Raw genomic sequence first — 99,613 nt, 5'->3', positions numbered from 1 at the left:
AACGGCGACGCGGGCGGAGGCGCCTTCGAGTTCGGCGAGGCCTTCGGCAATGTCGAGTTTGTCCAGGGCGGCCTTGGCGCGCACGATGGCGGCGGAGTCGCTGGCGGTGACGGCACGGGCTTCGAGGGCGGCTTTGGCACCGTCGCCGTCGAGGCGGTCCATGTTGGCTTCGGTAGCGTGGCCGGCGTTGGCGCCCTTGATCACCGCTGCACCGGTGTCTTCGTTGTCGACTTCATCCCAACTCAGCATTGAAATTCTCCTTTCCTGGTACTCGAAAAATAGGGGGCTGCAGGCTTCAGGGCATTGAAATACTGCGCAGAGTGTGGTCGGAAAATACCGAAGCTGCACACTATGTAGTGGTCTGTTCTGTTTGTGGGCACACTATATGGTGTGTGGTGAAACAGGTCAACGCACAACCTCTGCGGTCTGAGGTCGCTGCCGAAGGGCTATTGGGCTATAAAGCGTGGGTTCATTGAGCAGCGTTGGAATTTCAAGGGAATGAAAAAAATACTGATCCGAGCCGCCATGCTCGAAGACGCCGAAAGTATCTTCGAGGTGCATAAAAACTCCGTCGAAAACCTTTGCCATGGCGACTACAGTCCCGAGCAGATTGCCATGTGGCTCGACGGTCGCTCGCCCGAGAGCTACCGCGAGTCCATTGCCGCCGGCAATCTGTGGCTGGCGTACGCCGATACCCTGTTGGGTTTCGTCGAGATCGACGGCCATGAAGTCAGCAAGCTGTTTGTGCGCGGTGACGCAGCCGGGCAGGGCGTTGGTGCACGCTTGTTGAATGACGCCTTGCAGCGCATTAAAACCGCAGGCCATCCCAACGCGTACCTGGAAGCCACCCTCACGGCTGAAAAGTTCTATGCCGCGTTCGGTTTTCGCAAGGTCGGCGAGGGTACGTTCAGCCATGGCAACAGCCCGGTTTCCATCGAGATCATCAAGATGGAACTCGAGCTGTAACGGGGGCCATGAGAAAAACTCACACCCCCATGACTTTTAATGGTTACGACTGCTTCGAAGCCCAGTGCTAAAAATTCGCCAACAAGCTCCCCATAACAACAACGAGCGTTTGCGAAAATGAAAGCACTTGATCTGTACATCGGCGAAGGCTTCGAAGGCCCAGGCGTCAATGCTGCCCATATCAACATTCTCATTGGCCCCCGCAATGGCCCGGCGGGCCAAGCGTTTGCCACCAGCCTGGCGTCCCCCAGCCAGGGTCATTGCCCGTTCATGGTGATCGCCCAGCCGAATATCCCGGTCAAACCCATGACCCTCTATGTCAACAAAGCGGCCATCGGCAGCGACCTGCACGGCAACGCGACCTGGGGCGCCTCACAGGCCGGGATCGCCAAGGCGGTGCTCGAAGCCTTGCTCGACGGCACGCTGCCGGCCGAGGCCGAAGACGAGTGGGCGATTGTCACCGCCAACTGGGTCAACCCGGCCTGCGATGACCTCGATGCCGTCTACCTGAACAACTACAACGCCTGCCGCACCGCGATCCGCGCCGCCCTGAACGGCACGCCCTACACCGCGCAACTGGCTGACGTGGTCAACCACATCAGCAACCCTTTCTACACGCCGAAAGCCTGAGGAGACTGCCATGCAATATATCCGTTTGGGCAACTCCGGCCTGCAAGTCTCGCGTCTGTGCCTGGGCACCATGAACATGGGTACTCCGGACTGGAAACCGTGGATTTTCGACGAAAAGCAAAGCGAGCCGATCGTCGCCCATGCCCTGGCCAATGGGGTCAACTTCATCGACCTGGCCGACTTCTACTCTGCCGGTGTCGGCGAAGAAGTGGTGGGACGTATCCTCAAGCGCGTGGCGCGGCGTGACGAAATCGTGGTCACCACCAAGGTCGGCTACGGCACCCGCAGCGGCATCAACGCCAGTGGCCACTCGCGCAAACACATCATGGACAGCATCGACGCGTCCCTGAGCCGCCTGGGTATGGATTACGTCGACGTGTTCATGCTGCATTACTTCGATGTGAACACGCCGGTGGAAGAAACCCTGTGCGCGCTCAACGACATCGTGCGCTCCGGCAAGGCCCGCTACATCGGCGTGTCGACCATGCTCACGGGGCAGCTTGCAAAGATCTTGATGGCCTGCGAGCGCAACGGCTGGGTCAAGCCGATCAACATGCAACTGCAACTGAACTGCGCCTACCGCGAAGAAGAGCGCGAGATGATCCCGTTCTGCCGCGACCAGGGCCTGGGTGTCTCGGTGTTCAGCCCTCTGGCCCGTGGTTTGCTCACGGGCGAAGTGCAGTCGACGCGCAACCAGACCGACTTCTTCACCCAGCAGATGTACAGCGACCAGGCGTCGTTCGACATTGCCCACTCGGTACAACGTGTGGCCCGTGCCCGTGGTGTGTCCTACGCACAGATCGCCCAGGCCTGGGTCGCCAACCACCCCGGAGTCGACGTGATGCTGGTGGGCGCCGATACCACCGCGCAATTCGACAGTGCATTGGCAGCCCTCACCACCCAGTTGGACGCCGAAGAACTGCATGAACTGGAGCGCAATTACACCCCATGTGATGTGATCAACGACTACACCGCCGGCAAGCGCATTCTGCGTGAGGCCCGCCCGGGCCTGGACCGTTTCAACCTGACCGAGGCCGTGGCATGAACCCTCTGATCCGTACTGGCAACTACATCGACGGCCAATGGTCCAGCGGTGGCCCGACCTACCCGGTACTCAACCCCGCCACCGGTGCGCTGATCGCCGATGTGCAGCGTGCCGCCGCCGAAGAAACCCAACTGGCCATCGACGCCGCCGACCGGGCTTTGCCGGCCTGGCGCAAGCTCACCGCCAAGGAGCGCAGTCAGCGCCTCAAGCGCTGGAGCGAGCTGATGCTCGGCAACCAGAAAGACCTGGCCCACCTGCTCAGCCTGGAGCAGGGCAAACCCCTGGCCGAAGCCATGGGCGAAGTGGTCTACGCGGCGAGTTTTCTGGAGTGGTTCGCGGAAGAAGCCAAGCGCGCCTATGGCGACGTGATCCCGACCCACAAGGCCGATGCACGTATTCTTGTGACCAAGGAAGCGATTGGTGTAGTGGCGGCGATCACGCCGTGGAACTTCCCCCTGGCCATGGTCACCCGTAAGGTCGGGCCGGCATTGGCTGCCGGTTGCACCTTGATCCTCAAACCGTCGGAAGAGACGCCGCTGTCGGCGTTCGCCCTGGCGGTACTGGCTGAGCAGGCAGGCATTCCGGCCGGTGTCTTCAATATTGTCTCCGGCGATGCCGTGGCCATCGGTGGCGCGCTGCAGGCTTCCAGCGTGGTGCGCAAGCTGTCGTTCACCGGTTCCACCCGCACCGGCAAACTGTTGATGCGCCAGGCCGCCGACACCCTGAAAAAAGTCTCGTTGGAGCTGGGTGGCAATGCACCGTTTATTGTCTTCGACGATGCTGACCTGGACGCCGCCGTCAAAGGTGCCATGGCCTCCAAGTTCCGCAACACCGGGCAGACCTGCGTGTGCGTCAACCGCTTCTATATCCAGGACGGCGTGTACGAGGCGTTCACTCGCAAGCTGGCTGTCGCGGTGAGCGCCATGCGTGTGGGCAGTGCGCTGGACGGCGACACTGAACAAGGGCCGCTTATCAACGCAGCCGCCCTGGCCAAAGTCGAAGCCCATGTGGGGGATGCCTTGGAGAAGGGCGCCAAGCTGCTCTGCGGCGGCCGTCGGCATGCGCTGGGCGGCACGTTTTTTGAGCCGACCATCCTCACCGAAGCCCATGGCGACATGTTGATCGCCCAGGAAGAAACCTTCGGCCCGGTGGCCGCGTGCTTCCGTTTCACGGATGAGGCCGAAGTGCTGCAACGGGCCAATGACACGCCGTTTGGCTTGTCCGCCTACTTCTACAGCCGCGATATCGGCCGCGTGTGGCGCATGGCCGAGGGACTGGAAGCGGGCATGGTCGGTATCAACGAAGGGATCATCTCCACCGAAGTCGCGCCGTTTGGCGGCATCAAGGAATCGGGCCTGGGCCGTGAGGGTTCCAAGTACGGCCTGGAGGATTATCTGGAGATCAAATACCTGCTGATGGGAGGCCTGTAGCCTCTGATTTGAACCGGTGCCTGCATGGGCACCGGCTGTTACTCCGTCAAAAACAACAATATGGAGAACACCATGAGCGTACAAACCGTCAAAATCGACGACCTGCCGATCGGCCGTTTTCACCTTAAAATCGCCGGCCTGACCTTCGGCGCGCATTTCACCGACGGCTATATTCTCGGCCTGATCGGTATCGCTTTCACCCTGCTCAGTCCACAGATGCAACTCGACGCCTTCTGGCAAGGCTTGATCGGTGCGTCGGCGCTGATCGGTCTGTTCTTGGGCAGCCTGTTTTTCGGCTGGATCTCCGACACCCTTGGCCGGCAGAAAATCTTTCTGGTCAGCTTCGTCCTGATCACCGTAGCGTCGGTTATGCAGTTCTATGCCGAAACGGCCATGGGCCTGTTGCTGTGTCGCATCTTGATCGGCATCGGCCTGGGCGGCGATTTCAGTGTCGGCCACGCCATGCTTGCCGAGTTCTCACCGAAGAAACATCGCGGTGTGCTGCTCGGCTCGTTCAGTGTGATCTGGACGTTCGGTTATGTCGCCGCCACCTTTGTCGGCACGGCCATGCTCAACCTGGGCGACGACGCCTGGCGTTGGATGCTGGCATCTTCGGCGATCCCAGCCGGGTTGATCCTGATCGCCCGTATCGGCACCCCGGAATCGCCGCGTTGGCTGGTCAACCGTGGGCGCATTGCCGAAGCCCGTGCGATTGTCAAAAAACACCTGGGCGAGCACGTGCTGCTGGACGAAGAGCCGTCGGCACAGACCCGTTCCGGTTATGGCGTGTTGTTCAGCCGTGAATACCGCAAGCGCACTGCGTTCAACTGCCTGTTCTTCGTGTGCATCGTGATGCCGTATTTTGCGATTTATACGTTTTTGCCGTCGATCCTGCAGAAGATGGGGCTGTCCCAAGGGTTCGGCACCGAGTTGCTGCTCAACCTGTTGCTGATTGTCGGCGCGCTGCTGGGTATCTGGTGCACGGTGAAGTTCTCGCGCCGTGGCTTCCTGATCAACTCGTTCATCATCCTCGCGGCGGCCTTGTTCCTGCTCGCGGTATTACCGGGCAGCCTGGCGTGGCTGATGGTGCTGACGTTTGGTGTGTTCACACTGGTGTTGTCGGCGGTGAGCAATCTGGTGGGTGTGTTCCCGGCGGAAAGTTTCCCCACGGAAGTACGCGCCAGCGGCATTGGCCTGGCGACCGCGGTCAGTCGTTTGGGCTCGGCGATCAGTACGTTCCTGTTGCCGGTCAGCGTGGCCGGGATCGGCTTGAGCCCCACCATGGGCATTCTGGCGGCGATTCTGGTGTTCGGAGCAATTATCTCCTGGGCCTGGGCGCCGGAAACCAAGGCGCTGACCTTGAGCCAGGCATGCAAGGCGCAGAGTCCGGTCGATCAGCACGCGGTGCCGGGTGTGAAGAGGGCGGCGGTGGTCAGGGTGTAGGTGCAAGCCTGCTCCCACTTGCTTGCCGTGATCGGCTTGCTTTGCCGCTGCCGTCAGGGTGCAACTACCAGTAGTCGTTACCCGCATAACGGCTATGACTCAACATCAAGGATTGCTCACACCCTTCAACCACTGGGTAAACAACCGAACCTTGGATAACCCCTGCCTGTCCGCCGCCACATCCAGCCAATAGCCGTAAGGGCCGATCACTTCTACCGGGGTGATTGGCAGCAGGCTGCCGTTGGCCAGTTCGCGTTCGATCATCTGCCGGTCAATTACCGCCAGCCCTCCGCCCGCCAGGGCGGTGTGGATCACTTGGTCCAGGGTGCTGAATTCCAGGCCCTGGCCCGCATCGATATCGTCTCGGCCCATGGCCGCCAACCAGTTTTCCCAGACCGCCAGGCGCTTGCCGTCGTGCAGGATATGCAGCAGCGGGAAACGCCGCAGGTCGGGCGGTTGGCCGTTGGCAAACAACTCCGGGCTGGCCACGGCGATATGGCGCTCCATCACTAATAACTCACTGCTGCAATGCGTGTCCGCTTCGAGTCCGAAGCGAATCCGGCAGTCGATTTCGGCGAGGTTATCGTGGTGGCTCTGGTGAGTGACGCTGAGGTTGATATCCGGGTAGCGCTCACAAAACCGTCGCAAATGCGCCGACAGCCAGCGTGTGGCCCAGGTCGGTGGCGCAACGATGCGCAGCCGCTGGCGCAGGTTGGGTACGCGCACGGCTTGCAGGGCGCGTTCGATATGGTCAAAGGCGTCGCTCAAGTGTGGCGACAGGGCGAAGCCGGCTTCAGTCAGGGACAGGCCCTGGGGCGTTCGGACGAACAGGGCGACACCGAGGTAGTCTTCCAGTTGTTTGATCTGGCGGCTGACCGCGCCCTGAGTGACATTGAGGCCCACGGCAGCCTGGCTGAAACTGCGGTGGCGGGCGACTTCTTCGAAGACGCGCAGCATAGTGAGCGCAGGGAGGTGGCGCATGAAAAGAATTCCACACTTGTTGTTTTTATAGTGTTTTTTGCCGGCCTCATCGGCAACAGGCCACCACCCGCATTAATCGGCTGTGCGATCAAAATATGGGCGGTGGCTTGCCCGATGGCGTCATCGGCAACGCCGCCTATTAGAAGTAATAACCGATGTTCATGTACAGCTGATTCTCCCACTGGTTACTGCCCCCGGCGGCCAAACTCTGGGTATAGCTGCTGCCGCCGATGTACGGGTCGTTCTTGCCGATCAGCCATTCCGTGGCAATCCACAATTTACTGAACGAGAACGACGTACCGAGGATCACCCGTTGTGAGGTCTTGAAGTCATTGTCGGACTTGTCGAGGGCACTGTAGTTGGCATACAGCTTCACGCCGCTGATCTGATCGAACAGGTATTTGCCGCCCACGTCATAACTCAGGTCCGCCACATACAGGTTGCCGCGACTGGCCACGTTGAAGGTGCCGTCGTAGCCGCCCAGTGTGACCACGCCATTGGTGCCTTCGTTGCGCGGTGACATTTGTTGGCGCGCCGCCTGCAACTGCAGGCCCCACGGACCGTTTTTGCCGAGGTAGTGGATGGCCACGGCGTTGCGTCGACCGTCATTGCCGGTGTCTTTGTTTTCCAGGGTCGAGGTCAGGCCGGACAGGCCGACTTCGGATTTCCAGCCGCCCAGGTCCATGGCTTTGGCGACTCGTACCACGACGGTGTTGCGTTCCTGGTTATTGCTGCCATCGGCCACGTAGCTGTCGGCTTCGGAGATCACGCTGGAATAGGTCACCCCCTTGCTGGTGCCCTTGCCTTGCCAGGCGGGGCGCAGGTAGTAACCGGCCTGGATATTCCAGTCACCGCTTTGCTGGATGTACTTGGTACCCACCTGTTGCACATCTTCCAGGCCCACCACGTTGCCCAGGGTTTCATAGAAGGTGCTGCCGAAATACGGCTGCAAGCCGAACGGCACGGTGTTCAGGCCCACTTGAACTTGCTGGTCCGGGTTGAACTTGTAGCCCACCCAGGCGAACTTGGCGAACTGGATGTCGCCGTAGTTCTTGGTGTACTGGTAAGGGTAGGAACGCCCGTAGAAGCGGTACTGGGCCTCACCGATCCACGTGGCGGAGTTGTATTTGGCGCTGAGGAAGACGGTGTCAAGGCCGAACTTCTGAATGTCGCGGTCCGGATCATAGTCCCAGCGCGCCCGCACGGCGCCGCCAAGGTCGAGGTTGTCGGTGACCTGATAGGCCATGGCCGGTGCAGCGAGGGCACCGAGCACGGGGATGAGGGTGAAGTAGCGCATTGTTGGTCGCATGGTTTTACTCTCTTTTTTAGTTTTTTTGGGCAACAGCAGCCCATTGCCGCAGCGAACGCTGCGACGCAGGGAAAGGCTTGGATTCAGCGCGCGGCGGGGTGGATCAGCCTCAATGGCGGCCCGCTCGCAGGTAACTCAGAGGCCCCGGGTGCAGCAGCGAGAAGGGCCTGGGTGTAGCTGTTCTGTGGGCGCAGCAACACCTGTTCGGCGCTGCCGTACTCCACCACTTCGCCTTGGCGCATCACCGCAATGTGGTCGCTGATCTGCGCCGCCACGCGCAGGTCGTGGGTGATAAACAGGATGCTCAGGTTCAACTGCTGCTGCAGGTCGGCCAACAATTCCAGTACCTGCTTTTGCACCGACACATCCAGCGCCGATACGCTTTCATCGGCGATCAACACCTCCGGGCGCATCGCCAGGGCGCGGGCGATACCGATGCGTTGGCGTTGGCCGCCGGAAAACTGCCGGGGCTTGCGCTGCAAGGCGTCGCGCTTGAGGCCGACGCGCACCAGCAGATCACCGGCCTCGACCCAGGCATCTTTGGCCGACAACCCGCGTAACTGCGCGGCGCGGGCGATGATGTCGCCGACGCGGTGCCGCGGGTTCAAAGAGCCGTACGGGTCCTGAAAAATCATCTGGATGCGCCGCCGATTGGCTGCCAATGCGGCACCGCTCAAGGCGAGGAAGTCGGTATCACCCACCCACACATGCCCACTGTCACTGTCCACCAGGCGGATGGCGGCCTTGACCAAGGTGCTTTTGCCTGAGCCGGACTCACCGACAATTGCCAGGGTCTTGCCCCGTGGCAGGTTCAGCGACACATTGCGCAGCGCCGCCACTGCGCGCCCGCCGACGTCGTAGGTCTTGGTCAGGTGCTCGATACGCAGCGCCATTTCGCCATCGGCGCACGGCGCACGCAGTTCGGGATGCAACGCCGGCACTGCGGCAATCAGCTTGCGCGTGTAGGCATGGGCCGGCGCATTCAGCACCTGGTCACGCTCGCCGATTTCTACCAGGCGGCCGCCTTCCATCACGCCAATGCGGTCGGCAATCTGCGCCACCACGCCGAAATCGTGGGTAATGAACAGAATGCCGTGCTGGCCACGCCCACGCAGGTCGTGCACCAGCTTCAACACCTGGGCCTGGGTGGTGACGTCGAGGGCTGTGGTCGGCTCGTCAGCGATCAACAAGTCAGGGTTCATCGCCAAGGCCATGGCGATCACCACGCGCTGGCACTGACCGCCGGACAACTGGTGGGGGAAACTGTTGGCGATGCGCGGCGGATCCGGTAGTTGGGTGGACTCCAACAGCGCGAGCATGCGTTCGCGGCGCTCGGCGGCGGGCATCTGCGCGGCGTGAATCTCGAAGATTTCCTCGACTTGCCTGCCGATGCGAATCGCCGGATTCAACGCGGCCATGGGTTCCTGGAAAATCATCGCGATGCGGTTGCCGCGCAATTGGCGCAGCCGCGCCTCATCCAGGGCGCAGATGTCCTCGCCGCAGAACTCGATCGCTCCACCGGCATGGCGCAGGCCCTTGGCGTAATCACCCATGATCGCCGCCGACAATACCGACTTGCCCGAGCCGGATTCACCTATCACGCAGAGGATTTCGCCCTTGCGCACGTCCAGGCTGATGCCATGCACGGCGTGGCTGCGGTCGGCGCCGGCGGGTAGTTCAATCGACAGGTTGTGCACACGTAGTACGGGTTCCGGGTTCATCTCAACTCCTTGCGCCTTGCTGGGCGTTTTCATCCAGGCCATCCGCCAGCAGGCTCAAGCCCAGCATCAGGGTGGATATGGCAATGCACGGGAAGATCACCAGGTGCGGGAAGGCGATGGCCATGGCGCGGCCGTCGTTGATCATGCCGCCCCAGTCCGGGGTCGGCGGCGGCAGGCCGAGGCCAAGGAAACCCAGGGCGCCGATCATGATCGCGGTGTAGCCGATGCGCAGGCAGAAATCCACGATCAACGGCCCTCCGCAGTTGGGCAGGATCTCCACCAGCATGATGCGCAACGCGCCTTCGCCTTGGGTGATGGCGCTGAGTACGTAGTCTCGGGAACGAATGTCGATGGTCAACGCACGCATGATCCGAAAGATCGCCGGCGCACTGGTGAAGGTCACCGCAATCAGGATGTTCAGCGCCGAAGCGCCGAGGGCGATGATGATCACGATGTACAGCACCAGCACAGGGAACGACAGCACGGTGTCAGCTACATACGACAGCACGGCGTCGACCCAACCATTGAAGTAACCGGCGCACAGACCCATGGCAATGCCCACCGCGAAGGCGGTGAGGGTGGCCAGGATCGACCAGAGCAACACGGTGCGCGTGCCCCAGATCAGCCGCGAAAGGATGTCACGACCGATCATGTCGGTGCCCAGCAGGAAGCTCTGGTGGTTGTCGCCGACGCTCATCGGCGTCAGCAGTGGTGTGAAGCTTTCCAGCGGATCATGGGGCGCGAGCCACGGCGCGAGCAACGCGGTCACCACCCAAGTGCCTACTAGCAGCAGGCCGAGCAACGCCAAGGGGTGTTTGAAGGCTTGAAGGCGGTTCATTGAGTACCTCCGCCGAAACTGCGCAGGGTGATGCGCGGGTTGAGCCAGGTGTAGGCCAGGTCCGAGAAGATCTTGGTGATGCCCACCACCACCGCGCTGACCATGGCGCAGGCTTCGATCAGGTAAACGTCATGGTTCAGCGATGCGGTGTAGAGCAGCGAGCCGAAGCCCTTGTAGGCGAAGAACACCTCGACCACGATGACGTTGGACAGCAGCCAAGGGATGTACAGCATGATGACGGTGATGGGGGCGATCAGCACATTGCGCAGGGCATGACGCACCACGATGCGTGCGGTGGAGGCGCCCTTGAGACGCGCCGTGCGGATGTACGGCGACTGCATCACTTCGACCATCGACGCTCGGGTAATGCGCGCCAGGTAGCCGATGCCGAACAGACTCAGCACCATCAGCGGTAACACCAATTGCATCGCGCTGAAACCGTCGCTCATGCTGCTTACGCCTGGCAGCCAGTTGAGCCAGAACACAAAGAGCGCCGAGACGAACACCGCGCTGGCGAAGTCGGGAATCGACGTGGTGACGATCGCCAGGAACGACACCAACCGGTCGAGCAGTGAGCCTTGGCGAATACCGGCGAGAACGCCCAGCGTCAACGCCACGGGCACCATCACCAGCAAGGCCAGCCCGGCGAGGGTCAGGGTTTGCGCCAGGTTGGGCAGCAACAGCTTGATCACCGATTCGCGGAAGTACACCGAGGTGCCCCAATCGCCGCTGACAAAGTCCTTGAGCCAAGACAGGTAGCGCCACAAAAACGGTTGGTTGTAGCCGTGCTCCACCAGCCACGCCGCGCGCTGGTCGGCGGCGGAGTAGGGGCCGAGGACATTGATGGCGACGTCTTCGATGTTGAGTTCCAGGGCCAGGAACACAATCAGTGACACCGACAGCAGGGTCGCCAGCAATGCCAATAATTTACGCAATAGAAAATGAGCCATGGGTGCATGCTCCGACGGATGATGGGAGACCTGCCCGCACAGGCGGGCAGCGTTGACTCAAACGCTCAGCCAGACATTGCCCATGGGGTAGAAGTCAGAGGGGTGTACCTGGAAGCCCTGGACCTTTTTGCTCACGGCCGTGAACTTGTCGCCCCAGAACGGCTGCACGATCACGCAGGCGTCTTGCAGGATCTGCTCGACGCTTTGCATGGCCACTGCCCGTGCTTTGGGGTCGATGATGCCCATGGCTTTGTCCAGCGCGGCATCGAAGGCGGGGTCGATGTAATGGCTTTCGTTCCAGGCACCACCGCCGCGATAAGCCAGCTCCAGGGACATCACCCCCAGCGGGCGATGGGCCCAGTAGGTGAGGCTGAATGCGGCCTTGTCCCAGATCGGCCAGTACTGTGCGGCAGGCACCACTTTGAGGTTGATGCGAATCCCGGCCTCCAGGCAGTTCTGTTGCAGGATCTGCGCGCAGTCCTGCTCATAGCGGCCCTGGGTGTTGCCGACGATCAGGTCGATGTCCAGGCCATTGGCAAAGCCGGCCTCGGCCAGTAACTGCTTGGCGGCTGCCACGTCGCGGTTGCGCTTGGGCAGTGGGAAATATTCGGGATGGGACGGCGCCACATGGTGGTCTTCGCCCAAGGTGCCCATGCCGCGATAGGCGATCTTCAGCATCTGCGCATTGTCGGCGCACAGCACCACGGCTTTGCGCACGCGCAGGTCGGTGAACGGCTTCTGGTCGCAGGCCATGCGCATCACCACGGTTTGCGCGGACTTGCAACTGAGCAACTGCGCGCCCGGCAAGCGCTTGGCCAGGTCCAGCTCTGCCACGGTCACCCGGTACAGCACGTCGACCTGGCCGGCCTGCAGGGCGGCCAGGTGAGTGGACACGTCGGTGCCCATGTCGATGTAGCGCACCTCGTCGAGGTTGGCGGGCTTGCCCCAGTAGTCGACACGCTTGGCAAAGGTGGCTTGCTTGTTCACCGCGAATGACACCAGCGTGAAGGGCCCGGTGGCCAGCGGATTTTTCGACCAGTCGTCACCCGCCTTGAAGCTGCGGTGCACGATGGCGCAGGTGAAGGCGTTGAGCATCTCCGGGATCGCCAGCATCGGCCGCTTGAGTTGCAGGCGGAACTGGTAGTCGCTGACTTTTTCGAAGGCTTTGATGTCCTGGAACGCGGTGCGGTTGACCGACTTGGAGTCGGCGGCAATCCAGCGTTCGATGTTGTGTTGCACATCGTCGACGTTGAAGCGGTCGCCGTTGCTCCACTTTACGTCCTGGCGCAGGTTGAAGGTCCAGGTGGTGAGGTCCTCGGACGGGCTCCAGCTTTCGGCGAGATAAGGGTGGGTGATGTTGTCGGCGTCGACCCAGGTCAGGTATTCCAGGGAGTTACGCAACAGATTCGAGGCTTCGATCCAGGTGATCAGCATCGGGTCCTGGATTTCCTGGATCGCACAGGCAAAGCGCAGGCTGCCGCCCTGGCGCGCGGGCGTGGCGTCGGCGGCCCGGGCCTCGTTGCCTAGCAGGGCCGAGCCCAGAAAGGTGCTGGCGCTGGCGACGGTGACGCCCAGCAGCGCAGCGGTACGCAGAAATTGGCGACGGTTTATCTCACCGCTTTTTACTTGCGCGCACAGGTTATCAACGGCTGGATGCGGCAGGGAGCCGTCCAGGGTAGTCAAGTCTTTCATAAGCCTCTCCGGAACTTGCGAATATGCGTTTTTGTTGAACCGCAAGGGTCAGTGGCAGGCGCAGCAACGGCGCAGCACGGACCTCTGTGAAACCGGCAGAAGAACAAAACACAACGAATTCAGGAGGCGGGCGATGGGATAGGACATAGGGCAGCTCTCATGTTGTTTTTATTAGAGATGCCCGCAGTTTTGTCATTTACACAACGATGGACAAACGACAAATTCTGCGCAGTAACCTTCTATAAATGCATGTTACAGATCCGTCCCACGGCCGCCTGTGTTGCTGGACCGGTTCAGCGCGGCAATAGGCGCGCATCGAACGGGTAATCGGAGAGCAGCTCGATGCCGTGCTCGTGAATGTAGATCTGTTCTTCGAGCTTCACGCCTTCGCCGCCGTCGTCGTGGCCAATGTAGCTTTCCACGCAGATGGTCATGCCGGCTTCGAATACGCCGTCGTAGCCCAGCGCATCAATGTCCTCACGGTGCACCACGTAAGGGTATTCACCGGTCATGCCAACCCCGTGCACCAGGGCGAAATAGCGGTTGTTTTTGTAATGCTCGGGGATCTTCCAGGCCATCTCGGCGTATTCCTTGAAGCTACGGCCGGCCTTGAGCATTTCCACGTTGGTCTGCACCTGTTCATAGGCGAGCTTGTACAGTTCCTGCTGCCGCGCGGTGGCGGGTTGATCGCCACACAGGAACGTGCGGGAAAAGTCGGCGTAGTAACCGAAGCGCCCGACCACGTCCGTGTCCAGTGCAACCAGATCACCGGCCTCGATAGGCCGCGTGCTGCATTCCTGGAACCACGGGTTGGTGCGCGGCCCGGAGGACAGCAGGCGGGTTTCGACGTAGTCGCCGTCAGTGGCGATCACATGCTGGTGCAGGTGCGACCACAGTTCGTTCTCGCTGATGCCCGGCACCAGCTTGCTTTCCATCAGGCGCACCCCCGCCTCGGTGGCGCGCAGGCTGGCGCGGATCATCTTCAGCTCATTGGGTACCTTGATGCAGCGCGCTCGCTCCAGGGGTTCCTGGGCGTCGAATACCTGGTAGCCGAGGCGTTGCAGTTCGAATGCGGCGGCCGAGGTGGCGCTCTCGATGGCGATGCGTTTACCGCCGCCGCACTGGCGTACCAGTTCGTCGATTTCGGCAGCCCAGTCGGCGGTGACATTGCTCAGGAAACTGTCGCAAAAGTAATAAGAGATGGCTTTGGCCGGGCGCACTTCGTCCACGGTATTGAGGGTGTCGGCCAGGTGCAGGCAGCCGCCGAACTCGAAGATCACCACCGGGCCTTCTGCCGGGATAAAGGCATAGCGCGCCGGGTTGCGTGCCGAATACACCTGCATGTTGCGCGAGCCGGTGGCGTAGCGCATATGGGTGGGGTCGAACAGCACGCAGGCGGCGTAGTCGCGTTTTTTTAGTTCATTGCGTACCCGTTGCAGCCGGTCCAGCTGGATCTGCTGGACTTCGTCATAGGTGGGTTCGCAGTCGGCGGGGTTGCGGTTCGGGCCGGACAGACTCATGGGTGTTCCTCGCAGGGCAAATACGGTTCTGGGTTTTCAGGGCTGTGAATCAGTCGAGCAACTGGTCGCTGCGCACCAGGTTGCGTTCGGCTTGCAGATGAGCCTCGGACAGGCGTCCGTAAAGCTGTTTGGTGCGTTGGGCGCGGCCGATGATTCCGGGCTTTTCCGAGTAGGCGAAAATCGCCGTGTTGCGCTCTATGGCGCCTTCCACGCGGGTGACGCGGTGAACCGAGAAGCGGCCTTTGAAGATCTGCAGGTCGCCGGGGTTGAGCTCCAGTTCCTGTACGCGCGAGCGGTCTTCACCGCGCACCACTTTGCCGACCGCGCCGAGATTTTCCTGGCTGCGCGAGCGGATCATCGGCGCGTACTCGAACAGGCCGCCGGCCTCGGGTTTCTGGGTCATCATGCTGACGATGAATTCGTTGGTGTCGAAGTGCCAAGGCTGTTCGGTGCCTTCTGGCATTACGTTGATCACCAACCCGGCGAAGGGGTCGGCGTATTCGAAAATCTCCGGTTCATCCAGGCAGGCGCCGATAAAGCGTTTCATCATGGGTGAGACGTACAGACGGTGGATGATCGCGTCAGGGGCAATCATGTCGCGGGTCACAAAGCCGCTGGTGCGCTCCATGAATGTGCGGCGCGGGTCATCCTGGGGCAGGCTGGGGTCATCTTCGGTGAAGTAGGCGTTGACCTTGCGCACCGAGTAAAACGTCTTGCCCGACAGTGCCTGGCCTTCCAGGCGCGCCTGTTCCAGTACTTCGGGGCGCAGGAAGTTCTTCAGCAGGCAGCAACCGTCTTCGGCCAGTTCGGCCCGTGCATGTTCAATGAGTGCCCGTAATTGAACATGGCCCGAATCATGTATGGGATAAAGTTCGGTATTAACGATGTCGCTGATATCACCGGTTTCGGCATCGGCAAGTTTAAGACTCATACACGTCTCCTGAAGTCGGTTGTTGTGTTGAGTTGATAGTTGCGTAAAGCGCTTTGAAGTGGAAATTACAAGTTGTGATCGAATCCATCGGCAGGGGCGATAGTTATGTCAGGCGAACTGGATGGCGGCTTACTTAAAGTATTTGTGGCAATTATCGAGTGCCAGGGGTTCTCGGCCGCTGCCGAGCGTCTGCATAAAACCCAGTCCACCGTCAGCCAGAGTTTGCAGCGACTGGAAGAGATTGTCGGCACGCCGTTGATCCACCGCACCAGCCGCTCCATCGGCCTCACGCCGAGCGGGGAAACCTTTCTGATCTATGCCCGGCAAATCCTCAAGCTGCACGTTGAGGCGGTCAATGCCGCGCAGTTGCCCAATGAGCAGGTGTGCATCCACCTCGGCATGCCGGAGGACTATGCCGAATACTGCCTGGGTGGGATGCTCAAGGACTTCCAGGCACAGTTTGCCCAGGTGCGCCCGGATATCTGCTGCGAGATGTCTACCGCGCTGGTCAGCCGCTTGTTCCGGGGCGAGCTGGATCTGGTGCTGGGGGTTGAGCATGCCGGCCTGCAGCCGGGGGAGTACCTGTGCGATGAGCCGCTGGTATGGGTGGCGGCACCGAGTTGGAGTGGCGTGGGGCGCCAGTCGGTGCCGCTGGCGGTGTACGCCGAGGGCTGCGCGTTCAGGGCCAATGCCGTGCAGGCGCTGGCCCATGCCGGGCGTTCGTGGCAGGTGGTCTACACCAGCCAGAGCCCGCGGGGGATTGCGATTGCCATCGAGCAAGGACTGTCCGTGGGCGTTATGGCGCAGCGTTTGGTGCCGCAGGGCTGGCAAATCCTCGACGAGCGCCAGGGCTTTCCGCCGATTGCCCCGGCACGCCTGATGTTCTGGCGCTCAGTCGGTTGCCAGGTGCCGGAAGTGGACGCACTGGTGCAGATTCTGCAGCGTCAGTTGGGCGATTCAGGGGATCGGCACCCCCGGCGCTTCCACAGCCTTTCCACGTGCCATGCGCTTGAGCAATAGCAGGCTGGCCAAGACCCAGCCGGCGATCCAGGCATGCACCACGGCAAACTCGCCGCTGACCTGCAACAGCCAGCCGCACAGTGCATTGGCCGTGGCGCTGGCCAGGCCATAACTGACCATGCTCAGGCTGACTACCTGCAGGCTGTGCACCGGCTCCAGGCGAGCACTGAGGTAGGCCGCCATCAAGCCCCAGGACGGGAAATAAAACAGCGCAAACAATCCGGCGGCCCACCCACTGAGCAACAGGCTGGGATGACCCAGCAGGCCGAGCATGGCCAGGCCGAAGGCGCCGATACTCCACGCCATGACCCGCAGCGCACCCCAGCGATCGGCCAATGCTCCGAGAAGCAACCCGCCGACGGCGCCACCGATGCCGATCAGTGTCCACAGCGTCCCGGTCACGGTTGCGCCGGCCTGCAACTGATCGCTGACAAACGCCGATAGAAAGTTGAGAAACGGCCCACTGATCGCGCCGATAAACCCGCTGAGCAATACAATCTGCAGGGCCACCGGCTGCTCGAGGCACAGGCGCAGCCATTGCTTGAACACCTGCCTGAACGTAGGCGGCGCCATAGCGGAGCGGGGCGCTTGCTCCGTGTGGGGCGCCAAGGCCCATAGCGTCAGCAACGTGACCAGCAGCGTCAAGCCTGCGCAAATCAACCAGAACTGGCGCAAGGACAAGCCCTGCAGCAATGCAATCAATAGCCCGTTCAAGCAGATTGCAAAGGCCGCTCCCGATGAAGCCAACCCCAGGACACGGCTACGGTGGCTGGCCGGGATGACCTCACGCGCCAGGGCCGCAATCGCGTTCCAGTTCGACACCGCGCACGCCGACACCAGCGCCAGGCACAGGGCAAACGGCAGCACCCACGGCGTGGCGACGGCCAGCGCCAGCAGTACCGGGCTCAACATGATCGTCAGGCGTACCATGGTGCGCGGGCTCACCCACGCGGCGGCAATGCCGCTGGCAATCGAAGCCCCCATGTAGAACAGCTGCAACAATGCGGCAATCAGGGCGGCCTGGCTGTAGCTCAACGCAAATAACTCACGGATCTGCGGCAATAACGCCGAATACAGGAAAATACTGAAACCGTGGGTGGTCGCATTGCAAGCGGTAAAGACAAGTGCCAGCAGCCCCATACTTCGTCGCGATGAGACAGTTGTTTTCGACATCGTGCGACCCGGAGTTAATGAATGAGCTAGTTATTGAGCAGACTAACTTTTGTAGCAGGTCAGCCACCAATGCTTAATTGTCTTAGTGTGCATGCGTAATACGCGTGCTATTTATTCGATAACGACCTCATCCGTCGAAAAACGACGCGCAGGGTTAAAGAACATCGTTTTTCCAGCCGCGTGGGGTGCTACCGCTGACCTGATACAAAAAGGTATGTTGTGGGTAAAGTTCCTGCGTTGCCGTGGGATTTCGTTTCCTTGCCAGCGACTGTCGAGTGCCCCCATGAAACGCAAGATGCCCGGTCTCAATGCCCTCAAAGCCTTCGAAGTCGCCGGCAGCACCGGCAGCTTTACCCGGGCGGCGGAGTTGTTGAACGTGACCCAGAGCGCGGTCAGCCGCCAGGTGCGCCAGCTTGAAGAGCAGCTGGGGGAGAGCCTGCTGGAGCGACGCCACCACCACCTCGAACTCACCAGCGCCGGGCGCGTATTGCTGCGGGCGCTGCACCAGTCCTTCGACAAGATCGAGCTGACGGTGCGTAGCATCCAGCAGAAAACCCATTCCAACCGGTTGCATATCAACGCTCCGCCGACCTTTACCAGCCGCTGGTTGATGCCGCGCCTTGGACGTTTGCGCGAGGCGCATCCCGAGTTGGAACTGAGCATCACCACCTGCCTGCAGGACAGCCTTGCGCAAACCAGCACACTCGATTGCGCCATTCGTTTCGGCAACGGTGAATGGGACGGGCTGGACAGTTCGCTGTTGATCCAGGAGCGGCACATTGCGGTGTGCGCGCCGTCGCTGTATGCCCGGGAATGCAGTGATGGTGTAGACCTGAATCGCATGACGTTGTTGCATGTGTTGGCCAGTGAGGACCAGCGTTACCTGACGTGGAAGCATTGGCTGGACGCGGCGCGGATTCATGGCGTCGATACCCAGGGCGGATATGAATTCGACCTGCTGGACCTGGCGATCCGCGCGGCCACGAATGGGTTGGGAATTACCATTGCGGACTGGCATATGGTCGCGGCGGAACTGGCCAGCGGGCAGTTGACGCAAGTGTTGAATGTGCACGTGGAGGGCCATCAGTCGTATTGGCTGGTGACTCGGCCGGAGCAGACGGATATGCCGCAGTTGCAGGTGTTCGGGCAATGGTTGCAGGAGGAGATCTGGTTGGCGCAGCGCCAGCTTGAGCCATCTACGGCGGCGGTCTGATTGGGTGCCTATCCGCCATTGCCTGAAAACGGACAGGTAACCGCGTCACTGTCCATAACCTGCATTTTTCTCACGTTACCCCACCCAATAAGTCGTTTGCCCACCGCCCTGACTGCGACAAAACTGCATGTCACTCGCAAAACAACAACGTTGGGCAAACCACATGCAATTCGAGCGCAATTTCTACAACGGCCAGTTCGTCGAGCCGGCCAGCGACGCCCTGATCGCCGTCTACAACCCTGCCGATGAAACCCTCGCAGGCCACGTCAGTGCGGCCACCGCCGATGAAGCCATCGCCGCCGTCGACGCCGCCGCCATCGCCCAGAAAACCTGGGGTAAGCTCACCAGCATCGAGCGTGCCGAGCACCTTCGCGCGTTTGCCGATGCCCTCGACAGCCGTGCGGTAGCCATCGGCACGGCCCTGGCGAGCGAGTCCGGCAAGAGCGTCAGTGATGCCAGCAACGAAGCCCGTTATGCCGCGCAAATCACCCGTTACCACGCCGAATGGGCACGCCGTATCGAAGGCGAGATCATCCCCAGCGACACCCCGGACGAAAACCTGTTCCTGCACCGTGAGCCGATTGGTGTGGTGGCGTGCCTGATTCCGTTCAACTACCCGGTGTACACCTTGCTGCGCAAGATCGCCCCGGCGCTGATTGCCGGTAATACCGTGGTGGTACGCCCGAGCAATAACACGCCGCTGTCGGCGTTTGAAATCGCCAGGGCGGTGGCTGCCGCCGGGATTCCTGCCGGTGTGATCAATATCCTGACCATGGACCATGCGACCGCCGCCAGCGTCTGCACCCACAAGGCCGTCGGCCTGATCACTCTCACCGGCAGCGTGAACGCCGGGCGTATCGTGCTGGATTACTGCAAGGCCAACATCGCCAAGCCGTCCCTGGAACTGGGCGGCAAGACGCCGGCGATCATCGAGGCCGATGCCGACCTGGAAAAAGCCGCCAGTGCCATCGTCGCCTCCAAGACCACGCACTGCGGCCAGCTGTGCACAGCGGTGGAGCGGGTGTATGTGCATGAAAGCGTCTACGACAGGTTCCTCGCACTGCTGAAAGCCAAGATCAGCGCAGTGAAGTTCGGCGACCGCGCCAAGGATGAAAGCCTGATGGGCCCGCTGGTCAACGCCAGTTCCCGGAAGACTATCCACGCCATGGTCCAGCGTGCCGTCGCCGACGGTGCTGTACTGGAAACAGGCGGCGTGTTGCCTGAAGGGGCGGGGCATTTCTACCCGCCGACCTTGCTCGGCAACTGCCGGCAGGACATGGAAATCATCCAGGAAGAAATCTTCGGCCCGGTACTGCCGGTGCTCAAGTACCGCGACATCGATGAAGCGCTGGCCATGGCCAACGATCATCAGTTCGGCCTGTCTTCGGTGCTGTACACCGAGAACTACCGCACGGCGATGAAAGTGGCGAATGCCATCGAGGCCGGCGAGTTGTACGTCAATCGCACCCCGGCCGACCCGTATCAGGGCTTTCACGCCGGTTGGAAACGCTCGGGGCTGGGCGGCGATGACGGTAAGCACGGGATGCTTGAATTCACCCAGACCCGCCTGGTGGTCATGAAGTACTGACACACGCACACCTGCCTGATGCCAGTCAGTTAAGAAGGAGAAAGGCTAAAAAATGACCTGTGGCGAGGGAGCTTGCTCCCGTTGGACTGCGCAGCAGTCCCATGCTTTGTAAACAAAGAGCAGGGCCGCTTCGCGGCCCAACGGGAGCGAGCTCCCTCGCCACACATATAGCGTTCACCCTTAACTGACTGGCATTACGCACACCTGCCGTACCTTTAATAAAAAAAATTATGAGGGCACCCGCGAATCGGGTGCCTGAGGTCCACACGATGTCCAAGCCTGCACCTGTTGCCCAGGTTTCCGTTGCCGTATCCGCGGCAAACAGCGACAAAACCAGTCGCTATTTCCAATTGCTGCTGCTGGTACTGGCTGCGGGGGCGATCTACCCGATCCTCTACCTGCGCCAGGTTTACCAGACCACCATGCTCGATGTGTTCCACATCAACCACAGCGAGCTGGGGTACCTGTACTCGATGCTCGGCACAATTTTCTTGCTCAGCTACTTGCCCAGCGGTTGGCTGGCCGACCGTTTGCCGCCGCGCTTTCTGATCTTCTTCTCGCTGGTCGCTACCGGCGCACTGGGACTGTGGTATGCCAGCGTGCCGTCGATGACCGGCCTGATGATCATCTTCGGCTGCTGGGGCCTGACCACTGGCCTGACGTTCTGGGCCTCGGTGCTCAAGCGCGTGAAGATGATTGCCCATCACACCGAACAGGGCCGTTTCTTCGGCATCCTCGACGGTGGTCGTGGGTTGGTGGAAGCCTTGCTCGCCACCGTCGCCCTGGGCCTGTTTGCCTACGCGACCGAAACGCGCAGCGAGTCGGCGGCCGAGGGGTTCAAGCACGTCGTGTACCTGTACTCGTTCATCTGCATCGCTCTCGGGTTTGGCTTGGTGCTGCTCAAGGACCCCAAGTCCCTGGCGGAAACTGCCGCGGTGGAGAAGGGCAAGTTCAACCTGATTGCCGACCTGAGCACATTGGTAAAGATCCCCGAGCTGTGGCTGGTGACCGCCATCGTGTTCTGCGGTTATCACATGTTCTGGGCCACCTACAGCTTCTCCGACTACTTGCAGGGCAGCGGCATGACCGCCGTGATGGCCGGCACCATCACCACCATCAAGTTGTGGATGCGCCCTATCGGCGGCATCGGCGGCGGCTGGTTGGGGGATAAGTTCTCGAACATTTCGGTACTGATCGTCGCACTGGTACTGGTGACCCTCGCGATGGTCGGGCTGATCCTGTTCCCGGCGTTCAACAGCCTGGGCCTGCTGATCGGCACAGTGATCTTTATCGGCCTGATGACCTATGCGATCCGTGGCCTGTACTGGGCGATCCTCGACAGCTGCGACATCCCGCTGCGCATCACCGGCCTGGCCATCGGCATCGTCTCGGTGGTGGGCTACCTGCCGGACACGTTTATCCCGCTGATCAACGGCTACCTGACCGACACCTACCCAGGCAAGGCCGGTTACAACCTGTATTTCGGCTACATCGCCTTCATCGGCGTGCTCGGGACCCTGGCGGCCCTGACATTGCGCGCCCGGATCAACCGTAAAAAATTCAACCAGACAGGTGCCTGAGATGAAAATCGTCGCCCTTGAAACCCATATCGTTGCCGTTCCACCGCCGCATATCGGCGGTATGTACTGGCTGTTCGTGAAGCTGAAGACCGACTGCGGCATTGAAGGCGTCGGCGAGATTTACGCCGCTACGTTCGGCCCCAAGGCCATGTTGCCGATCATCGAGGACGTGTTTGAGCGCTACCTGCTCAACCATGACCCGCACCATATCGAGCGCTTCTTCCGCCAGGCTTACTCCAGCGGTTTCACCCAGCGCCCGGACCTGACCATGATGGGGGTGGTCAGCGGTCTGGAAATGGCGTGCTGGGACATCATCGGCAAGGCCGCCAACAAGCCGGTCTACGAGTTGCTTGGCGGCAAGGTCAATGAGCGCCTGCGTTCCTACACCTACTTGTATCCGGTCAACAGCAAGGGCGAGTACGACTACGACGACCCGGACCTGGCCGCCGAGTGCGCCATAGAGAACATGAATAAAGGCTTCACGGCGGTGAAGTTCGATCCGGCCGGGCCGTACACCGCCTATTCGGGCCACCAGATTTCCCTGGAAGTGCTGGAGCGCTGCGAGACGTTCTGCCGCAAGATCCGCGAAGCGGTGGGCGACAAGTGTGACCTGCTGTTCGGCACTCATGGGCAGATGGTGCCGTCGTCGGCAATCCGCCTGGCCAGGCGCCTGGAGAAATACGATCCGCTCTGGTTCGAAGAGCCGGTGCCGCCAGGCCAGGAAGACGCCATGGCCCAGGTCGCGGCCAAGACCAGCATCCCGATTGCCACGGGTGAGCGCCTGACCACCAAGTACGAATTTTTCAAGCTGCTGCAAGCCGGCGGCGCGTCGATCCTGCAAATGAACGTGGCGCGCTGCGGGGGGCTGCTGGAGGCCAAGAAGATCGCGAGTATGGCCGAAGCCTACTACGCACAGATTGCGCCGCATCTGTACAACGGGCCGATTGGTGCAGCGGCGAGCTTCCAACTGGCGACCTGCACGCCGAATTTCCTGATCCAGGAAAGCATCATGACCTGGGGCGGCTTTCACGCCGACGTGCTGACCAAGCCACTGCAATGGGAGGACGGCTACATCATCCCGTCCAGCGAGCCCGGGCTGGGTGTGGAACTGAATATGGACGTGGTGCGCAAGCATTCGCCGTATACCGGTGAACGCCTGCATTTGCAGATGGCGCCAACCCCGGCTGACGTCAAAGACACTTCGCCCGCCAAGGGCTAAAAAACGACTTACGCGGTAACCGTGAATGACATATGACTACATCATCGCCGGTGCTGGCGCCGCAGGCTGCGTCCTGGCCAACCGGCTGTCCGCCTCAGGCAAATACTCCGTCTTGCTGCTGGAAGCCGGCGGCAAGGACAGTTCCTGGTGGTTCAAGATCCCGGTCGGTTTCGCCAAGATGTACTACAACCCGACCTTCAACTGGATGTACTACAGCCAGCCGCAAAAACAGCTGGTCGGGCGTGAAATCTACGCGCCTCGCGGCAAAGTGCAGGGTGGCTCGGGCTCGATCAACGCGATGATCTACGTGCGCGGGCAGGCCCACGATTTCAATGACTGGGCCGCCAACGGCAACGACGGCTGGGGCTTCAAGGACGTGCTGCCGTACTTTCGCAAGCTGGAAAACCATCCGTTGGGCGACACCGAGTACCACGGTGGCAGCGGCCCCATCAGCATCACGCCGATGAAGGGCCATACCCATCCGATCTGCGATGTGTTCCTCAAAGGCTGCGAGCAGCTCGGCTATGGCCTGAGTGATGACTTCAACGGGCCGGATTTCGAAGGCGCGGGCCTGTATGACGTCAATACACGCAATGGCGAGCGCTGTTCCAGCAGCTTTGCGCATCTGCATCCGGCACTCAGTCGTCCGAACCTGACCGTAGAGCTGCATGCACTGGTCGACCGTGTGCTGTTCGACGACCAGCAGCGCGCCACGGGCATCAGTGTGACTCAGCACGGCGTGGCCCGCACCTTCACGGCACGCAAGGAGGTCATCCTTTGTGCCGGCGCTGTGGACACGCCGAAAATCTTGCAACTGTCCGGCGTGGCTGACCAGCGATTGCTCGCCGAACACAATATTGCGCTGGTCAAGCACCTGCCGGCCGTGGGTGAAAACCTGCAGGACCACCTCTGCGTCAGCTACTACTACAAGGCCAATATCCCGACCCTGAACGACGAACTCAGCTCGCTGTTCGGCCAGTTGAAGCTGGGCCTCAAGTACCTGTTCACGCGAAAGGGCGCGCTGGCCATGAGCGTCAACCAGGCCGGTGGGTTCTTTCGCGGCAACGACCAACAGGCGGACCCGAACCTGCAACTGTACTTCAACCCGCTGTCGTACCAGATCCCGAAAAACAACAAGGCCAGCCTCAAGCCCGAGCCGTACTCCGGTTTCCTGCTGTGCTTCAACCCGTGCCGGCCGACCAGCCGCGGCACCATCCGCATTGCTTCGAAAAACCCAAGGGACGCGGCGCTGATCGATCCCAACTACCTGAGCACGCAAAAGGACATCGACGAGGTGATCCAGGGCAGCCGGTTGATGCGCAAGATCATGCAGGCCCCCGCGCTCAAGGGCATCACGGTGGCCGAGGTTCTACCCGGCGCGGCAGTGCAGACCGATGAGCAAATGCTGCATTACTTCCGTGAAAACAGCGGCTCGATCTACCACTTGTGCGGCTCCTGCGCCATGGGCTCGGACTCGCAGGTATCGGTGGTGGACAAGCGCTTGAAGGTGCACGGATTGGACGGATTGCGCATTGTCGATGCGTCGATCTTCCCGAACGTGACTTCGGGCAACACCCATGCGGCGGTGTTGATGGTGGCGGAGAAGGGGGCGGATTTGATCCTGCAGGATGCATAGACGTCCATGGGCAGGAATAACAGGTAGCGCTATATATTTCCAAATGGAATAAATAAAGACTTATATATTCCTTTTAATGTTTTTATCGGTGGCGCATTTTGAGGGCCTGCGCATTCGTGCGGATTGACCCAACAGCCAAAAGGAAAGCCGACATGACCATTAAAGCGATCAACGTGCGCAACCAGTTCAAGGGCGTGATCAAGGAAATACTGCTGGGGGAAGTGGTGTCCGAGATCGACGTGCAGACCGCGTCCGGCATCGTCACGTCGGTGATCACCACCCGCTCGGTGCGTGATCTGGAATTGAAGGTGGGCAGTGAGGTGATCGCTTTTGTGAAGTCGACGGAAGTGTCGATCGCCAAACTCTGAGAGGCGTTCCCACGCGCTGCGTGGGAACACCGACCAGGCGCCCTGGGTGTCAGCGATGACGCAGGGCGCGCTCCATGCGGTGTAATCCTTCTTCGAGCATCGCCCTTGGGCAACCGAAGTTCAGACGTACGAATTGTTGGCTGTCGTCGCCGAATTCGATCCCCGCGCTCAAACCGACCTTGGCCTGCTCAAGGAAGAATTGCTGCGGGTCGTCCAGGCCCAGGGCAGTGCAATCCAGCCAGGCCAGGAAGGTGCCCTGCGGGGCGTGCATCACCACGCCGGGCAGGCGGGTTTGCACAGCGTCGAGCAGGTAGTCACGGTTGGCTTGCAGGTACTTGACCAGCGCTTGCAGCCAATCGCCGCATTGGCTATAGGCGGCGCGGGTGGCTTCCAGGCCCAGGGGGCTGACGCTGTCGACCATGCCGCAACGCGCGTTGTTGAAGCGCTCGCGAATCTCGGCGTTCTGCACCACGGCAAAACAGGTCTTCAGGCCGGCCACGTTGTAGGCTTTGCTCGCCGACATCAACGTGATGGTGCGCTGGGCGATTTTGGGGCTGAGGCTGGCAGTGGGGATGTGGCGACGGCCGTCGAAGCACAGCTCGGCGTGGATTTCATCGCTGATGATCAACGTGCCGTTTTCCAGGCAGGCATTGGCTACCGCCAACAGTTCTTCGCGAGGGAAGACCTTGCCGATCGGGTTGTGCGGGTTGCTCAACAACAGCGCACCGGCGCCGGTCAGTGCCTGCCGCATGGCAGCCAACGGTGTGACGTATCCCTCTCCCGCCCATTCAAACGGCACTTCGATGCGTGGCAGGTTCCAGTGGCCGGGCGCCAGGCGAATCGGCCGGTAGTTCGGGGTCTGCAGCACCACCGGCTGGCCCGGTTGCACGAAGGCGTGCAGCGCCATGTTGAAACCGGGCTCGACGCCGGGCAGGAACAACAACTCTTCAGGCTGCACACGCCAGGCGTACTTGGCCCACAGGTCGGCCACAATGGCTTCGCGCACGTCCGGGCCGGCCACGCTGTAGCCGAGAACCTGCTGGTCCAGGCGCTGGTGCAAGGCTTGCAACACGGCAGGTGGCGCGGCGATATCCATGTCGGCGATCCACATCGGCAACACGTCTGCCGGGTAACGGTTCCACTTGGTGCTGCCGGTGCCGAAGCGTGGGTGGATCGTGTCGAAATCAAAGCTCATGGGCGGCTCGTATCAGGGAGGCGGGCAAATAATGGCGCCGATTCTAGCGCCATTAATTTTATAGGCCAGCGCTGATTGCCACAGACAGTGACCGGTGTGCTTATTGAGGCACCAGCGTTCTGTCACCGACAAGCTCTGTAATAAAAACGCCATTGCGCTGGGGATTAAAACAGGGAGGGGCTATTTTGGTGCATCTCAATAAATAGAGTAGCCATGGATGAAATACCAACCCTTCAGCCGTACGTTGATTGCCACTGCGCTGGTGTTGACGGTCGGCGGTGTGCAAGCCGCTTCCCAGGCGCCGGTGGCCGGTGAAAACGGCATGGTCGTGACCGCCCAGCATTTGGCCACCCATGTGGGCGTGGATGTGCTCAAGGCCGGCGGCAACGCGGTGGATGCGGCCGTCGCGGTCGGCTATGCGCTGGCGGTGGTGTACCCGGCGGCGGGTAACCTCGGCGGCGGCGGCTTCATGACCGTGCAACTGGCCGACGGGCGCAAGACCTTCCTCGACTTCCGCGAAAAAGCGCCCCTGGCGGCTACCGCCGACATGTACCTGGACAAAGACGGCAAGGTCATCGACGGCCTCAGTGCCAAGGGCCACCTGGCGGTCGGTGTGCCCGGCACTGTGTCCGGCATGGAGCTGGCCCTGAGCAAATACGGCACCCTCAAGCGTGCCCAGGTGATTGCCCCGGCGATCAAGCTGGCGGAAAACGGTTTTGAACTGGAGCAGGGCGATATCGACCTGTTGCACACGGCTACCGGCGAGTTTGAAAAAGACCAGGACCTGCGCGGGATCTTCCTGCACAACGGCCAGCCGATGCAGGTCGGCCAGAAACTGGTGCAGAAAGACTTGGCCAAGACCCTCAAGGAAATCTCCGCCAAGGGCAGCGACGGCTTCTATAAAGGCTGGGTTGCCAAGGCACTGGTGGATTCCAGCCAGGCCGGCAAGGGCATCATCACCCAGGCCGACCTGGACAAATACAAAACCCGTGAACTGGCGCCTATCGAGTGCGATTACCGTGGCTACCACGTGGTCTCGGCGCCGCCTCCAAGCTCGGGTGGCGTGGTGATCTGCCAGATCATGAACATCCTCGAAGGTTATCCGATGGCCGACCTTGGCTATCACTCGGCCCAGGGCCTGCACTATCAGATCGAGGCCATGCGCCACGCCTACGTGGACCGTAACAGCTACCTGGGCGACCCGGATTTCGTGAAGAACCCGATTGCCCACCTGTTGGACAAGGATTACGCCAGCAAGCTGCGCGCCGCCATCGAACCGCAGAAAGCCGGCGATTCCCAGGCGATCAAGCCAGGCGTCTCGCCCCATGAAGGCAATAACACCACCCACTATTCCATCGTCGACAAGTGGGGCAACGCGGTGTCGGTGACCTACACCCTCAACGACTGGTTTGGTGCCGGCGTGATGGCGAGCAAGACCGGCGTGATCCTCAACGACGAAATGGATGACTTCACCGTCAAGGTCGGCGTGCCGAACATGTACGGCCTGGTCCAGGGTGAAGCCAACGCCATCGCACCGGGCAAGGCGCCGCTGTCATCGATGAGCCCGACCATCGTGACCAAGGATGGCAAGGCGGTGATGGTGGTGGGTACGCCGGGTGGCAGCCGTATCATCACGGCCACCTTGCTGACCATCCTCAATGTCATCGACTACAAGATGAACATTCAGGAGGCGGTGGATGCGCCGCGTTTCCACCAACAGTGGATGCCGGAAACCACTAACCTGGAACGGTTTGCCGTAAGCCCCGACACCCAGAAGATCCTCGAAAGCTGGGGCCATAAGTTTGCCGGCCCGCAGGATGCCAACCACCTGGCCGCGATTCTGGTCGGCGCGCCGTCCCTGGACGGCAAGCCGGTAGGCAACAACCGTTTCTACGGGGCGAATGACCCGCGCCGTAACACCGGCCTGTCGTTGGGCTACTGACTGTAGCGAGCGGCTTGCCACCGCGCCGGGTGGCGCAGGGCAAGCCGCTCACTGCAACAGCCGCTCTACCGCCGTAAACGCCGCGACCCGGCGCTCTTCCCAATGTCCATTAATCACCACGAAGGGCTGTTGATGCGTTTGCATCCACGCCAGGCTGTCCTGGAAGAATGCCCGACGATCCTCCAACTGCGGTTGGCAGCGCTGACCGTCCGCGGTCCATTCCACATCCTCCGGCGACAGCAGCAGGTGCAAGTCGTACCGGCGGGCCAACAGTTCACTGTCGAGCCAGGCCGGGTAGTCGCCGAACAGGGTCTGGCTCCATAACGTGTTGGTCAGCAAGTGGGTGTCGAGTATCAGCAAGTCGGGCTGTTCGGCGCGGGCGGCGTCTTCCCAGGCCAGTTGGCCACGAGCGATGGCCGGAATGTCGGCCAGGGTCGTGTCGCGCTGGTGCCGGTCGATGAAATCGCGCACGTATTCGCCGACCATCAGCCCGCCGAAATGGGCGTGCAGCTCGGCCGCCAACCAACTTTTGCCACTCGATTCGGGGCCGGCCAATACCACCACCTTCATGCGTGCAGCGCCGGGTCGGTGCGCCATTCACGCCAGCCTTGCACGGCGATCACGGTGAACAGTGCATACAGCGCGGCGGTCAGGTACAGGCCCTTATAGAGAAACAGCCCAACGAAGATCACGTCCACGGCGATCCACAAGGGCCAGCACTGCACGCGTTTTTGCGCCATCCACAGTTGTGCCACCAGGCTGAAGCCGGTGAGGGCCGCGTCGAGCCAGGGTTGGGCGGCGTCGGTCCAATGGGCCATGGCGGCGCCAAGCAGCAGGCTGAATACCGCGCCGATGGCCAGGCTGGTCGTGATCGCAGGCCAGCCCAGGCTGGTCACCTGGCGGCCTTGCCTGACCTCGCCGGCGCGGGTCCATTGCCACCAGCCGTAGAGTTGCAGGGCGGCGTAGACCACCTGCAGCAGCATGTCGGAATAGAGCTTTACGTCGAAGAATACCCAGGTGTAGAGCAAGACCATCACCAGGCCGATGGGCCAGCACCAGGGGTTTTGTTTGACCGTCAGCCAGACAGCGATCACCCCCAGAGCGGCGGCGAACAATTCAAGCCCGGACATGGCGGTTCCTTGGGAGAGTCGAAGAGGGCGGTGATTGTAACTTCAAAATGGGGAGGGACCAATGTGGGAGGGCGCAAGCTCTCTCCCACCTGTGGAAACGCGCTAGACCTTGAATTGGCGCAGGAGCGCGTCAAGTTGTTCGCTCAAGGCGCGCAGCTGTTCACTGGCCACGCTGGACTGCTGCGCCGCCAACGCCGTGCTATGGGACAAACCGGCCGCTTCGGTCACGTTCTGGTTGATGTCTTCCACGACATGCGCCTGTTGCAGGGTGGCGCTGGCGATTGACGCGTTCAGCCCGTTGAGGTTGTGCAGCGCCTGGCCGATGGCCGTGAGGCTGGCGCCGGCCTGGCCCGCTTGCTCAATGGTCAGTTGCGAGGCCGTGTGACTGTCACTGATGACCTTGACCGCCGCTTCCGAATGACCTTGCAGGCGCTCGATCATCACCTGGATTTCAGCGGTGGACTTCTGCGTGCGTTGGGCCAGCAGGCGGACTTCATCGGCCACCACCGCAAAGCCGCGGCCTTGCTCGCCGGCGCGGGCGGCTTCAATCGCCGCGTTGAGCGCCAGCAGGTTGGTCTGGTCGGCGATGGAGCGGATCACCTCAAGCACGCTGCCGATCTGCGTACTTTCGCTGGACAGCGTGCGGATCACTTCCACGGCCTGGCCGATGGTGCCGGAGAGCCGGTCGATCTGTTGCAGGCTGCCGTCGATGTTCACCTGGCCCTGTTGCGCTTGAGCCTGGGCGTCGCGCATTTCGCTGGCGGCGTGCTCGGCGTTTTTCGCCACGTCCTGCACGCCATAGGTGACTTCATTGATGGCCGTCGCCACCAGTTCCATCTGCTGCGACTGTTGCTGGCTGCGGTCATGGGCCTGGCTGGCATTGGTGCCAAGCTCCGTGGACGACTGGCCCAGCGCGTTGGCGCAGGCCTGCAACTGGCCGATCACCTGGCGCAGTTTTGTCGTGAAGGCATTGAAGTGCAGGGACAGTTGGGTGACTTCGTCGCGCCCGTGGGTGTCGAGGCTACGGGTCAGGTCGCTTTCGCCACTGGCGATATTGGCCATGGCGTTTACGGCCTGTTGCAACGGGTGCAGGATGCTGCGGGCAATCAGCAGCACCAGCAATGCCATCACCGCAGCGATTGCCAGGCTGATGAACGAGGTTCTCCACACTTGCACCTTGAATTCGGCCTGGACGTCATCCACGTACACGCCGGAGCCGATGATCCAGCCCCACGGCTCGAACAGTTGGATATACGAAGTTTTCTCCACCGGGGCTTCGGCTCCCGGTTTTGGCCAGCGATAGCTGACGATACCCGCGCCCTTGGCCTTGGCCAGGCTGACGAACTCGTTGAATACCGCAAACCCGTCCGGGTCGCGAATCGCCGAGAGGTTCTGGCCATCCAACTTGGGGTTGGCCGGGTGCATGATCATCACGGGCGTGAGGTCATTGATCCAGAAGTAATCATCGTGGTCATAACGCAACCCGCGCACCGCGCTCAGGGCTTGCTGCTGCGCCGCTTCCCGGGTCAGCACGCCGGTTTTCTCAAGGTTCTGGTAATACGCCAGTACGCCACTGGCGGTCTGGACCACGTGTTGGGTCTGTTGGCGCTTGGCCTGGTAGAGATCCCCATGGATCTGCTTGAGCATCAGCAAACTCAAGGTCAACAGCATCAGCACGGCGACTATCAGGATCAGCCAGAGACGTCGGCTGATCGACATGTTGCGCAAACTGTTCATCGTCCTGTCACTCCATGCTTTTTATAGTTGTGGTGCTGCTTCGACATTTCCGGCGTGTCTGATAGGCTTTCGGCCCGTAATCGGAAAACCTGAGTACTGCCTGATTTTTCACGGAATTTTTGCAGTCCGGCGTGGATTATCCAACGCCTGGCCTTCAGCGCACTCATCATCATTGAACCACTAGAAAAGACTGACGAGGCGTGCCTCGCGCATGACCTTTGGGGGAAATATGGATTTTTGGACCGCCATACAGGCATTGATTCTTGGCGTGGTGGAGGGGTTGACGGAGTTCCTGCCGATCTCCAGCACCGGTCACCAGATTATCGTAGCCGACTTGATCGGTTTCGGTGGCGAGCGTTTTGAAGCGTTCAACATCATCATTCAGTTGGGTGCGATCCTGGCGGTGGTGTGGGAATTCCGGCGCAAGATCCTCGACGTGGTGATCGGTTTGCCGACTCAGCGCAATGCCCAGCGCTTCACCGTCAACCTGATCATCGCCGTGCTGCCGGCCGTGGTGTTGGGCGTGATTTTCGCTGACCTGATCAAGCACTACCTGTTCAACCCGATCACCGTGGCCACTGCGCTGGTGATCGGCGGCGTGATCATGCTGTGGGCCGAGCGCCGTCAGCATGCCGTACACGCACACAGCGTGGATGACATCACCTGGAAGGAGGCGCTCAAGGTTGGCCTGGCCCAGTGCCTGGCGATGATTCCCGGCACTTCGCGTTCCGGGGCGACCATCATCGGCGGGTTGCTGTTCGGTCTGTCGCGCAAGACGGCCACCGAGTTCTCGTTCTTCCTGGCCATGCCCACCATGGTCGGTGCGGCGGTGTATTCGGGCTACAAGTACCGTCACTTGTTCCAGCCGGATGACCTGCCGGTATTCGCCATTGGTTTCGTCACCTCGTTCATCTTCGCGATGATCGCGGTCAAGGCGTTGCTCAAGTTCATCGCCAGCCACAGCTATGCGGCCTTTGCCTGGTACCGGATCGCGTTCGGCCTGGTGATCCTGGCGACCTGGCAGTTCGGTTGGATCGACTGGTCTGCGGTCAAACCATGAGCCTCCAGCACCCACGCTTGAAGGCGGCGATCTTTGCACTGCTGTGCGCGGCGCCGCTGACAGGGGCGGCGTTGCTGTGGTATCGCGGCGAGACGCTGATCCCGCTGGCGGCCTATGGCGTGGTCAGCGTGGTGGCGTTTTTCCTGTACTGGAGCGACAAGCGCAAGGCGCAAACCGATGCACGCCGGATCCCGGAAAACATCCTGCACGCTGTCGAGCTGGCAGGTGGTTGGCCGGGGGCGTTGATTGCCCAGCAGGTGTTTCGCCACAAGACACGCAAGGTGTCTTATCAGGTGCTGTTCTGGGTGATCGTGCTGTTGCACCAGGTGTTCTGGCTGGATCAGTTGTTCCTGGGCGGTACGTTGTTTTCAGTCCTCTAGCCGCAGCCCGACCTGCGTGCGCTTGGGCAGTTTGCTGACCACCAACTGGTGGGAGCGCTGCAACAAGCCACGCAGTTCATCGGCGCCCAGCGGGTAGGGCGTGTTCATGATGATCCACTGCGCACGGGCCAGGTACGGTGCCGGATGAATGCCCGGACGGTCCACATGGCCGAGGAACAGTTCCTTGTCGACCTTGAATGCCAGCGAGTCACCGCGCAGGTTTTGCACGGCGAACATCTTGTTGCCGGCAATCGAGAACACCCGCACGCCGCCCCATTTGTAGTCTTCCCGCGCGCCGGGCAGGCCCAGGCAGAAGGTGGCGACTTGTTCTTCGTTCATCTTCATAGCAGTCGATCTCCGCAACCTTTGAAGCCTTCTTCAAGAAAGTCGATCCAGGCACGAATGGCCGGCAGCACGCCTCGCCGATGCGGGTAAACCGCCTGCAACCAGCCCCCCGGCAACGACCATTCAGGTAGCAGTTGTACCAAGCGGCCGCTGGCCAACTCTTCTTCGCAATACATCATCGGCAGCACGGTAAAACCCAGGCCCATGATTGCACTGGCCTTGCGGACGATGAAGTCGTCGATACCCAGCCGGGCCTCCATCACCAGTTCATGGGGATGCCCATGCGGGTCGAGAATGCGCTGATGCACCATGCGGTCCGCCTCCAGGGCGCCGAGCATCGGCAGTTGCTTGAGGTCTTCGAGGGTGTTGATCTGCCGGTCATGTATAAAAGCAGGGCTGGCCACCAGTGCCGTCTGGGCCTGGCGCAGGCGCTTGGTGACCAGCAGCGGGTCTTCATCCCCCTGTTCGCGCACGCGCAGGGCGACGTCGATACCTTCAGCCACAAGGTCCACACGGCGGTTGACCAAGGTCATTTCCAGTTGAACCAGCGGATGAGCGGCGAGAAACCCGGCGACCATGTCCGGCAGCATGTGCTGCGCCATGCCCACCGGGCAACTGACCCGCAGGCGTCCACGGGGCTCGCTGGACATGCTGGCCACGGCCTCATCGGCCATTTCCGCTTCCAGCAACATTGCCTGGCAATGGCGCAAGTAGCGTTCACCCACGGCGGTGAGGGTCAGTTGCCGGGTGGTGCGCTGCAGCAGGCGGGCCCCCAGGCGTTCTTCGAGTTCGGCAATGCGCCGCGACAGGCGTGATTTGGGAATGCCCAGCAGCCGGCCGGCCGCCGCGAAACCGCCGGATTCGACAACTTTCGCGAAATAGTAGAGGTCGTTGAGGTCTTGCATGGTCGTCCCATTGTCCTGTCAATGGGACGAACTATCCGCGCCTGATCCGTACAAATCTACTTCTGGATTTAAAATTGTGCGCCGCCCATCAGCACATATTTCACATGCACATACTCGTCGATCCCGTAATAGCTGCCTTCGCGGCCGTAGCCGGATTGCTTGATGCCGCCAAATGGAATCGACGCCGTGCCCACCGAACCCGAGTTGAGAATCACCATTCCGGCCTCCAATTGGCGCGACAGACGCAACGAGCGACCGAGTGCGCTGGTATAGGCATAGGCCGCCAGGCCGAACTCGGTATGGTTGGCGCGGGCGATGACTTCTTGCTCATCCTTGAACGAGTAGATGGCAAACACCGGCCCGAAGATTTCCTCGGTTGCCAGCGGTGAGTCATCCTGCAGGCCCGTCAGCACCGTCGGCTCATAGAACAGGCCACCCTTGGCGTGGGGCTTGCCGCCCATCAATATCCTGGCGCCGGCAGCCTTGGCGTCTTCCACCAGGCGCGCGACCTTGTCGAAGCCCAGTTGATTGACCAGCGGCCCGACCACAAAGTCTTCACGCAGGCCCTGGCCCACGTCGATTTGGGCCACGCTGTGCTTCAGGCGCTTGATGAAGTCCTCAAGGATGCTGTGCTGCACAAAGATCCGGTTCGGCGAGATGCACACCTGTCCGCAGTTGCGCAGTTTAGCGCTGACCAGGCCCTTGACGGCCTCATCCAGGTTGGCGTCCTGGAACACAATAAAGGGCGCGTTGCCGCCCAGTTCCAGGGTCATTTTCTTGACCGTTGCCGCGCATTGCGCCGCGAGCAACTTGCCGACACTGGTCGAACCGGTGAACGAGATTTTGCGGATGCGCGGATCGCCGGTGAGGATCAGGCCGATTTCCCTGGGGTCGCCCACCACTACTTCCAGCACGCCCTCATCGATGCCGGCTTTGCGCGCGTATTTCAGCAGCTTGAAGGCGGTGAGCGGGGTGTCTTCGGCAGGCTTGATCACCATGGTGCAGCCGGCGGCAAGGGCCGTCGCTACCTTGCGGGTGATCATCATGAAAGGGAAGTTCCACGGGGTGATGGCCGCGACCGGGCCGATGGCCTCTTTGGTCACCACCACATTGGCGTTGCGGTCGTGGGTGGGGATGGTGTCACCGTAGACGCGTTTGGCCTCTTCGGCGTACCACTCGATAAAGCCGAGGCCGTAATCGATTTCGCCGCGCGCTTCGCTGAGGCATTTGCCGTTTTCACGGCACAGCAGTTCGGCGAAGGCTTCCTTGTCGGCTTTCACAGTGTCGTGCCAGCGGCGCAGGATGTCGCTGCGCTCCTGGGCGAGCTTGCCGGACCAGGCGGGGAAGGCGGCGCAGGCGCGGTCGATGGCGGCCTTGACGTCGGCCTGGGAGTTCTTGGCGACGCGGCCGATTTCTTCGCCGGTGGCGGGGTTGTAGACGATAAGCATGTGGGGAATCTCCGAGGGCTGAACGTGCTGATTCAGGCTACGCAAAGCGTGCTGCCGGGCGAATATCCATTCCAATGTGCTGATTGCCTATTCCTATGAGCCCATGGTCATGAAGCCCCTGGCGCGGTAACGTGCGGTTTTTATCCCGGAGCCGCCAAGCATGGGCCGTGCCGCAAGAATCATCGAACTGATGGGCAGCCTCGCGCCTGTCGAAGGCTATAATCTGAGCCCCTTGGATGATGTGCGCTTCCTGCGTTCCAACCGCCCTTTGCACCGGGTGCCGGTGCTGTACGACCCGGGTATCGTGATGGTGTGCCAGGGCCGCAAGCGCGGTTACCTGGGCGACGCGGTGTACCTGTACGACGCGCAGCATTATCTGGTGGTGTCGGTGCCGGTTCCGTTCACCATGGAAACCGATGCCAGTGAGGAGGAGCCGATGCTGGCGGTGTACCTGCGCCTGGATTTCACCCTGGCGGCGGAGCTGATGCTGCTGCTGGACGCGTTTCCCGACTTGCCCGAAGCCAAGCCCAGGGGCATGTATTCGTCGCCAATGGAAGACAAGCTGAGTGAATCACTGTTGCGTTTCCTGGAAGCCATGCATGCGCCGATGGACGCGCAATTGCTGGGGCCGACGCTGGTGCGTGAGATCTATTACCGGATCCTGACGGGCGAGCAGGGCGGTTCGATGCGCGCGGCGCTTAATCGCCAAGGCCAGTTCGGCAAGGTGGCGCGGGCGATCCGCAAGATTCATGAGTGTTACCACCAGCACCTGGATGTAGAGGCGCTGGCGCGGGAAGCGATGATGAGCGTGCCGAGCTTTCATGCGCACTTTCGTACGGTCACCGACACCTCGCCGATGCAGTACCTCAAATCCACGCGCCTGCATCAGGCGCGCCTGCTGATGTTGCGCAACGACATCAGCGCTGCCACGGCGTGTATCAAGGTTGGCTATGAAAGCGCCTCGCAGTTCAGCCGTGAGTTCAAGCGCCTCTTCGGGCGGGCGCCGCAGGAGGAGATTCAGTGGATGAAGCGCACTTATGCGTTGCCGGCGCCTACGTCGGCGTCGATTTATGTGTCTTCGCACTGAACAGCGTCACCAGCAGCGCCGTGCCGACAAAGGCCGCGCCGGTCAGCGCCTGGCCCTGCCAGCCATAATGCTCCGAGGCCAGGGCACCGCAGGCTGAACCCAGGGCACCGCCGATAAAGTAGATGACCATGAACACGGTATTCAGCCGGCTGGTGGCGGCGGGATCAAGGGCCAGTACGCGGGTCTGGTTGGCCAGTTGGTTGATGCGGTTGCCGAGGTCGAGGAAGGTCGCCGCGACCAGGATCGGCCACCACCAGCCTTGCGGGCCAAAGGCGTAGATCAGGATAAACGCCACCAGCACCGTGGCGATGCCGACGCGCTCCAACAGGCGAGCGTGGCGGCGGGTGTACTGGCCGATCGTCGAGGCGCAGAGGATACCGACAATCGCCGATAACCCCAGCAGGCCGGCCTGAGCACTGGAAAACCCATAGGGCGGCAAGGCCAGCAATGCGGCCATCGAGCCCCAGAACACATTCAGCGCACCAAACACCAGCCCGCCCTTGATCGCCGACTGGCGCAGGGTCGAGTGCTGTCGGGCCAGCCCCCACAACGACTTGAGCAAGGCGCCATATGCCAGTTTGCTGGTGGAGACCGACACTGGCATGCGCGTCAAGATTGCCATGAACAGCAGCACATCCAGCGCGGCCGCCAGGGCAAACATGCCGCGCCAGCCCAGCCAGCCGCTGACCACGCCACTGACGGTCCGCGCCAGCAAGCCACCGGCAGACAGACCACTGACCATCAAGCCCAGCACAGCGCCTTTCTGCGCGGGTTCGCTCAAGTCCGAGGCCGCCGGAATAATCACCTGTGCACTGATCCCCGACAGCCCCAGCAGTGTGCTCGCCACCAACAGCCAGGCGTAGGACGGCGCCGTGGCGGAGGCCAGCAGGCTGATGAAGTTGATGCACAGCACGGCGAGGATCAACGTGCGCCGGCTGATGCGATCACCCAGCGGTACGAACAGCAACAGGCCGCTGGCATAGCCCAGTTGGGTCAGCGTGGCTATCTGGCCGACATGCGCCGTGGACACGCCGAAGGTATCGGCAATCAGCGGCAGCATGGCCTGGTTGTAATAGATGGTAGCGACCGAAAACCCGCAGCAGATGGCGAGTAGCAGGGTCAAGCCTTTGGTGAGGACGGCGGGGTGTGAATGCATGGCGTGCCCAGTCGCTGTTGGAACTGCGGCGAGGATGCCGCCAAGCGAGGGTTAAATCCAGTGCCCAAGAGGATTGAGCAATAAGCGTGTTGGATTGACGCACGGCGATCCAATGACTGTCCTGCTGATGGGACAAATAATCGCATTTCAGCCGTCTAATCGTTGATTCGCTTCGCCTGTAGGATTAACCCCACTTGATCGCCCTGGGGCGATCCTCACTTGGAGAACCGCCATGAAACTTTTGCATATCGATTCCAGCATCCTCGGCGACAACTCGGCTTCCCGTCAGCTCAGCGCGGGTGTGGTCAAGGCCTGGCAAGCGGCCGAACCCGGTTTGGAAGTGACTTATCGCGACCTGGCCAGCGAAGGCATCAACCATTTTTCCAGCGCCACCCTCGGCGCACTGGGCACCGCGGCTGAACTGCGTGACGCGGCGCAAAAACACGAAGCTGACCTGAGTGCATCGTCGCTGGCTGAGTTTCTCGCCGCCGATGCCGTGGTGATCGGTGCGCCGATGTACAACTTCACCATCCCGACCCAGCTGAAAGCCTGGATCGACCGCATCGCCGTTGCCGGCCAGACCTTCCGCTACACCGAAGCCGGCCCTGAAGGCCTGTGCGGCAACAAGAAAGTCATCATCGTGTCCACGGCGGGTGGCCTGCATGCTGGCCAGGCGTCAGGCGCAGCCCATGAAGGCTACCTGAAATTGCTGTTTGGCTTCCTCGGCATCACCGATATCGAAATCGTGCGCGCCGAAGGCCTGGCCTATGGTGATGAAGTGCGCGCCAAGTCGATAGGCGACGCCAACGTAGTCATTAACGAACAATTGTTCGCTGCCGCGTAAGGCTTGTGTAAATTCCGCCCTTCCTCGGTTTCAATCTGAACCCGGGCGCCTAAACTCTGTACTCTGATCGCGTTAAACGATTGGGTACGGAGTTTTTTCGTTTTGCCGATGTCTTTAATTTGGCCCAGGTTATGCAGGCACGGGTTATCACCTGGATTTTTAATTCGACATGTCGGTTCTCATGCAGCAAAGGTGGACATCCCCATGATGCGTCTTTGTGCTGTTTTGGTTCTTTCCCTGCTCGGCGGCCTGGTTTCAGTGCACGCTGCGCCTGCACCGCACCCACATTGGAGTGTGGGCTTTCATCGCATGACGTTTCTCGATCCGCTGGATTCGCAACCGATGAAAGCCATCGCGTTCTATCCCTCCACCGGTCCCTCCCTGGGCCTTGAACATGCCACTCGGCTGGGGCCGTATCACGTCGCCGCCACCGAAGACGCGAGGGTCGCCATCGGCCGTTTCCCGATGCTGATGCTGTCCCACGGCAATACCGGTACACCCCTGGCTCTGCATGACCTTGCCACATCCCTTGCGCGCAAAGGTTTTGTGGTGGTGGCGGTGTTGCATCCCGGCGACAACTACAAGGATCACAGCCGCTTGGGCACGGTGAGCAATTTGTATGGCCGGCCAATCCAGATCTCCGCCGCGATCACGGCCACCTTGAATGAACCGATGCTGTCGCCGTTCGTCAACGTCGATCAGGTGGGTGTCATCGGTTATTCGGCGGGCGGCGAGACGGCGTTGATCCTCGCCGGCGCCAAGCCCGACTTCGATCGTCTGCGCCGCTATTGCCAGGAGCGTCCGGAGGACCGTGATGCCTGCACCACCAAGGGTGAGCTGGTGGTGGACCGTGACGATCTGCAACCGCAGGCCGATCCACGTATCCACGCATTAATGTTGATGGCACCGCTGAGTCTGATGTTTGGTCGCCATACGCTGGCGGATGTGCATGTGCCGGTGCTGCTGTATAGCGGGGATGGCGACAAACTGGTGGCCGTGGACAAGAACGCTGCCGCCCTGGCCCGCAAACTACCGCAGCCACCGGATTTCAAGCTGTTGGCCGGGGCAGGGCACTTTGTGTTCATGGCACCTTGCGACAGCGATCAACTGATGGCAATGCCGGCCATCTGCACTGATGCGGATGGCGTCGACCGCGAAGGGATTCACCGTGATCTGATTTCCGAGGCCGGACGCTTTTTCACTCACACCCTTGGCCAGTTCACCCGGGCGGGTTTGCAGACCGCCGATCAGTAGGCGCGGCGCTTGAGTTGTAAAGTCACGCCCAATGCCGCGAGCGACAGCAGCGCCGCGCAGAAGAAGATCCAGCCGTAGCCGAGATTCAGCGCCACGGCGCCCATCAGCGGGCCGGCAATCGCCAGGGCCAGGTCGAAAAACACCGCATACGCACTCAAGCCCGCGCCCCGGCTGCTGTTGGGCACCTGCTTGATGGCCTCCACGCCCAGCGCCGGATACACCAGCGACAAACCGAAACCGGTCAGGCCTGCGCCAATCAAGGCGATGCCGGTGGATGGCGCCAGCCAGAGTAATGTCAGCCCTGACGTCTCGATGGTCATGCAGACAATGGCCGCCCGGAAGCCTCCCAAGCGGCTGATGGCGGAGATAAACACCAGGCGCGACAGGATAAAGCACACGCCAAATACCGTGAGGCAATAAGCTGCGCCAGTCCAACCGCGATTGAGGTAGTACAGGGTGATAAAGGTGGTGAGTGTGCCGTAGCCGATCGACGCGAGGCACAGGCTCGCCCCAAACGGTGCGATGCGACTGAACACCGCCCAGAAGGGCAACCGTTCGCCACGCACCACGGGTACTGAAGGTTTATTGCGAATCAGCACAAGCCCCAGGGCCGCGAGTGCCGACAAGGCGATGCCCAGGCTGGTATAGCCATAATCGGCCACCATCACCACACCCAATGGAGCTCCAATGGCAATCGCACCGTAGGAAGCGATGCCGTTCCAGGAAATCGAGCGCGCCGTGTGCTCGGCGCCTACTGCCCCCATGCACCAACTGATGGTGCCTACGCCGATCAGGCCTTGGGCCACGCCAAGCAACAGCCGCCCGACGATCAGAATGCCCAGGCTCAGTGCGGGCATGCTCTGTAGCAAGGTCGCGAAAAGCGTCAACACGCCACTGGCGAAAATGCCGGCCAAGCCCAGCACAATCGCGCGCTTGGTGCCGACGTTGTCGGACATGCGCCCGGCCATCGGGCGACTGAGCAGGGTGGCCAGGTACTGCGAGCCGATGGTGATGCCGGCGACTACCGCACTGAAGCCCAGTTGTTCATGCACATAGCCTGGAATCACCGCAATCGGCAGGCCGATGCAGATGAACGCGATAAAGGTGTAGAAGACAATAGAGACGATCTGCAGGGTGATCGACAGTGAGGAGGGGGCGGCGTCGGACATGGGCACTCGTTCGCGGGCGGGCGGTGAATGCATCATGGCAAGGGCCTGGAGGGAAAGGAAGCAGGCTAACCATCAGTGATGGTATTCCATCAGATGTAAAAAGCCCCATCACATTGAATGGGGCTTGATCTTGCCGCTTGCAGCTGACAGCTGATCGCTGCTCTTAAAACACCACGCCCTGGCTGCGCAGGTAGTCGTCGTAGGTACCGCTGAAGTCTGTAACGCCGTTGGGGCTCAGCTCGATGATGCGGGTGGCCAGGGATGATACGAACTCACGGTCGTGGCTGACGAAGATCAGCGTGCCCGGGTAGTTCTCCAGCGCCAGGTTCAGCGCTTCGATGGATTCCATGTCCAAGTGGTTGGTCGGTTCGTCCATGATCAATACGTTCGGCTTTTGCAGGATCAGCTTGCCGAACAGCATGCGACCTTGCTCACCACCGGAAATCACCTTCACCGACTTCTGGATCTCGTCGTTGGAGAACAGCATGCGGCCCAAGGTGCCACGGATCATTTGCTCGCCTTGGGTCCATTGGCCCATCCAGTCGAACAGCGTGACGTCGTCTTCGAAATCATGGGCGTGGTCCTGGGCGTAGTAGCCCAGTTCCGCAGCGTCGGTCCACTTGATGCTGCCGGCATCCGGTGTCAGTTCGTTGACCAGGGTACGCAGCAGGGTGGTCTTGCCGATACCGTTCGGGCCGATGATCGCCACGCGCTCGCCCGCTTCGACCTGGAAGCTGAAGTCCTTGAACAGCGGCTTGCCGTCGAAGCCTTTGGCCATACGTTCGACGATGACTGCCTGACGGTGCAGCTTTTTATTCTGCTCGAAGCGGATGAACGGGCTCACGCGGCTCGAAGGCTTGACCTCGGCCAGTTGGATCTTGTCGATCGCCTTGGCGCGGGAAGTGGCCTGCTTGGCTTTCGAGGCGTTGGCCGAGAAGCGGCTGACGAAGGATTGCAGTTCGGAGATCTGCGCCTTCTTCTTGGCGTTGTCTGCCAGCAGTTGCTCACGGGATTGGGTGGCGACGGTCATGTATTCGTCGTAGTTGCCCGGGAACAGGCGCAGCTCGCCGTAGTCCAGGTCAGCCATGTGGGTGCACACGCTGTTCAGGAAGTGACGGTCGTGAGAGATGATGATCATCAGGCTGGAGCGTTGGGTCAGGATGTTTTCCAGCCAACGGATGGTATTGATGTCCAGGTGGTTGGTCGGTTCGTCGAGCAACAGCACTTCCGGATCGGAGAACAGCGCCTGGGCCAGCAATACGCGCAGTTTCCAGCCGGGGGACACTTCACTCATCGGGCCGAAGTGTTGTTCCAGGGGGATGCCCAGGCCCAGCAGCAGCTCACCGGCACGGGATTCGGCGGTGTAGCCGTCCATTTCGGCAAACTCGGTTTCCAGCTCGGCCACGGCCATGCCGTCTTCTTCGGTCATTTCCGGCAGCGAGTAGATGCGGTCGCGCTCGGCCTTGACCTTCCACAGTTCCTCGTGGCCCATGATTACGGTGTCGAGTACCGTGAATTCTTCGTAGGCGAACTGGTCCTGACGCAGTTTACCCAGGCGCACGTTCGGCTCCAGCATGACCTGGCCACCGGACGGGTCCAGGTCGCCGCCGAGGATTTTCATGAAGGTCGACTTGCCGCAACCGTTGGCACCGATCAAGCCATAACGGTTACCGGCGCCGAATTTGACCGAGACGTTCTCGAAGAGCGGCTTGGCGCCGAACTGCATGGTGATGTTAGCTGTGGAGATCAATTACTTTACCTATCAATAGCTTAGGATGCGCTTATTTGAGCTGGGACCAATTTGGGACCAATCTGGAGCTTTTCCATTTCGCTCCAGTCCGAGCTTGAGTTGATCCAACGCGCATAAGTCGAGAGCAGCATCTGCACACTATGGCCGAGCTGCTGGGAGATGAAGGCGGGGTTCATGCCAGACATAATGCGTATTGTCGCATAGGTATGACGACAGTTGTATGGCGGTCGACGACGGATGTTCAAAGCTTTCAACGACAGCGGAATTCAGGATGGTCGATAACTCGAGATGGCGTTGCGCTTACACCCCAATCAATGCGCGCGTAGAGAAGCACGCAAAGCTGATTGAACAAGTCTCCGCGCTCGCGCCAACTCACACTCAGGGCGAAATCGCCCAGTTACTCAAGGTCAGCCGTCGAGCGTTATGCAGCATGACCCAGGAGTTCGGGATCAAGTTCAAGAAGGCGATGCGCGGTGCCAATCCAGACGCCGAGCGTAGAAAGCAGATGGGGGGCTATCGCTGACCTTGACCCTCGACTCATTAACCTTTTCGAATGTTCCGGCGATCAGGTTCTTGATGGCGCTCGTGACACGATTGCCAATATTCGAATCGGTGTCGGTCACAACGTGAGGCAGGTAGAACTCGCGCACGACCTCGAAAAGCGAAGACATTCTCCCGGCATTGAGCACGCGCGGTCGGCACCTAGAGATCAAGCTTGCCGTCACGGAGTTTTCGATCACGCTCCGCCATTTCGGCGTCGTCGGCTGGAAATATGGTTGCCATGCCTTCATTGGCGGCCCTTGTCTGAATATCTTCGACAAAGCCGTGCAGTTTCTCGTGATAGTCCTGGAAGGCGGCAGCGTAGTCGGCGCCGTGCCGTTCTAAGGCTTGCGCAAGTCGTCCCGCGCCGATGATCGCCATCGAGCCGCCCATGCCGGCGACCGGCGATACGCAGTAGCCCGCGTCCCCCACGAGAACGACCCGCCCCTTCGACCAGGACGACATCCGGATCTGGTTGATCCTGTCGAAGTAAAAATCGTCGTCGGCATCCACATGTTTCAGGGCAGTCGGCACCTTCCAGCCCAGCCCATCGAAATGGTCATGGATCATCGCGCGCTGCTGCGCCCGGTCGCGATAGTCATATTCGATTTCACCTGCGGTGCGAAAAGCGAGGCAGATGTCTGTCCGGTCGTCGTAGCCGTTCAGCATCGCCGTCCGGCCTGGTTCGCTGAACACCTCGGATACGTTGGGCGGTAATATTCCCGTCACCGGTACGACCTTCAGATAGACATAGCCTCCCATGAAGTGACTGAAGTTCTCCTCGGCGCCAAACACCAACTTCCTGGTGTTGGAGCGATTGCCGTCGCACCCGAACACCAAAGCAAAAGTGCGCCTCATGCCGTCGTTCAGAGTGACCGTGACGCCGTCTGGCCCGTCCTCGAGTTGTTTGATCGACCGACCGAACAACACCTCAACCGATCCATTGATTCCGCAGAAGAGGATATCCAGCAGGTCATCGCGATGTATCTCAAATCGAGTGCGCGAGGGTTCTTCAGCGCCCGTCGCGGCGTCGATGCCGCCGAGCGTACGATCGTCGGCGTCCTTGAACCTGAATGCGCGAGGGGGAAGTGCCTTCGCCCGGACCGCACCGAACAAGCCCATGCGCTCAAGAATGCCGATGGTTTCGCCTTCGATGTCGACCGGCGTCCCACCTCTGCGAAGTCCGCTTGCAAGCTCGACGATCGTAACCTGGTAGCCCAGACGGTTGAGCCAGAAGGCAGTCGCCAGGCCCGCAAAGCTGGCGCCACTGACGAGCACGGGAGAGGCGGAAGGCAGGGGAGGGCTCTGGACGGGAGCAGAGTGGTTGGTCATAGGAGGATCCACGGAGAGATGAGCACCGAGCATTATACTCAGTCTATAAAGGCCAGGGCTGATGGACGATAGAGAGAACCACCGGTCCCGAAAGCGCTTTCCCAACTCGTCAGAGCATTTCGTTCAGCTTGGAAAGCAGGAGGGGATCAGATCTGAGTTTGGCATCAGTGTACCTCTGTGAACTGACCGGCGTAGCAGACGCGACTGGATTAAATCCCATCGGACAAGATTGGATCGGTGGTCAATTTTCAGTAGGCGCACACTCTTTGATGAGTTCGCTCTCAATGGCCTCAAGGGCATTGCGCTCAACCAATAACTTGAACCTGCGCTTCATTGCTATCGCCTCACTGCTGCAGCTCTTGAGGTTAGAAAGCTGAACTGCCGCGCTGTATGCCTGGTAGCACGCATCAGCATTCTCTACGCTCTGTTTGCACTGGCTGACGACCTGGAATGTCAGGTCGGGATCCTCCCTATAGCTCTGTATTTGAGGGTTGGACCTCAGCCCAGTCAGAACGGAAGGTAGTAGTAAGTAGTCAGCCAGCGCCACGAGAAGAGCGGCGCCGATGGCCAGCATGTTAAAGCGCATTTCCACTCTCTCTTCGATAAGCAGACGCATCATAACGGATCATCCAATGCGTCGTTATGAGCGCGTGGCGGCAGGGGGCTTCAGGCATGCGTCAACAGCGACATCAAGGCGCGAAACCCGGTCGCTGAGCAGAAAATTGGGGATGTGTGTTGGAATTTAGCGCGCATGGTCGCATAGGTCAGGCGACACTTGTATGGCACTCGAAAGAGGGTTTTGCCAGGGTTTCCGGCATCGCCAGCCATAGCAGCGCCAAAGCCACGGCTGCAACAAACGCCAGGGTCAGGAAAGCGGCATTGTAACCGGCCTGCTGCACCACAAAGCCGGCGAGGCTGCTGCTTAACGCCGCGCCCAGGCCGAAGACCGTGGACAGTGCGCCCAGGCTGACGTTGAAGCGCCCGGTGCCTTGGGTCAGGTCCTTGACGATTACCGGGAACAGCGCGCCGAAAATGCCTGCGCCAATGCCATCAAGCATTTGTACCGCCACCAGCCAATAGGGATCGTCGGACAGCGTATACAGCACACCGCGCAGTGGCAGGATCAGGAACCCGGCCAGCAGTAACGGCTTGCGGCCCCACACATCGGCTTTTATGCCCACCAGCCAGGCCATTGGCACCATCACCAGCTGTGCAGCCACGATACATGCCGAGGTCAGAGGCGTGGCCATTTGCAGGTTGATCTGAGCCAATTTCTGGCTGACGAGCGGCAGCATGGCAGCATTGGCCAGGTGAAACAGCGCACAGCAAATCGCGAACAGCAGCAGCGGACGGTTGGCCAGCAGTACTTTCCAGCCGGACGGCACTTCGTGGTCTTGAGCGTGGGCCGGGTCGAAGCCGCGGGCAACCTCGTGATCGATCGCCGTCGGTGACACACAGCTGACCGCTACCAGGCTGGCTATCGCCATGAAAGCCATCAGGTAGAACACCACAACGGGTCCGGACAGGTAGGCCAGGCCGCCCGCCAGCATCGCCGCCACGGCATTGCCGGCGTGGTTGAACGTTTCGTTGCGCCCGGTCCGACGGGTAAAGGCACGTGGCCCGGTAATCCCCAGGGAAATCGCCGAAATCGCCGGGGCGAATACGGAGGCGGCGACCGCGCTGGCCGCCTGGGTCAGCGCCACCCAACCGAATGAGCTGACAAAGGGCAATATCAGGCAGCTTATGGTCACGAGGATGGCGGCAATCGCGATCACCGCGCGTTTGCTATGGGTGCGATCAACCAGGGCGCCCGCCGGGCCTTGGGTAATCAGGGCGGCGATACCTGCCAGGGTCATGACTACGCCGATACTGGCCGGGTCCCACTTATGTACCGCTAACAGGTAGATCGCCAGATAGGGCCCGAGGCCATCTCGCACGTCTGCCAGGAAGAAGTTCAGGCTGTCCAGGGATAGGGTCGTACGCAGGTCGGTGTGATGAGCCACGATGAATTCTTCAGCAGCAGCACTCAGGCGTTGAGCACTCATTGGCCTAATGACCTGTAGGCATAGAGATTAGTTTCAGCCTGCCCGAGGGTTTTATCTGGCAGGAAACTTGCTTACTTTCTGAACCCCGCCGCACTGACTTTCTGGAGACGCAATGGACATGCCTACGCCTGAACAGGCAGTTACGAGCAATCGGCACGCCTGGGATGAATCCGCCAGGCTGCACAAGGACACCGCCACCTGGAAGGCGATGTTGGCAGCGGTCGCGCATCCCGACTTTTCCTGCCTTGACCCCACCATAACCCGCTTGCTGCAAGAGGTCGGCATTGCCGGCAAGGACGTGGTGCAGCTTTGCTGTAACAACGGCCGCGAGTGCCTGTCATTATTTGGCTTGGGGGCTCGTTCCGTGGTGGGTGTCGATCAATCCCGTGCGTTTATCCAGCAAGCCGGAGAATTGGCCGATGTTTCGCCCCATTGTCCGCAGTTTATCGAGAGCGATATCCACCATCTGCCTGAGCCGCTCATGGGGCAGTTTGATGTAGCGCTGGTGACCATTGGGGTATTGGGCTGGATGCCGGATGTGGCACTGTTCATGCGCCAGGTGGCCAGTACGCTCAAGCCTGGCGGTGTCCTGGTGATGTACGAAACCCATCCGTTCCTTGAAATATTCGATCCCAGGGCCGCCAACCCAATGCTGCCGGCCAGCTCGTATTTCCAGCGCGATCCCTTTGTGTTGCAGGAATCCATCGTCTACGAGGGGCAAGACTCGATTGAAGGGCCGACGTCGTATTGGTACGTGCACACGCTGGGGGGCGTGATCAGCGGAGCGATTGCGGCGCAGTTGCGGATCGGCCATTTGCAGGAGTACCCGCACTCCAATCGTGAAGAACTGTATGACCAGTACGAACACCAGTGCGCGCAATTGCCACTGTGTTTCACCCTGACTGCGACCAAGCTTCCCGCTTGAGCAGGTTTTCCGACAAAAAAAAGCCCGCGAGAGGCGGGCTAAGGGATTCACTGGAGTAGGTAAGCGTCAACGTAGCGCTCGGGAAGTGAAGGCTGTGTGAAAAGGGTGTGGAGCATTCGGATATGCGCCTTCTCAACCACGTCGTACAAACGTACGCATGGTTTGCCCCGGGCCGGTACTGAACACCGTCGGCCTGGGCATGCCTTCATCAGCAGCGATAAATACGAAATGATCCCCGTCGAGCTGGTAGCTGGCAGGGAGCTGCTTTCCTGCGTCATCGCCGATGGAGTCCACCCAGGTAATGCTTTTGGGGTGGGTGCAGGAGTCCAGGGAAAACCGCCCGGCCAGCAAAATAACACCCTCGACCGTCGTCACTTGGAAGCGGTCCCCTTCAATAGTGGTAATGGCACCGGGCGCGCTGTGAGGGTCGACGGGGTTGAGTACGCCGCTGTCTTCAAGGGCGGTCTGCTCCCAGGTACCTTGGAGGGCGTTATAGTCGGAGTTGGAAGGGGATGACATGCAAATTCCTTTTTCTTCGCGCTGAATGAGTGCTTTGTACCAGGTAAAAATGGTAATTCGGACGGTGTGCAGGAATTTTTCTTTAGAAGACAGGGATTTGACAGCTTTTTCATGTTGTATTGACTACGCTTCCAGCTAGGTCATGTCCTACATGAGTGTTGTAGCCCATATTTGCCTACATAAGACAGAAATAAACTCCTGCTAAGTAGGACCTTTCATCAGACTGAGCGGTCACAGTGCCATCGGTTCGTTATCGCAGGGCGTTGTCCCTGATTTCGGAGTCACAGGACTTTGATAGGTGATGGCCTTTTAGTATTAATTTTAAGGTGTTCTTAATTTTGAATCGAACTTCCCCGCTTCCGCCCGCCGTCGCTTCCGATGAAATCGATCTGTTTGAACTGTTCCAGGGTATTTGGCGGCAAAAAAAGCTGATCGTGGGTTGTACGCTTCTGGTAGGAGTGCTGGGCGCGGGCTATGCCTTCCTGGCCCCTAAGACGTATGAGGTCAGCAGCGTGCTGCGGCCTGCTGCAATTAATGAGCTGGATGCGTTGAACCGTTCCGAGGTCTACAAACTCCCGCCCGCGGACGCTCTGGTAAAAGTCGGGGCTCAGTTGGACTCGTACGAAGCTCGCCTGGGCTTTTTCAAGGAACACGAGGAGTTGTTCAAGGCTTTCAAGAAACCGGGGCAGAGCCTGGAGCAGAGCTTCGAGGATTTCAACCGCAACTCCGTCAATCTGATCCTGCCGGACCCGAAGAAGTCAGACTCGCTGAGCAACTATATCCGCCTGGAATTGCAGTACCCCGCGGACGTTGATGGCGTTGCCATTCTCAACGGCTTTGTCGATTACGCCATCGCAGCCGAACGCGAGCAAGTCGGCGCCGACCTCAAGGTGATTGTCAATAACCGGTTGACGGAGCTCAAGGGCAAGATCGACGCGGCGCGTGCCAACTACGATACCGAAAAGGAATCCAAGATCGCCAAGCTGCTTGAGTCTGATCGACTCAAGCGTGCGCAGTTGCAGGATGAGCTGGGCGCCCTGCGTTTGCAGATGAAGATGGAGCGCACCAATCGCTTGGCCGAATTGGCCGAAGCCATCTCCATTGCCAAGTCCATGGGCATCAAGACACCGACCACGCCGTCTTCCATGGCCGATTCCACCCGCGGCGGTTCGAATCAGGTGATGCGTACTGAGGTCAACAATCAGAAGATCCCGCTGTACTTCATGGGGACTGAAGCCCTGGAAGCAGAGCGCGCCGCATTGCAGCAGCGGACCAGTGACGATTTCACCAACCCTCGCATTGCGGAAATTGGCAAGGAACTTCAGTTGCTTGAGTCCAACCGGGAAGTTGAGATTCTGAAAAAGCGTGGGAATGAAGACATTTTCCTGAAGGATGTCGAGCCGCTTCGAGCTGAAGTTGCCCGGTTGCGCGGTCTCAACATCGATATGAGCAACCTCAAGCTGGTCACGGTTGACCGTCGCGCCCAGGAGCCATTGGCGCCGGTCAAGCCGAAGAAAGCCTTGGTCATTGCGTTGAGCCTGGTGGGTGGTGTGTTGCTGGGGTTAATGATTGCGCTGATACGCCATCTCATGCTGTCCCGTCAAAACGCTATCGCCTACTCGGCATTGGAAGACAGCAGTTTTTCCCGCCGCGAACGCAAAGACGATCAACCCTTGGTGTAAAGACCCACGCCGGTGGGCGGGCGAAGGAGCCCGCCCACAAATCCCCAGCACAATCAGTCGACAGCTTTTCACAATTCTTAGTTAACCTTTGGTTACAAACTGTGGCTAAATAACGGCCAATGGTCATACGTCGTCGGATTTTCCGTGCGCGCGTGTCACCTGTACGTGAATTGTGATTTCAGGTGCTGCTTATCTATCCTCGGCTGATGTGGGCCAGCAGGAGCAGCCTGTTCTCTCCCTGACTTGTGACGAATCCCTTGAAACTCATCATTGTTATTCTCTACGTTGCTTCTATTGCGTATGTCCACCTGCGTGGGCGGGTACGGCACAAGCTGGGTCGTCAGCTTAGCGACCATTCGACGTTCCTGGCGCCGGTCAACTGCTTTCTTTATCTGTTCTCCAAGCAGCCAAGCCGTCCCTATCTCTCACCCAGCGACTTTCCGGACCTGAGCCCGCTGCAGGAGCATTGGGAGGAGATCCGCAAGGAGGGTCAGAACCTGATGCAGGCAGGGGCGATCAAGCGTTCGGATCAGTATAACGACGTGGGTTTCAACTCGTTCTTCAAGTCGGGCTGGAAACGCTTCTACCTCAAGTGGTACGGCGACAGCCATCCATCGGCGATGAAGCTGTGCCCGCGTACCACGGAACTGGTGCAGAGCATCGGTTCGATCAAGGCCGCCATGTTCGCCGAGCTGCCGCCGGGTTCCAAGCTGGTGCGTCACCGTGACCCGTACGCGGGTTCCTACCGCTATCACCTGGGCCTGGATACACCGAATGATCCGGGTTGCTACATCAATGTGGACGGCGAAAGCTATTACTGGCGCGACGGCGAGCCGGTGATGTTTGACGAGACCTACATTCACTACGCGGAAAACGCTACGCAGCACAACCGCATCATTCTGTTCTGTGATATCGAGCGCCCGATGAAGTATCGCTGGGCGGCAGCGTTCAATCGCTGGTTCAGCCGCAATGTGATGGCTGCCGCGGGTTCGCCCAATGATGATGGCGACAAGACCGGTGGCTTGAACCGTGCCTTTACCCGCTTGTACAAGATTCGCCTACGCGGCAAGGAGCTCAAGAAGCGCAACCGCGCACGTTACTACCTGGAAAAGTGGGCGATCTTCGCCGGGCTGGCGTTAATCTTCATCCTCATTTGAAGCATGGCTGCGGCGCGCCTCACTGCGGTGGTTGCGCGCCCAGCTTGTGCCACATCTTCTTGCTGATCCGCTGGCGGTTGGCATAACCGGCCCACGGGTCGCTCTTCAAGCCTTGTAACCGTTCCTGCAGGTTCGCGACCGTCCACTGTTGGGCACCGCGCAATTCTTTCAACTCATCCCGACTGACCGGCACCGACACCGGCAGGCCCGGTCGTGCGCGTACCGAATAGGCTGCAACGGTGCTGGCGCCACGGGCGTTACGCAGGTAATCGACAAAGATCTTGCCGACCCGGTTTTTTGGGCCGCTGGTGGCCGTGAAACGCTCGGGCAGTGACTGGGTCATGAACTGTGCGATGGCCTTTGCGAACGCTTTTACTGTGTCCCAGCCATCCCTGCGCGCCAGCGGCACGATCAGGTGCAAGCCCTTGCCACCGCTGGTCTTGACGAATGCCTCGAGCCCCAGCTCATCGAGTACCGACAGCGTCAATTGCGCCGCTTCCAGCATGCTTTTCCAAGGCAGCGCCGGGTCTGGGTCGAGGTCGAGTACAAATTGGTCCGGTGTTTCGATCTTGTCTGTGGTGGCACCCCAGGTATGCAGTTCGATCGTACCCATTTGTACGGCACCGATCAGGGCCTCGACATTGGCGATTTCCATCAGGCGCGCGTGGCCGGGGTCCAGCGTCGGTTCAAGCTGCTTGATATGAGGAATGGGCAGGCGCTCTGAGTGTTTCTGGAAGAACTGTTCGCCCTCAACGCCTTCAGGCGCCCTGAGCAGCGATACCGGCCGTTGCCGCAGGAACGGCAATATCCAATCGCTGATCTGCGTGTAGAACTGCGCCAATTGCTGCTTTTGCGTGCCGCTCTGCGCGTCTATGACACGCTCCGCATGGGTGATGTTCACCTGGCTACCCTCGGGCTGGGGCTTGTTGGATTGGGTGCGGTTGGCTTGCTCGTGAATGATCTGCGTAACGGGTTTGTCGGTGCGCAGTGCAATGAACGCGGCCTGACGCACCAGGCCCTCGCGTGTCCACTCGGCAAATTGCACCTCGCCCACCAGGCTGGGCTTCACCCAATGCACGTCTTGCGCCTGGCTGCCTTTGAGTGGCTGCAGCAGGGGTGAGGTGTCTTGCTTCAGGTCTTTGAGTGTTGCGTAAAGGTTTTTCAGCGCAGCCTGATCGAAACCCGTGCCCACGCGCCCGGCGTACACCAGCCCGGCCTCGTCGTTGACCGCCAGCAGCAACGCACCGAACCCGCTGCGCGAGCCTTTGGGCCGTGTGTAGCCGACAATCACGAACTCCTGGCGCAGGCGGCATTTGAGCTTGATCCAATCGGCGCTGCGCTCAGACACATAGGCACTTCCCGCACGCTTGCCGATCAGCCCCTCCAGCTTTAAGGCACAGGCACTTTCGACGATGTCGCGCTCAGGGGCGGTGAAGGTCTCCGAGAATCGCAGCAGTGTGCTTCTGCCGCCGGACAATGCCGCTTTAAGGGCTGCCCGGCGTTCCTCGACCGGGGCCTGGCGTTGGTCGACACCGTTCAGGAAGGGCGCATCGAACAGGTAATAGACGATATCCAGGCTGCGGCCGATGTCGAAGGCATTCTGCAGCGCCTGGAAGTCCGGCAAACCGTCGCCGTCCAGGCTGACCATCTCACCGTCGAGCCAGCTGTCCTTGAGTTTTAGCGCCTGCAAGGCTTTGACCTGCCGTGGCAGACGATCCGACCAGTCATGGCCGTCACGCGTGAACAGGCGAACCTCACCTTCGTGAACGCGGGCGAGCATACGGTAGCCGTCGAATTTGATTTCGTAATGCCATTGGCCAGGCGGAGCGCGGTCCATAAGGGTAGCCAGTTGCGGGGCGAGTTGCATGGGGAAGGGGACATGCGCCTTGGAAGGCTTGGCCTTGGCGCTGGCTTTACCCACCGAAGCGTTGCTGATAACACTGTTTGGTTCGGCCTGGACGATATCGTAGTCGGTGGCCGGGCGTGCCTGCTGATCCTTTTCCTTGATCAGCAACCATTGTTCCTTGTCGCCGCTGCCCTTGAGGCGGGTACGCACCAAGGTCCAGTCGCCGGAGAGTTTTTCACCGACCAGCGTGAATTTCAGCTTGCCGGCGCGATACGCTTTGCGCGGATCCTCATGGGGCTGCCAGACGCCACGGTCCCACACGATCACATCGCCGGCGCCGTATTGACCGGCCGGGATACTGCCTTCGAAGGTGCCGTAGCTCAGCGGATGGTCTTCGACATGCACCGCCAGGCGCTTCTGGCTCGGGTCCAGGCTCGGGCCCTTGGGCACGGCCCAGCTTTTGAGCACACCGTCCAACTCCAGGCGGAAGTCATAGTGCAGGTTGCGTGCGTCATGTTTCTGGATGACAAACGACAAGGCGGTCGCTTTTCGCGCGCTGGTCTGCGCCGCGCCGGAGGGCTCCGCAGTGATTTCGAAGTCGCGTTTACGGTTGTATTCGCTCAGGGGCTTGGGCATGGCAAGAGGCTCCTTTGGCAGGCTCAGGAGGCTTTACGCGGTTTCTTGGCTGGGGCTTTCTTCGCCGGTTTGCCGGCCAGACTGCGTTTGAGCAATTCCGTAAGGTCAATAACGTCGGCGGTTTTGCGTTCCTCACTGCCTTGTTGGGTTTCCACGTCTTCGATCTTGCCGGCCTTGGCCTTCTTCTCGACCAGCGCCATGATCTTGTCCTGGAAACTGTCGCGGTAATCGTCCGGTTGCCAATCGGCGCTCATGTCCTCCACCAGCCGCTTGGCCATGTCCAGCTCACCTTTGGCCAGGCTTGGTTCGGTGACGTCGCTGCCCAATTCCAATTCGTCCAGGCTGCGCACTTCGGCGGGCCAGCGCAACATGACCAGCACCAGGGCAGACTCCAATGGCATCAGCGCCGCCAGATGCTGCTTGGTGTGCAGCACGACGTTGGCCAGGGCGACCTTGCCGGTTTTCTTCAGGGTTTCACGCAGCAGCGCATAGACTTTGCCGCCGCGTTTGTCCGGGGCCAGGAAGTAGGGCGTGTCAATGTTTGGCAGGGGAATCTGCTCGCTGGCGACAAAGGCGATGATCTCGATGGTCTGGGTCGACTTGGGGTGGGCCGAGCGGATTTCGTCCTCGCTGAGCACCACGTAGCGACCTTTTTCAAAGGCCACGCCCTTGACGATGTTTTCTTTGGTGACTTCCTTGCCGGTGGTCTTATTGATGCGTTTGTAGCCCACCGGGTCCATGCTGCGCTTGTCCAGCCAATCAAAATCCACGCCCTGTGACGACGTTGCCGAGACCAGTGAAACAGGGATGTGGACCAAGCCGAAGCTGATGGCGCCTTTCCAGATTGCCCGTGGCATATGTGCGGTTCCTTCTGAGGTGCTGGTTTCTGCTGACTGGACGGCTCGGGGAAAAGTTTCGATGGATGGACGTGCGGACAGATCGTGTTACATCTGACCGGAAAGTATTTAGTTACGAATGCCGAACCCCAGGCGTAGCGTGTTATCGAAAGCAGGTGTTATCCGCTCCAGAGAGGCATCGTCATGAACCGTTGCATACTTCGTTTTACCGCGCTGGCGTTGGGCCTGGCGCTGGTGCCCTTGGCCCGGGCGCAAAATCTGCCCGGCCACTTTGATACCAACAACAGCCCAATTCATCGGGCCAACCCCAACAGCATGCAGGGCACCGTGCCCAATGCGCCGGCTACTCGCGGTATTCAGCCGGCCCCCAGCGGCCCCGCGCCGACCCTGGAAAACGGCGGTATCGGCAATCGCTACCCTCAGCGTGACAGCGCCCCCAGCCGACCCGCGACCGAAACCAAAGCGCCCACCTATGATGCCAACGGCAACCGCCGGTAAGGATGATGTCTTATGTTTCTACGCAAAACCCTGCTAGCCGCTATTTGTGCAACCACGCTACTTCCACTGACGGCCGCCTATGCGGCGCAGGCTCAACAGTTTCCCAGCGAGCAGGGCAGCATCAGCGCCACGCCGATCGCCAAGGGCCTGGACCATCCCTGGGCTGTGGCATTCCTGCCGGATAAACAAGGTTTCCTGGTAACCGAACGCCCCGGCCACCTGCGGTTTGTCAGCCCCGACGGCAAACTGTCGGCACCGCTGACCGGCGTGCCTCAGGTGTGGGCCAAAGGGCAGGGCGGCCTGCTCGACGTTGTGCTGTCACCGGATTTCAAGCAGGACCGCCTGGTGTATCTGTCCTACGCCGAAGGCGGTGGTGAGGGTGGCAAGGCCGGGACCGCCGTTGGGCGTGGTCGCCTGGCCGATGACTTGAGCGGCTTGAAGGACTTCAAGGTCATTCTGCGCCAGGAGCCCAAGTTATCGACCGGCAACCACTTTGGCTCGCGCCTGGCTTTCGACCGTGATGGCTACCTGTTTGTGACCTTGGGGGAAAACAACGACCGCCCGACGGCCCAGGACCTGGACAAACTGCAAGGCAAGGTCGTGCGCATCTTTGCGGACGGTCGTGTGCCGGAGGACAACCCCTTCGTCGGCCAGCAGGGCGTACGGCCTGAAATCTGGTCCTACGGTCAGCGTAACCCGCAGGGGCTGGCCATGAACCCGTGGAGCGGCACGATCTGGGAAAACGAACATGGACCGCGCGGGGGAGATGAAATCAACATCATCGAGCGTGGCAAGAACTACGGTTGGCCACTGGCGACCCACGGCATCAACTATTCACTGACGCCGATCCCGGAAGCCAAGGGCAAGACAGTGGAGGGCACCGTGCCCCCGCATCATGTCTGGGAAAAATCACCGGGCATCAGTGGCATGGCTTTTTACGATGCTGATCGTTTCAAACCGTGGCAACACAACGTGTTCATCGGTGCCTTGGCCAGCCAGGAGCTGATCCGCCTGCAGTTCGATGGCGACAAGGTGATCCATGAAGAACGCTTGCTGGGCGGCTTGAAAGCACGCATCCGCGATGTGCGGCAAGGGCCGGACGGCTACCTGTATGTGCTGACGGATGAGGATGACGGTGTGTTGTATCGGGTTGGCCTGAACACGGACTGAATGTGTTGCCGAGCAATGCCAGTCAGTCAGGACTTGATGCTGTCACTGTGGCGAGGGAGCTTGCTCCCATTGGGCCGTGTAGCGGCCCCAGCTTTTGGTTCGAAAAGACTGGGCCTGCTACGCAGTCCAATGGGAGCAAGCTCCCTCGCCACAGGTTATCCGTCGTCCACTCTAAATGTTTAGAGCCCCAGTTCGGACAGCCCTGGATGCTCATCCGGGCGTCGGCCCAGCGGCCAGTGGAACTTGCGCTCGCTCTCCTTGATCGGCAGGTCATTGATGCAGGCGAAACGGTTGGCCATCAGGCCGTTTTCGTCGAACTCCCAGTTTTCGTTGCCGTAGGAGCGGAACCAGTTGCCGGAGTCGTCGTGCCATTCATAGGCATAGCGCACTGCAATCCGGTTGTCGGTAAACGCCCATAATTCCTTGATCAGCCGGTAGTCCAGTTCCTTGGCCCATTTACGGGTGAGGAAATCCTTGGCTTGCTCGCGGTTATGGGCAAACTCGGCGCGGTTACGCCATTTCGTATCGAGGGTATAAGCCAGGGAAACCCGTTGTGGGTCGCGGGAGTTCCAGCCGTCTTCGGCCAGGCGGACTTTTTCGATTGCCGATTCGCGGGTAAATGGCGGTAAAGGCGGGCGTGTTTCCGGTGTAGGTGACATGGGGCAGCTCCTTGACACAATAAGCGGTAGTGATAGTTGCCAGGTTTACGCGTTCTCAAGTCCCAATAACGTTCGCGCCATGCATTGCGCATTATCAGCGGCTGTTGAATCGCCCATGACCAGGGCAACGGTAATCGCACCATCGATCAGGATCAGCAGCTGCGCGGCCTGCTGTTGCGGGTCGGGGGTGCCATGTGCTTCACACAGTTCAAGTGCGTACTCGAACAGTTTCTGTTTGTGGGCTTTGGCCAACAGACGCACCGGGTCCTGCGCGTCGCCGGTTTCGCCGCTGGTGTTGATGAAGGCGCAGCCACGAAAGTCTGCAGATGCAAACCAGGTTTTCAGCGCACTGAACAGCGCCAGCAGGCGCTCACCGCTGCCTTCGCTGCGTTCCACCTCGGCACGCAGCCAGTGCATCCAACGCTCATCGCGACGTTGCAGGGCGGCGATCACCAACTCGTCCTTGTTGGCGAAGTAGCGATAGATGCTTTTTCTCGAAACACCGGCGGTTTTCACCAGGAAATCCATGCCGGTGGCAGCGATGCCGTGGCGATAGATCAACTTCTCGGTGACGTCGAGGATAATGTCGCGGGTTTCACTCTGGGTCATATCGTTCATGCGGCCAACAGTAGAACGATCGTTCTTCTTGGTCAATCAACTTTTTCCATGCCTGACAACGAGACCTGAGCCCACCCATGGTGTAAGCTCGGGGCCTCTTCGGATTCGACCCATTGCGAGCCTTATGCCGTCGTTCTTCAAACGCTCCCTATTGCCCAAACTGCGCGGTTTTCCACTCACCCCCGAGGCCATTGACGTGCTGTGCGGCGCCCAGGAGTTCCGGCGCTGCCTGCTGGAAAAAATCTCCCAGGCCACTCAGCGTATCTACATCGTTGCGCTGTACTTGCAGCATGACGAAGCGGGGCAGGAGATCTACGACGCGCTGCACGCCGCCAAAGCGACACGGCCGGAGTTGGACATTGTAGTGGTGGTCGATTTTCTACGTGCACAACGTGGCCTGATCGGCGCCGGCAAGCAGCCGGGCAACAGTGCCTGGTATCAGGCCATGACCCAGGGCAACGCCAGCGAAGTGCCGGTGTATGGCGTGCCGGTGCAGACCCGCGAGCTGTTCGGCGTGCTGCATCTCAAGGGCTTTGTGATCGACGACAGCGTGTTGTACAGCGGTGCGAGCCTGAACAACGTGTACCTGCATAAGTTCGACAAGTACCGCTATGACCGTTACCACTTGATCCACAGCAAGCCGCTGGCCGATTCGATGCAGCACTTGGTGGAGCATGGCCTCGTCGCCTCCAAGGCCGTGCATCGCCTGGACCTGCCCAACCCGCCCACCGCCCGCAGCCTGCGCAACGACATCGGCGACCTGCGCAGCCGCCTGAAGCATGCGGCCTATGACACGACGGCCGGGCAACTGCCCAACAATCATCTGGCAATCAGCCCATTACTGGGCGTGGGCAAGAACAACCCCCTGAACCGGGTGGTGCTCGAATTGATCGCCGGCGCCCAGCATCAACTGACCATCTGCACCCCCTATTTCAACCTGCCCCTCCCTGTGACCCGGGAAATCAACCGTGCCCTGGCGCGGGGCGTGAAGATCGACATCATTGTCGGCGACAAAACCGCCAATGACTTCTACATCCCACCCAGCGAGCCGTTCAAGGTGATCGCGGCGCTGCCTTACCTGTACGAGATCAGCCTGCGTCGTTTCGCCAAGCGTCATCAGCCGGCAATCGACAGTGGCCAGTTGAACCTGCACCTGTGGCGCGACGGCGAGAACACCTACCATCTCAAGGGCATGTGGGTCGACCAGCGCTACACCTTGCTGACGGGAAACAACCTCAACCCGCGTGCGTTCCGCCTCGACCTGGAAAACGGCTTGCTGATCGATGACCCGCAGGGGCAATGGCTGGAGGCGCGGCGTACGGAGTTGGGGCACATTTTCCAGCACACCACGCGTATTGCAGGCTATCAACAGTTGCAGACCCTGACGGATTATCCGCAGGCCGTGGGCAAGTTTTTGCGGCGTGTCAGTCGGGTGCGAATCGAGCGGTTGTTGTACCGAATTCTGTAAGCGACGAGCGTAGCAAGATAATTCCCGGTTTCTGCCTTCAGCTCTTTGGGAGTTGGCTTACGAAGCATCCGGGTTCCGACTTGTAGATTTCCTCTCGGCAGTTCTTACGGACGAGAACTCTCACCATCCTTACTGGTAGAGAGGAAATAGAAATGTCGCTTATTCAGGTAACCCCCTACAACCGGTTCTCCCGCCCGCCGATCCCACCCCACCCTGCGTCAAGCCTGATGGGGCCAAGCCCTTTACCGCGCGACAGGCGTAGCGCCGAGGCTGCTGTAGATGAAGTTTCACGCAGATTCCCCTCCGAAGAAAACGCTCCCAAAGGCGATGCAACGCTGCAGACCAAAGTGGGGCGCTGGCTGAGCTCAGGTGTTGCCCCTGAGCCGCTCATCCCGCGAAACGCCTGTATCGGGCCGTTTATCAGCCAGTATCAACAGGCACTTAGTGAGCCGCGACTGCAGGACTGGTTCCGTGCCAAGGGCCTGAAGATCTCTACGGTGCGCGTGTTCAGTGACAGCGTTGTGGGCGTGGTCAGCCGCGATGGAAAAGACGCCGTTGTACGGTTTACCACCACCGATGGTTCAGGTTGGTGGGCGGTCGGCAGCACGCTCGCAAAGCTGCAGAAAATACTGTCGCCGAGTGACTTGGGGATTCCCGCCAACATGCCTTTCGAGCCGATCCCTCGGGATATCATTCTGGATTTTTACGGGGTGCAACCTGCGAAGAACGAGCAGGCGGCTCCAGCGCTGGGTGCACACCTCAAGCGCGATGGCTGGCCACCTATTACCGTTGAGAAGCGCCAGCAATGGCGGGACGCCTTTACCCGCGCAGTGACGGCGAACAGCAATGCAACTGCCCGCGCGGGCTTGGCGGAGCAGCTTCGCCAGCGTATGCGCGGCCTCAAGGCGGGCGATGAGCTGCGGTTGGATCAGCAGGCCTTTGGGGCGCCACCTGGCTCCTCCCTGGAGCGTGACAGCCGATTACCACGCCAGACCTTTGTCGAACTGCTCACCTCGCAAGCGTTTCGTGATTTTCTTGAGAAGATCGGCCTGGACAGCGTCGGCGACCGCTTCAGAATCAGCCAGGGCGTCCTTCAACAGCGCGATGCCAAGGGCACATGGCGGACGCTGCAAGCCCACTTCGACGACGAAGTCGGCAAGAATCAGGCCCCTGGCGTGCAGGAAATGAAAAGCCGCTTACACGCGCTGGTCGAGCAAAGCCAGAAAACCGGTAACGCGCTGTACTCCACCGACACCTGGGATGTGCGCCAAGCGTTGGATTATTTTGGGCTGGGCTCACCGACGACGCCAGAGCAAGGCCGCGACGTACAGGCTTGGCTCGACACACGCTGGCCACAACCGCCCCTGGGCGCTGATTATGCAAGCTTGACCCCCTGCGTCTGGGCGCCGGGTGCACTGACCGGCGCTGACTGTGACGTACTCAAGAGGAGCGCCGCGAGCGTAGCCGCGTTGTTCGACAGCTTTCTGGCCGGCCCCGACCCTTGGCAGGCATTGTCTGCAGACCCTGATCGGCGGCTGAGTGCGTTTTTCGATTTCCCCATTGCCGTGGCCAAAGCAGACGCCTTGGCCAAGGAACTCAAGCTTTTCGATGTGGCCGATGGCCGACCGTTGCCCAGGGCGCAGCGTCACGCATTATTGGCCACGGCGCTCAAGCTCACCGTTCAGGACAGCCTGCCGGGTACGCCCGGAACAGTGGCCGGCTACGCCATTTATCAGCCCGGCAATCTGGGGCGCACGCAAAAACAGGTGCGTGCCGACGTTGAGCGACATCTGCAGGAAAAAGGCGCAACTTTCGAAAGTGCGCCGTTCCTGGCGCATATGTTCCTGGCACACGCTGCGCCGGAAATGCTGATAAAGCTCGATCCGCAAGTGCCGGTACAGATGCCGGAGGTTCTCAAGCAGAACCCGGATGAGGTACGAATAGGTTCTCCGGCATGGCTTGCTCTGCGGTTGGGTTGTGGCGTCGCCGAAGCGCTGGCTGGGCAAGGCTGCTCGCGGGCGCTGAACGGCACGCAGATCATGGCCCTGGCACGCCTGCAACCGCAAAACCCGGAGCAGGAGGCACTGTTCAAAGGCGTGGGCACCGTGCCCTTGCTGGAGTGGGCCGTCATGGCGGGCGTGTTTCCCGCGCCTCAGGAGGGGAAGTACACCCCGCACCACTACCAGGCGGCGGCGCAGGCGTTCAGCCAACAGCAAAACACGGCGCGCGATGCCTTCACGACGCTTACGGCCGAGCCACCCTCGATGACACGCTTGCTTGTCGAGCAACTGGCACTGCTGTTTCCCGAGATGACTGACGATGAAATTCGCGGGTTCAGCTTGCGGCGTGTGGCCGACCCCCGGCAGCACGGTCAGCCCCAAAAGGTAGTGTTGACTGAGTTTCTGCTGGCAGAGCAGGACTCTCCGGGTGCGCTGGTTGCCTTGAATACATGGCTGAACGATTACCGCACAGGCAAAGCGAAGTACCGGTTCGAGCACCCGAAAATTTCCCAGGCCGAGTTTGATGAACGCATCAAAAAACTGCCGAAAATCGCGCCGCTGGTAGCCCCTGCCATCGAGCATTACGTGGCGGATTGCCGCGCGGCGCAGAGCGCGGTACTCAAATTGATGTTCGCGCAGTTGCCGCTGGAAGATCGCAAGGCCCTGGAGGTGGGGCAGATCGAGTTCTTCAGTTTGCGCGAGGAGACCGGCGACGCCATTGAGGACGACAATGGGCCCGACTCCAACGTATCCAGGCATAAGGGCACCCATGGCACCTTGATCCGCTATGAGACGGGCGCTGTCGAGCCACGGTTCGGCTATTTCGAGGTCTTCCCGGGTTCCATGCGCATCATCAAGCGTACCGATCTGAGTTACACGCTGGCGCTGGGCGGGCAAGTCAAGATGGGCCAGAAACCCTACGGCCCCTTTGCCAACGTGCTGCGGGATTACCGACACGCAGCGCCAGCCAGCTTTGACTTCGAGGCGTACAAGCGGGGCAGTGAGCCAAAAGCCGGTGCGCAGTCGTCGGTCATCATCGAAAAGACCGCGCCTGACCTGCCTGCCGAACGGGTGCCCGGGAACCCGAAACATGCACAGTTGCCGGTGCCCGATACGTTCAACAGCGAGAAAATCGACCGTATCGTCGAGGGCGTATTAGCTAACAGCTTCACCATGCCGCGCGAGCCTCTGGTCCGCTATGCCAATCAGCCCACCGACTATCAGCGCAAGCGGGCATTTCCATTTGGCACCGACGACGTTTTCAGCCCGGGCAACCTGCGGATGGTCGTGGGCCTGCTGCCATTTGTCGGTGCATTCGTCGATCTGGGGGAGGGCAATATTGCACAAGGGCTACGCGGGATGTTGATCGACTTCGCCTCGTTTGCGGTGACTGGCGGGTTGTCGGGTGCGAAGCGCTTTTACAAGGGAATGAAAGTGGTCCTGCCATTTAATGGCAGGGCGTTTTCCATGCAGGGACTCGGCGGGGCATCGCCGTTTCTGCGCAGCGTATTCAACCCGTTGGAAGGTGCCGTCGGGGTGTTGAAAACGGGCCAGAAGGTGGCCGCTTTGGGGAAAGAGTTTATGAAGGGGGAACTGCGTGCCCTGGGCGCGGGTATCTACCTGCCTGCCACGGCCTTTGAAAAGTGCCGCTGGGGCGCCGGGGTGTATACCAGCGTCTATGCGGCTAGCGGCCAGCCGGTCGGCAGCCGAGCCGGCACTTGTGCCGGGCATTCGTTGTACGCCGTGCAGAAAAACAACCTGTGGTACGCAATCAACCCACGCACCTTCAAAGCTGAAGGGGCGCCTCTGCAGGGCTTCGAGCCAACGGCCACCTGACGGCACAGACGCCTTCGCCGCAACAATGGCGAAGGCGTCCGTCAACGTCAGTTCAAGCCCAGCTTGCCACGCAGGGTGGACAGGTCTTCCGCCAGGGTGTTGACCGGGCCCACCAGCGCCTTGCGGTCGTTTTCCTTGACCTTGTCGTAGGTCTCAAAACCGCCATCCTTGGTTTTGTACTTGGCCAGGATCTTGTCCACGGTGGCGAAGTTCTTGTCGACCTTGGTCAGGAACGCCTTGTCCTGCTTCTCGATCTGGCCACGGAACAGGTCGACGATTTTCTTCGCGCCGTCGACGTTGCCCTGGAAGTCATAAAGGTCGGTGTGGCTGTAGCGGTCTTCCTCACCGGAGATCTTGGTGGCCGCGACTTCCTCGAGCAGCGCCGCGGCGCCGCCAACGACTTTCTCGGGCGGGAAGGTCAGGCCCTCGACGCGGGTCTGCAGGTCCTTGACGTCGCTGTTCAGCTTGTCGGCCAGGGCACCCAGGCCTTCGGTGGTGTTCTTGGAGAACAGGGCGTATTCGATACGGTGGAAGCCGGTGAAGTCCTCGGCTTCAACGCCTTTCTCGTGGTCGTCGACACGGGAGTCGATAGACGCGTCGAGGTCGCTGAACAACTCGGCGATCGGCTCGATGGACTCGTAGTGAACACGGGTCGGCGCATAGAGCTTCTTGGCGGTGGCCAGGTCGCCTTTCTTCACGGCATCGGTAAACGCTTGGGTTTGGGTGACCAGCTCACCGATTTCTTCGGTGACGTAGATCTTGTAGTCCGACACCGGGCCTACCAGGTCCAGCGGCGCAGTAGCGGCGAAGGCCGCCAGCGGCGAAAGGGACATTAACAACGACAACGCGATAGACGACTTCTTCATGGGACGTATCCGCTCTGGGTTTGTTTTAGGTATTGGCAGTGGTTTGAGGGTGCGAGGCTTCGAGCAGCGTGCGCCCGAGGAAGTCCTTGGGGCCCGTGACGCCGGGCAAGGTGAAGAAGTACCCGCCGCCGACCGGCTTGAGGTATTCCTCCAGAGGCTCGCCGTTGAGCCGGGTTTGTACGCTGATGAAGCCTTTTTCCAGGTCAGCCTGGTAGCAGATGAACAACAGCCCCATGTCCAGCTGACCGTTTTTATTGACGCCGTTGGAGTAGTTGAATGGCCGACGCAGGATCAGGTTGGCCTGGGTCTGTGCCGTACGCGGGTTGGCCAGGCGGATGTGAGCATCGAGCTTGGTCACCTTGCCTTCCGGGTCCTTGCTGTAGTCCGGAACCTGGCTTTCGTGCTGGCCATCCATAGGCGCGCCCGTGGGTTTGACGCGACCGATGATGCTCTCTTGCTCTTGCAGCGGAGTACGGTCCCAGCGCTCCACGAAGTTGCGGATGATCCGCACCGCCTGGTAGCTGCCGTTGGCGGCCCAGGCGGGTTCATCGCTGGTCGGCTGCACCCAGACGATCTGGTCCATGGCCTTGTCATCGTTGGAATTCGGGTTGGCCGAACCATCCCGGAAGCCGAGGAAGTTGCGTGCGCTCTGCGCCGGTTCGCCTGGTTTGGCGGGGGCCTGGGGTGGAACGCTGCCTTCCTGTTTCCAGCGCACCAGCAGCAGGTCCGGCAGGTTTTTCACGATGTCGCGCAGCGCGTGGATATTGGTGTCCGTGGTGTTGGAAGAAAACTGCAGGCTCAAGTCGCCGTGGCACTGCGCCGGTTCCAATGCATCGTTGGGGAAACCAACCATGCGAATCAGGCGCTTGGGCTTGACCGCAGCCAGGCCGAAGCGCTCATCGAACAACGACTCACCCACCGACACAGTGATGGTCAGGTTGTCCGGTGTCACCACCGGGCCGAGAATACCGGAGTCGGTCGGCGGCAGTTTCGGGTCGACTTGCGGCACGGTGCCGCCGGTCATCAGGAACTGGATGCGCTCGTTCAGGGTGCGGAACAGGCGTTCCAGGTCTTCACGGTCGCTGGCCAATACGTCAAACGCCACGACCATGCCGCAGGCCGGACGCGGAGTGACGATGCCGGTCTGGTGTCTGCCGAAGAAATCGTGGCGGTCCTGGGTCTTGTCACTGCGCGGTGCGGTGGTGACTTGCTCGGCTGCAGCGGCCATGGCCGGGCAGGCCAGGCTGCTGCCGGCAATGGCCGCGCCGGTGGCCGCCATGCCCAGCAGGACGCGGCGACGTTGGAGGTTGGTATGTTCTGAATCACTCATGTATGCGGTCGTCTTCACTGCAGGCCGGAAAGGCCGAGGGCGGGGTCGATTCCATCGAGTGCAACGGCCAGAGCCTTGGCCTTGTCGGCGATCTGCTTGCGCTGATCGGCCGTAACACTGTTGTAGCGGCTGAATTGGCCGTCGACTTTGAAACCATTGAGTTCGGCATCGAACGCATCAAGCGCTTTGTCGACCTTGGGCAACAGGTCGGCGGCGGATTGGGTCAACAGGGGGCGCATCAGGTCGACTACCTTGCGGGCGACCTCAAGGTTGGCGGCAAAGCCATTCAAGTCGACATGGCTGTAGCGTTCTTCTTCACCACTGGCCGCGCGCACATCCGCCAGGCTGTTGAGGTTGCGTACCACGATGCTGACCAGTTGCTCCGGTGGCAGCGACTGCGTCAGCAATTGTTGCTTGAGCTGGGTGACATCGGTGACCAGGCGTTGTGCAACCGGAGCCAGGCCGTTCAGGTCGTGCTGCTGGAACAGGCCGTATTCCAGGCGGTGGAAGCCGCTGAACGCGGCATCTTGCTCACGCTTTTCAAAGTAGTCGGCGCGCGCGTTGATCGCGTTGTCCAATTCGGCCAGGCGCTGGGACGCCGGCGCCAACCGTTGGTAGGCTTCGCGGGCCGGTACATACAGCGTCTGCGCGCGGGCCAGATCACCGGCTTCAATGGCCTGCTGCAAGGCGCTCACGGCCTTGATCAGCGTGCTGCCCTGGCTGCTCAGGTACACGCGGAACTCCGACAGTGGCCCGATAAACGCCACCATCGATGGCTTGGCCTTGGCCAGGGCATCGGACTCGGCGGTCGGCGTCACATGCAAGGTGCCGCGTGGGTTACTCAGCAAGCCGCAGGTGATGGCGTAGTCACCGGGCAACAGGTTGGCGTTGATCACCTGGCTCAAGCCGGGTGCGATGTTCTCGCGCTCTTCGACCACCAGTACACCGTCGAGGATTTCCCATTCCACCGCTCGATCGGAGCGGTTGATGATACGGAAGCTGGCGCGCCCGGCAGGCACAGTCAGTGCGTTGGGTTCGCAGGCGTGGCTGTGGATGGTCACGGCGATTTCATTGTGGTTGGTCTGGCGTTTGGCGGCGGCCAACTGCGAGGCGTAGTAGAACAGGCCACCGGCGGCGATCATCACGACCACCGAGCCGGCGACGGCCCAGCGCAGGGCGCGGGACGGCGGGGCCGGTTGAGGGGTTGGGTTGGACAAGAGGCGGTCCTTACTGACTGGAAGCGGAAGAAGGTTTGGCAATAGGCTTGGCGGGCGCCGAGGGCAGGAAGAACATCACCAGGGCCACCACCAGATAAATCAGATAAGCGCCCAGGGTGCTGACGGTCGGCGCTTCCTGATAGCCGAACATACCGGCCAGTACCGAGCCCAGCGGGCTGTCCATGGGCAGCGCGGCGCTGAAGTCGAACAGCACGGTTTGCAGGTGGTTCCACACGCCGGCTTCATGCAGGGCCTGCACCGAGTTGGCGAGGATGCCGGCGGCTACCACCAGAATGAACAGACCGGTCCAGCGGAAGAACGCGCCGAGGTTCAAGCGCATGCTGCCGGAATAGATGAGGAAACCGACCACAATCGCCAGGATCAGGCCGAGCAGGGCGCCGAGCGGCGCGCCGGGACCTTCGCTCTGCTGGAACACGGCCAGCAGGAAAAACACCGTCTCCAGGCCTTCACGGGCCACGGCGAAAAACACCATGGCGATCAGCGCGAACACTTGGTGCCTGGAGCCGGCCAGGGCGTGGTCGAGGGACTCATGCAGGCTGTGCTTGATGGAGCGCGCGACCTTGCGCATCCAGAACACCATGGAACTGAGGATGCCCACGGCGATCAATCCTACGACGCCTTCGAAGAGTTCCTGTTGTTTCTGCGGAAATTCAGCGCTGACCAACTCCAGGCCACCGCCTACCAGCAGGGCGAGCGCGGCGGCGAGAAACACGCCGATCCACACGGCGGGCATCCATTGGCCACGGCCGGTCTGCTGCAGGTAACTGGCGATAATGCCAACGATCAACGCAGCTTCAATGCCTTCGCGCAGCATGATTAAAAAGGGAACAAGCATTCGGCACCGCATCATGACTGGATAGGGTGGTAATTTGTAACATAATGATACTCATTGCTAAACAAGAAATATTGACTTTTGCTGAACCGAGGCTGAACGGTGGTGGCGAAGCGCAACCGCCTTTATGATGCTCGCCTTGTATCGACACAGCTGAATAGCCCACTCCCCATGGCGGAAAAAGACACCATCTCCATCCATCTTGTGCGTGAGGCTCTACTGCAGAGCTGCGCGCCCGGCATGGCGCCTGCCGACGTGCTGGGTAAGGTCGGTATTGACCCCGCATGGTTGCAGCAATCCGATGCCCGCGTGCCGGCGGTGGCTTACGCGCGGTTGTGGCGTTTGTTGGCGCGGCGCATGGACGATGAGTTTTTTGGCATGGACCCACGCAAGCTCAAGTCCGGCAGCCTGGCGTTTCTCTGCCACGCCGCCATGGCGCAACCGACCCTGGCGGCGGCCCTGGAAACCGCGCTGGGGTTCCTGTCACTGATGCTGGAGCGGCTGCCCGCGCAACTGGTGCGTCGGCAAAGTCTGGCGGAGATCGTGTTGCATGAGCCCGAGGCTGTACCCAATCGGGCATTCACCTATTTTACGTATTGGATGATTGTCCATGGCGTGGCCTGTTGGCTGGCGGGGCGGCGGATTCCGATCCTGGCCATCGAGCTGCGCTGCCCGCAGCCGGACTTTTGCGACGACTACCAAGTGATGTTTTCCGACAACTTGCGTTTTGATCGGCCACATACCCGCATGATTTTTTCCGCAGACTGCCTCGATCTACCGATCAAACGCAGTGTCGAGGAGCTCAAGCGCTTTCTGGCTCACGCACCGGCCAACATACTGGTCAAATATCGCGACCCCGACAGCCTCGCCAACCGCATCAAACACGATCTGCGCCAGATGCCGCCTGATACCTGGCCGGAAACCGATAGCCTGGCCACCCGGCTATGCATTTCCGCCTCCACCCTGCGCCGCCGCCTGGCGGAAGAAGGGCAGACCTACCAAGGCCTCAAGGATAGCGTGCGCAAAGAGCTGGCGATTGTCTGGCTGGCCGAGCCGCAGATCAGCTTTGCCGAAATAGCGACGCGGTTGGGGTTCGCGGATACAAGTTCATTTTACAAGGCATTTCGTAAGTGGTCGGGGTCAAACCCAGGGCACTATCGAAGTCTGATCCTGAATGAGCACAGCCGGTTTTAGTTGCCACTGTGCGGGATTAGGAAATAGCTGACCAAGTCTTTCTCGTGTGTATGACAGAGCGACCCTATTTGATGATAGGAAACGACTGGCATATTCAGCGCTATAAAGCGTGCACAGTAAGCGGCGTGATTCCTACCTGTAGTTCGGTCTGAGGAGTTGAGGGGTAGGTCGATCACTTGATCAATCTGTCGTTCAACTGTGAGGAAGACAATCATGAAAAGGTTTTTTGCGTTAGTTGTTTTGATGTTGGCTTTTTTGTCGCCTCAAGCGTTTGCTGGTTGTTGGGCTATCACGGACACCTACACGGGGATACTGGAAGGTGAAAGCGAGAAAGTGGCTTATGGACCCTTTACAATAACCTCCGCGAATGGATGCCTGAGCGCGAACATAGATGCAAGTATTTCCGCGGTAGATCGTGGCAGGCCACCTCAGTTGTCGATACAACAGGAGGTCGGTTCATCGTGGGTGCAGGTGGCAGGAAATGTTGGGAGCAACGTGTTGTACAGCGGTTCGTTTGGCACCTATCGAGTGTTGATAAAAAATCCCGATGCTGCACCTAAAGTCTACTTGGGAACTGTCAAGTACGGACGGTGAAGAGGATGTCTGCAGTGTGTCAAGTTTGTTGCTTGGCTCACTGCAGGCTTAACATTGCAATTATGCCTGCTCATCTACGGAAAGCTTATTGTTGGTGGAGTTGACGAAATAGGTGAGGGCACCAATAGCATGATTGGCTGCAATCATGGCTTTTTTCCATGTCAAGTTATCCGGTGTGGCATGGCCAGGGAAGTCTTCGAGAAATTTGGCGTATTCTTCTAACTTTTGATTGAATAACGCAATGACGTTAAATTTGACATGCGTATTTGCCTGGTTGCCCTTGGCGTCGAACTCTCCATTTCCACTTATAAACATTCCAAACGCCATCACATCAATGGCTCCGCTGCTGTAAAGTTGCCTACCCACCTTCTTCAGTTCATTGGTGCTGATTGATGTCATGTTATAGTCTTTTAAAAAGCTCTTCAGTTCGGTAATTTCTTTCTCGGCGCCTATTTTAAGTATATCCGCCGCTTTTGAGGCGTCTGTTGGAGTGAACGAGTTTTTAATTTCTCTCGGATTTTTTATGAGATAAGCGCTGGTCGCTTTTGAACGCTGTACGGAGTCAGTCGTCGCTACAATAGCCATTGTGATGTCCACCGTCATTTAAGGGCTTGTAGCGGCAATGCTAGTTTTATTCGCTCAACACTTCATTGGGTAAAATGGTTATAAAGAATATTTGGAAGCTGCTTACAAAGACCTACAACAGAGTCTGACAGCTCAATCTTTCTCATTTTTTTGGATGGAGCTGTTTTCTGAATAACACATCGTGCACTCCAGGCGATATGTATCCTGCTCTGATCGAGCAGCGAAGGCCTAATCTATGAAGAAATGCCTGATCACTTCAGGGCATCCAAAAAAAAGCCCCGCGACCGAATGGACCGCAGGGCTAAAGAATTGGCTGGATGCGACCAACCAAAGGAGCTCTTTACATCATTTGACGCTGGCGACCACCGTGTCCGGCTGCCAGCCACCTCCCAGCGCCTTGTAGATCGCGACTATCCCGCGATACAGATCCACTTCGGCCTGGGCCTGGGCGTCTTCGGCGGCCAGGCGTTCGCGTTGGGCGTCGAGCAGTACCAGGAAGTCCACAGTGCCTTCGCGGTAGCGGATCGCGGCGAGGTCGGCAGCGGCGCGGCTGGATTCACTTTGACGGATCAGCGAAACCAGGCGCTGTTGGCGTTTGCCGTAATCACTGAAGGCATTTTCCGATTCCTCCAGCGCCAGCAACACTTGCTGCTCATACGTTGCCAGGGCGCCATCGGCCTCGGCGTTGGCGCCGCGCAGACGGGCGCGCACGCTGCCCAAGTCGAAGGCAGCCCAGGTAATGCTTGGGCCGAGGGACCAGGCGTTCGCTGCCGCCGAACCGATCTGCGAACCGCGCCCGGCGGTAAAGCCGAGGAAGCCGCTGAGGCTGACCCGTGGGAACAGATCGGCCTTGGCCACGCCGATACGCGCGGTGGCGGCGGCCAGTTTGCGTTCGGCACTGAGGATGTCCGGGCGACGCTGCAGCAGTTGCCCTGGATCGCCGATCGGCAACGCCTTGGCAATCGCCGGCAGGTCTTTGGGGCTCAGGTCCACGCTCAGCTTGTCGGGGCGCTGGCCGAGGAGGGTGGCGATGCGGTTGCGTTCGCGCACTTGCTCGGCCTGCAGTTGCGGCACGCTGGCTTCAACCGCCGCCAGGCGTGCGTCGGCGCGCTCCACGTCGAGCTGATCGCCCACACCGGCGTCGCGCAGGCTGACGGTGATGGCGCGCGATTCCTGCTGGTTCTTCAGGTTGTCCAGGGCAATGCGTTCACGCAATTGGGCGCCACGCAGTTGGCCGTAGGCATCCACCAGTTCGGCAATCATGGTGACTTGCAGTTGGTACAGGTCGGCTTCGGCCACTTGCTGGTCCGCGTCGCTGGCCTCCAGGTTGCGGCGGATACGGCCGAACAAGTCGACTTCCCAGGCCATGTCCAGCCCCAGGTCGTAGCGCTCGCTGTTGACACGCTTGGTGGTCTGGCCCGGGATCTGGCCTTTGCCCACGTCGCTGCTGGCCCGCGAAGTCACCACCGGCATGATGTCGGTGGCCACGTCGTCACGAATGGCCCGCGCGGCCCGCAGACGGGCAAAGGCTACGCGCAGGTCACGGTTGCCGCTCAGCGACTGGGTTACCAGTTGGTTGAGGGTCGGGTCGTCGAACTGTTGCCACCAGATGCCTTCGTATTTGGCATGGTCATAACTTTTGGTGTCGGCGGCGGCCGTGATATTGGCCGCCTCCAGCTTCTCGGTTTTATAGTCCGGGCCTACCGCACAGGCACTCAGGGCCAGTACCAGCAAGCTCGGCAAAAATACTTTCACACTCATTGCTGTGTCTCCAGCTTCAAGGCCTTGGCCGCTTTGCGCGTTTCGCTGCGCTCCACATAGCGACGGATCAGTACGTAGAACACTGGCGTCAGCAACAGACCGAAGAAGGTCACACCGATCATCCCGGAGAACACCGCCACGCCCATGGCATGCCGCATCTCGGCGCCGGCACCGCTGGACAACACCAGAGGCACCACCCCCATGATGAACGCGAACGAGGTCATCAGGATCGGCCGCAGACGCAGACGGCAGGCTTCCAGTACCGCGGCGAGCGGGTCGAGACCTTCCTGCTGTTTATCCTTGGCGAACTCGACGATCAGAATCGCGTTCTTGCACGCCAGGCCCACCAGTACGATCAAGCCGATCTGAGTGAAGATGTTGTTGTCGCCGCCCGAGATGATCACCCCGGTAATGGCCGACAGCAGCGTCATCGGTACGATCAGGATCACCGCCAGCGGCAGGCTCCAGCTTTCGTATTGAGCGGCCAGTACCAGGAACGCCAACAGTACGCAGAGCGGGAACACGAACAGCGCGGTATTGCCCGAGAGGATTTGCTGATACGTCAGGTCGGTCCACTCGTAGGTCATGCCGTTGGGCAATTCCTCTTTCAGCAGTTTTTCAATCGCGGCCTGGGCCTGGCCGGAGCTGTAGCCCGGGGCGGCGTTGCCGTTGATTTCTGCGGTGATAAAGCCGTTGTAGTGCATCACGCGGTCCGGGCCCGAGGTGTCGCTGACCTTGATAAAGGTCGCCAGCGGGATCATCTCGCCTTTGTTGTTACGCACTTTCAACTGGCCGATCTGGTCTTCATCCAGGCGGAACTGCTGGTCAGCCTGCACGTTGACCTGATAAGTGCGGCCAAAGCGGTTGAAGTCGTTGGCATACAACGAACCCAGGTAGATCTGCAGGGTGTCGAAGATGTCGCTGATCGCCACGCCGTGGGTCTTGGCCTTTTCGCGGTCGATGGCGGCATCGACTTGCGGCACGTTGACGGTGTAGCTGGTGAACAGGCCGAACAACTCCGGCACGTTATGGCTCTTGGCGATGATGTTCTGGGTTTCTTTGTACAGCTCGTCATAACCCAGGTTGCCACGGTCTTCGATCTGCAGGCGGAAGCCGCCAATCGTCCCCAGGCCCTGTACCGGCGGCGGTGGGAAGATCGCCATGTAGGCTTCCTGGATGCCGCTGTACTTGCCGTTCAGTGCACCGGCAATCGCACCGGCCGACATGCTTGGGTCTTTACGCTCGTCGAACGGCTTCAAGGTCACGAACACGATGCCGCTGTTCGGGCTGTTGGTGAAACCGTTGATCGACAGGCCCGGGAACGCCACCGCAGCTTCCACGCCCGGTTGTTTCAGGGCGATATCGGACATGCGCTTGATCACGTCCTCGGTGCGGTCCAGGCTCGCGGCGTCCGGCAATTGCGCGAAGGCCACCAGATATTGCTTGTCCTGGGCCGGTACGAAACCGGTCGGCGTGTGGGCGAAGCCCAGCCAGGTCAGGACAATCAAGCCGGCATACAGGAACAGCGCGATCCCACTGCCACGAATCACGCGGCGCACAGTGCCGACGTAACCATGGCTGGCCTTGTCGAAGAAGCGGTTGAACGGTTTGAACAACCAGCCGCCGAGTATTTTGTCGAGGAATCTGGAGAAGCCATCTTTCGGTGCATCGTGACCTTTGAGCAGCACGGCAGCCAGCGCCGGCGACAAGGTCAGCGAGTTGAACGCCGAGATCACAGTAGAGATCGCAATGGTCAACGCGAACTGCTTATAGAACTGCCCGGTCAAGCCGCTGATAAAGGCCGCTGGCACGAACACCGCACACAGCACCAACGCGGTCGCGATGATCGGGCCGGTCACTTCGCTCATGGCTTTTTCAGTTGCCGGGAACGGTTCCAGGCCCAGTTCGATGTTGCGCTCGACGTTCTCCACCACCACGATGGCATCGTCCACCACGATGCCGATGGCCAATACCAGACCGAACAGCGACAGTGCGTTGAGCGAGAAGCCAAACAGGTGCATCACCGCAAACGTACCGATCAAGGACACCGGTACCGCCACCAGCGGGATGATCGAGGCGCGCCAGGTCTGCAGGAACAGGATCACCACCAGCACCACGAGAATCAGGGCTTCGAACAGGGTGTGCACCACCGCCTCAATCGAGCCGCGCACGAAGATGGTCGGGTCATAGACGATGCTGAAGTCCATGCCTTGCGGGAAGTTCTGCTTGAGCTCCGCCATCTTGGCGCGTACTTCGTTGGAAATCTCGATCGCATTGGAACCCGGGCGCTGGAAGATCGGGATCGCCACCGCCGGCTGGTTGTCGAGCAACGAGCGCAGCGCATATTGGCTGGAACCCAGTTCCACCCGCGCAATGTCTCTCAGGCGCGTGATTTCACCGTTGTCGCCCGAGCGAATGACGATGTTCTCGAACTCCTCCTCAGTCACCAGACGGCCCTGAGTGTTCACCGACAACTGGAAGCTGGTGGCAGTCGGTGCAGGTTGCGCACCCAGGGCACCGGCGGCCACCTGGCGGTTCTGTTCGCGAATCGCGGTGACCACGTCGGTGGCGGTCAGGTTGCGCGAAGCGGTCTTGTTCGGGTCCAGCCAGACGCGCAGCGAGTAGTCGCCCATGCCGAACAGCTGCACGTCACCCACACCGCCCAGGCGTGCCAGCTCATCCTTCACATTGAGCAAGGCGTAGTTGGACAGGTAGAGCATGTCGTAACGTTTGTCCGGGGAGGTCAAGTGCACAACCATGGTCAGGTCGGGGGAGGCCTTGTCCACGGTGATACCGATGCGCGTCACTTCTTCAGGCAGTTTCGGCTGAGTCCGGGTCACACGGTTCTGTACCTGTACTTGCGCGTTGTCCAGGTCGGTGCCCAGGGCGAAGGTGATGGTCAGGGTCAGCTTGCCGTCGGCGGTCGACTGCGAGGACATGTACAGCATGTTCTCGACGCCGGTGATGGCTTGCTCCAGCGGAGCGGCCACGGTTTCACCGATGACTTTGGGGTTGGCACCCGGGAAGTTGGCACGTACCACGACGGTCGGCGGCACCACTTCCGGGTATTCGCTGATAGGCAGTTGGAACAGCGAGATCGCACCGGCAATCAGGATCAGCAGCGAAAGCACCGCTGCGAAGATCGGCCGCGAAATGAAGAACTTGGAAAAATTCATCTTGAGTTGTATCCCTTAACCGCGTGGAGTCGCGACGGCTGCGAGCTTGGGCGCGGCTTTATCCGGCGCCACTTGCTCCAGGTTGCTGGCTTCAAGCGCTTGTCGTTGTTGTGCCAGGGCAGCGAGGGTTTCCTTGCTGGCCATCGGGATGGTTTCCGGCGCTACCGGCGACCCCGGGCGAATGCGCTGCAGGCCCTTCACGACGATGGTGTCGTCCTTGTTCAGGCCGCTGCGCACGATGCGCAAGCCTTCGATCTTCGGCCCCAGTTCCACCGCACGATAGGCCGGCTTGTCGCCGTCCATCACCAGGACGAACTTCTTGCCAAGGTCGGTGCCCACCGCTTCGTCGTTGATCAGGACGGCGGAATAGGTGCCGCTGCCGACCAGCTTCAGGCGGGCATACAAGCCTGGGGTGTATTCGCCCTTGCTGTTATCGAACACGGCGCGACCGCGGATGGTGCCGGTAGCCGGGTTGACCTGGTTGTCGACAAAGTTCATCTGGCCCAGGTGCGGGTTGCCGGTTTCGTTGGACAGGCCCAGGTACACCGGAGTGGTTGCGCCACGACGGCCTTGGCGGGCCAGTTCGGTGTACTTGAGGTACACGCGTTCATCGGCATCGAAGTAGGCGTAGACCTTATCGGTGGAGACCACGCTGGTCAGCGCGGTGACATCGGCGGTCACCAGGTTGCCGGCGGTGATTTCGGCACGGCTGACGCGGCCGCTGATCGGCGCGGTCACGCGGGTGAAGCTCAGGTTCAACTTGGCCAGGTCCAACTGCGCCTGAATGCCGGCGACAGCTGCGCGGGCTTCCTGGGCGGCGGTGGTGCGCGAGTCGGCCAGTTCGGCGGAAATCGCATTGCTCTGACGCAGGCGTTCGCCACGTTGCGCTTCATTATCGCTACGGGTGGCGGCGGCTTTGGTTTGCGCCAGTTGAGCTTCAAGGCGGCGCACTTCAGCCTGGAACGGGCGGGGGTCGATCTGGAACAGCAAATCGCCTTTCTTCACCAAGGCACCTTCGGTGAAGGCCACCTGATCGATCTGGCCCGACACGCGCGGGCGGATCTGCACGGTTTCCGGAGCTTCCAGGCGCCCGGTGAACTCATCCCACTCGTTGACCGGTTGTTCCAGCACCTTGGCCACGCTGATTTTTGCAGGGGGCATGGCGGCCGCTTGTTCCGGGGTTTTGCCGCATGCGCTCATCACCACCACGGCCAGAATCGCCAAGGGGAAGCGCAAATGTTTGAGTGACTGTTCCATGAGGTGCATCCGCCAATGTATTTGAGATGGGCGGATCATGCGCGGCGATGTGCTATGTCACGAATCGAATGAAACAAAGGTAACTATCATTCGGAATGATATAAACGAGAAATCAGCCCTCTAGCATGGGGGTTTCGTTAGGGAGCTATCAATAGGCGTGATGACAAAAGACTTTTGCAGCCTGCGCAATCAGCCTGCGGATGACCCACGCCTATCTGTCGCAGCCCTCCTTAAAGGGCGCCCAACTGCCGCATCACTGTGAGGTTGTCCTCAATGTGCCAGTTGGCGGCGATCTTGCCACCCTCGATCTGATAGATATCGGTGGCGATGAAGTCCACCGGCTGGCCCTTGCCCTTGACCTCGCCAAAAGTGCCGGTGAAGTGCCCGCGAAAATGCAGGTGCACCACCACCCGATCACCCGCGATGATCATTTGTTCGATCGCGCAGCTCAGGTCGGGCACCGCGCCACGAAAGGCCCGGGACGCCAACAGCGGGCCCTCTGGCCCTTGTTTGCGCCCTGGCGGCGGGGTTTTATCGATGAAGTGATCGGCCAACGCTTCGCGGGCCAGGGTTTCATCGCCGGTATGCCAGAACGTGTCGTAGCGCCGGGCAACGTTTTCCATGGCCTCGCGTTGGCTCGTTGTGAGGCTCTTGTCGACCACGAGGGTCTCCGGTCTCACTAATTCAGTGTTTGCAGCGATGGCGGCGCCCGATAGGGCCAAGCCTAAAGTCATGGCCGTGATTCGATAATATTTCATTGAGCAGTTTCCTTGAATGGAAGAGGGCGTGACGCTTCAAATCGTCTCGGTTTCCCGCAGGCTGAGCGGACTTTTGAGGGTGTATTGCGCGATTGCGTCCTTGCGCATGAAGGCCACGCCCGGGTGACTGTTGGCGTACCGCAGGAACTCATCCCAGACCCTGACCATCTGTGGAGTGCCGCTGATACGGTCGTGGGCACTGATGGACATCATCCGGCGCCGACTGCCGGCCTCTGCGTACAGTTGGTCGAATTCCAGCTTCACCTGTTCGAGGAACTGGGACGGTGAGTAGTTGCGCCCCTCAATCAACACGATGTCGTTGTTGCGCAAGGTGTACGGCACAACGACGAAGTCCTTGCCGTTGACCTTCTCGATAAAGGGTTCATCCCGGCTCACATCATCGATGTGATAGACGTAACCCAGCTCTTGCAGGAGCGACAGGGTATTGGGGCCACGACGCAACCAATTGCAGTTGTAGCCGGAGACCGGCTGGCCGGTCACGTCTTGCAGCATGCTGCTGGCCTGGCGCAGGAACGTGCGTTCTTCATCGCGGCTCATGGCAAATTGCGAACTCCAGTGAGGCCCGTGACCTGAGGCTTCATGACCGCGTGCGACGATCTCGCGGGCCAGCGCGGGGTTGCGCTTTGCGGCATCGCCGATCATGTGACAAGTGACCTTCACACCGTGCCGGTCCCACAGGTCAAGCATCCGCGGTATGCCCTCGCGGTAGCCGTAGGCAAACCAGGCAGTGGTGGCCAGGTCCGCCGGAACGCTGTCCGGAAGGTCCACTTTCGGGAATGGGCTGTCAGTGCCTTTGAGCGGCTGGCCACCGGCTTCGAACTGCATCGAGATCGACACCACCAGACGCGTGTCGTTTGGCCAGAAACGTCCGTTCGCCTGGCTTTGGGTTGGCGCAGGTGAAGGGTTTGCCGCCGCCTTTGCGCGGGTCGGGTTGAGTAATGCACCCGCGGCCAGTACGGCCGCGCCTGCACCGGCTTGGGCCAGGAACGTGCGCCGCTGGGGATTGGCCGGCGCAGGCTCGCGCGTTGCAAGCGGGTCGCAAGGGGTATCGATGTTGGCCATCTCACATTGAATGATGGGCACTGTTGGGTCACTGCAAGGCATCAGTCTCACTCCACGCTGTAAAGGATGGATGCAACCCTAAGTCTTTAGGTTTATTTTGATAATCGAGCAAAAATCAAAAACCATCTTCGGAAATACCGAACAATGCTTCTAAAGAACCTTGAACTGTTTTTGCTGATCGTCGAGAAAGGCGGGTTATCGGCGGCCGGCAGGGAGCTGGGGCTTTCGCCCGCGTCGGTCTCCGAGCGACTGGCCCAGTTGGAAGGGTTCTACGGTGCCAGCCTGCTGAACCGCACCACACGGGCGATCAACCTGACCGACGAAGGCCGCCTGCTGGTAGAGGGCGCCCGCCGCTTGCTGGCGGAAGCCGATGAATTGCACAGCAGTATTCGCCTGGGTACGCACAGGATCTGCGGGCCGATCCGCCTCAGCGCCCCTGAAGACCTCGGACGCCAACTCATTGAGCCGATCCTGGCGCAGTTCATGGAAGAGCACCCGGACGTCAGCATCGATCTCAACCTCAGCGACGGCTACGTCGACCCCGTCAGCCAGGGCATCGATTTTGCCGTGCGTTACGGGGCGCTGGCCGACAGCCGCCTGCATGCCAGACCGATGGGGGAGAACCGCCGTGTCCTGTGTGCCTCGCCGGGTTATCTGGAGCTGAACGGCACGCCGCTGCACCCCGAAGACCTGACTCGGCACGAATGCCTGGTGATGCGCTTTGGTATCAATATTTCGCGCGAATGGACCTTCAAGCGTCACGGGCACACCCATCGGATCATGGTGCACGGCCGCAGAGTGGCAAACGACGGCGCGTTGGTGCGGCAATGGTGCCTGGCCGGTCACGGCATCTGCCTGAAATCGATATGGGACGTCAGCGCCGACCTCAACGCGGGGCGATTGGTTGAACTGCTCGAGGACTACGACTTGGGCAGTACCGCGCTGAACATCGTCTATCCGCCCACACGGGCCCAGCCCCGGCGGGTGCGGATGTTGATCGAGCGGATTGTGGCGCAGTTGTCCAGCGCCGATGCAACGTCCGTTTCAGGCTGACAGCGAACGCTGGAGGGCCGGGCGCTTGTGATGCTGTGCGCCGCCACGGCAAAATCATCGGCTGTGGCCATTGCGCCAGGGTGCATTCAAATCTGACCAGGAAGTCGTTCATGACCACGCTACAAAATCCAGACCGTCATACTGTCGCAGCGCTCGGACGCGACTTGTCTGCATTTATCTCCAGAACGCTCAATGACTACGCTGAGCGCCGGACTCGGACGCAGGCACAGATTGCCTGGATCGATGGTCTGAAGACGCGTGATGGCGCCAAGGAGCGCAACGATGCATTGTCGAAGACCAGGCAGCATTGGGAGAACTGCCAACGGCAGTACGACGAGCAAAAGAAAAAAGGTTACGGCTTGGGCGGGTTGGTCGCCTGGTTCAGCGAGGCTAAAAGCCAACTTACAGAAGCCGAAGACGATCACGCAGAAGCCGTCCGTGCATATGATGAGCCCGGCGCCAAGGCACTGCGTGACAGCCAGATAGCCGCACACAACCAACACGTCAGCGATAAGCGCAAAGAGCAAGCCGAGCTGAAACTTGAGTTGCATAACCTCATTCAAGATCATCAAAGCCTGAGCGACTTTCTCAAGGATGCAACTCAAGCCTTGACCGCTGCCTGTGGCCAGGGCTGGCTGGCCGCCAATTTCGGCGCCTGCCTGGCAGCGGTGGATACTTCGATACGCCAAGGCCACGTATCATTGGCACGTCAGCATCTGGCCCGACTGGTCTTTCAAAAACGCCCGGATGACGCCGTCTACGCCAGCCTGCGAAAGCAGGCGCTGGAGTTACGCGAGCGTGCCTATTCTGCGCATCATGGCGTGCCTGTCACGGGCAGTTTCCCCGACATCGTCCAAGCCTCCGCTCAGTTGGCCGCCGCCAATATGAAAGAGGCTTGCACGCGCCAATTGCTGGGCGGCCTGCACAGTTCGGAACAATGGCAATTGCTGACCAGGCTGGTGGCATCGCCTCAGAACCTGCGCATTGATGTGCTGTGGTCCATCTATTGGGGGATGTTCCGTTGCCAGCAGAAAATGGCCGATGTGCTGAACCGCGCGGTGTCAACCGAAGATCCGTTGAATGGTCGCTTCAGTCAGTGTGTCGAGGATGGGCTTTCAGAGTGGGCTTCCAAGGCTATTCCACTATTCGGCTACCCCATGTCCCAATCTCACCTGGGCATGCTGCAATTGGCCAACACTGAAGAAGAGACCCGCCTGGGAGCCGATATCGGTGTGATCATCGCCTTGAATATCGGCGGGTTGGTCTGCCGCAAGGCGGTGCTGCTACAGGCCAAGCGCGCAAAGGATTGGGAGGCTGACGTAGGCAGCAAGAAGGGCCAATTGCCCAAGCTTTCCAAATTGCCACGCGGTGGGTACTACCTGTTCTATCACGAGTCGCCTCAACTGCGGTTTGACTCGCCGGTTCCGACAGTGAGTTCTGCGCAGGCGTTGCAGCAGTTGATACTCGATGCAGACAGAAACCCGAATGCGGCCCAGCTTAAGTTGGATGTTCGCAGCAGCGGTTGGGATTGGGCCAGCTTCGTCAGCTTTGGCCTGTGTGATGCGGCCTCTGACATTGGAGAACCCTTCGACACGGTTGATGACGCCATGCGGATTCTAGGCGGTGGGGAGATCGGAGAGCTTCCTCTGCACCTGGTGCTGCTGGCGATTGAAGACGAGCCTTTTACGCTTGAGCTGACGCAGCGGTTGCGTGATCAATACGTGCGTGCGAAGCCCCAGCAGGACAAGACAATGAGTAAAACATCAAAAAAGTCCCTGGGCAGGGAGGGCGATGAGCTCGAACTGTGATGGTTCGAGCAGGCCATGGCGGGCATGCCGCCAGGCCGTGCCTCCCCTGTTTATTCGTACCGATCGAGTGTTTCAGCCCGAACGTAGGTACCCAACACGAGATCCCACAGCGGCGACGACACCCCGAAATTCTTTTCGACACCCTGGCGATGGTGCAGATCGTGATTGGCCACCAGCCCTGGAATAAAGCGGTAAGCCCAATGCTCGGGGCGGTGCATCACGTAGTGCACCGAGATGTAAAAGAAGTATCCGCTCACGGCCCCCACAAAAACCGAGGTCAGGCCGGTGAACCAGGCCAGTAGCAACAGCGCGGCAAACGTCGAGCTGGTTTTCCAGCTGGACACGCCGATGTAGGCGAGCACGTCGACATGGTGGGTCCAGTGCTCACGACGGTACAGCGAATGGAACAGGAAGCGGTGTGCCGAGTACTCCACGAGTGTCCATGCCAACAGGCCCGCCAGTGCCAAGCCGACGTCAAGCGGCGCGAGGTAGAGGGCGAGGAGAACGAAGAGGGGAACGGTGAAGAAATCGAGGTAGTAAGCGACGGACGACATCAGCCATTTATTGGAAGCAGCCATGTGCAGAATATCCCTGTAGTGCCCGATGGTCGGGGGCGCGATTCTCGGGTATCGCGCCGTCGCCGACAACTGTTTCGCGTGGCACTGCGACGCAGGTCTCAGGCTGCGGTGGCCGTGACCTGCCGACCGGGGATGGCGGCAATCAACTCCCGCGTGTAATCGCTGGCCGGCTGATTGAATATCCGCTCTACCGAACCCTGTTCAACCACCCGGCCATTGCGCAACACCAGCACCTCATGAGCGAAGTTGGCCACCACCGACAGGTCGTGGGACACCAGCACATAGGCAACGCCTATCTCGCGTTGCAGTTCTTCCAGCAGATCAAGAATGTGCGCCTGCACCGAGACATCGAGGGCACTGACCGGCTCGTCCAGCAGCAACAGGTCGGGTTTCAACGCCAGGGCTCGGGCGATGGCGACGCGCTGGCATTGGCCGCCGGACAGTTCTCGGGGCAGGCGATCCAGGTAGCTGACCGGCAGGTGTACGCGCGCTATCAACTCTCGCGCCGCCTGTTCGAGGGCCTGGCCCTTGAGCAGACCGAATGACACCAGCGGCTCGACAATGCTCTCGAACACTGTGAAGCGCGGATCGAGGGCGGCAAACGGGTTCTGTTGCACCAGCTGCAGGCGTTGGCGCAGCGGACGGAAGTCGTGCCAGCTCAGGTCGGTGACGTCCTGTTGTTCGAACCAGACCCGACCCTGTGTCGGTTTTTCCAGGCCCAGCGCAATGCGCAGCGCGGTGCTCTTGCCCGAGCCGGATTCGCCGACGATGGCCAACGTCTGGCCGGGATAAACCTGCAGGTTAAGACCTTCAAGGGCTACGAACGTCGAGTCCTCGTCCTTGACCTTGGGCAGCGCAAACGTCTTGCCCACGTTTTGCAAGCTCAGGATCGGGGGCTGTGCGGGATCTATGCGGGCCAAGGGCGCGCGCCGTCTGGCGAACGCGGGAGCGGCGGCAATCAACGCGCGGGTGTAGTCGTGCTGTGGCGCGCCGAGGATCTGGTGTGGCGGCCCCTGCTCGACGAGTTCGCCTTGTTGCATCACCAGGATCCGGTCGGCGCGGTCGGCGGCCACGCCCAGGTCATGGGTGATGATCAGCAGCGAAATCCCGCGCTCGCTGACCAAGTACTGCAAGTGGTCGAGGATCTTGCGCTGTACGGTGACGTCCAGGGCGCTGGTGGGCTCGTCAGCGATGATCAACCGCGGGTTGCCGGCCAGGGCAATGGCGATCAGCACGCGTTGGCGCATGCCGCCGGAAAGTTCATGGGGATACTGACGTGCGCGCAGTACGGGTTTGTCGATGCCCACCTGTTGCAGCAGCTCGACAATGTCGGCGTCCACCGCAGGGTAGCGTTTGCCCTTGGCCAGGACCAGTGCCTCGGCGATCTGCTGGCCGATGCGCAGTGTCGGGTTGAGGCTGACCATCGGGTCCTGGGGCACCAGGCCGACCGTACGACCGCGCAGGCTGCGCTTCTGGCGCTCGTTGGCGTGAGTCAGGTCGTTACCGTCCACCCACAGTTGCCCGGCGTGGATCTGTGCGTTGTCCGGCAGCAGGCCGAGGATCGCATTGGCCAGGGTCGACTTGCCCGAGCCGGACTCGCCGACAATCGCCACCGTTTCGCCTTGGGCGATGGCGAATGACAGCGTGCGCACCGCTTGATTGACGTGCCCGCCGGAGCGGTAGCTGACGCTGAGTTGGCGAACATCCACTAGAGCGCTCATCGCTGGATCTCCTCGAAGGTGCGGGCAATATGGTTGAGGCTGAACACCACGGCGACCAGGAACAGCCCGGGCAGCAGTGACACCCAGGGGGCGGTGATCAGAAAGTGCCGACCGTTGGCGATCAAGGTGCCCCATTCCGCCGCCGGTGGCGCGGCGCCGAAACCGAGAAAGCTCAGGCCGGCCGTGGCCAGGATGGCCGCGCCAAAGTCCAGGGTCGCCAGCACCGCCACCGGCCCCCAGGCGTTGGGCAGGATATGCCGCAGCAAGGTCCGCCCCCAGCTGGCGCCGCCCAGGCGTGCGGCTTCGACGTAGGGCAAGGTCTTGACCCGCAGCACTTCGGCGCGGGTGGTGCGGGCGAAGCCGGGGATGATCCCGACCCCTACCGCGATGGCGACCGGTACGGTGCCGAAGCCGATCGCGGTGACGATGGCCAGCGCCAGTAACAGGCCGGGCAACGCCAGCAGCACATCGACGACGCGCATGATCAGCGCATCGATGCGCCCGCCGGCAAAGCCCGACAGAATGCCCAGCCCCAACCCGCCCAGCAGCGCGATCCCCACCGCCAGGGAAGCCGCCAGCACTGACAAGCGGGCGCCGTACACCACGCGGGTGAACAAATCGCGGCCCAGTTCGTCGGTGCCGAACCAGTGGGTCAGGTTGGGCGCGCGAAGCTTGTCGACGGGCGCAGTGGCGTAGGGATCGAAGCTGCTGAGCCCATGCGGCAACACCGCCGCGATCAATGCAAACATCAGCACCAGCAACGCCAGGCTGAACCCCGGACGGCGCAACAGCCGCAGCACCCGCGTCGTTGTGCGTTGCAAGCGGCTGCGACGTCGCCACAGGTTAGGGCTGGCCGCTGCAGCTTTACCGCCCAGGTTCTGCTCAAGCATGGTCATGGTCTAGGACACCTTTGGCGTGTGGGAAATACGCGGGTCGAGCCAGGGATAGAGCAGGTCCACCAACAGGTTCACCAGCACAAATGCGGCCGCCGACACGGCGACAATCGCCAGCACCACGGGAATGTCTTGTCGCAGCACGGCTTCCTGGGCCAGGCGACCGATGCCGGAGCGGGCAAAAATGGTTTCCACCAGCACCGCGCCCGATACCGTATTGCCCACCTGCAAGCCGATCAGGGTCAGGATCGGCAGCGCTGCATTCTTGAACCCATGACGTGCCTGCACCTGGCCCCGGCTCAAGCCCTTGGCATAGGCGGTAGCGATGTAGCGCTCTTGCCACACGCCCTGGAAACTGCGTTGCAACACCTGGGCGTACACCGCCGCACTGGGAATCGCCAGGGTGATTGCCGGCAGTACCAGGCTCTCAACGCCCCGACTGCCGGTGGCGGGAAACCAGCCCAGGCCGAAGGCAAACACCTGGATCAGTAACAGGCCCATCCAGAACACCGGCACTGAAAACCCCAGGGATGGCAGGCGGGTCAGAACTTTTTTCAACGGTTGCCAGCGAATGTATGCCGTCAGGTAGGCCAGGCCGATGCCACCGAGTAACGACAGCACGATGGCGAATCCGGCGAGGGACAAGGTCTGTGGCAAGCGCTCGGCGAGCAATTCGGCGACCGGACGATTGAGCGAAAGCGATTGCCCGAAGTCACCCCGCAGTGCACCCAGCAGCAGGTCGAAATACTGCTCGAACACGCCTTTATCCAGGCCGTAATACGCGCGCGCCTTGGCCAGGTCCGCCGCCGACAGCGAATCGGCCTCCATGCCCGCAGCGCTGAGCATGATCGACAACGTATCGCCGGGCAGCAGATACAGGATGAAGTAAGTGACGCTATAGGCACCCCACAGCACCAGCAACGCCTGGCCGACACGGCCGATCAGGTAGCGGCTCATGGTGTGCCGATCTCGATATCACCCAGCAGCGCGAAGCCCTCGGCGGTCCAGCGAAAGTTCTTCACTTTGGATGACGTGGCGGCCTGCCAGACCCGTTCGTATATCGGGAACGCCGAGCTTTCATCGATCAGCAGATCCTGCAGGTCGCCATAGGCCGTTGCGCGTTGCGGGCTTTGGGTGGCGGTGATGCCGGCATCGAACAGGGTCTTGGCTTTGTCCAGCACGGCGGGCGAGTAGAGGTTGGTGGCCAGGGTCGAACTGTTGGCGGTGCGTGGATCAAGAATGGTTTGCAGGATGATCGGGTCGGCGCGGGTCATGTAGGTGCTGGTCAGGTCGTAGTTGCCGGCAGAGTTGTTGGCGACCCATTCGGCACGTGTCACCACGCTGAGCTTCAACTCGATACCGACCTTGCGCAGTTGGTCCTGGATCAATACGTCGCCGGCGGTTTCAGCCGGGGTGAGGTTGTAGCTCAGGCTCAGGCGCTTGCCGTTTTTCTGGCGATAGCCGTCTGCGCCCTTGGCCCAGCCGGCTTGCTCCAGCAATTGTTCGGCGCCGGCGGGGTCGTAGGCCAGTTTGGAAGCCTGGCTTTTGAAATAGGGCGTGGTCACATCGAAGAGGCCGCCCACCACCGGGAATTCGGCGTTGTACACGGTGCTGGCGTAGCTCTTGCGGTCGATGGATTTCTGCACGGCCAGGCGTACTTGCGTGTCGGCCAGCGCGCGCTCACCACGGGTGTTGGGGTACAGGTTCAACGCAGGTCCCGGCAGCGATCGGCTCTGGATGGTCGCGCCCTTGGACTGGAGCAGTTTGAGATCCACTTCCGAGAACGGATTACGCGGCCACAGGATGTCGGCCTTGCCTTGCAGGAACAGGCCGTTGCGCACGCTTTCTTCGGGGATGTAGCTGATGTCTACCGCGTCCAGATGCGCCTCGCCCTGGTTTTTCATATTGGCCGAGGCCCAGGCATAGCCTTTGCGTTTAGTCAGGTGCGCACCGACTTCCGGGGTGTAGCTGGCCAGGACGAACGGGCCGGTGCCGATGATCTTGCCCAGGGACCGTTCCTTGACGCTGAGGGCGTAGGAGGCGGGCGCAAGGATCGCCAGGTTGGTGGTGGAAGTGGCTTGCAGGAACCCGGCATTCGGCTTGGCCAACACCAGTTTGATGGTGAACGCGTCGACCACTTCGGCATGGTCATAGCCCGCCAGATACGTCGCGCCGAAGGTGGCCGGCAGGTCGGTGGCCAGGGCCTTGTCGCTGTCGAACGCGATTTTTACCGCCTTGGCATCAAAGCGCTCACCGTTGCTGAAGGTGACGTCGTCGCGCAGATGGAAGGTATAGGTCAGCGCATCGTCACTGACTTCCCAGCTTTTGGCCAGCCAGGGAATGATCTTGCCGGTCGCCGGGTCCTGGTCGGTGAGGGACTCGGCGACATTGCGCAGCAGCACCCGATGCTCAAGCCAATAGACCTGGAACGGATCGACACTGACCAGGGTAGTGTTGTCGCCGAAGAAGGCGATGTTCAGGGTCTTGCTCGCCTGGGTGTCGTTCCCCGGCGAGCAGGCGGCCAGGCTCAGGGCCAATGCGCAAGGGGCCAGCAGACGGCTCATCAAGTTGGAGGTATTCAATGGGTTGCCCTCGTGTGGCGTATCGGGTGCGTGCAGGTGTGGATCAGAAGTCGTAGGCCAGCTTGGTGTACCAGTAGCCGCCGCCCGGATAGAACGGCGGGTTGCCGTAGGGCGCCAGGCCCAGGTTGCTGTAGACGGCATGCCGGTCGGGGCGCACGTCGAAGATGTTGGTACCGCCGAGGCTGACGGTGAGGTGATCGACGAAGGTGTAGCTCACGTCCAGGTCCGTGATCCATTTGGCGCCAAAGCTGCGATCACCCGTCGGGTTCACCGCCAGTGTCTTGACCGCGCCGTAGCGGCTGGTTTGCAGGGTGACGGCCAGGTCCTCGACCTTCCAGTTGGCGCCCAGGATCCATTTGGTCTTGGGTGTGGCGTCGGTGAGGTCGCCTTCGCGATCGCGGCCCACCAGGGTCACGCCGGAGTTGGCCAGCGCGCCGGGAGTGTCGCGGGCGCCTTCGATGGTGGTCTTGTTCCAGTTGAAACCCAGGCTCCAGCGCACATCGCCCCAGGCATCCAGCGGCGTGGTGTGATCGGCGACCACATCCAGGCCACGGGTGCGGGTGTCGAAGGCATTGGTGTAGTAGTTGACCCAAGTGCCGGTGGGCACGCCCTGGGCGGCGAGGATCGTGTTGATCGCGCCATTGCCGCGGTCGTAGATATTGCTCGTCAGGGCAATGCGGTCATCAATATCGATCAGGTAGGCATCGGCTGTGACGCTGGTACGCGGCGCCGGTTGCCAGGTCAGGCCGAGACCGAGGTTGCGGGATTTTTCCGGCTTGAGGTCATCGCCACCCAGGGCCTTGGCCAGGTTGCTGCCGGACGGGGTCAGGCGGGTCACGGCGGGCACCACGTTGCCATTCACGTCGGTCGCCACTCGGTTGTCCGCCACGGTATAGCCGATCTGCGTCAGGGACGGCGCCCGAAAGCCGGTGCCCACGGTGCCGCGCACGGCGACGGTATCGGTCAGGTCATAGCGTGAATTCACTTTCAGGCCGAAGGTGTTGCCCGAATCATCGTCGTAATGCTCGACCCGCCCAGCCACGTCGAGGAACCAACGCTCGGTCAGGTCAAAGCCCAGGTCCAGGTAGCCCGCATAGTTGTTACGGATCAGGCTGACTTCATCTTCCGGCCGGATCGTCACGGCCGCCTGCGCGCCCGAGGCGGCCGGGTAGGTGCCGGTGATATACGCCGCGGGCTCGCCGGCGAAGGTACTGAAATGTTCCCAGCGATGCTCCAGGCCGGCCGATACCTGCACCGGCGCAGTCAGGTTGAACAGGCTGTCGTAGCGCCGGGTGACGTCCAGGTTGTTGACCCACTGCTCGAATCGGAAGGTCGCCAGGTTGTCGAATCGGGTCGGTGACGCAGTGCCCAGCGACGGGTTGATATTCAGGTCGCTGGAGTGATGGACGTTGTTACGCCCGTAGGTGGTGCTCAGGTCCCAGTTCCACTCGGCCAGTTGGCCCTTGCCGCCGAAGAGCAACTGATAGTCGCGGTCCTTGATGTTGTTGAGCGGGTAGTAGCCGTTGGGAAATACCTGCGGCACGGCAGCGGCGCCGGTGGGCAGGCGAAAGTAGTTGGCCGCTTCGGCATCGCGTTCGCCATAGGTGGAGAACGAATACAGCGTCAGGTCCTCCAGAGGCAGTTCGGCGTTGTAGGCCAGGTTGAACGCCTTGAGGTCGGGGTCGCCGTTCTTGATGGCCACGCGGTCCCAGGCCGCCTCCTTGGCCGGATCGTTGAACGCCCTGACGCTGCTGTCTGCCTTGTCGTTCCACGCGGCGCTGCCGCGCTTGCGGGCATCAGCCGAAAAGTGGAAAAAGCCGCCGTTACCGAGCTTGAAACCCTGGTCGCCAGCCACCTTGATGGTTTCACCTTGCCCGGAAAACAACTGTCCGTAGCTCGATTCCAGGTGCCCGCCGTTGTCGGTGGCCTTGAGGATGATATTGATCACCCCGGCCACCGCATCCGAGCCGTATTGAGCGGCCGCGCTGTCTTTGAGTACCTCGATATGGTCCACCGCGCTCACCGGGATCAGGTCGATGTCCACGGCATTCGCACCGCTGTTGTCGATAGAGCCACGCTGGCCGGTGGCGCCGTTGTGCCGGCGTTTGCCGTTGACCAGCACCAGGGTGTAGGCCGGTCCCAGGCTGCGGTTGCTCAGGGGGCGCGTCACCGAGTTGTAGCCGGCGATGTTGGTGCCGAAATTGAATGAGGGCAGCAGCCTGGCGATCGCCTCCGACAGCTCGGCGCGACCGGTCTTGAGCAACTGTTCACTGTTGATCACATCAATCGGTGCCGGACTGTCGGCCACCGTTCGCGCCTGGCCGCGCAGGCCGGTGGAAATCACGGTGACGGTATCGAGCTTGGCGTCCTCGGCGAAGGAGGGCGCCGCGGCCAGCAGGAGGGAACTGGTCAACAATGACAGGTGGAACTTGGGGATGGGAAAGGCAATGTCTGGCATATCGAGCGAGGTCCCTTAAGCCTGGTTCAGGCTCCTGATGGTCGGAGGTTCGTCCTCCACCAGGTATGGGGTCGGTCTGTGATATGAAGATATTCCTATAAAAAAGCTCAGTGAAATTCTTTTTTAGAATAAGCTAATTATCAGATATTGTTATTTTGGGTTTGTTTAAGATTCTTTATTTTTATTATTTTTGCGACGCCTCGGCATGGGTGCAACTGCGGAACGCGCGGTCGCATCCTGTTGGCGGCGCGCCTGCGCAGCACTGCGCCCTTGAGTTTCCATGGGCTGGGTCATCGCCCAGCCGCCTGGACTTCGGCGTGAACGTCGGTTGTTTATAAGGTTTCAAGAACCGTATGATCAGCCCACGCGCCCTATACGGGGCGCATCGTACCAACCCCTCTGAAGGACAATCGCATGGAAAAGCACTTCGGTAATTCGGGCCTGTTCAAGGTTGCTTCGTATCGCTGCAACGCCTCCCTGGCGAACGGCATCGCCGCCTGGGAACTGAAAAACAGTGCGCTGAATACGAAGGAGTTTTTGATATGTCCAAAGAATTACTCGGAGTTTTTGCTCTAGGGTTGATGGTAATCGGTGAGTTTTGTGCCATTTACAGCGAGGTCGTCACGGCCCGGCTTGCCCAAACGGGACACGGTTCGCCGGAGGCGTTTGTACTGCCCGTCGTTCTGATGTGCTTTGCAGGTTTATGCCTGCTGGGTGCCTATTGGTTGGGGTATGTCGCGGTGGGCGATATCTGGATCGTCACCGTGGTCTCGGTCACGTCGTTGCTGCTGCTTGAGCCTGTTGTAGTGTGGGCCTTGTTTCACGAGGCGCCGGGGCGGGGTGCACTGATCGGGTTTTGCCTGGGGGCGCTGGGCATGCTGTCCACGGTATTGCTTTGACGCAGTAGCTCGCGGGGAGGCATAAAACCGCATTGGGCGGGCGACCAGCCCCGCCCAATGCCTGACGACCCGATTGGGCTGTGCTTGAATCGATCAAGCCAGCGTGTTCAAGCACACCACCTTGGGCTGGGTCATTTCTTCATAGGCGAAACGCACCCCCTCACGGCCCAGGCTGCCGTATTTGGAGCCGCCAAACGGCATCGCATCGAAGCGATAGTCGGACGAATCGTTGATCATCACACCGCCGGCTTCGATCCGGCGTGCGGCGCTCATGGCGGTGGCCAGATCGCGGGTAAAGATCCCGGCGTGGAGGCTGTACTCGGGTTCGTTGGCCAGCGCGATGGCCTCATCGAAGGATTCAAAACGCTGCAGCACCACCACCGGCGCGAAAACCTCGTTGCGCCAGATCTGGCTGGCGTGATCGACGTTTTCCAGAATGGTGGCGGCGTAGCAGGCGCCTTGGCGTCGATGCCCACAAAGCAATGTGGCGCCTTGGGCCAGGGCGTCAGCGACCACACGCTCGGCATTCTGTGCTGCTTGTTGAGTGATCATCGGGCCGATATCGGTGTTGGCGAGCATAGGGTCGCCGACCACCAAGGCTTCGGTTTGGCTGACGAAGCGCGCGCGGAACGCTGCATAAATGGACGCATGCACCAATAGCCGCTGAGTACCGATGCAGTTCTGTCCCGCTGCCCAGAACGCGCCGGACACGCAACTCGCCACGGTGGCCTCAAGGTCACAGTCGTCCATGACTATCACCGGTGCATTGCCGCCCAGGTCCATCGCGAGTTTCTTCAAGCCCGCAGTGCGGGCAATCTGCTCGCCGGTGACAAAGCCTCCGGTAAAGGAAATCATGCGCACCTCTCGCGCTGCCACCAGCGCCTTGCCCAGTTCCGCGCCGCCGGTGGCCATCGTGACCACGGATTCGGGCAAGCCGGCTTCGACCAGGTACGACACCAGTTTTATCGCCGATAACGGCGCCAGCTCGGAGGGTTTGAGAATCACCGCATTGCCGCCGGCGATGGCGGGGCCAAGCTTATGCGCCACGAGATTCAGTGGGTCGTTGTACGGCGTGATTGCGACGATTAAACCGAGAGGCTCGCGGGAGAACCAGCCCTGGCGCGACGCCGAGCCTTCATAGGCATCAAAGGGGATCACCTCGCCGGCATTACGCTTGGCCTCTTCGGCGGACAGCTTGAGGGTGTTGACGCAGCGCTTGACCTCTTTTTCGGCCTGCTTGAGCGTCTTGCCGGCTTCCTCGACGATCAGTCGGGCAAATGCCTGAGCATCGCGTTCGACGTGCAAAGCTGTCTGTTCGAGAATCTGCGCCCTGCGATAACGCGGCAACCCCGCACACACCTGCACGCCGTCGCGGCCCCGCGCCAGCAACTGCGGTACCTGCGAGGCACACACATCAGCCACGCTGTCGATCAGCGTACCGTTGTAAGGGTTGAGGACTTGGATCTGAGGTGCCACGACTGCCCGGGCCAGGTTCGATACGTTCATGGGCTTACTCCCGGTTCTGTGCGGCAGCCTGATGCAGGCTGATGATGTCTGACAGCAGCGCGAAGGCTGTTTCCGTACGCCCGGCGCCCGGCCCTGACACCGTCACCGTGCCGATCAGGTCGGTGTTGAACGACACCGCGTTGGTGGCCCCGCCGATGCTGGCCAACGGATGAGCGTTGTCCAGCAGGCGCGGTTCGACGCTGGCACTGACCGATCCGTCGGCCTGGCGGGTGGCGGCGCCGATCAGCTTCCAGCGTGCATTGTTCTGGCGGGCCTGGTTGATGTCGTCCAGGGTGAGGGCACTGATACCGCGGCAGCGCACGTCGCTGACACTGAGCTTCGCATCCAGCAGTTCGTTGGCGAGGATCACCACTTTGAGGCGCACGTCATGCCCCTCGACATCCGCCGTCGGGTCGGCTTCGGCATACCCCAGCGCCTGGGCCTGCTCGACCGCCTCGGTAAAACCCAAGCCACTCTCCATACGGGTCAGGACGAAGTTGGATGTGCCGTTGAGAATGCCCTCGAAACCGCTGATCGTGCTGCCCGCCAGCAACTGCCTGGCCAGGCGGATCACCGGTGTGCCACTCATGACCGAGCCTTCATATTCAAAGGTCACGTGATTGCGCTGGGCCAAGGCTTTCAATTGAGCACCGTGCAGGGCAATCGGCCCTTTGTTGGTGGTCACTACGTGCTTGGCGCTCTCCAGCGCCCAGCGACAAAAGGACGTCGCCGGTTCGCCGTCCACCGGGTTGGTAAATGTCGCCTCAGCGATGATGTCCGCGCCGGAGTCCTTGATCACCACCTCGTTGAGCGCCAATGCGTTGCCACCCGGCAGTTGCGCCAGGGCGCCCTTGACCACCGGCAGACCTGCCAATAAGGCCGCGTCCAGCCCTTGACGATTGATCAGCGAGCCGAGGAACAGGTCGGTGACGCCGACGATTTTCAGGCTGAAGCCCAGTTCGGTTTTCCAGCGCTCATTGCGCTCGGCAATCAATTGCGCCAACGCACGATTGACACCGCCAAAGCCGACCAACGCGAGTTTATATTCAGTCATTTTTTTTATTGCCCTTGATCTGGGTGAGGAGGGGTAGGGCTCTAGATTAGGGGCGCGCCCAGGGCAGTGAAATATGCCGATTTGCTCTATTTCATGGGCGTTTTGACCAAGGGGAAGCACGCACGACCGGCATAAAAAAAGCCAACCGGAGTTGACTGATGCCAGTCAGTTAAGAAGGAGAAAGGCTGGAAAGTAACCTGTGGCGAGGGAGCTTGCTCCCGTTGGACTGCGCAGCAGTCCCATGCTTTGTAAACAGAGAGCGGGGCCGCTTCGCGGCCCAACGGGAGCAAGCTCCCTCGCCACACATACAGCGTTCACCCTTGACTGGCTGGCATTAACCGGAGTTGGCCTTTTTCCAAGCCAAAACCGGTTCAGACGACGGAGGACAAAACGAACGAAGTCACTGTGTTTTCCACGCCCGCCAGTGCCGAGATCTGATTCCACACCTGATGCACCCGCTGCGGGCTGGTTGCGCCGACGCGCAGCATCAGGTCGAACTCGCCGCTCATGACATCGCACTGGATCACTTCAGGGATCGCGCGCAGGGCCTGCAGGACGTCCTCCCCGCGCATACGGTCATAGCGATAGACGAAAATCACTGCGTTGATCTGTGAGGAGGCGTGTCGTCCGTCGCCCGTCTGGACGGTATAGCCCAGGATCGCACCGTCGCGTTCCAGCCGTTCGATCCGTTGGCGCACGGCGTTGCGCGACAGGTTGACCTTGGCCGCCAGCTCGGCGTGGGCCGCCCGTGCGTTAAGCCGCAGCTCGGCGATGATGCGCTCATCAAGAGGGTCCAGGATGCGCTTCATGGGGCCTCCACTTGCCACGCATTCATAGCGTGTCGAGCACGGTAAGAAGGGCGGTGATGTCATCGGGGGCGACCCGATGACACGGTGGGCGTACCGGTTGCTCGCCCTGGCTGGCCGGCTGCGGGAGGCAGATCCCCAGTTCGGCGAGCAGCGCCGCCGATTTGACCGGGGAAATTTCCCCCAGCGTAACCATCGGCGCCACCAGGCTGCGCCGGTACAGGCGAGCGGCAATCACGCCGGTGGCCGTGTGCGGGTCGACGATGTAGCCGGTGTCGCGATGCAGCGCGATCATCTCATTCAGGGTTTCCTCATCGCTGACTGCGTAGGAGTCAATGATCATCCGTGCGCGTAACCAGCTTTCGTTGGCGAGGGTGATCTCGCCATGGGTTTCCAGCTCGAGCATCAACGCGCTGACCGCCTGATGATCATGCTCATACACTTCCCAGAGGAAACGCTCCAGGTTGGAGAACGTCGACAGGTCCATCGCCGGTGACCGGGTCTGGTTGGCGCGCAGCCTGGAATAATGGTTCTTCAGGAACAACTGGTGCAGGGCATCGTTGGTATTGGTGGCGACGATAATCTGCGTGATGGGCAAGCCCATCTTCTGCGCTACGTAGCCTGCATAGACTTCGGCGAAACTCGCCGCCGGCACGCTGAAACCGATCGGCCGCTGACCGCCGCCCAGTTGCAGCACCGCGTGGAAATACATCACCAGTTGTGCCAGGACGTTGACCCAGTTGCTGGAGTTGAAACTGATCGCCTCGTACTGGGGGCACGGCCACTGTTTGAACAGGCGGCTGACAATGCCCTGGCACTCGTCGAAGCTGCCGTCGACCGCAAACAGATGCACAGTGGGCCGCGCCACCGCCCACAGCGCGTGCAACTGGTGCTGCGGCACCCCGCGCTCCGGGTAGAGCACTACCAGATGGGCCTCGTCACAGTCTTTGAACGCCTCGATCGCCGCCAGGCCGGTATCGCCGTTGGTGGCGCCGAGCATCACTGCGCGTCGGGCGCGCTGGTGCAGAAAGTATTGCACCAACTGCGCCTGCAACTGCGCGGCAAAATCCTTCGAGGAGCGGGTAGGGCCGTGGAACAGCTCCAGTACCCATTCATTGCGGTCGACCTGATGCAAAGGCGCTACGGCCCGGTGCTGGAAACGGCGGCTGGCCTCTTTGAGCAGGCGCTTGAGATCCGGCTCGGGAATGGCGTCCCCAATGAACGGACGCAAGATCCGATACGCCAATTCGTCGTAGGGCAAGGTAGACCAGTTCGCGATGTCCTGGGGTTCGAATTGCGGCAGGTCCAGGGGGACGAACAGCCCGCCGTCGTCGGCAATGCCGGACAATACGACCTTTTCGAAGTCGACCCGTACGGCGGCATTTCGGGTACTCACATAGTGCATGCTTTGGCTCCGGCCACTATTTGTATCGGTGTGCCTGCTCGACCAGCCAGGTTGAAAACATCACGGCGTCGGGATGCTCGTCGGCGCCTGAACCCCTTACCAGGTAAAACGATTCGCTGGCTTCGATGCGCTGGTCGAAGGGTTCGACCAGGCGCCCGTCCTGAAGCATTTCGTCGACCATCGAGGAGCGTGCCAGTGCAATCCCTTGCCCCAGCTCCGCCATGCGCAAGGTCGAGATCAGCGTGTCGAACTGCAAGCCGCATGACGAATCGACGGTGTCCGCGCCGACCATCTTCAACCAGTAACCCCAACCCTCCTCGTAGCCCAGCACATGCAGCAGTGTGTGCTGGGCTACGTCCTGGGCAGTGTTCAGCGGCGAACGTGCGATCAGGGCGGGCGAGCACACCGGAAACAAGGTGTCCCAGGTCAGGCGCTGTGAAACCAGGCCGGGCCATTGGCCATGGCCCCAGCGAATCTCCATATCGTCTTCGCCATCCAGCTCCTTGACCCAGATATTGCTGATGTAGCGGATATCCACATGCGGATGGGTCTGACGAAAGCCCACCAGTTTGGGCGCCAGCCAGTGCACGAAAAACGCCAGGCTGCCACGCACTTTGATCGGCCGGCGTTTGTGCTGGCCAAAAATCTCATTGGTGCCGACTGCCAGCCGGGTGATCGCATCCTGCACCACCGGCAGATAGGCCTGGCCTTCTTCGGTCAGGCCCAGGCCACGCGGCAACCGCTTGAACAGCGCCACCCCCAGATGGCTTTCCAACTGCCGGATCTGCTGGCTGACCGCACCCTGGGTCAAACACAGTTCGTCAGCGGCGTGAGTGAAGTTCAGGCATCGAGCGGACACCTCGAAGGCCCGTAGCCAATTCAACGGAGGGAGTGGCTTTTGCTTCATGGTCTGTACCTTATCGACGCTGTGCCGAGCACGCTGGGCCACACCGTCGAGCGCGCCTAGAACGCATCGGACGGTCGAACCGTGGAGGCGAGCGACAGGCGTCGCTCGCGGCTGTTGCGGGTAATGTAATACACGAAGTAGCACCAGGCGATGAAGGGCACACCGAAGTACAGCGCGACCCGCTGTTCCGGGTCAAACGCGATCCCCACACACGCCAGGGTGCAGCACACCAACGCGCCCAGCGGAATCCACGGGTAACCGCGCACCCGGAACTTGAGGTCGCGCACATCGCCGCCATTGGCCACATACTGGCGGCGAAAGGCGATCTGGCTCGCGGCGATGCTCATCCAGACCACCACTACCGCCAGCCCGGAAATGGAAACCAGCGCCAAGTACACGGTGTTGGCCGCGAACACACTGCTGAGCAGTGAGGCGCCGCCGCCGACCATGCTCAACACAATCGCATTCAACGGCGTGCCCATGCGGGTCAGTTGGGAGAACTGCTTGGGCAGATGGCCCTGGTCGCTCAAGGTCCAGAGCATCCGCGAGGCGGCGTACAGCCCGGAGTTGGCGGCCGACAACAGCGCAGTAATGATGACAAAGTTCATGATGTCGGCGGAGTAGGGGATGCCGATATAGGTGAATACGGTCACGAAGGGGCTTTCCACCAATCCGGCCTGTTCGCGGGGCAACAGGGTCGCCAGGACGAAAATCGTGCCGACGAAAAAGATCGCCAGGCGTAGCACGGTGGTGCGGATGGCCCGTGGCACATTGCGTTGCGGGTCTTTGGTTTCACCGGCGGCAATACCGATCAGCTCGGTGCCCGAAAATGCGAACGACACGGCCAGCAAGGTCATGGCAATCGACATGAAACCAGTGGGGAACAGGCCTTCGCGGGTGAAGTTACCCAGGCCGATGCTGTGGACCTGATCGATATTGAGCAGCCCGAGAATGGCGCCGCCGCCGATCAAAAGAAACACCACGACCGTCACGACTTTGATCAGGGACAACCAGAACTCGGTTTCGGCAAACAAACGGACCGACACCACGTTGGTGAAAAACACCGCGCCGGCGAACAGCGCACTCCAGATCCATACCGGCGTGTCGGGGAACCAGCGCGTCATCAGGATACCGGCAGCGGTGAATTCCGAACCGATGGCCACCGTCCACGTCAGCCAATACAGCCATGCCACGGTATAGCCGGTACCCGGGCCGAGAAACCGCGTCGCGTAACTGCTGAACGAGCCGGTTTCGGGCATCTGCACCGCCAACTCGCCCAGGCACATCATCACCATGTAGACCATGAGTGCGCCAATGACGTAAGCGATGACCGCACCGAGCGGGCCGGCCTGGTTGACGGTGTATCCGGAGGTCAGAAACAGCCCGGTGCCGATCACTCCACCGAGTGCCAACATGACGATATGGCGGGTTTGCATTTCCTGTTTGAAGCCGGCACGCGTGTTGAGTTTTTCTTCTTTTGTGGACATGGTTGTTCTCATGAAAGTTGTTAGGGCAGGTAGGAACGTTGCCGCTAAGTCTTATTATTATTCCTCTTCATGAAACGCCTCACAGACGGCCCTGTCGTGAGGTTTGAAAGGTCAGTTCGCGGCTTCGGCGCAGGTACTCCGCTGGCTGTTTTCCTCGCGCAGGCAGCGCACAAATGCGAACGCCTGCTTCAAATCATCAAGCAGATCATCGGTGTCCTCGATGCCGACCGAGACCCGCACCAGCCCCTCCGAGATGCCCAGCGCCAGCCGTTCCTCCAGCGTGTTCTCCACATGACTGGTGGTGCGGGCCGGGCCGTAAATGGTTTCCACCGCACCGAGGTTGCCGGCGCAGTGCGCAAATCGCAGGCGTGGCAGCAGTACCTTGACGGTGTCCATGCCGCCGACCAGTACAAAACTGACGATGGCGCCGAAGCCAGCCATTTGCGCGCAGGCCACCGCGTGGTTCGGGTGCCCGGGCAGGCCGGGATAATTGACGGATGACACCAAGGGTTCGGTGCACAAGAACTCCGCCAGGGCACAAGCGCTGCGTTGCTGTTGGCGCATGCGCAGTACCAGGGTTTTCATGCCGCGAATGATCAGGTAGGCCGAGAACGGGTCGAGTGTCGCACCGTTGATTTCGCGGTAATGCCGAACCTTGGCCATCAACGATTCCTTGCCGCAGACCAGGCCGCCCAGCACATCACCATGGCCACTGAGGAATTTGGTGGCGCTGTGGATGACCACGTCCACCCCCAGCGCCAGCGGGTTCTGATTCAGTGGCGTGGCGAAGGTGTTATCGGCAACCACCAGGGCGCCGACGCGCTTGGCCGCCGCGACCAGCCGTTGGATATCGAGGATTTTCAGGGTCGGGTTGGTGGGCGTTTCCAGGTACAGCACCTGACAGCCTTTGGCGATTTCGCGCTCGATCTGCTCATGATCGAACGTCTCGCACAGCGTGACCGCCACGCCAGTGCGCGGCAGGAACTCTTCGAAAATCTTGTTGGTGCCGCCATAGCTGTCCTTGGTGGAGACTACGCGGTCGCCATGGGCCAGGAAGGTGTAAAGCACGCTGCTGATCGCGGCCATGCCGCTGCTGAAGGCAACGGCGGATTCGGCCATTTCCAACTCGCCAATCTTGGCTTCGAGAGTCTCGACCGTCGGGTTGCTCATGCGGCTGTAGATAAAGCCTGGGGCTTTGCCCAATGCAACGTCATACCAGGCATCAATGTCGTCGTAGCCATACGCAGCGCTGGCCACGATAGGGGTTTGGGTGGCGTTGTAAGGGTGGCTGACTTGCTCCCCGCCCCAGACCGCCCGGGTCCCGGCGCCCGCATTATCAAGTCCTGCGCTGTCAGGTTTTTTGTTCATTGAGGCTACTCGCACTGAGGGGTGAACGTTGAGTCATTCACACAGATAGTGCGGGCCAATATAGGGATTGGTGGGGCGCCCGAGAAACGATGTTATCGGTGCCAAAGGGCTGCTTTTTTTAATGGGTGCTGCTGGTGGAGTGATCATTTCTGTTTGTCGATAAAATATTTTATTGACTAAAAAATAATTGCCGGTTAATTATTGCTGCGCATCTGCTCGCATGCAGAGTCACTTCCAGGGTTACACCATGGGTCAGAAAATCACGCGCTCATTGGCCAGTCTGTATGTCCAGACGGTCGAGTCCTTAACCGTGCCTCAGTGGGCACCCGAATTGATGCAGGGCTTTCCGGCTGAGCCGAAACACCGGGTCACGTGGAGCAATTGGATGCGTCCACCCTTCAGCCAGTGGGGGTTCCGTCATCTGGCGCGCCTGCGTCCCACCATCGATGTGCAGGCGGGCACCGCATCTGCGGGGCAACTCAAGCAGGCCCCAAGAGCACTGGACGCGCTGTGTTTCGACAGTGAGTGCGGGCTGAGCATCAGCGTTATCGATCACCTTGTCGCCAGCCAGACCGACGCTTTTTTGGTGATGCAGGGCGACACGGTATTGTTCGAGCGTTACTTCAACGGCCAGCGCGCCGATGACCGCCACATCATGTTCTCGGTGACCAAATCGCTGATCGGCACCCTGGGTGAACAACTGGTCACCCAAGGCGCGCTCAAGCCCGAGTTACCCGCTGCGTACTACGTGCCCGAGCTGGTGGGCAGCGCATTTGGCGATGCGACGGTGCGCCAGTTGTTCGACATGGCGGTGGGCATCGACTACAGCGAGGTCTATGACGACCCCAACTCCGAGAGTTCGCAATACGGTTATGCCTGCGGCTTTCAACCGGCACCCGCGCAGTACGCCCAATTCGAATCGCTGTATCAATACTTGCCGTCACTCAGGAAGCGCGGGAGCCACGGTGGTTTTTTCCATTACGTGACGGCGACCACCGAAGCGTTGGCGTGGGTCATGGAGCGCGCCTCGGGCAAGGCCTGCAGCCAGATGCTGGAAAGGATCTGGGAGCGCCTGGGGTGTGACCGGGACGGCTATTTCATGGCCGATCCGTGGGGACGGAATGTGGCGGGCGCGGGCTTCAGTGCCACCTTGAGAGACATGGCGCGTTTCGGTCGACTACTGGCCAACGATGGCCGCCATGATGGCTGCGAACTCTTGTCGCCTGAGACCGTGGCGCGCATTGCCGCCGGGTCTGATCCGGCGATCTACGCGCAAAACACCGAGTTCTCCAGCTGGACACCGGGCGCCTCTTACCGAAGCCAGTGGTACGTGTTCAATGACCACAGCCAGGCCCTGATGGCCGGCGGGATTCACGGCCAGTACCTGTTCATCGACAAACCCTCCGGTGTGGTGATCGTCAAGCAATCGTCGTTGGCGGATGCGGTGAGCCCGTTCGATACCGACAGCGTGCGCATGCTGCGCGCCATTGCCGCGCACCTGAGCCACTGATACACGCCAAACAATAAGAATCTTGCGTTCTATTCACCCGGCCTCGCCGGGTGCTGGCGGCGCGCTGCGTCGCCATTGACTGCCCTGTAACAACAATAATTCCACAGGAGCTTCTTATGGTTTTCACCCCGCGTTTCTCTCGAGCGCTGCTGGCGCTCGGCTTACCCTTGATCCCCCACATCGCGTTGGCGGGCTACACCTTTGAGGACGGCAATCTCAAGGGCGAAGTCAACCTCACCGCAGGCGGCGCGACGCTGTTCACCCGTGGCGTCAACTTCGGCAGCGGTCAAGTCGATTCACGCAGCGGTAAAAATGGCGGCGCGACGATCAACTGGCAAGAGGTCTACGTAAAACCGGGCGTCAAGCTCGACTATGTGCTGCAACCCGACTTCAGCCTGCTGGCGGGCGGTGCCCTGGTGGCAGCCAGCACCTTCGGTGATGGCGATGCGGGCGGCTTCACC

The 99,613-nt window shown here is 60.5% G+C and carries 84 protein-coding genes and 2 pseudogenes (1 of these 86 only partly in view); 34 read left to right on the top strand and 52 right to left on the bottom strand.

Annotation, left to right across the window (positions count from 1 at the left end; all coding sequences use genetic code 11):
• Window positions 1-249: pseudogene (locus tag M5B97_RS20955) on the bottom strand (ribonucleotide-diphosphate reductase subunit beta); the annotation flags it as partial.
• A 249-nt stretch (window positions 250-498) separates the two neighbouring features.
• Here M5B97_RS20955 and M5B97_RS20950 point away from each other — a divergent pair.
• From M5B97_RS20950 to M5B97_RS20930, 5 genes are all read left to right on the top strand, one after another.
• Window positions 499-966: a GNAT family N-acetyltransferase gene (locus tag M5B97_RS20950; RefSeq protein ID WP_123716415.1), complete on the top strand. Its 468-nt coding sequence runs from the start codon at window positions 499-501 to the stop codon at window positions 964-966.
• A gap of 117 nt (window positions 967-1,083) precedes the next feature.
• The gene (fae, locus tag M5B97_RS20945; protein WP_134661310.1) at window positions 1,084-1,596 is read left to right on the top strand and encodes a formaldehyde-activating enzyme; all 513 of its coding nucleotides are present in this window, start codon (window positions 1,084-1,086) and stop codon (window positions 1,594-1,596) included.
• 10 nt (window positions 1,597-1,606) lie between these two features.
• A complete protein-coding gene (locus M5B97_RS20940; protein WP_248732556.1) occupies window positions 1,607-2,641 on the top strand; it encodes an aldo/keto reductase in 1,035 nt (344 codons plus the stop codon).
• The gene (locus M5B97_RS20935) at window positions 2,638-4,071 is read left to right on the top strand and encodes an NAD-dependent succinate-semialdehyde dehydrogenase (protein ID WP_248732555.1); all 1,434 of its coding nucleotides are present in this window, start codon (window positions 2,638-2,640) and stop codon (window positions 4,069-4,071) included. Before M5B97_RS20940 ends, M5B97_RS20935 begins: the two co-directional genes overlap by 4 nt.
• Window positions 4,072-4,143: 72 nt before the next feature.
• Window positions 4,144-5,514 (top strand): MFS transporter, encoded by a 1,371-nt coding sequence (locus tag M5B97_RS20930; protein WP_248732554.1) that lies wholly within the window; start codon window positions 4,144-4,146, stop codon window positions 5,512-5,514.
• A 105-nt stretch (window positions 5,515-5,619) separates the two neighbouring features.
• Here the strand turns inward: M5B97_RS20930 and M5B97_RS20925 are convergent, their stop codons facing one another.
• The 8 genes from M5B97_RS20925 to M5B97_RS20890 form a co-directional block, all read right to left on the bottom strand.
• Complete coding sequence (locus M5B97_RS20925) at window positions 5,620-6,495, bottom strand: LysR substrate-binding domain-containing protein (protein ID WP_248732553.1); 876 nt, start codon at window positions 6,493-6,495, stop codon at window positions 5,620-5,622.
• Between the two features lie 139 nt (window positions 6,496-6,634).
• The gene (locus tag M5B97_RS20920) at window positions 6,635-7,804 is read right to left on the bottom strand and encodes a hypothetical protein (protein WP_248732552.1); all 1,170 of its coding nucleotides are present in this window, start codon (window positions 7,802-7,804) and stop codon (window positions 6,635-6,637) included.
• 83 nt (window positions 7,805-7,887) lie between these two features.
• Window positions 7,888-9,525 carry an ABC transporter ATP-binding protein gene (locus tag M5B97_RS20915; RefSeq protein WP_248732551.1) on the bottom strand — a complete coding sequence of 546 codons (1,638 nt, stop codon included), beginning with the start codon at window positions 9,523-9,525 and terminating at the stop codon, window positions 7,888-7,890.
• Window position 9,526: 1 nt separating this feature from the next.
• Window positions 9,527-10,363: an ABC transporter permease gene (locus M5B97_RS20910; RefSeq protein WP_134661317.1), complete on the bottom strand. Its 837-nt coding sequence runs from the start codon at window positions 10,361-10,363 to the stop codon at window positions 9,527-9,529.
• Window positions 10,360-11,313 carry an ABC transporter permease gene (locus M5B97_RS20905; protein WP_248732550.1) on the bottom strand — a complete coding sequence of 318 codons (954 nt, stop codon included), beginning with the start codon at window positions 11,311-11,313 and terminating at the stop codon, window positions 10,360-10,362. The genes M5B97_RS20910 and M5B97_RS20905 overlap by 4 nt, the downstream gene beginning before the upstream one ends.
• Window positions 11,314-11,370: 57 nt before the next feature.
• Window positions 11,371-13,005 carry an ABC transporter substrate-binding protein gene (locus tag M5B97_RS20900; protein WP_248732549.1) on the bottom strand — a complete coding sequence of 545 codons (1,635 nt, stop codon included), beginning with the start codon at window positions 13,003-13,005 and terminating at the stop codon, window positions 11,371-11,373.
• Window positions 13,006-13,298: 293 nt separating this feature from the next.
• A complete protein-coding gene (locus M5B97_RS20895) occupies window positions 13,299-14,525 on the bottom strand; it encodes a Xaa-Pro peptidase family protein (protein ID WP_248732548.1) in 1,227 nt (408 codons plus the stop codon).
• Window positions 14,526-14,574: 49 nt separating this feature from the next.
• A complete protein-coding gene (locus M5B97_RS20890) occupies window positions 14,575-15,456 on the bottom strand; it encodes a hypothetical protein (RefSeq protein WP_134661321.1) in 882 nt (293 codons plus the stop codon).
• 105 nt (window positions 15,457-15,561) lie between these two features.
• Between M5B97_RS20890 and M5B97_RS20885 the strand changes: the two genes are divergently transcribed.
• Window positions 15,562-16,476 carry a LysR family transcriptional regulator gene (locus M5B97_RS20885; protein ID WP_248732547.1) on the top strand — a complete coding sequence of 305 codons (915 nt, stop codon included), beginning with the start codon at window positions 15,562-15,564 and terminating at the stop codon, window positions 16,474-16,476.
• Here the strand turns inward: M5B97_RS20885 and M5B97_RS20880 are convergent.
• The gene (locus M5B97_RS20880; protein WP_248732546.1) at window positions 16,414-17,649 is read right to left on the bottom strand and encodes an MFS transporter; all 1,236 of its coding nucleotides are present in this window, start codon (window positions 17,647-17,649) and stop codon (window positions 16,414-16,416) included. The two genes, M5B97_RS20885 and M5B97_RS20880, sit on opposite strands and share 63 nt — an antisense overlap.
• Before the next feature lie 283 nt (window positions 17,650-17,932).
• Here M5B97_RS20880 and M5B97_RS20875 point away from each other — a divergent pair, with 283 nt between their 5' ends.
• The 6 genes from M5B97_RS20875 to M5B97_RS20850 all read left to right on the top strand — a co-directional run bounded on the left by M5B97_RS20875 (window position 17,933) and on the right by M5B97_RS20850 (window position 25,253).
• Window positions 17,933-18,862, top strand: a complete 930-nt coding sequence (locus tag M5B97_RS20875; RefSeq protein ID WP_248732545.1) for a LysR substrate-binding domain-containing protein — start codon at window positions 17,933-17,935, stop codon at window positions 18,860-18,862.
• Between the two features lie 163 nt (window positions 18,863-19,025).
• On the top strand, window positions 19,026-20,450 hold the full coding sequence (gene aldA, locus M5B97_RS20870; protein WP_248732544.1) for an aldehyde dehydrogenase: 1,425 nt from the start codon (window positions 19,026-19,028) through the stop codon (window positions 20,448-20,450).
• A 269-nt stretch (window positions 20,451-20,719) separates the two neighbouring features.
• Window positions 20,720-22,030, top strand: a complete 1,311-nt coding sequence (locus M5B97_RS20865) for an MFS transporter (RefSeq protein WP_248732543.1) — start codon at window positions 20,720-20,722, stop codon at window positions 22,028-22,030.
• 1 nt (window position 22,031) lies between these two features.
• Window positions 22,032-23,249, top strand: a complete 1,218-nt coding sequence (locus M5B97_RS20860; RefSeq protein ID WP_248732542.1) for a mandelate racemase/muconate lactonizing enzyme family protein — start codon at window positions 22,032-22,034, stop codon at window positions 23,247-23,249.
• Window positions 23,250-23,274: 25 nt separating this feature from the next.
• On the top strand, window positions 23,275-24,885 hold the full coding sequence (locus tag M5B97_RS20855; RefSeq protein WP_248732541.1) for a GMC family oxidoreductase N-terminal domain-containing protein: 1,611 nt from the start codon (window positions 23,275-23,277) through the stop codon (window positions 24,883-24,885).
• Between the two features lie 152 nt (window positions 24,886-25,037).
• Window positions 25,038-25,253, top strand: a complete 216-nt coding sequence (locus M5B97_RS20850; protein ID WP_003173733.1) for a TOBE domain-containing protein — start codon at window positions 25,038-25,040, stop codon at window positions 25,251-25,253.
• Window positions 25,254-25,302: 49 nt separating this feature from the next.
• Here M5B97_RS20850 and M5B97_RS20845 read toward each other — a convergent pair whose 3' ends face one another.
• Window positions 25,303-26,448: a PatB family C-S lyase gene (locus M5B97_RS20845; protein WP_248732540.1), complete on the bottom strand. Its 1,146-nt coding sequence runs from the start codon at window positions 26,446-26,448 to the stop codon at window positions 25,303-25,305.
• A 217-nt stretch (window positions 26,449-26,665) separates the two neighbouring features.
• Here M5B97_RS20845 and ggt point away from each other — a divergent pair, with 217 nt between their 5' ends.
• Window positions 26,666-28,390 (top strand): gamma-glutamyltransferase, encoded by a 1,725-nt coding sequence (gene ggt, locus M5B97_RS20840; RefSeq protein ID WP_248732539.1) that lies wholly within the window; start codon window positions 26,666-26,668, stop codon window positions 28,388-28,390.
• Window positions 28,391-28,438: 48 nt separating this feature from the next.
• Here ggt and M5B97_RS20835 read toward each other — a convergent pair whose 3' ends face one another.
• From M5B97_RS20835 to M5B97_RS20825, 3 genes are all read right to left on the bottom strand, one after another.
• Window positions 28,439-28,960 carry an AAA family ATPase gene (locus tag M5B97_RS20835; RefSeq protein ID WP_248732563.1) on the bottom strand — a complete coding sequence of 174 codons (522 nt, stop codon included), beginning with the start codon at window positions 28,958-28,960 and terminating at the stop codon, window positions 28,439-28,441.
• Window positions 28,957-29,520: a nicotinamide riboside transporter PnuC gene (gene pnuC, locus M5B97_RS20830; protein WP_123716411.1), complete on the bottom strand. Its 564-nt coding sequence runs from the start codon at window positions 29,518-29,520 to the stop codon at window positions 28,957-28,959. The genes M5B97_RS20835 and pnuC overlap by 4 nt, the downstream gene beginning before the upstream one ends.
• A gap of 102 nt (window positions 29,521-29,622) precedes the next feature.
• Window positions 29,623-31,257 carry a methyl-accepting chemotaxis protein gene (locus tag M5B97_RS20825; RefSeq protein WP_134657087.1) on the bottom strand — a complete coding sequence of 545 codons (1,635 nt, stop codon included), beginning with the start codon at window positions 31,255-31,257 and terminating at the stop codon, window positions 29,623-29,625.
• A gap of 229 nt (window positions 31,258-31,486) precedes the next feature.
• On the opposite strand from M5B97_RS20825, the gene M5B97_RS20820 reads away from it, so the two are divergent.
• Window positions 31,487-32,317: an undecaprenyl-diphosphate phosphatase gene (locus M5B97_RS20820; protein WP_134657088.1), complete on the top strand. Its 831-nt coding sequence runs from the start codon at window positions 31,487-31,489 to the stop codon at window positions 32,315-32,317.
• Window positions 32,314-32,697, top strand: coding sequence for a DUF1294 domain-containing protein (locus M5B97_RS20815; RefSeq protein ID WP_248732538.1), 384 nt, complete (start codon window positions 32,314-32,316; stop codon window positions 32,695-32,697). Before M5B97_RS20820 ends, M5B97_RS20815 begins: the two co-directional genes overlap by 4 nt.
• Here the strand turns inward: M5B97_RS20815 and M5B97_RS20810 are convergent.
• The 3 genes from M5B97_RS20810 to M5B97_RS20800 all read right to left on the bottom strand — a co-directional run bounded on the left by M5B97_RS20810 (window position 32,686) and on the right by M5B97_RS20800 (window position 35,395).
• A complete protein-coding gene (locus M5B97_RS20810; protein WP_123716408.1) occupies window positions 32,686-33,042 on the bottom strand; it encodes an MmcQ/YjbR family DNA-binding protein in 357 nt (118 codons plus the stop codon). The genes M5B97_RS20815 and M5B97_RS20810 overlap by 12 nt on opposite strands.
• Window positions 33,039-33,947: a LysR substrate-binding domain-containing protein gene (locus M5B97_RS20805; protein ID WP_123716407.1), complete on the bottom strand. Its 909-nt coding sequence runs from the start codon at window positions 33,945-33,947 to the stop codon at window positions 33,039-33,041. The genes M5B97_RS20810 and M5B97_RS20805 overlap by 4 nt, the downstream gene beginning before the upstream one ends.
• Before the next feature lie 68 nt (window positions 33,948-34,015).
• Window positions 34,016-35,395 (bottom strand): NAD-dependent succinate-semialdehyde dehydrogenase, encoded by a 1,380-nt coding sequence (locus tag M5B97_RS20800; RefSeq protein ID WP_248732537.1) that lies wholly within the window; start codon window positions 35,393-35,395, stop codon window positions 34,016-34,018.
• Window positions 35,396-35,555: 160 nt separating this feature from the next.
• Here M5B97_RS20800 and M5B97_RS20795 point away from each other — a divergent pair, with 160 nt between their 5' ends.
• Entirely contained in the window at window positions 35,556-36,482 is a 927-nt protein-coding gene (locus tag M5B97_RS20795; RefSeq protein ID WP_248732536.1) for an AraC family transcriptional regulator, read from the top strand.
• On the opposite strand, the gene M5B97_RS20790 is transcribed toward M5B97_RS20795, so the two are convergent.
• Window positions 36,448-37,638, bottom strand: a complete 1,191-nt coding sequence (locus tag M5B97_RS20790) for an MFS transporter (RefSeq protein WP_248732535.1) — start codon at window positions 37,636-37,638, stop codon at window positions 36,448-36,450. The genes M5B97_RS20795 and M5B97_RS20790 overlap by 35 nt on opposite strands.
• Window positions 37,639-37,870: 232 nt before the next feature.
• Here M5B97_RS20790 and M5B97_RS20785 point away from each other — a divergent pair, with 232 nt between their 5' ends.
• Both M5B97_RS20785 and M5B97_RS20780 read left to right on the top strand, forming a co-directional pair.
• The gene (locus tag M5B97_RS20785) at window positions 37,871-38,482 is read left to right on the top strand and encodes an FMN-dependent NADH-azoreductase (RefSeq protein ID WP_134657092.1); all 612 of its coding nucleotides are present in this window, start codon (window positions 37,871-37,873) and stop codon (window positions 38,480-38,482) included.
• Window positions 38,483-38,686: 204 nt separating this feature from the next.
• Window positions 38,687-39,736: a dienelactone hydrolase gene (locus tag M5B97_RS20780; RefSeq protein ID WP_123716402.1), complete on the top strand. Its 1,050-nt coding sequence runs from the start codon at window positions 38,687-38,689 to the stop codon at window positions 39,734-39,736.
• Here the strand turns inward: M5B97_RS20780 and M5B97_RS20775 are convergent.
• From M5B97_RS20775 to M5B97_RS20765, 3 genes and pseudogenes are all read right to left on the bottom strand, one after another.
• A complete protein-coding gene (locus M5B97_RS20775; protein WP_248732534.1) occupies window positions 39,730-40,905 on the bottom strand; it encodes an MFS transporter in 1,176 nt (391 codons plus the stop codon). The genes M5B97_RS20780 and M5B97_RS20775 overlap by 7 nt on opposite strands.
• Before the next feature lie 163 nt (window positions 40,906-41,068).
• Window positions 41,069-42,655, bottom strand: a complete 1,587-nt coding sequence (locus M5B97_RS20770) for an ABC-F family ATPase (protein WP_123716400.1) — start codon at window positions 42,653-42,655, stop codon at window positions 41,069-41,071.
• A 20-nt stretch (window positions 42,656-42,675) separates the two neighbouring features.
• A pseudogene (locus M5B97_RS20765) lies at window positions 42,676-42,912 on the bottom strand (site-specific integrase); the annotation flags it as partial.
• On the opposite strand from M5B97_RS20765, the gene M5B97_RS20760 reads away from it, so the two are divergent.
• On the top strand, window positions 42,876-43,178 hold the full coding sequence (locus M5B97_RS20760; protein ID WP_248732533.1) for a hypothetical protein: 303 nt from the start codon (window positions 42,876-42,878) through the stop codon (window positions 43,176-43,178). The pseudogene M5B97_RS20765 and the gene M5B97_RS20760 overlap by 37 nt on opposite strands.
• Window positions 43,179-43,357: 179 nt before the next feature.
• On the opposite strand, the gene M5B97_RS20755 is transcribed toward M5B97_RS20760, so the two are convergent.
• The 3 genes from M5B97_RS20755 to M5B97_RS20745 form a co-directional block, all read right to left on the bottom strand.
• Window positions 43,358-44,527, bottom strand: a complete 1,170-nt coding sequence (locus M5B97_RS20755) for an FAD-dependent monooxygenase (protein ID WP_248732532.1) — start codon at window positions 44,525-44,527, stop codon at window positions 43,358-43,360.
• A 241-nt stretch (window positions 44,528-44,768) separates the two neighbouring features.
• A complete protein-coding gene (locus M5B97_RS20750; RefSeq protein WP_248732531.1) occupies window positions 44,769-45,146 on the bottom strand; it encodes a hypothetical protein in 378 nt (125 codons plus the stop codon).
• Between the two features lie 145 nt (window positions 45,147-45,291).
• Window positions 45,292-46,530 (bottom strand): MFS transporter, encoded by a 1,239-nt coding sequence (locus M5B97_RS20745; RefSeq protein WP_248732562.1) that lies wholly within the window; start codon window positions 46,528-46,530, stop codon window positions 45,292-45,294.
• Window positions 46,531-46,684: 154 nt separating this feature from the next.
• Here M5B97_RS20745 and M5B97_RS20740 point away from each other — a divergent pair, with 154 nt between their 5' ends.
• Window positions 46,685-47,497: a class I SAM-dependent methyltransferase gene (locus tag M5B97_RS20740; RefSeq protein ID WP_248732530.1), complete on the top strand. Its 813-nt coding sequence runs from the start codon at window positions 46,685-46,687 to the stop codon at window positions 47,495-47,497.
• A gap of 132 nt (window positions 47,498-47,629) precedes the next feature.
• Here M5B97_RS20740 and M5B97_RS20735 read toward each other — a convergent pair whose 3' ends face one another.
• The gene (locus M5B97_RS20735; protein WP_248732529.1) at window positions 47,630-48,016 is read right to left on the bottom strand and encodes a TIGR03067 domain-containing protein; all 387 of its coding nucleotides are present in this window, start codon (window positions 48,014-48,016) and stop codon (window positions 47,630-47,632) included.
• A 338-nt stretch (window positions 48,017-48,354) separates the two neighbouring features.
• On the opposite strand from M5B97_RS20735, the gene M5B97_RS20730 reads away from it, so the two are divergent.
• Both M5B97_RS20730 and lpxO read left to right on the top strand, forming a co-directional pair.
• Entirely contained in the window at window positions 48,355-49,698 is a 1,344-nt protein-coding gene (locus M5B97_RS20730; protein ID WP_248732528.1) for a Wzz/FepE/Etk N-terminal domain-containing protein, read from the top strand.
• A 257-nt stretch (window positions 49,699-49,955) separates the two neighbouring features.
• Window positions 49,956-50,855, top strand: coding sequence for a lipid A hydroxylase LpxO (gene lpxO, locus M5B97_RS20725; protein ID WP_123716393.1), 900 nt, complete (start codon window positions 49,956-49,958; stop codon window positions 50,853-50,855).
• Between the two features lie 19 nt (window positions 50,856-50,874).
• Here the strand turns inward: lpxO and ligD are convergent, their stop codons facing one another.
• On the bottom strand, window positions 50,875-53,337 hold the full coding sequence (gene ligD, locus M5B97_RS20720) for a DNA ligase D (RefSeq protein ID WP_248732527.1): 2,463 nt from the start codon (window positions 53,335-53,337) through the stop codon (window positions 50,875-50,877).
• 23 nt (window positions 53,338-53,360) lie between these two features.
• Window positions 53,361-54,194 (bottom strand): Ku protein, encoded by an 834-nt coding sequence (locus M5B97_RS20715; protein WP_248732526.1) that lies wholly within the window; start codon window positions 54,192-54,194, stop codon window positions 53,361-53,363.
• 183 nt (window positions 54,195-54,377) lie between these two features.
• Between M5B97_RS20715 and M5B97_RS20710 the strand changes: the two genes are divergently transcribed.
• Window positions 54,378-54,692 carry a hypothetical protein gene (locus M5B97_RS20710; RefSeq protein ID WP_248732525.1) on the top strand — a complete coding sequence of 105 codons (315 nt, stop codon included), beginning with the start codon at window positions 54,378-54,380 and terminating at the stop codon, window positions 54,690-54,692.
• 12 nt (window positions 54,693-54,704) lie between these two features.
• On the top strand, window positions 54,705-55,862 hold the full coding sequence (locus M5B97_RS20705) for a PQQ-dependent sugar dehydrogenase (RefSeq protein WP_134657103.1): 1,158 nt from the start codon (window positions 54,705-54,707) through the stop codon (window positions 55,860-55,862).
• Between the two features lie 179 nt (window positions 55,863-56,041).
• Here the strand turns inward: M5B97_RS20705 and M5B97_RS20700 are convergent, their stop codons facing one another.
• Together M5B97_RS20700 and M5B97_RS20695 are read right to left on the bottom strand one after the other, a co-directional pair.
• Entirely contained in the window at window positions 56,042-56,521 is a 480-nt protein-coding gene (locus M5B97_RS20700) for a nuclear transport factor 2 family protein (protein ID WP_123716388.1), read from the bottom strand.
• A gap of 45 nt (window positions 56,522-56,566) precedes the next feature.
• On the bottom strand, window positions 56,567-57,139 hold the full coding sequence (locus M5B97_RS20695) for a TetR/AcrR family transcriptional regulator (protein WP_248732561.1): 573 nt from the start codon (window positions 57,137-57,139) through the stop codon (window positions 56,567-56,569).
• 124 nt (window positions 57,140-57,263) lie between these two features.
• On the opposite strand from M5B97_RS20695, the gene pssA reads away from it, so the two are divergent.
• Window positions 57,264-58,607, top strand: a complete 1,344-nt coding sequence (gene pssA, locus M5B97_RS20690; RefSeq protein WP_248732524.1) for a CDP-diacylglycerol--serine O-phosphatidyltransferase — start codon at window positions 57,264-57,266, stop codon at window positions 58,605-58,607.
• Window positions 58,608-58,759: 152 nt separating this feature from the next.
• Window positions 58,760-62,443 (top strand): hypothetical protein, encoded by a 3,684-nt coding sequence (locus M5B97_RS20685; protein ID WP_248732523.1) that lies wholly within the window; start codon window positions 58,760-58,762, stop codon window positions 62,441-62,443.
• Window positions 62,444-62,490: 47 nt separating this feature from the next.
• On the opposite strand, the gene efeO (M5B97_RS20680) is transcribed toward M5B97_RS20685, so the two are convergent.
• The 4 genes from efeO (M5B97_RS20680) to efeU are packed head-to-tail and all read right to left on the bottom strand — an operon-like array spanning window position 62,491 to window position 66,712.
• The gene (gene efeO / locus M5B97_RS20680; RefSeq protein WP_123716386.1) at window positions 62,491-63,309 is read right to left on the bottom strand and encodes an iron uptake system protein EfeO; all 819 of its coding nucleotides are present in this window, start codon (window positions 63,307-63,309) and stop codon (window positions 62,491-62,493) included.
• A gap of 25 nt (window positions 63,310-63,334) precedes the next feature.
• Window positions 63,335-64,639: an iron uptake transporter deferrochelatase/peroxidase subunit gene (gene efeB / locus M5B97_RS20675; RefSeq protein ID WP_248732522.1), complete on the bottom strand. Its 1,305-nt coding sequence runs from the start codon at window positions 64,637-64,639 to the stop codon at window positions 63,335-63,337.
• 14 nt (window positions 64,640-64,653) lie between these two features.
• The gene (gene efeO / locus M5B97_RS20670; RefSeq protein WP_248732521.1) at window positions 64,654-65,856 is read right to left on the bottom strand and encodes an iron uptake system protein EfeO; all 1,203 of its coding nucleotides are present in this window, start codon (window positions 65,854-65,856) and stop codon (window positions 64,654-64,656) included.
• 10 nt (window positions 65,857-65,866) lie between these two features.
• A complete protein-coding gene (efeU, locus tag M5B97_RS20665; RefSeq protein WP_248732520.1) occupies window positions 65,867-66,712 on the bottom strand; it encodes an iron uptake transporter permease EfeU in 846 nt (281 codons plus the stop codon).
• A 168-nt stretch (window positions 66,713-66,880) separates the two neighbouring features.
• Between efeU and M5B97_RS20660 the strand changes: the two genes are divergently transcribed.
• A complete protein-coding gene (locus M5B97_RS20660) occupies window positions 66,881-67,903 on the top strand; it encodes an AraC family transcriptional regulator (RefSeq protein WP_123716382.1) in 1,023 nt (340 codons plus the stop codon).
• 213 nt (window positions 67,904-68,116) lie between these two features.
• Window positions 68,117-68,497, top strand: a complete 381-nt coding sequence (locus M5B97_RS20655) for a hypothetical protein (RefSeq protein ID WP_248732519.1) — start codon at window positions 68,117-68,119, stop codon at window positions 68,495-68,497.
• A 60-nt stretch (window positions 68,498-68,557) separates the two neighbouring features.
• Here M5B97_RS20655 and M5B97_RS20650 read toward each other — a convergent pair whose 3' ends face one another.
• From M5B97_RS20650 to M5B97_RS20625, 6 genes are all read right to left on the bottom strand, one after another.
• On the bottom strand, window positions 68,558-69,082 hold the full coding sequence (locus M5B97_RS20650; RefSeq protein WP_248732518.1) for a hypothetical protein: 525 nt from the start codon (window positions 69,080-69,082) through the stop codon (window positions 68,558-68,560).
• Between the two features lie 345 nt (window positions 69,083-69,427).
• On the bottom strand, window positions 69,428-70,843 hold the full coding sequence (locus M5B97_RS20645) for a TolC family protein (RefSeq protein WP_134657113.1): 1,416 nt from the start codon (window positions 70,841-70,843) through the stop codon (window positions 69,428-69,430).
• Window positions 70,840-74,019, bottom strand: coding sequence for an efflux RND transporter permease subunit (locus M5B97_RS20640; RefSeq protein ID WP_134657114.1), 3,180 nt, complete (start codon window positions 74,017-74,019; stop codon window positions 70,840-70,842). Before M5B97_RS20640 ends, M5B97_RS20645 begins: the two co-directional genes overlap by 4 nt.
• 15 nt (window positions 74,020-74,034) lie before the next feature.
• On the bottom strand, window positions 74,035-75,276 hold the full coding sequence (mexE, locus tag M5B97_RS20635) for a multidrug efflux RND transporter periplasmic adaptor subunit MexE (protein WP_123716421.1): 1,242 nt from the start codon (window positions 75,274-75,276) through the stop codon (window positions 74,035-74,037).
• A gap of 230 nt (window positions 75,277-75,506) precedes the next feature.
• Window positions 75,507-76,010: an ester cyclase gene (locus tag M5B97_RS20630; protein ID WP_248732560.1), complete on the bottom strand. Its 504-nt coding sequence runs from the start codon at window positions 76,008-76,010 to the stop codon at window positions 75,507-75,509.
• Between the two features lie 60 nt (window positions 76,011-76,070).
• Window positions 76,071-77,117: a polysaccharide deacetylase family protein gene (locus M5B97_RS20625; RefSeq protein ID WP_248732559.1), complete on the bottom strand. Its 1,047-nt coding sequence runs from the start codon at window positions 77,115-77,117 to the stop codon at window positions 76,071-76,073.
• Window positions 77,118-77,261: 144 nt separating this feature from the next.
• Between M5B97_RS20625 and M5B97_RS20620 the strand changes: the two genes are divergently transcribed.
• Both M5B97_RS20620 and M5B97_RS20615 read left to right on the top strand, forming a co-directional pair.
• Window positions 77,262-78,170: a LysR family transcriptional regulator gene (locus M5B97_RS20620; protein WP_248732517.1), complete on the top strand. Its 909-nt coding sequence runs from the start codon at window positions 77,262-77,264 to the stop codon at window positions 78,168-78,170.
• 110 nt (window positions 78,171-78,280) lie between these two features.
• Window positions 78,281-79,978: a hypothetical protein gene (locus M5B97_RS20615; RefSeq protein ID WP_248732516.1), complete on the top strand. Its 1,698-nt coding sequence runs from the start codon at window positions 78,281-78,283 to the stop codon at window positions 79,976-79,978.
• A 50-nt stretch (window positions 79,979-80,028) separates the two neighbouring features.
• Here M5B97_RS20615 and M5B97_RS20610 read toward each other — a convergent pair whose 3' ends face one another.
• The 6 genes from M5B97_RS20610 to M5B97_RS20585 all read right to left on the bottom strand — a co-directional run bounded on the left by M5B97_RS20610 (window position 80,029) and on the right by M5B97_RS20585 (window position 88,210).
• Entirely contained in the window at window positions 80,029-80,556 is a 528-nt protein-coding gene (locus tag M5B97_RS20610; RefSeq protein WP_248732515.1) for a sterol desaturase family protein, read from the bottom strand.
• 98 nt (window positions 80,557-80,654) lie between these two features.
• Window positions 80,655-82,277 (bottom strand): ABC transporter ATP-binding protein, encoded by a 1,623-nt coding sequence (locus M5B97_RS20605; RefSeq protein WP_248732514.1) that lies wholly within the window; start codon window positions 82,275-82,277, stop codon window positions 80,655-80,657.
• On the bottom strand, window positions 82,274-83,173 hold the full coding sequence (locus tag M5B97_RS20600) for an ABC transporter permease (protein WP_248732513.1): 900 nt from the start codon (window positions 83,171-83,173) through the stop codon (window positions 82,274-82,276). The genes M5B97_RS20605 and M5B97_RS20600 overlap by 4 nt, the downstream gene beginning before the upstream one ends.
• Before the next feature lie 3 nt (window positions 83,174-83,176).
• Window positions 83,177-84,127, bottom strand: coding sequence for an ABC transporter permease (locus M5B97_RS20595; RefSeq protein ID WP_248732512.1), 951 nt, complete (start codon window positions 84,125-84,127; stop codon window positions 83,177-83,179).
• Window positions 84,124-85,734: an ABC transporter substrate-binding protein gene (locus M5B97_RS20590; protein WP_134657883.1), complete on the bottom strand. Its 1,611-nt coding sequence runs from the start codon at window positions 85,732-85,734 to the stop codon at window positions 84,124-84,126. Before M5B97_RS20590 ends, M5B97_RS20595 begins: the two co-directional genes overlap by 4 nt.
• Before the next feature lie 61 nt (window positions 85,735-85,795).
• Window positions 85,796-88,210, bottom strand: a complete 2,415-nt coding sequence (locus tag M5B97_RS20585) for a TonB-dependent receptor (protein WP_123716371.1) — start codon at window positions 88,208-88,210, stop codon at window positions 85,796-85,798.
• 414 nt (window positions 88,211-88,624) lie between these two features.
• On the opposite strand from M5B97_RS20585, the gene M5B97_RS20580 reads away from it, so the two are divergent.
• Window positions 88,625-88,786 (top strand): hypothetical protein, encoded by a 162-nt coding sequence (locus M5B97_RS20580; RefSeq protein ID WP_248732511.1) that lies wholly within the window; start codon window positions 88,625-88,627, stop codon window positions 88,784-88,786.
• A 5-nt stretch (window positions 88,787-88,791) separates the two neighbouring features.
• Window positions 88,792-89,109, top strand: coding sequence for a hypothetical protein (locus M5B97_RS20575; protein WP_248732558.1), 318 nt, complete (start codon window positions 88,792-88,794; stop codon window positions 89,107-89,109).
• A gap of 93 nt (window positions 89,110-89,202) precedes the next feature.
• On the opposite strand, the gene M5B97_RS20570 is transcribed toward M5B97_RS20575, so the two are convergent.
• The 7 genes from M5B97_RS20570 to M5B97_RS20540 all read right to left on the bottom strand — a co-directional run bounded on the left by M5B97_RS20570 (window position 89,203) and on the right by M5B97_RS20540 (window position 97,642).
• Window positions 89,203-90,615 carry an aldehyde dehydrogenase family protein gene (locus M5B97_RS20570; protein WP_248732510.1) on the bottom strand — a complete coding sequence of 471 codons (1,413 nt, stop codon included), beginning with the start codon at window positions 90,613-90,615 and terminating at the stop codon, window positions 89,203-89,205.
• 4 nt (window positions 90,616-90,619) lie between these two features.
• A complete protein-coding gene (locus M5B97_RS20565; RefSeq protein ID WP_248732509.1) occupies window positions 90,620-91,669 on the bottom strand; it encodes a homoserine dehydrogenase in 1,050 nt (349 codons plus the stop codon).
• Between the two features lie 371 nt (window positions 91,670-92,040).
• The gene (locus M5B97_RS20560) at window positions 92,041-92,478 is read right to left on the bottom strand and encodes an Lrp/AsnC family transcriptional regulator (protein WP_123716339.1); all 438 of its coding nucleotides are present in this window, start codon (window positions 92,476-92,478) and stop codon (window positions 92,041-92,043) included.
• A gap of 22 nt (window positions 92,479-92,500) precedes the next feature.
• Window positions 92,501-93,880: a threonine synthase gene (gene thrC, locus M5B97_RS20555; protein ID WP_248732508.1), complete on the bottom strand. Its 1,380-nt coding sequence runs from the start codon at window positions 93,878-93,880 to the stop codon at window positions 92,501-92,503.
• A 16-nt stretch (window positions 93,881-93,896) separates the two neighbouring features.
• Window positions 93,897-94,787: a LysR substrate-binding domain-containing protein gene (locus tag M5B97_RS20550; protein WP_134657126.1), complete on the bottom strand. Its 891-nt coding sequence runs from the start codon at window positions 94,785-94,787 to the stop codon at window positions 93,897-93,899.
• Between the two features lie 56 nt (window positions 94,788-94,843).
• Window positions 94,844-96,274 (bottom strand): amino acid permease, encoded by a 1,431-nt coding sequence (locus M5B97_RS20545; RefSeq protein ID WP_134657127.1) that lies wholly within the window; start codon window positions 96,272-96,274, stop codon window positions 94,844-94,846.
• 111 nt (window positions 96,275-96,385) lie between these two features.
• Window positions 96,386-97,642, bottom strand: coding sequence for a cystathionine gamma-synthase family protein (locus M5B97_RS20540; RefSeq protein ID WP_134657128.1), 1,257 nt, complete (start codon window positions 97,640-97,642; stop codon window positions 96,386-96,388).
• 247 nt (window positions 97,643-97,889) lie between these two features.
• On the opposite strand from M5B97_RS20540, the gene M5B97_RS20535 reads away from it, so the two are divergent.
• Window positions 97,890-99,152 (top strand): serine hydrolase, encoded by a 1,263-nt coding sequence (locus tag M5B97_RS20535; RefSeq protein ID WP_248732507.1) that lies wholly within the window; start codon window positions 97,890-97,892, stop codon window positions 99,150-99,152.
• 116 nt (window positions 99,153-99,268) lie between these two features.
• On the top strand, window positions 99,269-99,613 hold the 5' portion of the coding sequence (locus M5B97_RS20530) for a hypothetical protein (RefSeq protein WP_248732506.1). Its footprint extends 993 nt past the window's final position; 345 of the gene's 1,338 nt are visible here — the first part of the coding sequence; it begins with the start codon at window positions 99,269-99,271; the stop codon falls past the right edge of the window.

It is taken from the genome of Pseudomonas sp. MWU13-2517 (assembly GCF_023242545.1).
Lineage (GTDB): Bacteria > Pseudomonadota > Gammaproteobacteria > Pseudomonadales > Pseudomonadaceae > Aquipseudomonas.
Note: the sequence above shows the minus strand (reverse complement) of the source record. Positions and strands in the feature narration are given on the sequence as shown.

Excerpts from the sequence above, each read along its gene's own strand:
- M5B97_RS20950 (WP_123716415.1), top strand. The coding sequence starts at position 499 with ATGAAAAAAATACTGATCCGAGCCGCCATGCTCGAAGACGCCGAAAGT.
- fae (WP_134661310.1), top strand. The coding sequence starts at position 1,084 with ATGAAAGCACTTGATCTGTACATCGGCGAAGGCTTCGAAGGCCCAGGC.
- M5B97_RS20940 (WP_248732556.1), top strand. The coding sequence starts at position 1,607 with ATGCAATATATCCGTTTGGGCAACTCCGGCCTGCAAGTCTCGCGTCTG.
- M5B97_RS20935 (WP_248732555.1), top strand. The coding sequence starts at position 2,638 with ATGAACCCTCTGATCCGTACTGGCAACTACATCGACGGCCAATGGTCC.
- M5B97_RS20930 (WP_248732554.1), top strand. The coding sequence starts at position 4,144 with ATGAGCGTACAAACCGTCAAAATCGACGACCTGCCGATCGGCCGTTTT.
- M5B97_RS20925 (WP_248732553.1), bottom strand. The coding sequence starts at position 6,495 with ATGCGCCACCTCCCTGCGCTCACTATGCTGCGCGTCTTCGAAGAAGTC.
- M5B97_RS20920 (WP_248732552.1), bottom strand. The coding sequence starts at position 7,804 with ATGCGACCAACAATGCGCTACTTCACCCTCATCCCCGTGCTCGGTGCC.
- M5B97_RS20915 (WP_248732551.1), bottom strand. The coding sequence starts at position 9,525 with ATGAACCCGGAACCCGTACTACGTGTGCACAACCTGTCGATTGAACTA.
- M5B97_RS20910 (WP_134661317.1), bottom strand. The coding sequence starts at position 10,363 with ATGAACCGCCTTCAAGCCTTCAAACACCCCTTGGCGTTGCTCGGCCTG.
- M5B97_RS20905 (WP_248732550.1), bottom strand. The coding sequence starts at position 11,313 with ATGGCTCATTTTCTATTGCGTAAATTATTGGCATTGCTGGCGACCCTG.
- M5B97_RS20900 (WP_248732549.1), bottom strand. The coding sequence starts at position 13,005 with ATGAAAGACTTGACTACCCTGGACGGCTCCCTGCCGCATCCAGCCGTT.
- M5B97_RS20895 (WP_248732548.1), bottom strand. The coding sequence starts at position 14,525 with ATGAGTCTGTCCGGCCCGAACCGCAACCCCGCCGACTGCGAACCCACC.
- M5B97_RS20890 (WP_134661321.1), bottom strand. The coding sequence starts at position 15,456 with ATGAGTCTTAAACTTGCCGATGCCGAAACCGGTGATATCAGCGACATC.
- M5B97_RS20885 (WP_248732547.1), top strand. The coding sequence starts at position 15,562 with ATGTCAGGCGAACTGGATGGCGGCTTACTTAAAGTATTTGTGGCAATT.
- M5B97_RS20880 (WP_248732546.1), bottom strand. The coding sequence starts at position 17,649 with ATGTCGAAAACAACTGTCTCATCGCGACGAAGTATGGGGCTGCTGGCA.
- M5B97_RS20875 (WP_248732545.1), top strand. The coding sequence starts at position 17,933 with ATGAAACGCAAGATGCCCGGTCTCAATGCCCTCAAAGCCTTCGAAGTC.
- aldA (WP_248732544.1), top strand. The coding sequence starts at position 19,026 with ATGCAATTCGAGCGCAATTTCTACAACGGCCAGTTCGTCGAGCCGGCC.
- M5B97_RS20865 (WP_248732543.1), top strand. The coding sequence starts at position 20,720 with ATGTCCAAGCCTGCACCTGTTGCCCAGGTTTCCGTTGCCGTATCCGCG.
- M5B97_RS20860 (WP_248732542.1), top strand. The coding sequence starts at position 22,032 with ATGAAAATCGTCGCCCTTGAAACCCATATCGTTGCCGTTCCACCGCCG.
- M5B97_RS20855 (WP_248732541.1), top strand. The coding sequence starts at position 23,275 with ATGACATATGACTACATCATCGCCGGTGCTGGCGCCGCAGGCTGCGTC.
- M5B97_RS20850 (WP_003173733.1), top strand. The coding sequence starts at position 25,038 with ATGACCATTAAAGCGATCAACGTGCGCAACCAGTTCAAGGGCGTGATC.
- M5B97_RS20845 (WP_248732540.1), bottom strand. The coding sequence starts at position 26,448 with ATGAGCTTTGATTTCGACACGATCCACCCACGCTTCGGCACCGGCAGC.
- ggt (WP_248732539.1), top strand. The coding sequence starts at position 26,666 with ATGAAATACCAACCCTTCAGCCGTACGTTGATTGCCACTGCGCTGGTG.
- M5B97_RS20835 (WP_248732563.1), bottom strand. The coding sequence starts at position 28,960 with ATGAAGGTGGTGGTATTGGCCGGCCCCGAATCGAGTGGCAAAAGTTGG.
- pnuC (WP_123716411.1), bottom strand. The coding sequence starts at position 29,520 with ATGTCCGGGCTTGAATTGTTCGCCGCCGCTCTGGGGGTGATCGCTGTC.
- M5B97_RS20825 (WP_134657087.1), bottom strand. The coding sequence starts at position 31,257 with ATGAACAGTTTGCGCAACATGTCGATCAGCCGACGTCTCTGGCTGATC.
- M5B97_RS20820 (WP_134657088.1), top strand. The coding sequence starts at position 31,487 with ATGGATTTTTGGACCGCCATACAGGCATTGATTCTTGGCGTGGTGGAG.
- M5B97_RS20815 (WP_248732538.1), top strand. The coding sequence starts at position 32,314 with ATGAGCCTCCAGCACCCACGCTTGAAGGCGGCGATCTTTGCACTGCTG.
- M5B97_RS20810 (WP_123716408.1), bottom strand. The coding sequence starts at position 33,042 with ATGAAGATGAACGAAGAACAAGTCGCCACCTTCTGCCTGGGCCTGCCC.
- M5B97_RS20805 (WP_123716407.1), bottom strand. The coding sequence starts at position 33,947 with ATGCAAGACCTCAACGACCTCTACTATTTCGCGAAAGTTGTCGAATCC.
- M5B97_RS20800 (WP_248732537.1), bottom strand. The coding sequence starts at position 35,395 with ATGCTTATCGTCTACAACCCCGCCACCGGCGAAGAAATCGGCCGCGTC.
- M5B97_RS20795 (WP_248732536.1), top strand. The coding sequence starts at position 35,556 with ATGGGCCGTGCCGCAAGAATCATCGAACTGATGGGCAGCCTCGCGCCT.
- M5B97_RS20790 (WP_248732535.1), bottom strand. The coding sequence starts at position 37,638 with ATGCATTCACACCCCGCCGTCCTCACCAAAGGCTTGACCCTGCTACTC.
- M5B97_RS20785 (WP_134657092.1), top strand. The coding sequence starts at position 37,871 with ATGAAACTTTTGCATATCGATTCCAGCATCCTCGGCGACAACTCGGCT.
- M5B97_RS20780 (WP_123716402.1), top strand. The coding sequence starts at position 38,687 with ATGATGCGTCTTTGTGCTGTTTTGGTTCTTTCCCTGCTCGGCGGCCTG.
- M5B97_RS20775 (WP_248732534.1), bottom strand. The coding sequence starts at position 40,905 with ATGTCCGACGCCGCCCCCTCCTCACTGTCGATCACCCTGCAGATCGTC.
- M5B97_RS20760 (WP_248732533.1), top strand. The coding sequence starts at position 42,876 with ATGGCGGTCGACGACGGATGTTCAAAGCTTTCAACGACAGCGGAATTC.
- M5B97_RS20755 (WP_248732532.1), bottom strand. The coding sequence starts at position 44,527 with ATGACCAACCACTCTGCTCCCGTCCAGAGCCCTCCCCTGCCTTCCGCC.
- M5B97_RS20750 (WP_248732531.1), bottom strand. The coding sequence starts at position 45,146 with ATGATGCGTCTGCTTATCGAAGAGAGAGTGGAAATGCGCTTTAACATG.
- M5B97_RS20740 (WP_248732530.1), top strand. The coding sequence starts at position 46,685 with ATGGACATGCCTACGCCTGAACAGGCAGTTACGAGCAATCGGCACGCC.
- M5B97_RS20735 (WP_248732529.1), bottom strand. The coding sequence starts at position 48,016 with ATGTCATCCCCTTCCAACTCCGACTATAACGCCCTCCAAGGTACCTGG.
- ligD (WP_248732527.1), bottom strand. The coding sequence starts at position 53,337 with ATGCCCAAGCCCCTGAGCGAATACAACCGTAAACGCGACTTCGAAATC.
- M5B97_RS20715 (WP_248732526.1), bottom strand. The coding sequence starts at position 54,194 with ATGCCACGGGCAATCTGGAAAGGCGCCATCAGCTTCGGCTTGGTCCAC.
- M5B97_RS20710 (WP_248732525.1), top strand. The coding sequence starts at position 54,378 with ATGAACCGTTGCATACTTCGTTTTACCGCGCTGGCGTTGGGCCTGGCG.
- M5B97_RS20705 (WP_134657103.1), top strand. The coding sequence starts at position 54,705 with ATGTTTCTACGCAAAACCCTGCTAGCCGCTATTTGTGCAACCACGCTA.
- M5B97_RS20700 (WP_123716388.1), bottom strand. The coding sequence starts at position 56,521 with ATGTCACCTACACCGGAAACACGCCCGCCTTTACCGCCATTTACCCGC.
- M5B97_RS20695 (WP_248732561.1), bottom strand. The coding sequence starts at position 57,139 with ATGAACGATATGACCCAGAGTGAAACCCGCGACATTATCCTCGACGTC.
- pssA (WP_248732524.1), top strand. The coding sequence starts at position 57,264 with ATGCCGTCGTTCTTCAAACGCTCCCTATTGCCCAAACTGCGCGGTTTT.
- M5B97_RS20685 (WP_248732523.1), top strand. The coding sequence starts at position 58,760 with ATGTCGCTTATTCAGGTAACCCCCTACAACCGGTTCTCCCGCCCGCCG.
- efeO (WP_123716386.1), bottom strand. The coding sequence starts at position 63,309 with ATGAAGAAGTCGTCTATCGCGTTGTCGTTGTTAATGTCCCTTTCGCCG.
- efeB (WP_248732522.1), bottom strand. The coding sequence starts at position 64,639 with ATGAGTGATTCAGAACATACCAACCTCCAACGTCGCCGCGTCCTGCTG.
- efeU (WP_248732520.1), bottom strand. The coding sequence starts at position 66,712 with ATGCTTGTTCCCTTTTTAATCATGCTGCGCGAAGGCATTGAAGCTGCG.
- M5B97_RS20660 (WP_123716382.1), top strand. The coding sequence starts at position 66,881 with ATGGCGGAAAAAGACACCATCTCCATCCATCTTGTGCGTGAGGCTCTA.
- M5B97_RS20655 (WP_248732519.1), top strand. The coding sequence starts at position 68,117 with ATGAAAAGGTTTTTTGCGTTAGTTGTTTTGATGTTGGCTTTTTTGTCG.
- M5B97_RS20650 (WP_248732518.1), bottom strand. The coding sequence starts at position 69,082 with ATGGCTATTGTAGCGACGACTGACTCCGTACAGCGTTCAAAAGCGACC.
- M5B97_RS20645 (WP_134657113.1), bottom strand. The coding sequence starts at position 70,843 with ATGAGTGTGAAAGTATTTTTGCCGAGCTTGCTGGTACTGGCCCTGAGT.
- M5B97_RS20640 (WP_134657114.1), bottom strand. The coding sequence starts at position 74,019 with ATGAATTTTTCCAAGTTCTTCATTTCGCGGCCGATCTTCGCAGCGGTG.
- mexE (WP_123716421.1), bottom strand. The coding sequence starts at position 75,276 with ATGGAACAGTCACTCAAACATTTGCGCTTCCCCTTGGCGATTCTGGCC.
- M5B97_RS20630 (WP_248732560.1), bottom strand. The coding sequence starts at position 76,010 with ATGACTTTAGGCTTGGCCCTATCGGGCGCCGCCATCGCTGCAAACACT.
- M5B97_RS20625 (WP_248732559.1), bottom strand. The coding sequence starts at position 77,117 with ATGGCCAACATCGATACCCCTTGCGACCCGCTTGCAACGCGCGAGCCT.
- M5B97_RS20620 (WP_248732517.1), top strand. The coding sequence starts at position 77,262 with ATGCTTCTAAAGAACCTTGAACTGTTTTTGCTGATCGTCGAGAAAGGC.
- M5B97_RS20615 (WP_248732516.1), top strand. The coding sequence starts at position 78,281 with ATGACCACGCTACAAAATCCAGACCGTCATACTGTCGCAGCGCTCGGA.
- M5B97_RS20610 (WP_248732515.1), bottom strand. The coding sequence starts at position 80,556 with ATGGCTGCTTCCAATAAATGGCTGATGTCGTCCGTCGCTTACTACCTC.
- M5B97_RS20605 (WP_248732514.1), bottom strand. The coding sequence starts at position 82,277 with ATGAGCGCTCTAGTGGATGTTCGCCAACTCAGCGTCAGCTACCGCTCC.
- M5B97_RS20600 (WP_248732513.1), bottom strand. The coding sequence starts at position 83,173 with ATGACCATGCTTGAGCAGAACCTGGGCGGTAAAGCTGCAGCGGCCAGC.
- M5B97_RS20595 (WP_248732512.1), bottom strand. The coding sequence starts at position 84,127 with ATGAGCCGCTACCTGATCGGCCGTGTCGGCCAGGCGTTGCTGGTGCTG.
- M5B97_RS20590 (WP_134657883.1), bottom strand. The coding sequence starts at position 85,734 with ATGAGCCGTCTGCTGGCCCCTTGCGCATTGGCCCTGAGCCTGGCCGCC.
- M5B97_RS20585 (WP_123716371.1), bottom strand. The coding sequence starts at position 88,210 with ATGCCAGACATTGCCTTTCCCATCCCCAAGTTCCACCTGTCATTGTTG.
- M5B97_RS20580 (WP_248732511.1), top strand. The coding sequence starts at position 88,625 with ATGGAAAAGCACTTCGGTAATTCGGGCCTGTTCAAGGTTGCTTCGTAT.
- M5B97_RS20575 (WP_248732558.1), top strand. The coding sequence starts at position 88,792 with ATGGTAATCGGTGAGTTTTGTGCCATTTACAGCGAGGTCGTCACGGCC.
- M5B97_RS20570 (WP_248732510.1), bottom strand. The coding sequence starts at position 90,615 with ATGAACGTATCGAACCTGGCCCGGGCAGTCGTGGCACCTCAGATCCAA.
- M5B97_RS20565 (WP_248732509.1), bottom strand. The coding sequence starts at position 91,669 with ATGACTGAATATAAACTCGCGTTGGTCGGCTTTGGCGGTGTCAATCGT.
- M5B97_RS20560 (WP_123716339.1), bottom strand. The coding sequence starts at position 92,478 with ATGAAGCGCATCCTGGACCCTCTTGATGAGCGCATCATCGCCGAGCTG.
- thrC (WP_248732508.1), bottom strand. The coding sequence starts at position 93,880 with ATGCACTATGTGAGTACCCGAAATGCCGCCGTACGGGTCGACTTCGAA.
- M5B97_RS20550 (WP_134657126.1), bottom strand. The coding sequence starts at position 94,787 with ATGAAGCAAAAGCCACTCCCTCCGTTGAATTGGCTACGGGCCTTCGAG.
- M5B97_RS20545 (WP_134657127.1), bottom strand. The coding sequence starts at position 96,274 with ATGTCCACAAAAGAAGAAAAACTCAACACGCGTGCCGGCTTCAAACAG.
- M5B97_RS20540 (WP_134657128.1), bottom strand. The coding sequence starts at position 97,642 with ATGAACAAAAAACCTGACAGCGCAGGACTTGATAATGCGGGCGCCGGG.
- M5B97_RS20535 (WP_248732507.1), top strand. The coding sequence starts at position 97,890 with ATGGGTCAGAAAATCACGCGCTCATTGGCCAGTCTGTATGTCCAGACG.